The sequence below is a fragment of the Arthrobacter sp. GAS37 genome (assembly GCF_044908325.1).
GTDB classification, from domain to species: Bacteria; Actinomycetota; Actinomycetes; order Actinomycetales; family Micrococcaceae; genus Arthrobacter; species Arthrobacter ramosus.
The window spans coordinates 1-81,480 of record NZ_JBIYDB010000020.1 but is presented as its reverse complement, the minus strand read 5'-3'; the positions used below and the strand labels follow the sequence as shown (position 1 = coordinate 81,480).

Here is an 81,480-nt window from a genome sequence, read left to right as displayed (position 1 = left end):
GCCCGCGTATCGTCGACTGGCCGGACACCGGCTCCTGACCACTCACCGTCCGGAATAGGCCATTCCGGACTCGAGAACACCCGGCACTTCTAGATCCGAACAAGGCGAGCGCCACGGGCACCACGAACCCGAAAGACGCGGTGGAGAACACTCTGCACACGGCCATCTGCGCTCACAAGGTCACCCTGTCCGCAGCCCAGAATGCGATCGCCCACAACTGGGTCACTGCGGTCAAAGACCTCGGTTTGTAGCTCCGCGAAGCGCTGTCTCCGACGATCAGGGTCGGAGCTGGGGTATAGTCGCCCCATGCTCTCCATGCGTCGATTTACTTGCCCCCGACCGGGTTCCGGTCGCGAGGGCTCTCAGGCGCGCGCCTAGGTCCTGGCGCCGGATTTGAGTCGGGGAAGGAACCCGCCACTCAGATCCGAACATAAGGACCAACAATGCCCGCTTATCTAAGTCCCTCGGAACTCAACGATGCTTTGACCATCCGGGATCTCTCAAATCCGGACGGCCGGCCTCATGCAATGCAGGCGCTCTTGCAGGGCATCATCCACGCGCTCGGCACCAAATGGCGTGTGCCTGAACGGATCGTTCGGAACAGCCCGCTGGTGAGCGTGGCCGACAACTACGACCACTTGGGGTTCAACAAGTCGGACGTGACTCGGGATCAAAGATACTCCCGCTACGTCAGCCCTACAGTGATGCTCCGCAGCCATACCTCGGCTTCCATCCCGTCCTTGCTGCGGGCACTGGATCCAGACGAATCCATCGACGAGTTATGGGCCATCCCCGGTGTTGTCTACCGGCGCGATTCCATCGACCGCACCCACGTGGGAACTCCCCACCAGGTCGATCTGTGGCGCGTCAGCTCGCTGGAACGCCTCGACTCGGGTGACCTGCAGGAAATGATCGCCTCCCTCGTGCAAGAGGTCCTCCCGGGGGCGCAATGGCGCTCGGTTTCGGCAGTTCACCCCTACACCAGGGAGGGCTTGCAGGTCGATGTCCTCATGGACGGGGAGTGGCTCGAACTCGCGGAATGCGGGCTCATGGCCCCGCATCTGTTCTCCGGAGCCGGCCTGGATCCCGCAAGGTGGTCGGGACTGGCCCTGGGGATGGGTTTGGACCGGGCCCTGATGCTGCGCAAAGGCATCCCGGACATCAGGTTGCTAAGGTCCACGGACAAAAGAATCGAACAACAGATTCTGGACCTGTCCCAATGGAAACCGGTCTCCCAGATGCCCTCGATCCGCAGGGACATTTCCATTGTCGTTCCCGCGGATTTGGACGCCGAAGTGCTAGGAGACCGGGTTCGGACAGCCTTAGGCGAACAAGCCGAAGATCTGGAAAGCGTCGAACTCCTGGCGCTGACTTCATATCGAGAACTTCCCGTGGCAGCGCGGGAGCGGCTCCGCATCCACGACGGACAGGCCAACGCCCTGATACGCCTGGTGCTTCGCCCCCTCACCCGGACCATGACAGATCCCCAAGCCAACCAGATCCGGGACGATGTTTACCTTGCCCTGCACGAGGGTCCGGTCAAGGAGCTCATCGCGGGATAGAGCATGAGCGGTTCACTCCAAATGATGCCGAGCACCGAGGGATACGTCGGCAAAAGGTCCCCCCGGGAACCTCGAGCGACGTCCCTGGAGTGACGGCAACCTCGTCGAGTCCATCCAGTGCAGGAGAGTTTGTCATCGGGTAGACGAGCCGGATCGGATTTGAAATCCAAACCCGAAGCATGCTTAGTATGAAGTAACGGCCGTATCGATCGGCTGCCGAACCAGAGGAGGAAACACCATGGGACTAGGCGACAAGATTGAGAACGCTGCCGAGAAGGCCGGCGGCAAGGGCAAGGAAGCTGCCGGTAACGCCACGGGCGATGAAAACCTGAAGGCGGAAGGCCAGAACGACCAGGCCAAGGGCGATTTGAAGCAGGCCGGCGAGAAAGTCAAGGACGCCTTCAAAAAGGACTGACCTGACGGTCTAGCGAAGGGTGCATCCCATGGGGGTGCGCCCTTCGCTAGGCGGAGCAGCACTCCTCGAAACCCCTTTACCACTTGGCTTTCCGGACTGGATAGCCGAGACGGTCCAGGCATTCCAAGACGTCGTACGGGTGTTCGGTATAGAACGTCCACGGCATGTTTTCTTCCGCAAGGACGTTGACCCCCAGAGGGTTCAGGACCGTGGGTCGACTCATGTAGGCATCGCGGACGGAGGAACGCTCCAGCCCCCACGGGCCGAAGAATCGCCTCATCCAGTTGAACCTCATCTGAAAGTCAAGATGCGATGCGCTTGGAGTCAGGACGATCCAAGGCCCGAGGACCCCAATCATCTTTCCGGGTCTTGCCAGTCCGCCGTTGAAAGTCTCTGTCATTGAAATCCTCTACAGGATCGAAGGGAGACGTTGATGTGGTTCATGTGCGCCTGGACGCAGATCCCAGGCCAAGCTGCCCAAGGACCAGGGCAGTTCCTCTCTCAGCCCACGACGATGGACATCGGCAAACCGCCCCCATCCTCGGAAGGGTCGATGCTGTCGAGCTGCCATCCATTCGCGGATGCCCGGAACACCGCGGTCTGCGGCAACGAGTAGCCTGACGGGACGTTGCTCGGCCCATTCGCCATCGAAGCAAGAGATTCCTCGGTCTGTTCCTTGAAGTAGACGATCGCCTTCGAACCGGTCACCTCAATCGACTCCACCGTCACCGCCGTCGAAAAGGACGTGTACCAGAAGCCTACTGACCTGAATCGAGCCTTCGAACGCTCCACCACCGGAAGGTCCCGACCACGCTTGGCCCGGTAGGCGGCCGTCGTCTGCCCGTCGGCGAGGCGGGGAGCCGGCGGAGTGTCGAGAACGGCGCCGTTGCGATCCTCGACGGCGGTCTGAATGATGGCCGAAAGCTTGTCCGACGACGGGCTCGGCACCGATGAGGTCGATCCCGTCGTGGGCGGCCCGGATACCACTTGACACCCGGAGAGGGCCAACCCGAGCAGTACTGCGACCGCGGCCAAAGTGCGTGGATGCTTCATCCTTGGCCCCCTTACTGTGGATGTCCTCACAGCCTCCACCGCACACCTCAGCCAGTCAACTGTGTTCTTACCGCGATGCGCTATCCCTTCCGGGACCCGACGAAAGACAGTTCCCAGGCCCACGGCGTCAGGCAGCACGCTCGCGCGAAAAAACTCCGCACACTTACTATTCATGGACGCCGGGCATCCTCAAACGTATTGTGATCTGCACCCGGCTCTTGCTGATCCGGGGACCGCGTCAATGGGGTCGCAGTGAATCGCATCTGGGGGATTTGATGACGCCGCTTGTCCAGTCCGAGGGCGAATTACACCTGCACGCAGAGGTGAACACCGTTTCCGACGCGGACGGCGGTGGGGCGTGGTTCAGTTCAGAACACGAAAACGTCAGGCTTGAGGACGCGGGCGAAGGGATCCTCCGGATCACTTTGCGCCCGGGGGCCCGGATCACCGCAGAGGACGGAGCTCTTGTCCGGGAGCGGTACCTGGCTCTGACCGGCGGAACGGGCGCCGCGGTACTTCTGCAGGTCATCGGCGTCGAGTCTGTCAGCCGCGACGCCGTCCGATTCTTCAGCGAAGCCGTCACCATCACGGCCTTTGCGATCCTGGGCAGCACTCCGGTGGACCGTGTCATTGCACACGGCAGGCACGGACTCCCTGCACCGCAGTGCCCGACCCGGTATTTCTCCGACGAACAAGATGCCCTGGGGTGGCTCCGCGCCCTGCGTGCCGAGCGGGTCCCGGAACTTCTGGAGGGCTGAGGGCAGCGCATCAACTAGCTGTTTGGCTTGGAACTCCATCCAATAAGCGGCAAAAGGTCGGTGGCGATGTCCTGAACGCTGCGGTTGTCCGTGGGGACCCGGTGCACCCAGTCCGGGGTCAGGAGCTCAAGCTCCCGTGCAGCGGTATTCCCGCGGTCAAGATGTTCCTGCAGGTCGCTGCCCTGGATGCGCCCGCGCAGGTAGGTCGAGGCGGTCTCATCGGTGGCGGTCAGCAGAACAGCAATGATTCGTGGTTCATCTCCCATGGCCGCGGCCAGCTCGTGTGTGAACCGGACGCTGACCGTGTTCGTGTAGATCATCCGCCGGTAGCCAAGATCCCGGTAATTTGCCCAGACAGCTGCCAGATTACGCTCGGCAAGATGGTGTTCCCACGGATGGGGGAAGGCCAGATCGAGGGTGTCCCCTTCGATAACGCAGTGTTTGACGTTCAGGGCGGTGAGTTGGGCATGGAGTTCAAACGCCACGGAACTCTTACCGGCACCCGATCGGCCACCGATGAAAAGAACCTCACTCTCCATGCTCACCCCTTCAGTATTGTCCAAAAGCGCGCGGAGGTCAGACCGTTTCGTTCTGCCCTGAATCAACGAGGGTCACCCCAGCGACCGACCGGTTCTCCCGTGGCACCTCTTGGGGAACGACGCGAATGTTACCCGGCCGGATCCGCATCAGGTTTCTCATGCCACCTATGTGCGCGGCAGTCCCTGTCCCGCTCCCCTACAAGGTGGGCTGGCACTTTCCTTGACCGAGGAGGGAGAGCCCCGTGAGGTCCCCCGCACCGAACGTCACCACTCCTGGAGTCTCGGAGGGATTCATGATCTGGCTTGGGTCATTGACATGGTCCAGGCCCACCACGTGACCGAGCTCGTGCTCGATCACGGCCCGGACCTGTTCCGTTCCGAGTTCTTCGGACATTCGTTGAAGTGCAGGGCCGTTCAGTTCCAGCTGCCCGCTGATGTAGGTGAAGCCGGTATTGCCGAAACTGACTGCTTCACTGCCACCCAGGCCCATGACGGTGTTTCCTTGTGCAGGATTCGTGAATTTCGGTTGTTCGGCGTGGGTTTCCCAGGCGATGAGTACAGGAGCCCAGCGGTCCCCGTATCGTTCCTTCTGGTAGGACCGGTGGTCCGCGGATGGCGCCTCGGCCGTTTCGCCGTCGTTGACGAAGGTCAGGCCCGTTGCCTGGGAGATGGAAGTGATGGCTTCCTGGATGAGCTCGGCTCCGGCGGCCGGCGCGTTGTCGGGGCGGGTGACGTAGTGGATGGCCCGGCACGGGTCGTAGGTGACGGGTTTGCCGTCGTCGCGCGTATGCAGGAACGCGTACGACTTGCTGGTCACTGTCAACGGTGCGGGTTGCCCGAGCGGGCCAGGGTTCTCCCCGATACCCGCCGGTGGATGATCCTTTGCCTGGAGGGCCGTGGCGCCCGCCGGGAGGTCACCCGCGGCAGCGCCGCCCGATGCCTGGGGGCGGATCACCCCGGGATTGGCAATGCCGGGCAGGCCACCAAGTCCGTTCAGTCCGGGTACGAAGGGGGACAGAAAATAGAACCCAGCCAAGAGGCCAGCCGTACCGATCAGGACAGAAATGGTTCTGGCAACCCGCCGCTTGGGTCGCGGGGCAGGAGCAGCCGGCGCTTCACGCCAGGCACCCGGTGAGGGGGCACGGTCCCCCAACATTTCTTCAAGCTTCCAGAGCGGAATACGCTCCGGCACTTTCCGTGGGTCAGGTGTTGAACCGCCGGTGACCTGCCCGTAGTTGTCTTCGCCGTCCCTCGAATCCCCCATCGTCAGAGTGTATCTCTCAGGTAAGTGGGGACCTCATGTACATCCGGGCCTTGCCGCGTGTTAGTGGGCCCCCTCCGTGCGTGCCAGGAACCGGCCCGTCCGGCGAAAGTCGCTGACGAGAAACCCCATCCCGACAAGTAGTACAGCCACGCTAATTGCCAAAAGCCACGCGCCCGTAAGGTCATTGCGCAGTGCAAAGTGCACCCACTGGGGAATGAAGATGAGCGGATACAACGGCGCCAAGAGCAGCTGAGTGGCAAGGCCCTTTCGCCGCTGCACCGCAGCAGCCCGTACGACCGCAAGATGTTCCGGTTCGATCGGCGCCTTCCCGGCGATCTGACGTTGGATCTGTTTCCGCTCGCCCTTCTCCAGCGATAGCAGCACGTCGATCCTTCCGAAATTGGCAGCAGGCACCACGCTCTTCGCGTTGTAGACCAGGCCACCAATCAAAGAACCAAATGCGGCAAGGACAAGCCCAAACACCAGATACGACGTCCAGCCCGCCGGATCGCCCCCGAAGGCCAGCATCCCAACCCCGGTCCCGGCGGCAATCAAGACGATCAGGCCGGCAGGAAAATACCGCGCGAAATAGGTTTTCACGGCCGCGCCCAGGCCGTTGTCCGCGATCCCTTGGGCTCTTCTGGCGGCCTGCGCCCAACGATCGTCGGATTCTGCCATGAGATCGTCAATGCCGCTCATCGTCTGCTTCCCGTGGATTCAGCTCTCTCCAGGCGGTCGGCCCTCAAGCTCATCGGTCACCGCGATCACACCACGATCATCAGCCCACTTAGCAGTTAAGACAAGAAGACCCCGCACCTGTTATGTGCGAGGCCTTCCCGTTGAGAAACTCCGCAAAGTTGTGAAACTACGCGAGTTGAGAACTATACGAGTTGAGAACTATGCGAAGTCTGAGACTGCCGGATCCGGTCCGATGCGGCCTTCGGCGCCTCGGTCCAGGCCGTTGATGGCCTCAATGTCGGCCTCATCCAAGGTGACGCCAAGTGCTGCGAAGTTTTCCTGGATCCGGGACTCGGTCACGGACTTGGGGATCACGACGTTGCCGATCGCGAAGTGCCAGGCGATGACCACCTGCGCCGGGGTGGCGCCGTGCTTGGCGGCGATCTCGGCGATAGTGGCGTTCTCAAGGAGCTCGCCGCCCTGGCCCAAAGGCGACCAGGCCTGCGTCAAAATGCCCCGTGCCGTAGCGAACTCCCGGAGTTCCGACTGGTTGAAGAACGGGTGGAGTTCGATCTGGTGGATCGCCGGAACAACGCCGGTCTCGTCGATCAGGCGCTGCAGACCGTCCTTGCTGAAGTTGGAGACGCCGATGGACTTGATGCGTCCGCGCTTCTGGAGCTCAATGAGCGCCTTCCAGGTGTCCACGAACTTGTCCTGCTTGGGCTGCATCCAGTGGATCAGGTACAGGTCAAGGGTTTCCAGGCCGAGGCGGCTCATGGATTCTTCAAAAGCCGCGAGCGTGGACTCGTAGCCCTGGTCCGCATTCCACAACTTGGTGGTGATGAAGATTTCCTCGGGCTTGAGGCCGGAGGATGCGATGGCGCGTCCCACGCCTGCCTCGTTGCCGTAGATCTTGGCGGTATCGATGTGGCGGTAGCCGGCTTCGAAGGCCTGACGCACCACCTTCTCGGCTACATCGTCCTCAACCTGCCACACCCCGTAGCCGAGCTGGGGAATGGAGTTGCCGTCGTTAAAAGTAAGGTTCGGTGACGAAGTCATGGCTTCCATCCTGCCAGCCGCTCACACCGGGTGGCTACGGATTCCTGCTCCTCTAAGCTAGGCGCTTAATAGTTGTTATGTGGGAATAGACGCGTCTGCACCTAAATCGCCGATAGCCTACGAGCCGGCTTTGGCCTTCAGTAGCCGTTCGGCTTCTTCGACATGCTCGTAAACGGCTTCAGCGCGTCGTCGCACCGAAACGGCTCCCACAGGAACGGGCCCGACGGCGAGACGCAGCATCGCGGCCGCCTCCGCCGTCGTGGCAAGAGAGTTCCCCGCTTTGGACAGCGCACGATGGACGTCTGCGAGCGATCCGGGAATGTCCAGCCCGTCACTGGGCGCACGGAGCTGGGCCTCGACGCAGATGGCACGTACCCTGGACGACAAGTCCGCCAGTTCGTTCGCAATGGCCACGAGTTCGACGTAAAGCTGTTCGTCTTCTACGCCTTCAAGCACTTGGTGGTACCGGTCAAGGCCGCGATGGAAGCGATCGTGGGCACGCCTCCACAGTCCTTTGCCAAGTTCAGCATCATCCTTCCGTCCCTGTCGGACGGCCCCAAAGAATCCCAATCCAGCGCTCAGAGGTATTGGCCCGGGTGACGGTCCGGGTCTTCGACGCGAGGCTGCTTGCCGGGTTCCGCTTCCTTGCCGGGAAGGTGGGCACGCTGCGGTTCACCATTTTCGCCGATAACGACGCCGGGGGCGATCATGGTTCCTGGCGGCAGTTGGCGAAGCTGCAGCTGGGCGACAGCGTGCTCCCGGGCCGCCTGCTGGGCAGCAATGGCGGTCTGGATTCCATGGAACAACCCTTCGAGCCAACCGACAAGCTGGGCCTGCGCGATCCGTAGTTCGGCGTCAGAGGGCGTGGCGTGTTCAGGGAAGGGGAGGCTGATGCGTTCCAGCTCTTCCACAAGTTCCGGCGCGAGGCCCTCTTCCAGCTCTTTGATGGAGCGTTCGTGGATCGCGGCAAGGCGTCCGCGTGCTGCCTCGTCCAAGGGGGCACTCTTCACTTCTTCGAGGAGCTGGCGGATCATGGTGCCGATCCGCATGACCTTGGCTGGTTCGTCAACGAGGTCCTGCAGGGTGCTGCCCTTCTTGACGCCAGGCTTGCCGTCGGCCTGGGGACCCGCTTCCGACGTGCTCTGTGCCGTGCCAGCGTCCAAGGTTGTGCCCTCCACCGGGATGTCGTCGAAACTCTCACCACTGGGTTGAGTGTCGTCCTGATCGCTCATGCGTTCATACTCTCACGGGCCGCAACTCAGCCCAGTGCCTTGACGAGTATTTCGCCTTCGTCCTTAGCGAAACCACATTTTTCGTAGAAGCCCGTGGCATAGAGGTTCGCGGGGACCCAGACTTCTTCCATCCCGTGTTCCCGCATCCACTCCTCCATGACGGCCACGAGGGAGCGGCCGATACCGCGGCGGCGCCACTCCATATGAGTCCCCATTTCCATGAGGAGCAGCTCGGCCCAAGGCCCGGCATTGCGCCGGCGCTGAATGCAGCAGTGGAGGAATCCCACTAACCCGCCGCCGAGCTCGGCCAGCCAAAACAGCACGGTAGGGTCGCCCAAAAAGGAGCGGGCGCCGTCGTACGTCAACGCCCCTGACGGCGCGACTGAAGGATCCTCGTCGAACAAGTTATCCGTTTCCGCCAAGCGCATCAGCGCGTCGGCGTCGTCGGGGCCGAGCAGCCGGATCCGGACGTCGGCATTCGTCAATGTTTCGATGTCAGCACCTCCCCTGCGGAGAAGTCTATGCCGTGGGTGTCCCCGCAGAGCGGACAGTTCCCAGCATGCCGTTGCTGGCGCCATTGGCCTGCTGGACCAGCCTGGCGTCGCAAAGATCCAGCCAGCGGGCCTCCGCCTCGGCATGGAAGATCAGGGAGTCCAGGACGAGCAGCCTGGCCGTATCTGTCACTCTTTGGTTGGCGGCCAAGTCCTTGCGGTCCTGGGTGTACTCCTGCAGTTCCCGCAGGGAAATCTCACGTTGAGCCTGGATGAGCGCGGGGACGTCTGTGCCCGCCGTCGTGACGGCCAGCGCCAACTTGATGGCCAATTCGTTCCTCGGCGGAGCTCCCCGATCCACTGCAGTTGAAAACCATCGGCGGATCTCTGCAGTCCCGGCGTCGGTGATGCTGAAAAGCACGTGGCCTCGGCCGTCGTCGCCCTCTTTGCGGACCAAAGCGTCGCGCTCCAGCCGGTTCAGGGTGGTGTACACCTGTCCGATGTTCAGCGGCCAGACGGCTCCCGTGCGTTCCTCGAACGCCGCCCGCAGTTGGTAGCCGTAGCGTGGTTGCTCCTGAAGCAATGCCAGGATGCTATACCGGATGGACATCGCTCTCCTTCGTACTGCCGGTTTGGCGGGAGCCGCTAGAGCAGCAGCAGGATTTTGCCCATGTGCTCGCCGGAATCGAAGTACTCGTGGGCTTCGCGGACCTGCTCCAAGGGGAACGACTTGGCCACGAACGGCTTGATCCGGCCGTCGGCCAGCATCGGCCAGACCGATTCGCGGACGGCGTTCATGATGACACCCTTCTCGGCGACCGGCCGCGGACGCAGCGCCGTGCCGATGATCGCCGCGCGTTTGCTGACCAATTGGCCGAGGTTGAGTTCACCCTTGACGCCACCCTGCAGCCCGATCACCACCAGCCGGCCGTAGTCCGCGAGTGCTTCCACGTTCTGCTGCAGGTATTTAGCCCCGACGACGTCGAGAATCAGGTCCGCGCCTTTGCCGCCGTTTTGCGCCTTGAGGCTTTCGGCGAAATCTTCTTCCGCATAATTGATGGCAATGTCGGCCCCGAGGAAGGCTTTCGCGGTCCCGACCTTTTCGGCCGTGCCGGCCGTCGCCGCGACCGTGGCACCGTACGCTTTGGCGAGTTGGATGGCCATGGTGCCGATGCCGCCAGTGGCGCCGTGGATTAGTACCGTCTCACCGGCCTGCAACTGGGCAGTCATGATGAGGTTCGAGTAAACCGTTGCGGCTACTTCCGGCAAGGATGCGGCGGTGACCAGATCCACGCCGTCGGGCAATCGCAAAACCTGCTCCGCCGGGACAGCAACCTGCTGCGCGTAGCCGCCACCCGAAAGCAGGGCCACTACCTTGTCGCCCACGGAAAACGGCTTGCTCACCTCGGGCCCGAACGCGGCAATCCTGCCGGAGACCTCAAGGCCGGGAATTTCGGATGCTCCCGGTGGTGGCGGGTAGAACCCGCGGCGCTGCTGGACGTCTGCCCTGTTTAGACCGGCGGCGACGACGTCGATGAGAACCTCGCCGGGGCCGGGAACCGGAGCAGGGACGTCGCGGATTTCCAGAACCTCAGGCCCGCCCGGTTTGGAGATGTAGACGGCTTTCATAGAGTGCTCCCGATCCCTTGCTCAGTGCAGTTGGCCTTTCAGACACCTTAACCGCGTTAATCGCGGCGGCAGGTTTTTGGCGCAGCCAACTCCCTATGAAACACTACTAGGCAGGGAAGGTTGTCCGAGCGGCCTAAGGAGCTGGTCTTGAAAACCAGTGTGCGGTAACCCCGCACCAAGGGTTCAAATCCCTTACCTTCCGCGTGGCGCGGCGATCGCGCAGCTGAGAGGCCGGTTCATGCGAATCTTCGGATTCCGTGGCCGGCCTCTTTTGCGTTAAACCCGCTGGTTCGCGGTCCCGCGCCCTTGCGGGGTACCCCTAAGAAACGCCAATGGCCGGTTCCGCGGACGGAACCGGCCGGAATCGGCGTCGGGAGCTGAAGCAGCCTAGACGGCTACTTCGACGTATCCGTCCACCAGGCGGGTGGCGTAGCTTGTGAGCCGCAGTTCGGGATTGGTGAAGCATTCGCCGGTTTCGAGGTCGTAGACCTCTTTGTGCAACGGCGAGGCGATGGTGGGACGGCTGCCCCGGGAACCGACGATTCCCCGCGCCATGACGTTGGACAGCGTTGCCGGGTCCTGCTGGGATACCGCCAGGACATCATCCGGCGTGGTGCGGAAAAGCGCTACTTGCTTGCCTCCGACAAGGGCAGCTTCGCCCCAAGCCGGTTCCAGCTCGTCGATTGCGCAGACGCGGTGCCAGCCTGACGCGGTCGGCGCACTCCGCTGTTGTTGTTTTTCCCGATCCAGAATTACGGTCATTTCAGCCCCTATCGCTTAGCCTGCCGGTCCGGCGGATCCAACTCCGCCATCCGGCACGGGCCGTTTGCGGCCACAACTTCACGGTAGGCCCGCCATGTTTCGCCGGAATGCAATCAATGTGTCCTGCTCGTAAAGGAGACCTCACTTCGCCGCAATCCTCACCGTGATGCCGAAGTTAAGCCCCCGAAACAAAAGGGAAACTGAAGCGAAACTGCGTGTCTTTAGTCTGAAGTGACAAGTCGCGGATGACGGTTCTGCGGCACATGCGAAAGGCCGCCAGTGACCGGACATACTTCCCCTTTAGAGAACCCGCGCCGCATTGTCGTCGCCGGCGGAGGCCCTGCGGCCCACCGTTTTGCCGATGCCATGCATACCCGCGGTCTCGAGGGCTGGCACGTCACGGTCCTGACCGAGGAAGCGCATCTTCCCTATGACCGGGTCACGCTGAGCAAGGCGCTCATCGAGGTGGACTGCGACCTCACCCTCGGGCACGCGTCGATGTGGGACCACGATGCCCTGGAGCTGCGCACTGGCGAGCGGGTGGTCAAGATCAACCCCGACGCCAAGTCCGTGGAAACCGCGGCCGGCAACAGCTACGAATACGACGCCCTCGTGGTCGCGACGGGTTCGAATGCCGCCCGCCTTCCCATCCCGGGCGCCGAGCACACACACGTCTACCGCACGCTCGAAGACGTCTGGGCCATCAACGAGGCCATCACGCACCTCTCGGAGAAGCTTGGCCGCAAGGTCAATGCGGTCACCATCGGCGGCGGTCTTCTCGGCCTCGAATCGGCCGCAGGCACGGAGCGGTTGGGCGCCACTCCGATCGTCATCGACGGCGCGTCCTGGCTGATGGCCACCCAGCTCGACGAAGGCGCCGGCCAGGCACTGGGCCGTCTCATCAAAGACAAGGGCTTCGAAATCCACGGCGGTGTGTTCCCGTCCGAAGTCTTGTCCGACGACGACGGCCAGGTCACCGGCGTCCTCATGGCCGACGGCCGCATCATCAACGCCGACATCGTGATCGTCGCGATCGGGGTCAGGCCGCGCGATGAACTCTTCCGTGCAGCGGAGGGCGAGGAGCAGGTCTTCACGCTTGGCCAGCGCGGCGGTGTTGTCATTTCCGATGCTTGCGAGACCGAGATCCCCGGAATCTTCGCCATCGGTGAGGTGGCGAACTTCGAGGGCATGTGCCTGGGGCTCGTGGCGCCGGCGAACACGATGGCCGAGATCGTGGCCGACCGCCTGCACGGCGGGCAGGCGACGTTCCCCGGCTTCGACACCGCCACCAAGCTCAAGCTCTCCGGCGTGGACGTGGCCAGCTTCGGCGACGCGTTCGCCAAGACCGAGCACTCCCTGGAGATCGTCTACGCCGACCCGGCCCGGGGTGTCTACCAGAAGATCGTCACCACCGACGACGCCAAGACCCTGCTCGGCGGCATCTTCGTCGGCGACGCCACCCCCTATATGAGCCTGCGCCCCCTGCTCGGCCGCGAACTCCCCGCCGAACCCGGCGCCTATTTGACCGCGGCCGGGGGCGGGGACGCCCCGGACACCGAACTGCCCGACGACGCGATCCTGTGCTCCTGCAACAACGTCCCCGCCGGGAACATCCGCGACGCCGTCAACGGCTGCGGCTCCTGCGAGGGCAACGCCCCCGTCCGGGAACTGGGCGAGCTGAAGACCTGCTCCCGGGCCGGCACCCAGTGCGGCTCCTGCGTGCCGATGCTCAAGAAACTCCTCGAAGGGGAACTGAAGAAGTCCGGCATCGAGGTCTCCAAGGCGTTGTGCGAGCACTTCAGCCTCTCCCGCCAGGAACTCTTCGACGCCATCCGCGTCCTGGAACTGGACTCCTTCGAGGACTTCCTCGCCAAATACGGCACCGGCGCCGGCTGCGACATCTGCAAACCCACCATCGCCTCCATCCTCGCCTCGCAGCATTCCGCGTACGTGCTCGACGCCGGGCGCGGCACCCTGCAGGACACCAACGACCGCGCACTGGCCAACATGCAAAAAGACGGCACCTACTCCGTGGTCCCCCGCATCCCGGGCGGGGAGATCACGCCCGACAAGCTCGTTGTCATCGGCACGATCGCCAAGAAGTACGGCCTTTACACGAAGATCACCGGCGGGCAGCGGATCGACATGTTCGGGGCCCGCCTCGAACAACTCCCGCTCATCTGGGGCGAGCTCATTGACGCAGGCATGGAGTCCGGCCAGGCGTACGGCAAGAGCCTGCGCACCGTGAAATCGTGCGTGGGCTCGACCTGGTGCCGCTTCGGTGTCCAGGACTCCGTCGCCATGGCCATCAACCTGGAACTGCGCTACCGCGGCCTGCGCAGCCCGCACAAACTCAAAATGGGCGTCTCCGGCTGCGCCCGCGAATGCGCCGAAGCCCGCGGCAAGGACGTCGGCGTGATCGCGACATCGGAGGGCTGGAACCTCTACGTCGGCGGCAACGGCGGAGCGAACCCCGCCCACGCCCAGCTCCTCGCCGGCGGCTTGGACGACGAGACCCTGGTGAAATACATCGACCGCTACTTCATGTACTACATCCGCACCGCGGACCGGCTCCAGCGCACCGCCCGCTGGCAGGAAGAACTCGACGGCGGCCTTGAGCACGTGCGCCAGGTCGTCGTCGGCGACTCCCTCGGCATCGCCGACGAGCTCGAAGCCGCCATGGCCAAGCACGTCGGGTCCTACGAGGACGAGTGGGCAGCGACCCTGAAAGACCCGGAACGGCTCCGCCGCTTCCGTTCCTTCGTCAACGCCCCCGAGCAGGAAGACGAGGCCATCGTCTTTGTTCCAGAACGCGGCCAGATCCGCCCCGCGACCAACGAAGAGAAAAGCGCGGTCTTGATTTCTTCCGCGAGCATCCCCGTCCGCGGACGCGAGGACTAAGAACGCACCCTACGGCGAGCTACGGGGACGGCGAGTGGTCGCCGCGGGCTCCGATCACGCCGCCCCCTAGCTCGCCGTCGGCGTTTTCCAGAATCGCGCTGAGGCGTTCGACCTGCTCAGCCAACCGGCGAATCTCCTGTTTCATGGGCTCCTCGGCGACTGTCGCGGCGGCCGCAGCTCCGGATGAGACCTGTTCAACGAGCCACGAGGCAACCGAAGCGGTCACGACGCCCAAGACAGCGATTCCACACACCATCAAGCCTCCGGCAACGCAGCGGCCCACAACCGTGACCGGGTAGTGGTCCCCGTAGCCGACAGTAGTGATGGTGACCATCGCCCACCAGATGGCGTCGCCAAAGTTGGTAATGTTGGCGCCCGCGGCGTTCCCCTCCGCATCAAGCACGGCGAGCGCACCGCAGTACGTCAGGAGGGCCGCGGACCCGAGAACAAAAGTGAGGATGCGGCCCCGCATGGCGTTCCCGGCGGTGCGATGGAGCAACTTCAGGAGTGTCACGAGCCGTGCAACGCAGCATTGCCGCCATCGCTCTTGGGTCATTCGTCGATATTAGCCACCTACCCTATTGACCGCGTTCACCTGCTGGCACTCGGCTGCCTCCCAGCTAACGTTCATCTCCCAGTAACCGATACTGGCTAGGATCGAACCCATGATTAATATGATCCAGGCCATCGTCATGGGCCTGTTGCAGGGAATCACCGAGCTCTTCCCGATTTCCAGCCTCGGCCACAGCGTCATCTTGCCCAAGCTCTTCGGTTGGGGCCTGGACCAGAAGGCGCCGGAATTCCTGAACTTCCTCATAGCCACCCACCTGGCTACGGCAATTGTGCTGTTCTTCTTCTTCCTCCGGGACTGGATTGAAATCGCCAAGGGTCTTGGCCGTTCCATCCGGGACAGGAAGATTGCTCCGTCAGACACGTATGCGAAGCTCGGCTGGCTCCTCGTGGTAGGAACCGTGCCCGCCGGAATCATCGGTCTGGTCTTGGAAAAGCCCATTCGGAACCTCTTCGGTTCGCCGCTGATCGCTGCCGCCTTCCTGGTGCTCAACGGTCTCATCCTTTTTGCGGCCGAGCGTCTGCGGACTAGGGACAGCCGCCGTGCTGCGGCGGAACCAGCCACCGCAACAGCTTCCGACGCCGAAATCGCCAGCCTGCCGTGGAAACGCGCCTTGGCAATCGGAACCGCCCAGGCAGCCGCCCTCATCCCGGGAATCTCCCGCTCCGGCTCGTCGATGGCCGGAGGCTTGCTGTCCGGGCTGAACAACGAAAATGCCGCGAGGTTCAGCTTCTTGCTCGCTACGCCGATCATCGGCGCGGCCGCCGTGCTCAAGCTGCCTGAACTCTTCACCCCGGCCATGGCCGACGAGCGTGGCGTGTTTCTGGTGGGGGCGCTGTGCGCGGGTGTCGCCGCATGGTTCGCCACCAAGTTCCTGCTTCGTTTCTTTGAGACCCGGACCCTGACGCCCTTCGCCATCTACTCGGTGGTCGGCGGAGCGATCTACTTCATCTTGATGCTCGTCATGGGCTAGGTTCCGCCGAAGGCATCGAGCGAAGGCATTGAAACTGTCAGAGGCCCCGCATAGGGTTTTGTCTGTCTCCACCACCCACTCATGAAACCGTGGCAACAACCGCGGTAACGACACAGGAGAAAACATGCCCACGCCTGACATCACCCCCGGTTCACCTTGCTGGATCGACCTGATGACCTCGGACCCGGAGAAGGCAAAGTCCTTCTACAACACGCTCTTCGGCTGGACCTACGAGACCGGGGACCAGGAAAAGTACGGCGGCTACATCACGGCCTCGAAGGACGGCAAGATGGTGGCCGGGATCATGCAGAAGCAGGAAGACATGGCCCAGATGCCCGATGTCTGGTCCACTTACCTGCGCACTGACGACATCAAGGCCACCACCGAAGCGGCCGTCGCCAACGGCGGCCAGGTCTACATGGAACCCATGGAAGTGCCGGACCAGGGAACCATGGCCATGTATGGGGATTCCTCCGGAGCGGCCATCGGTGCCTGGCAGTTCGGCGAGATGAAGGGCTACCAGCTCGCTGCAGAATCGGGCGCACCGGCCTGGCACGAACTCTTCGCGAAGGAATACGACTCGGCAGTCGCCTTCTACCAGAACGTCTTCGGCTGGGAAACGACTGTCGTGGGCGATACCCCGGAGTTCCGCTACACCACGCTCGGGGCGGGCGACGACTCCAAGGCAGGCATCATGGATGCCTCCGGTTTCCTCCCGGCGGAGGTCCCGTCCTACTGGGGAGTCTATTTCGCCGTGGACAAGGTCGATACCACCATCGAGCAGGCCCTCTCCTTGGGCGCAACGGTCGTCCAGGCGGCTGAGGACACTCCCTACGGCCGGATGGCCACCCTGACCGACCCGACGGGTGCGATCTTCAAACTCATCCAAAACCAGGCTGCATAAGCCCACCCCAACCCCGGATGAGCATGCTCTCCCCCGGCCCCTGCGAGTGGACATATCAGGCTTATGTCCACTCGTCGGAACGGGCGGGGAGCATGCTCATTTTTCTTGGGGGAACATGCTCATTCTTGGAGGGGAAGGCCGAGCATGTCCCTGGCGATTTCGTCCGCGTCGCGGAGGGTCCGTTGGCCGCTTCGGTAGCCGGTGCCGTCGGAAGGCCGGGCTTCCGCGGCGATGGCCGTTCCCCATTGGGTGGAGGAAAGCTGCAGGCCAAGGGCGTACATCCCCGGAGTCACGGAACCGTTGGCGCCCACCAGTCGGTAGGGGTGCGGCTGGATATCCAACCCGGAAGTCTGCACAGGCGTTCCCTCGGCAGTCATCATCACCTTGGGCCGCACCAACCCGTCGGCGAGCAACTGCCGCAGGAACGGAGAAACACTCACGCCCACCCGGTTCGCGGGAGACATGGCCTCAATCAGCGTCCTGGCTTCCGCGGCGTCGTCGTGCACCCAGGCAGATACCGCCCGGAAGGCGCGCTGGGAACGGTCGACGCTGAATCGCGGATCCGGGCCAACGAAACTCACGACGCCGGCACGCGCCAAAGCGGCCAACTGTTCGGCGCGCAGGGCGGGAGGACCGCTCGCGAGTCCCTCAACGAAGGATTCGAACCAGCCCCGCAGCTCGCCCACCCACGATTCGTCCGTGATGCCGCCGTCAGCCACAGCGCTCTTCAGGATCGCCCGTCCCGTATGCAAGGCGCCGATGGCCATCTTCACGGGATCTGACTCTCCGAGCGCGGAGCGGCGGGCGTCGTCGTCCAGATAGTCCACGACGGCGGCGTCGAGTTCCTTCCTGGACGCGAAGGAACGCCCGGCCAAGGGCGCCGCGAGGCCGAGAAGGTCAAGGCGGCGCGACGCTGCAACGTGGGTGGAGACCAACTCCGCAACTTGGTTTTCCCATCGCCCGGTGGCATGCGCGTGTGGCTGCAACAAGTCTTCGAGGACAGCCAGGAATTCAGTCGCATCAGACACGGCCACGGGTTCCGCCACGACCAACGTTGAGTAGTAGGCCCACAAGGCGTCCCGATGCAGGAGGGGCCAAAGATCGTGGTCGAAGCCAGGTTGGATGCCGGCCGCGGCGAAGCGTTCGACTGCGCTCTCAGTCAGGTACCGCAAGCGCACGGACTTGGGATAGTAACCGTCCAACCCGGCCTTGGCCCTGTACGGAGTGCCACGCCTGGATGCCGCAACGATCTTCGGTTCCCGACCCGAAGGCAGGTACTTAAGGTTCCCCTGGAGACCGTCTTCAGCCGGCACGAATTGTCCCCCGCGGCCTTCGGTCAGCTGGCCCATGACGTCGAAGAAATTCAGGCCCATGCCCCGGACCAGGACCGTCTCCCCGTCCGGGACGAGTGCCCAGTCCACATCGGCGGGCGCGGCGGGCGGCACGTACAGCAGCCCGAGCTCCGCCGCCACCTCCCTGAACGAACGCTGCTCCGGGTTGAGCCTGGACTCAAGGTGGCCCAGCGCGAGGACGAGTGAATCCACGGTGAGCCGAGCGCCGTCGTCGAGTTCGACGTCGAACCCTCCGCCCGCGGGCTCGCCCGGCGAACCGTCCGGTGCGCCCTCCGCCCGGACGCCCGGGAGCGGACGCGCCGCCACGGCGTTGCTTCGGTGAAAGGCGATTTCAACGCCGGCCGGGACACGGTCCAGCAGTTCCTCCAGCGTCGAGCGCAGATACCGCCCGTAAAGGGCGCGGCTGGGAAAGTCGTGGGAGGCGAGTGCGGCAAGTTCGGCGCGTTCCTCGGCGCTCAGATCCGGGCCGCCGCCGGACCGCTGCTCCGCCCGCCACTGCTCAAAGGAGCCCCCGGCCAGGGGTGGCGCGAGTCGCTCGTCCTCGGGGATCAGCGTGGGGTAGAACGACTGCGTGTTCATGAGGTACAGCCGGGACTGATCGGGCTGCCAGACGTGCCCGGGGCCGGCAGGATAGGGGTCCACGACGTCGATGTGCAGGGATCGCGTTTGGGTTTCCGTCGCGGCCCAATTGGCGAGCAAACGCTCCAGCACACTGGTGCCGCGGGGACCTGCCCCGATCAGCCCCACCCGAATGTTCTGCGATTTACCCACGCCCAAGCCTAACTTCTTGTGACTTGCTTCCTTCTCAGACAGTCACTCTAGGATGAAGGATGACCACCACAGCAGCTGATCAAGCGCCCGCGCCCGACAACGAAACTGCCCAGGGAACCGCAATCGCCCCCGAACCTGTCGACGAGAATATCTGGCTCGAAGACATTCACGGCGAGGAACAGCTTGCCTGGGTGCGGGAGCAAAATGCCCGCACCGAAGACTTGCTCGACGACGCCGACTACAACGCATTGGAAGCCGGAATCCTGGAGGTTCTGGACTCCACGGACAGGATCGCCATGGTCAACAAGCGTGGCGAGCACTACTACAACTTCTGGAAAGACCAGCAGAACCCCAAGGGCCTCTGGCGGCGGACAACGTGGGAAAGCTACCTCAGCGACGCCCCGCAATGGGACGTGCTGCTCGACATCGATGCGCTGGCCGCCGCTGAAGGCGAAGAGTGGGTCTTCCACGGTGCCAACTTCCTGCGCCCGGCCGAAGGCGAACCGCACCGCCTCGCCATCATCGCCCTCTCCCCCGACGGCGGTGACGCCAACCGCCACCGCGAGTTCGACGTCGAGACCCGCACCTTCGTGGCCCCTGCCGCAGGCGGCTTCGACCTTCCGACCGCGAAGGGCAACGTGAGCTGGCTCGACGCCGATACCCTGCTCGTTGCCACCACCGCCGACGGCCTGCCGAAAACCAGCTCGTCCTACTCGCGCACAGGCGTGAAGCTCCGTCGCGGCCAATCCTTGACTGAAGCAGAGCGGATTTTCGAGATCCCCGAAGACCACATGATGGCCCTCGTCGCCCACGACTCCACCCCGGGCTTCGAACGCACGTTCGCCGTGGACTGGATCGACTTCTTCAACCGGACCACCTCTGTGCTGCGCGATGACGCGTGGCTGGCCATTGATGTCCCCACTGACGTCAACCTCAGTTCCCACCGCGAATGGCTCATGTTCCGTCCGCGGCAGGACTGGGACATAGACGGAACCACCTACGCCGCCGGGTCCCTGCTGGCCGCCGACTTTGAGGGCTACCTGTCCGGGGCGCGCGACTTCACAGTGCTTTTCACCCCGGATGAGCACACGTCGCTCCAGTCGTGGAGTTGGACCCGGAACTACCTCCTCCTGAACTTGCTGCACGACGTCTCTTCCGAAATCAGGGTGCTCGACCCAGCCCGCAAGGACTCCGCCGGCGGATGGGCCTCGACTTTGTTGGATGCGTGCCCGCCGCTGCACGATGTGAATGCCTACGCCGTCGACGACGAGGACGAAGCAGAAGGCGACGACGCCGGCAATGACTACTGGCTCGTGGCAACGGGCTTCACCACCCCCACCACGCTCATGCGCGGCACCCTGTCCCCCGGGATCGCCAGCTACAGCCTCGACGCAGGCCACGACGGCGGGGTGTCCAGCACGCACACGGTGGTGAAGTCCTCGCCGTCGTTCTTCAACGAGGCGGACTACGAGGTCCAGCAACACTTCGCCACCTCGGCAGACGGCACGCGCGTGCCCTATTTCCAGGTGGCGTCCAAAGATCTTGACCTCGACGGCGAGAACCCCACACAGCTCTCGGGCTACGGCGGGTTCGAAGTCTCGAGGACCCCGGCCTACAGCGGAGCCATCGGGCGCGCCTGGCTGGAGCGCCGGAGCGAAAGCATCACGACCGAAGACGGCTCCGCGGCACATTCACGTGGCGGTGTCTACGTCGTAGCCAACATCCGCGGCGGCGGCGAGTACGGTCCCGCCTGGCACCGCGCAGCCTTGCAGGCGAACCGACACCGCGCGTTCGAGGACTTCGCCGCTGTGGCGCAACACCTCATTTCGCGGGGCGTCACCAGTCCGCGGCGGCTCGGCTGCGTGGGCGGCTCCAACGGCGGACTGCTGGTGGGCAACATGCTGACCCAGTACCCGGAGCTGTTCGGAGCGATCTCCTGCGGCGTCCCGTTGCTGGACATGCGCCGCTACACCAAGCTTTCGGCCGGCTACTCCTGGATTGCCGAGTACGGCGACCCCGACGTCCCGGAACAGTGGGAGTACATCCGCACCTTCTCGCCGTACCACCTGCTGCGCGACGGCGTGGAATACCCGGAGACGTTCATCTGGACGGCCACCTCCGATGACCGTGTAGGCCCGGTCCAGGCGCGGAAGATGGCAGCCCGGATGCAGGCAATGGGCATCCCGAACGTGTGGTTCCACGAGGCACTTGAAGGCGGTCACGCGGGAGCCTCGGACAACCGCCAGGCGGCCTCGCTCCAAGCCCGCAGCCAGCACTTCCTGTGGCGGGCGCTTGCGGGCAAGGAGGGCTCGGGGCACTAGCGCCCTCCACGACGGAGCGCCCGACGGCGGTCCGCGCGAGGTCTGACGGGCGACGGCGAAGCGCACGACGGCGGTCCGCGCCGCCGTTTTGCACTGGGTGCCCAGTTCTGCGTATCCTTGGTTGGCTAGCAATAGCAACTGGAGACGTGCCAGAGCGGCCGAATGGGCTTCACTGCTAATGAAGTGTGGGGCACAACTCCACCGGGGGTTCAAATCCCCCCGTCTCCGCGTTTTGGCCCCGGTCCCTGACCGGGGCCTTTTGCGTTCCCAGGCCTTTTGCGGAGCTTTCATGGGTTTATAGGACAAAACGTGTGTAAATCCCAGGTTCATGGGCACACTCCGGATTCCGCTCCAGGCCGCCTGTCTGGCGAAACCGGCGCTCGCTTGCGGAGCAGTCTCCTAGCCCCGCCGTTTCTCGGGTTTGCTCACAACACTGCGACTGACCTCAGCTCCGGCGTGCCGGTGCAGCGTGATGCTGTCCACTGTGCTCAAAAGCATCACGGCAGCCATGGCGAGGAAGGCGCCACGGTACGCCGAAGAAGGACCGTCGCCGAAGATCGACACATGGTCGAAGAGGCGCAGGAAGAGCGCACCCACGGCAATACCGGCACCCGCGGCCAGTTGCACCAACGTGGCTGACACGGCGTTGGCCGAGGGAAGCTCACCCGGGACGATATCCGCATACTGCACGGAGGCGTACGCAGAGAATCCGATCGAACGGAAGGCCCCGCTGGCCAGCAGCAAGGCAAAAATCAACGGTTCCGGGGTCCCTGAGTTGAGCGCTGCACAAGCGGCAAAGGTGACGGCCGACGCGAAAGAGGCGAAGACCAACACAGGCTTGAAGCCGAACCGCCGAATGATGGGCGTTGTGGCGGGCTTGATGCCGATGTTGCCGATGAACACGGCGGCCACCATGGCACCGGATTTGAGTGGATCCCAGCCAAAGCCGTCCTGGAACAACAGCGGCAGCAGGAAGGGCACCGAGCTGATGGTCAGGCGGTAGACGAATCCTCCGGTGGAGGTGGCCCGGAATGTGCGCGTGGCGAAAACCCTGAGATCGAAGAGCGGAGCCTTGGCTTTGAGCATCCACCAGGCCGCTCCGGCCAAAGCCAGTGCTCCGGCCAGCAGCACGGCGGCCGGGACCACGCCCGCGCCGTGGCCGCCAACCCCTTCAAGGCCCACCACAAGCGATCCCACGCCGAAGGTGGTGAGCGTGAGCCCCCGCCAATCGAGCCGCCGGCCAGCATCGCCTCCCGTACGCGGAACCAGCCTCAGGGCTGCGATGAACGCAGCAAGCCCCAGCGGTACGTTGATCAGGAAGATCCAGTGCCAGGAAAGATAGGTAGTGAAAGCTCCGCCCACAAGCGGCGCCAAAACGGGAGCCAGCAACCCGGGCCACACAAGGAACGCGGTGGCCCGGAGGAGCTCCGACTTGGGTGTGCCCCGCAGCACTACGAGGGTCCCGACCGGCACCATCATGGCCCCGCCGGCCCCCTGCGCCACCCGGCTCAAGGTCAGCAGAGTGAGGTCCTGGCTGGCCGCGCACAACAGCGACGCCACGGTGAACACGGCAATCGCCAGGCAGAAGATCCGGCGTGCACCAAAGCGTTCTGCGAGCCAGCTGCTGAGCGGAATTCCCATGGCCACAGTCACCAGGTAGGCAGTCATCGTGATGTTGACATCGGCCGAGACCACTTTGAAGTCGGCCGCGATGCTCGGCATGGCGGTAGTAAGGACTGTTCCGTCAAGGAACTCCATGAAGAAGGTGGCGGCAACCAGCAAAGCGAGCCGTGGCTGCCACTTGGATTCGGACTGGATGTCCGGGACCGCGCCGGTCACGCTGCTTGACCCAGGACGAGAGGCAACACCGATCCTGCCCCGGCTTGCCTGAGGGCGCGGCCGGCAACGGTCATCGTCCAGCGGCTGTCCGCCAGGTCGTCGACCAAGAGGATGCCTTGACCGCCTAGCGACGCAAGGCTCTGTCCAAGTTCGGGACCTACCACGAGGCGCTCCCAGACACCGGCCAGCCGATAGGCGCTGTTGCCACCGCGGCCGCCCGTGGGTCCGCCGTGCTGGAGTTGAAGGGAACCCAAATACGGCATCTGGCCGATGCCGGCTATGCCGCGGGCCAAGGATTCGACCAGTGCCGGCTTGTTCCTGGACGGGATACTCACGACGGCTGCAGGACGCCCTTGGCCGCTCCACCCGGTGGATCGGCCGTCTCCGGCAGACCATTCGCGCAAGACCTGTACGCAGGCCTGCAACATGGCAGGTTCGACCTCGCGGTCAGCCGCACCGGCGGCAAAGAGCTCACGGAGGGCACCACCCCAGCCGAGGTCGGTCAGGCGGGCCAGGACGCGCCCTTCGGCCAGCAACTCCTCCGGGTTGATCTTCCCTTTCACCGTCACGCCCAGCCGGTCCATGCCACTGGGCCATTGGAGCCGTGGTTCCAGCGCAAGACCCGCGCGCCGAAGGGTCTGCCCGGCGGCGTCGGCGGCGGCTGCTGCCACGTCCGCCGGGAACCATCTGCCGGCGCAATTGTCGCAACGGCCGCACGCACGCGCGGACTCGTCGTCGAGGACCGCGGTGATGTATTCCATACGGCATCCGGCGGTGTCCTGGTAAATCACCATGGAATCCTGCTCGTCCACCCGGGCCTCGGCGATGCGGGCGTAGCGTTCGGCGTCGTAGATCCACGGACGTCCCGTGGACCTCCACCCACCGCCCACGCGCTCCACCGCTCCATCCACGGCCAGGACCTTCAACAGGAGTTCCAAGGGCGTCCGGCGCAGGTCCACCCGTGCTTCGAGGGCAACCGTGGACAAGGCAGAGCCGGATTCGGCCAAGACGTTGAGGACTCCTGCGGCCTTTTCCTCCGAGGGCATTGAAGCAGTCGCAAAGTACTGCCAGATCTCGCGGTCCTCGGATCCGGGCAGGAGGAGCACATCGGCATTTGCGGCGCCACGGCCGGCGCGGCCAACTTGCTGGTAGTAAGCGACCGGCGATGACGGGGCACCAAGGTGTATGACGAACCCGAGATCCGGCTTATCGAAGCCCATCCCTAGCGCCGAGGTGGCCACCAGCGCCTTCACTTCGTTGTCCTTGAGGAGTTGCTCCGCCCGTTCACGATCCGCGGGGTCCGTCCGCCCGGTGTAGGACAAGACGTTGTGGCCTGCCTCGGAGAGCAACCGGGCGGTGTCTTCAGCGGCCGAAACGGTCAGTGTGTAGATGATTCCGCTGCCTGGCATGTCTGCCAGATGGGTCAGCAACCAGCCAAGGCGATCCCGCGAGTCGGCGAGCTTCAAGACACCCAGCCGCAAGGACTCCCGGCCAAGCTCACCGCGGATGGTCAGTACTCCTGCGCCGAGCTGTTCTTCGATGTCATGGACTACCCGGGAGTTGGCCGTCGCTGTGGTGGCAAGCACCGGAACACTGCCGGGCAGTTGCTCGATGAGATCGGAGATGCGCCGATAGTCGGGACGGAAATCGTGCCCCCAGTCCGAAATACAGTGTGCCTCGTCAATCACCAGGAGACCGGTACGGCGGACGAGCTCGGGAAGCTGGTTTTCCCGAAACGAAGGATTGGTGAGCCGCTCGGGCGAAACCAAAAGAACGTCCACCTCGTCCGCGGCCAGTTGTTCGCGGACGTTGTCCCACTCAAGCTGATTGGCGGAGTTGATCGCTACGGCCCGCACCCCGGCACGTGCGGCTGCCGCCACTTGGTCCCGCATGAGTGCGAGCAGCGGCGAAACGATGAGGGTTGGCCCTGCGCCCCGGCGCCTCAACAACAACGACGAGACGAAGTACACAGCCGACTTGCCCCAGCCCGTCCGCTGCACCACCAAAGCGCGCCGTCCGGCGTCGACGAGGGCCTCAATCGCCTCATACTGGCCGTCGTGGAAGCGGGCGTCCGCATTTCCCACAAGCTCCTTCAGTACTTCAAGGGCCTGCAGCCGGGTGGTGGACTGTTCTGCTGCGAGTAGGGCAGCATCCGGGTTGTTGGGCATTCCTTCAGTATTCCAGCACCCGCAGACAGCCAGAACCCGGGACGTCATCTATGTGGACAAGCGTTTTCCACATAGATGTCGTGCCGGCGCAGTGACCGCCTCGCTCCACAGTAAGATTGAGCGCGTGACTAGCGAGCAGAACAAGACATTTGACCTCTCGGCTTCCTTCAAGGCCTATGACGTCCGGGGAATCGTCGGCGAATCCATCACATCTCACATCGTGGAATCCGTCGGCGCGGCCTTCGTCGACACACTCGGCCTCGCCGGGGAGACTGTGCTGGTTGGCGGCGATATGCGCCCGTCGTCTCCCGAGTTCATCAAGGCATTCGCCGACGGCGCCGCCCGCCGCGGTGCCGATGTCGAACTCCTGGACCTCATCTCCACCGACGAGCTCTACTACGCTTGCGGTGCCCTCAATGCGGCCGGCGCCACGTTCACCGCGAGCCACAACCCCGCCGAGTACAACGGCATCAAGATGTCCAAGGCCGGCGCCCAGCCGATCTCCTCCGAAACAGGCCTCAAGGAAATCCAGGCGCTGGCGGAGAAGTACCTCAACAACGGAAGCATCCCGGCTGCAGATGTCCCAGGCAAGATCAGCACCCGCGATGTCCTGAAGGACTACTCCGAGTACTTGCGAAGCCTGGTTGACCTCAAGGGCTCCCGTCCGCTGAAGATCGTCGTTGACGCCGGAAACGGCATGGCCGGCCTGACCACTCCCGCGGTGCTTGGTGACCAGTTGCTTCCGGCCCTGCCGTTCGAGATCGTCCCGCTGTACTTTGAGCTGGACGGCTCTTTCCCGAACCACCCCGCCAATCCGCTTGAGCCCGAAAACCTGCGCGATCTGCAAGCCGCAGTCATCGAGCACGGTGCGGATATCGGCCTGGCGTTCGACGGCGACGCCGACCGTTGCTTCGTGATCGACGAGAAGGGCGAGCCGGTATCCCCGTCTGCCATCACCGGAATGGTTGCGCGCCGGGAAATCGCCCGCGCACAGGCCGCTGGTGAAGAAACCCCCGTGATCATCCACAACCTGCTGACCTCGCGAGCAGTCCCGGAGCTCGTGGCGACGGATGGTGGCAGGGCTGTGCGCACACGTGTGGGGCATTCGTTCATCAAGGCAGTCATGGCCGAGGAAGGAGCCGTCTTCGGCGGCGAACACTCGGCGCACTTCTACTTCCGCGATTTTTGGAATGCGGACACCGGCATGCTCGCGGCCATGCACGTCTTGGCGGCATTGGGCGAGCAGGATGGCCCACTGTCCGACCTTGGCCGCCAGTACGAGCCTTATGTCTCTTCCGGTGAAATCAATTCCGAAATCGAGGACAAGGCAGGAGCCGTTGAGCGGGTCCGCGCCGATTTTGATGGCGAAGACGTTGACGTGGACTACATGGATGGCAGCACCTTCACCGCGAAGGACGGCAGCTGGTGGTTCAATCTTCGACCGTCCAACACGGAGCCTTTCCTGCGCCTGAACGCCGAGGCGAAGGATGTTGCCACCATGGAAAAGGTACGGGACCGCGTCCTCGCACTGGTCCGGTCCTAGCCGGAACCCCGAAGGCGAGCAGCAGCGTGAATTCCCAGATCAACGGCCTCGAAAGCATAGAGGCGCACGAACTCCGCGAAGTGCGTGAAACGCTTGGGGCCGCCTTGGCAACAGCGCAGGAACACCTGGAACAAAACGGCGGCTTCCTGCCCTTCGCAGTCACGCTCGCCGAGGACCACGAACTTCGGATCGTCTTCGTAACGCCTGAAGAGCCGGACGACGAGGGAAACGTCGACACAGAGTCGATGCTGGCAGACATCCTCGAATTGCTGCGCCAAGGCCGTGACGATTACCGCGCGGTGGCGATTGCGAGCGATGTCATCCTTCCGGAACACGGCTCCGACGGGATCCACGCCGCGGCTGAGCATCGCAGCGGTGGTCTCCTCGCAGCCGTTGTCCCTTACGTCCAGACCGCCGAAGGCTTCACCTTTGACAACGCCGAAGCCGACACCAATGAACCACTCGTATGGGTGGACTAGACCTTACTCCGTAAGCTTGAGGGCATGAAGATCAATGCCTTCGCGGATGTGAGCCTGCGTGCGCTCCTGGTTCTCTCGTCCGCGCCCGCAGGTGAACTCCTGACGACCCAGAACATCGCGGACGCTGTGGGGACTCCTTACCACCACGTCAGCAAGGCCATCGTTCGGCTCCGGGAGCTGGGCCTCATCGACGTCGAGCGCGGCCGCAAGGGCGGATCCCGGCTCAGCGCCGCTGGACGGCAAGCCACCGTTGGCCAGATCCTGCGGGAACTGAATACCAGGCTCGACCCCGCCGAGTGCCAATCCGTCCATGGTGACTGCCCCCTGATCACCGAATGCGGCTTGCGTCATGCCCTGGCGCGCGCGAGGGAAGCCTTCTACCGGGAGCTGGACGACGTCGTCGTGTCCTCCCTGCCGCGCATACGGCAAATGGCGCCGGCATTCCAGGCGATCGGGTTACGCCCCGGGCTGTAAGCCCGGCGCCCCCGGGGGCCTCTGTCATCTCAGGCTATCGATTAGCCAATTACTTCTACGAGGTGTAGAAGTTAGCTATAGATACTTGCATTCTAAATACAAGTATTGACCCCGGTCCGTATGCATCCCACGGGCCATTACGACAGGAGTACGTATGCTCTCGGACAAGTCCTTCCCCGTCATCGAGGCCACTTTGCCGCTCGTCGGCGCCCGGATTGGTGACATCACCCCCAAGTTCTACTCCCGACTCTTCGCTGCGCACCCCGAACTGCTCGATGGGCTGTTCAGCCGTTCGAACCAGCGCTCCGGCAACCAGCAGCAGGCCCTCGCTGGAAGCATCGCCGCCTTTGCAAGCCATCTGGTGAGCAACCCCGGAACCCTGCCGGAAACAGTTCTGTCCCGTATCGCGCACCGTCACGCTTCACTCGGCATCACCGAGCCGCAGTACCAAGTGGTCTACGAGCACCTCTTCGCCGCCATCGCGGAAGACCTGGCAGAAGTCATCACCCCTGAAATCGCCGAAGCCTGGACAGAGGTCTATTGGCTCATGGCGGACGCACTGATCAAGCTCGAAAAGGGACTCTACGCAGCGCAGGCCAACGGCAGGATGTGGAGCCCATGGAAGGTCGCGTCCAAAACTCCCGCTGGCACCGGGTCCACGACCTTCACCCTGGAGCCGGCCGACGACACCCCGATCACCGAAGCTCTGCCGGGCCAATACATCAGCGTCAAGGTCACACTCCCGGACGGCCTGCGCCAGGTCCGCCAGTACTCCCTTTCCGGCGACGCCGGCACCAGCCGCAGCTTCACGACAAAGATCGACGACGGCGGCGAGGTCTCGCCCGTGCTGCACAACACCGTCGAGGCGGGCGATGTCCTGGAGATCTCCAACCCCTACGGCGAGATCACGCTCAGGGATGGCAACGGTCCCGTGGTCCTCGCCTCGGCGGGCATCGGCTGCACGCCCACGGCTTCCATCCTGCGCTCGCTCGCCGATTCCGGCTCCGACCGCCAAGTGCTGGTCCTGCACGCCGAGAGCAATCTAGATAGTTGGGCGTTGCGCGGCCAGATGACGGACGACGTCGAGCGCTTGGATGGTGCGGAACTCCAGCTCTGGCTGGAGGAACCGCAGGCCGGGTCCAAGGCGGGCTTCATGTCACTGCGCGAAGTGGACCTTCCAGCCGACGCCTCGCTGTACCTGTGCGGACCGCTGCCGTTCATGAAGCACATCCGCAACGAAGCCATCAACGCCGGAATCCCCGCCACAAGGATTCATTATGAAGTCTTCGGACCGGATATCTGGCTCGCCAACTAGCTAGCAGTAGGTGTCGTTTAGAGGCCCCAAAACGACACCTACTGCGAGTCAGTTGGGCGGCCCAACCAGCAACAGCGGCAGCATCACTTCGTCCACCACGCGCACCAAATAATCGTCATCGATCGGCACTCCCGAAAAGATGAACCGCTGCCGCAGCAAGGCGGGTCCAGCATCGATCCTCGTCTCCGTGGCCACGCTGGGATCGCATTCGCCGCGGGCCGCGGCCTGCTCAATGATGGCCCGCATGGTCTTTGCTACGTTGCCGCGGGCGTACTCCTGGACCTCAGCTGCCACCGCGGGATTCTGCAGCGCCTCCCCCAATAGCCCGCGCATGGCTTGCCCCACTGCCCCTTCGAGTTGTTGGGCCACGAGCCGCAGTATCGCCAGGGCGTCTTCGCGCAGGCTGCCCGTGTCCGGCGCGGACGCCGGGCCGGGCATGGCATCGTAGGCTGCCTCCAGAACCAAGGCCGCGCGTCCGGGCCACCGCCTATAGAGCGAAGCTTTACTCGCCCTTGCACGCTCAGCCACGCTGTCCATGGTCAACGCCGCGTAGCCGGATTCGGCGATCTCTGCCCGGACTGCCTCGAAGATTGCACTGTTCAGGGCCGCTCCGCGGCGGCGCGGCAGCTTCCGATGGTCCCGCAGCCCCGTCTGGTCCCGATGCCCCGGCATCTCAAGGTCTCTCCGCCGGAGCGGCCGGCAGGACCACTCCCCGGGTTCCGTCCACGAGTACTTGCTGCCCGTCGGCCAAGGTGCTGGTGCCCGAACCGGTGCCCATAACGGCCGGAATTCCGTACTCCCTCGCGACAATCGCCGCATGCGAGCCGAGCCCGCCGGCGTCCACCACAACCGCGGCGGCCCGTTGGAACAAGGGCGTCCAGGCGGGATTGGTGTACGGGCAGACGAGGACCTCTCCGCTGCGCAGCCGTCCGAACTCGGCGGGTCCATGGATCACACGGACCGGCCCCCTCGCTTGGCCGCGGCTCGCCGCAATGCCGGAGACGAGGACTCCTTCCACCTGGCGGCGCTGGCGGCCTCGGCCGAAGAGCAAAGCCGGATCGAGCAGCGGGATGCCTTCGAGCTCGCGCCGCTTTGCCGCGCGAGCCAGCACCAGCGGCCGGAAACGGTCACGGAGTGAAGCCGGCAGCGCGCCGTCGTCGTTGTCTGTGATGGACTCCAGTTCCTCGAACCGCAGGTGATAGATTTCGTCGGGCTTTTCGATCACGCCGGCAATCACCAGCCGGCGGCCGAGCTCCCGGTAGGCCCGGCGGATCGGCGGGATGGCTTTGGTGGCGTAGAAGTGGCTGTCCTCGCGGAACGCCATTCCGGCTTGGGCGGACTCGACGGCGGCGAGCACCCTCCGCCGCAGCGGTTCGAAGCGGAGAGCCGGATGACGTTTCAATTCCGCAAGCGCATTCCCGGACTGGTCAACTATCTTGGGCCGCTCTCCGGACAAGGCCTTCACGAGACCAAGAACCACCTCGGGGGCATCGGACCACGTGGGCGAACTGCTGAGGACAACGCTCGTGGTTTCGCGGTGGCCGTACTCGAGTTGGAACGCCGCGAAAGCCTCGCTGAATGCACGATGTTCGGGCTCATTTTCCGCCAACTCCAGGAGCTCGCGGGGTCCTGAACCAAGTAGCGCGCGGGACAGCCCGGGATCGTCCGCCGCGATGGAAGCGAGCCGTTCAAGAGCCCGGTTCGCCTGGCTCGTCCGGGTTTCCGCCCCCGCGATCAGCGCAGGCGCAAGTTTTGTCTTGCCCAGGAACAAGAGCATGAAACGCATCTTCAGCACCGGCACCAGGATGCCTGGCAGGTAGGAGACCCGCAAGGCCGTGATGCCCTGCATCGCGGCGAAGCACTCCCCGGCAAATGCAACGACCGCACGCCACCGCAGCGGGCCGAGGTCCTTGCCGTTCAGCCTTTCAATGTTGTCGATAAACAGGGAGAAACGAGGATCTTGGGTCCAAGCGCCGGCTTTGAATCGCCTCGCCCGGCGCAGCAAGGACACCGGCGCGGCAATCGTTCGGATGGTCGGGCGCGGCACAGGCAGGATGAGCCGCACCACAACCCCGTCGTCCTCCGGCAGCAACTTCTCCACTGCAGGGAAGACCACGCCCACGCTCCCGGCCATACCGTGCAGCATGGCGAGAATTCCCCGACTCATCCAGCCGGATACATCCAAGGGATAGGGCCGCTCCTGGAACATCTCGATGAAAAACGGTCCCACCCTACGTTGGACCGCGTTGAGGACGGGCGGTTGGGGCGGGAGAGCGGTCATCGGCCGCGATTGCAGTACGTACAGCGTTCCGCCGGCCGCCGCCCACTCGATGTCCTGGGGCCGGCCGAAATGCTGCTGGGCTTTCTTTCCCAGCGTGGCCAGTTCCGCCAGCTCCCTTGCGGTGAGCCCGGGCTTCAGACCTCGAGTACCGGAGCTTTCTTGCGTGCCGCCGCCCTCGGCCGCGCTGATCACCACCTCTCGACCACCGGGCGTGAAACTCAGCACTTTTCCCGAGCCGTCCAGAACATAGTGCTCCGGCGTCACCCGCCCGGAGACCACGGCCTCCCCCAGCCCGGGGTTCGCGTCCACCACCATCTCGCCGCGCTCGCCCGTGACCGGGTTCGCGGTAAACAGGACGCCCGCCATGGCGGCCGGCACCATTTTTTGTACGACGACGGCGATGGCCACCTCGTGCGGATCAATTCCCTGCCGTCGGCGATAGGCAATGGCCCGATCCGTCCACAACGATGCCCAGCAGTTGGCGACTGCCTGGACTACATCGTCCCCGCCCAGCACGTTGAGATAGGTGTCCTGCTGGCCGGCGAACGCGGCTCCCGGAAGATCCTCCGCCGTGGCGCTGGACCGGACCGCGACCGCCCCGCCGCCCAGCCTCGCGTAGGCATCGAGGATCTCCTGCCGCAGCCGGCCAGGCATTTCCGCCGCGGCGAAAAGTGCCCGGAGGGCCGCACCGCCGGCGCCGTCGCCGCCGTCGGACACGCCGCCGTCGGGCGCTTCATCGGGCCCGACGGACAGGAAGCCGCCCAGCGCTGCCCCAACGTTCGTTTCCGCCAGGAAGGACAAGTACGCGCCCGTGGAGATGACAAAGCCTGGCGGCACCGGAAAGCCTTGCCGCACCAATTCCCCCAGCGCGGCACCTTTTCCACCGGCAACGGCGACATCCCCCACGCCGAAATCGGCCAAGGGGGCGGTGATCCGTCCGGTCGTCCTGGGCCCGTCATGCGGTCCTGACGGCAGAGCGGACTCTTTTGTGTGCCGCTGGGAATCGTCCATGGCCCGGACCCCCGGAAATAGAGAACTGCTGGTTCTCTAAAAGCTACTCTCGCGCCAATCGCGGCACAATGCTCTCGCTTTAGCTGCTCGGCAACGGATGGAGACGACGACGGCGGTCCCGCACCTCGGTGCGGAACCGCCGTTCGTAAAAGGGGCCTCCGCCGCCTGGGCCCACGCTGCCGAGGGGCCTCAATCGAGCTTGCGAGATTGGGGAGGCAGCGGGGAGGGTTCCCTGGCTAAGCGGAGCGAAGCGAGGGAGGCGGTGGGGACCTAGGCCAGGCGGGCCTTCAGGCCGTCGAGCTCGGAAAGGAGCGAGGCCGGCAGGGAACCGCCGAACTTCGCGTACCATTCCTCGATCGATGCCAGTTCAGTCTTCCACTCGGAGGCGTCGACGCGCACTGCGGCTTCCACCTCGGCGGGGGTCATGTCCAGGCCTTCGAGATCGATGGACTCGCCGGTCGGCACGAAGCCGATGGGAGTCTCGACGGCGTCGGCCTTGCCTTCAAGGCGCTCGATGGCCCACTTGAGGACGCGGGCGTTGTCACCGAAGCCGGGCCAGGCGAAGCCACCCTCGGCCGTGCGGCGGAACCAGTTGACCAGGAAGATCTTGGGCAGTCGCTCCGGGTTGGCCTTGGCGGACAGGTTGACCCAGTGGTTGAGGTAGTCGCCTGCGTCGTAACCGATGAATGGCAGCATGGCCATGGGGTCGCGACGTACAACGCCAACGGCACCGGCCGCAGCAGCGGTCGTCTCGGAGGACAACGTGGAACCCATGAAGATGCCGTTGGTCCAGTCGCGGGCCTCGGTGACCAGCGGGATGGTGGTCTTGCGGCGGCCGCCGAAGAGGATCGCGGAGAGCTCCACGCCGTCGGGGCTGAAGTATTCCTCGGCGAGCATGTCGATCTGGTCGATCGGCGTGCAGAAGCGGGAGTTCGGGTGTGCCGCCGGCTTGTCGGACTCGGGGGTCCAGGAGTTGCCCTGCCAATCGGTCAGGTGCGCCGGAGTTTCCTGCGTCATGCCCTCCCACCACACGCCGCCGTCGTCGGTGATCGCGACGTTGGTGAAGATGCTGTTGCCCTTGGCGATGGCACGCATGGCGTTGGGGTTGGTGCCCCAACCGGTGCCCGGAGCGACTCCGAACAAGCCGGCTTCGGGGTTGACGGCACGGAGCTCGCCTTCCTTGCCGAAGCGCATCCAGGTGATGTCGTCGCCGAGGGTCTCGACCTTCCAGCCCTTGATGGTGGGGTCGAGCAGCGCGAGGTTGGTCTTGCCGCAAGCGGAGGGGAACGCCGCAGAGATGTAGTAGGTCTTCTGCTCGGGCGAAGTCAGCTTCAGGATGAGCATGTGCTCGGCCAGCCAGCCTTCGTCGCGGGCCATGACTGACGCGATGCGCAGGGCGTAGCACTTCTTGCCGAGGAGGGCGTTGCCGCCGTAGCCCGAGCCAAAGGACCAAATGGAGCGCTCTTCCGGGAAGTGCACGATCCACTTGTCGGGGTTGCAGGGCCATGCGACGTCTGCCTGTCCGGCTTCCAACGGAGCACCCAGGGAGTGCAACGCGGGGACGAAGAAAGCGTCGGTCTGCGTAATGCGCTCAAGGACGTCCGTACCGATGCGGGCCATGATGCGCATCGAGGCAACAACGTAGGCGGAGTCGGTGATCTCGACGCCGAACTTCGGATCTTCGGCATCCAGGTGGCCCATGACGAATGGAATGACGTACATGGTGCGGCCGCGCATGGAGCCGGCGAACAGCGCGCGAAGCTTCTGCTTCATTTCGGCCGGAGCCATCCAGTTGTTGGTGAAGCCGGCGTCGTGTTCCTTCTCGGAGCAGATGAAAGTCTGCTCTTCCACGCGGGCTACGTCCGCGGGATCGGAGAATGCAGCGAAAGAATTGGGGAAGAGCTCTTGGTTCAGCCTCTTCAGGGTGCCGGCCGCGACGAGTTCGTCGGTCAGCTTCTTGTTTTCAGCTTCGCTGCCGTCAACCCAGTGGATGCGGTCCGGCTGTGTAAGCTCGGCTACTTCCTCCACCCAGGCCAACAGGCGTGCATGCGTAGTAGGTGCCTTCTCAAGCAGCGGCAGTCGCGCCAGATCGCCCATCGTGGTTCCCTTCCTCGGGTTCAGTGGTGTGTCCTAAATGCTAGGGGTCGCGGAGTAGACCAATCTGGGTTCGGACATGGGATCTCTTGACCATTTCGGAGCAAAACCCCTAAAAATCAAGGATCCGCGTCAGGGATACGCCGAATTTAGTGACTAAGGTCACATAGACCGGTCTAGTTAGGCAGATTACACCACGTCGATTTGGCACCAACAGGGATCTCGCGTAAAGTTTATTGAGGTTCGAGGGGGGAACGAGTTTGAAACTCCCGAGAATCACCGCGATGCGCCCATAGCTCAGCTGGATAGAGCGTCTGTCTACGGAACAGAAGGCCGGGGGTTCGAATCCCTCTGGGCGCACAAATGAAGACCCGCACCGGCCCCGGTGCGGGTCTTTTTTCGTTAAATTTCGGGCCCGGGTTTGCCCTATGGCCCGACTGCTGTTCACCCAAGTGGAAGCCAGTGCGACCACGTACGATTCTGCTGGATCATTGCCGCTGCCAGGGGCCGGCCCCCTTGGAATCACGCGGACGGGGACCTTCGGCAAGGGGAATGATCCAGCAGAATCCGACGCGTACCCACGGCTTCGGCTTGGCGGCGGGCCGATGTCGCCCTCGTCTCCGCGGTTCCCCACGCCTTCCTGACCCTCTTTGGCGCGCCGATGCTCCGGAATGACGAGACTCGCCGTGTCGCAAACGCTTTCCCAAACCAAAGAAGGTCAGGACGGTGCAGGCCTCCAGGAAACCGAAGGACTCCCAGCACCACCATAGGCAGGCCTCACTCGATGCCGGAGGTGCGCGGGGCCTCCAGGCGACCGGCCGCGCAAAAGCCAAGGGCCGCCGTCGTACTTCGCGAAAAGTACGACGGCGGCCCTTGCGCTTGGGTGCCAGGCCTTAGACTGCGACGGCCTCGCTGATGCGACGACGGATTCCGTCAAAGTGACGGTTGAGCAGTTCGGCAGCGGCGGTCTTGTCCCCGGTTGCGACGGCGGTGTAGATGCCTCGGTGCATGGCCGCTGTGGCTACAAGATCTTCGTTGTCGGAGCCGATCTCCACGTGGATCTTCCGGTAGACCTTCCAGAAAACGCCCATGAGGTTGATGAGGAGCTCGTTGTTCAGCGGCTCGAACAGCCGGCGGTGGAACTCGGCGTCGGCGGCTACGAAGTTCTCGCCACCGTGTGCGAGCTCCTCCATCTGATTGACGGCTTCTTCTATCAAGGCGAGCTGTTCGGCGGTCATCACGTCCATGGAAGAGCCGATCAGCCCCGATTCGAGGGCCTGGCGCACGTCCACGAGTTGCAGCGCTTCGAGACCTTGGTGGCGCAGCGACAAGCGGCCCCGGAACGTCAGGCCGTCGGCGAGCGCCTCGAAGTTGCTGGGGGCGACGAACATGCCAAAGCCGTGGCGGATCTCGATGACACCCAGGGCCTGCAGGACTTTCAGGGATTCGCGCAGGGTGTTGCGCCCTACCCCCAAAGCCACGGAGAGTTCATTTTCCGTCGGCAAAGGATCGCCCGCCTCGAGCTCGCGTTCGAGGATCAACTCCATAATGTCCGACTGGAGGGCCCTGAGCCGGGCCTGTGCGCTGAACCGCGCCTGCGGAACGACACCGGAAGTGGTCATGGCTCTCCTTGCAAAAGTACCCATCCTTGGCCGGACCCTTTCGGAACCGGGGACAAGGAATCAGTGCAGTGTTAATGTTGAGGTGAGCCTAGCGCCCACCGTGGATATAGTGCTTCGCAACATACAATATCGGATGTCCCATCTCCTTGATAGATGTTCGCCTTTATTTTTGACCGAGCCCCAGTCCGAACCTCGCAAGGTGAACCGCGGCGCAGCGCCCATCGGGAGCACACCGCCGGCAGCGCCGCGGCCGCTCCTCGGGTCACTAGTGATCCAGATCTCGCTTGACGACTTCATGTGACCACCCTTACAGTTTCTTTACGAGCATCGGATGTCCTACATCCGATAACCAGAAAACTTGAATGGTGAGGCATCTTATGAGCAACACGATTAACAACCTGCCGCTGGTCAGCGACGCCAGCCGACGCAACTTCCTCAAGCTGACCGGGGCGATTGGAGCCGCGGCAGCGTTCACGGCCAGCCTGTCCGCATGTGGCGGTCCTGCCTCCACCACCACGGGCGCAGCAAACAACACTGCGACCGTCAACAAGGATCTCACCATCGAAGCAGGCATCTCCTATGCCCTGTCCACGGGTTTCGACCCGATGACGTCCTCCGGCGCCACGCCGCAGGCCGCTAACCTGCACATCTTCGAAGGCCTCGTGGAACTCCACCCCGCCACCCGCGAGCCCTACAACGCGCTGGCAGCGAGCGACCCCAAGAAGGTCAACGACACCACGTACCAGGTGACCATCCGCGACGGTGCCAAGTTCCACAACGGCACCCCTGTCACCACCGACGATGTTGTCTACTCCTTCACCCGCGTGATGGACCCGGCCAACAAGTCCTTGTTGTCCCAGTTCATTCCATTCATCAAGGACGTCAAGGCCCTCGATGCCAAGACGGTCGAGTTCTCTCTGAAATACCCCTTCCCGGGCTTCGGACCGCGAATCTCCGTGGTGAAGGTGGTTCCGAAGGCGTTGGCATCGGCCGATCAGAAGGGATTCGATGCCAAGCCCGTCGGCTCCGGCCCCTACAAGCTAATCTCGGCAGTCAAGGACGACAAGATCGTCTTCGAAGCTTTCGCCGACTACAACGGCCCCAAGCCGGCACTCGCCAAGGGCATGACCTGGCTGCTGCTCTCGGATGCGGCAGCCCGTGTCACGGCAGCCCAGTCTGGACGCGTCCAGGCGATCGAAGACGTCCCCTACCTGGACATGGACGGGCTCAAGTCCAAGACCCGGGTTGAATCCGTGCAGTCCTTCGGCATGCTGTTCCTGATGTTCAACTGTGCCAAGGCCCCGTTCGACAACAAGCTGGTCCGCCAGGCACTCCACTATGGACTGGACAAGGACGCCATCATCAAGAAGGCCTTGTTCGGCAATGCCAAGGCCGCGTCGTCGTACTTCCAGGAGGGCCACCCGGACTACGTCAAAGCCAAGAACGTCTACTCCTACGATCCCCAGAAGGCCGCGGACCTCCTCAAGCAGGCCGGCGTGAGCAACCTCGAATTCGAGCTGCTCACCACGGATACTGCTTGGGTCAAAGACGTTGCCCCGCTGATGCTGGAATCCTGGAACAAGATCCCCGGCGTCAAGGTCACCGCAAAGAACCTCCAGTCCGGCGCCTTGTACTCAGACAGGGTGGGCAAGGCCGACTTCTCGGTGGTCGCGGCCCCGGGCGACCCCTCTGTCTTCGGCAATGACGCAGACCTGCTCTTGAGCTGGTTCTACTCCGGCGGCACCTGGATGGCCAAGCGCGCCTACTGGACCACTCCGGAAAGCGCCACCCTCCAGGGTCTGATGGATAAGGGCTCGCAGGCCGCGGCCGCCGATGCGAAGAAGATCACCGGCCAAATCGTGGACCTCGTCTCCGATGAAGTCCCGCTGTACCCGCTCTTCCACCGCCAGCTCCCCAGCGCGTGGGACGAAAAGAAACTCTCAGGCTTCAAGCCGCTGCCCACCACGGGACTTTCCTTCATCGGCGTCGGCCGCACCTCCTAGCCCGCCGCACTCAACCCCAACTACCTCGCATTTGTTGTCGTTTAGATGGCTCAAAACGACACTTACTGCGAGTTAGTTGGGCCTACCCCGCGAGACCGCCACGCAGCGGCCGCACCAAAGCAACCGGAGAACAAATTGGTCATGATATTGCGTCTGCTTGGACGCAGACTCGCAGCATTGCCCTTGATGATCCTGGGCATCACGCTGCTGGTCTTCCTCGTCCTTCAAGCAGCCCCGGGCGACCAGGCCAGCTCGGCCCTCGGCGAAGGCGCCAGTGAGGCCGCCAAACAGCAGTACCGCCAGGACAACGGCCTGAACGATCCCCTGTTCGTCCAATACTTCCGCTTCCTGGGCAGGCTCCTGCAGCTCGATCTTGGCGTGACCACCCCGCCCTCCAAGTCGGTGGCAAGCATGATCGCCTCGGCCTTCCCGCTGACCCTCCAGCTGACCTTCCTCGGCGTGATCATCGCCGTCGTACTGTCCTTGGTTTTCGGCATCATCGGCGCCCTTTACCGCGACAAATGGCAGGACCAGGTGGTCAGGATCTTCTCCATCGCGGCTATCGCCACCCCGTCCTTCTGGCTTGGCATCCTGCTCATCCAGTGGTTCGCGCTCGGTGACAACCCGCTGTTTCCCTCGGGTGGAATCGCGACGCCGGAGTCCGGCTTCGGCGGCTGGCTCAACTCGATGGCGCTCCCGGCCCTCGCGCTCGGGATTCCGGTCTCCGCTTCCCTGATCCGCGTGGTCCGCACGTCCATGGTGGAGGAACTCGACCGTGACTACGTCCGGACAGCCATCGGCAACGGGGTCCCCTACCGCGAGGTCGTCTCCCGGAACGTCCTGCGCAACGCGCTAGTGACTCCGGTGACCGTGCTGGGACTTAGGATCGGCTACCTCCTGGGCGGCGCCGTCGTGATTGAAATGATCTTCGCCCTTCCCGGCATGGGCCAGCTGATCCTCAACGGCATCACCAACCTGGACGTCAACCTGGTCCAGGGCGTGGTCCTCACCATCTCGGTCACCTTCGTTCTGGTGAACATCGTGGTGGACCTCCTGTATCTGCTCATCAACCCCCGAATCAGGACGGTATAGCCATGCGCAGCAAACTTGCTGAACGGCTCAGCGCCCCGGGCGTCCGCATCAAGTCCCTCCCGTGGGGATCGCGTTTTGCCCTGTTGTTCCTCGTGGTCATCGCCCTGGCGGCGATCTTCGCGCCGGTCATCGCGCCACACGATCCCCTGGAAACGTTCATTCCGGCGCAAGCCCCCGCCGGCGACCACTTCTTCGGCACCGACCGCCTCGGCCGCGACGTCTTCTCCCGGCTCGTTTACGGTTCACAGTCTTCGCTCATGATCGGCCTCGGTGCGGTGGCGCTCGCGATCGTCGTCGGCGCGGTGCTCGGATCGCTCGCCGCGACGTCCAGCAAGGCCGTCAACGAGATCATCATGCGACTCATGGACATCCTCATGGCATTCCCTGGGATTGCCCTCGCAGCCGTGCTGTTGGCGGCGTTCGGCAACTCGGTACCCACCATCATCGTGGCGATCGCCATCATCTACACCCCGCAGCTTGCCCGAGTGGTCCGCGCGAATGTGCTCGCCCAATACGGCGAAGACTACGTCCGTGCCGAACGGGTGATGGGTGCAAACCGCCCTTACATCCTGCTCAAGCACATTGTCCGCAACACCGCGGCCCCGGTGCTGGTTTTCGCCACGGTCATGGTGGCCGACGCCATCATCCTCGAAGCCTCGCTGTCCTTCCTCGGCGCCGGCGTCCAGGATCCTGCGCCGTCGTGGGGCAACGTGATCTCCTACGGCCGCAACCTGGTCCTCTCCGGCGGCTGGTGGGCAACGACCTTCGCCGGCCTCACCATCCTGCTTACCGTGCTTGCGCTGAACATCCTCGCCGAGGGCCTCACCGACGCCATGGTGAACCCGAAGCTGCGCAAGGCTCCGGTTGTGAAGGACGACGACGGTGCTGCCGCTGCTTTTGCCGGCGCGGCTGTGGCCGGTGCCGCCATCGATACCGAGATCGCGACGTCGGTGGCCCAAGCGTCCGTCGTGGAACAGCACGAGCTCGACGGCGTTCGCGCCGCCAACGGCGATCCGCTCTCCGAAGAGGATTACGCGGCGTCCGTTCTGAACGATCCTCGTGTTCTGAACGATCCGAGGCTCGCAATAGCGAATCCGCACGCGCTCCTCGACCCCATGTCGGCGCTGAATCGGGAACTCGAGCTCCTTGCGTCCATCGAGGCGAAGCGCACGGACCGGCTCCCCCAGGTCCCCGCCGACGCCCGGAACGTGCTGGAAGTCAAGAACCTGTCCATCCGCTTCCCCGGCCGCTTCGGCGAAACCGCGATCGTGGACAACGTCTCCTTCACCGTCCGCGAAGGGGAAACCATGGGCCTGGTGGGCGAATCCGGCTGCGGCAAGTCCATCACGTCCCTCGCGATCATGGGCCTCCTGCCAAAGACCGCCGAGATCACGGGGTCCATCACCTTCGATGGCAAGGAACTCCTGGATCCCGGTTCAAAGCACAGCAACGCCAAGGCCTACCAAGGCCTGCGCGGCGAACAGATCGCCATGGTCTACCAGGATGCGCTGAGCTCGCTCAACCCGTCCATGAAGATCAAGGAGCAAATGACCCAGCTGACAAGGCGCGGCGGCCGCAAGACCCCTGCCGAGTTGCTGGAGATGGTGAAGCTCGATCCCGTCCGCACACTTGCAAGCTACCCGCACGAGCTCTCCGGCGGCCAGCGCCAACGCGTCCTGATCGCCATGGCGCTCTCCCGCTCGCCGAAGATCGTGGTGGCAGACGAACCCACCACCGCCCTGGACGTCACCGTCCAGAAGCAGGTAGTGGAACTGCTCAACGAACTGCGCGAACAGCTCGGCTTCGCCATGGTCTTCGTCAGCCACGACCTCGCCCTCGTTGCCTCGCTGGCGCACCGGATCACAGTCATGTACGCCGGCCAGGTGGTCGAATCCGCACAGGCCTCGGAGCTCCTGCAGAACCCGCGGCACGAATACACGCGCGGCCTGTTGGGCGCAGTCCTTTCCATCGAGGCCGACGCCGTCCGCCTCCACCAGATCCCCGGCACCGTTCCGTCGCCGCGCGATTTCGCTCCCGGCGACCGCTTTGCGGCGCGCTCGTTGAGGCCCGACGCCGACCCGAACCAGCAATTGGTCCTCGCCGTTGTTGAACCCGCCGGCGGCGGAACAGACCGCGATCACTACTGGGCCAGCCACCTAAAGGAGGACGCAAAGTGAGTGTTTCAACCGGCAAGCCGGTCATCGAGCTCAAGGACGTCAAGGTCCACCACCGGGCACGCACAGGCGGCCTCTTCCGGCCCAACATCGTCAAGGCCGTCAACGGCGTGGACTTCAGCATCAGCAGAGGCGAAACGGTAGGCATCGTCGGCGAGTCCGGCTGCGGCAAGTCCACGCTCGCGTCAGTGCTCGTGGGACTCCAGGCCCCGACGTCGGGGCAGGTGCTCTTCCACGGCAAGCCGGCCATCAAACGGAACGCCCGGATGCGCAAGGAATTCGGACGCGCCGTATCCGGGGTCTTCCAGGACCCGGCCACGGCCCTCAATCCGCGCATGACCATCCAGGACATCCTCACCGATCCCCTGCAAGTGCACGGCATCGGCAACGCCGCGTCCCGTTCGGCCAAGGTCAAGGAACTGCTGGCCCTCGTCGGTTTGCCGCAATCGGCAGCCGAGGTCACGCCGTCGCAGGTTTCCGGCGGCCAGCGCCAGCGCGTGGCGATCGCCCGCGCCCTCGCGCTGGACCCGGACATCATCGTGGCGGACGAGCCGACGTCGGCTCTCGACGTTTCCGTCCGCGCCCAAGTCCTGAACCTGCTGTCCGACCTGAAAACCCAGCTGAACCTCGGCATGGTGTTCATTTCGCACGACATCCAGACCGTCCGCTACGTCTCCGACCGCATCTGCGTCATGTACTTCGGACAGATCGTCGAGGAAGGCCCGGCCGCCCAGGTCTTCGACAACCCCAGCAACGACTACACCAAGAAGCTGCTCGGCGCCGCGCCCAGCCTGCTCCATACCTAAATTTTTTCCCATCCAGATCCAAGCAACGGAGATTTTTGTGTCTACTCAGTTCCAGGGCGTCATTCCCCCGGTCATCACCCCCCGCCACGCAGACGGCCGCGTTGACACCGCGTCCCTGAAGAACGTCACCAAGCACCTGCTCGACGGCGGCGTGTCCGGCCTCTTCGTGTTGGGCTCCTCGGGCGAGGTCCCCTACATGACCAACGAGGAGCGCGAACTCGTCGTCTCCACGATCGCCGACGCGAACGCCGGTGCGGTGCCCCTGATCGTTGGCGCCAACGAACAAACCACCAACCGCGTCATCGAAGAAGCACGCAAGGTTGTGGACCTCGGCGCCGACGCAATCGTGGTCACCTCCATGTACTACGCCATCGGCAACGCCCAGGAGACCGAAACCCACTTCCGCAGCATCCACGCTGCCGTCGACAAGCCGATCTTCGCCTACGACGTCCCCGTCCGCACCCACTTCAAACTGCCCACCGACCTCCTGGTCCGCCTGGGCCGCGACGGCGTCATCGCGGGCGTCAAGGACTCCTCCGGCGACGACGTCTCCTTCCGCCAGCTCGTCCTCGCAGCCAAGGACATCCCCAACTTCGACATCTTCACGGGCCACGAAATTGTCGTGGACGGCGCCCTCCTCGCCGGCGCCCAAGGCGTAGTCCCCGGCCTCGGCAACGTCGACCCCGCAGGTTACCGCCGCCTGTTCGACGCCACCCAAGACGGAGACTGGACCGCAGCCGCCGCCGAACAAGACCGCCTGGCCGACCTCTTCGACATCGTCTACACCCCCAACGGCCGGGTCTCCGGCGGCGCAGCAGGACTAGGCGCTTTCAAGACGGCCCTTCAAATCATGGGCATCATCGAGTCCAACACGATGAGCGCCCCGATGCTCTCCCTCAACGCCGAAGAAACCTCCGCAATCCGAACGATCCTCGAGCGCAACGACCTGGTCTAAGAGGCGGCGCCGGCTCGCCCACCTGAACGGGTTTCCGGAGGTTACCTTTGCGGGTTGACGTCACCCCACCTGTGCTTGTTGCCTTGGTCGGGTCGTGCCGCAGGACCAGTTTTGCCGTCCCTTAGACACCTCCCGACGCACTGCTACAGTCGCCGAGCGACTTCCGCAATGCTCTGGTCGGCGATGCGGGACTACACAAAACCGTCCCTCCGGCACTCGGGCGATCGGGTCACCGCTCGCTTCGGGAACGTCAGCAACCGTCGGCGCGGCGGGCGATCGGTGAGTCGACAGTTCGCAGCGTCAGGTGAGTCGACCGCCTGAGGCGCCGGGCCGGGGTCTTGCGTAGGCGCGCATCGCCGACCAGAGTCGTCTGAAGGTCGCCCAGCGACCGGAAGACGACGTCGGGAGGTGTCTAAGCGCCGGCAAGGCCGCGGTTTGGCGCCGCCGCAACCACAGCTAACCCGACCACAGACAGACTGCAGTCCGGCGCCGCCGCAACCACAGCTAACCTGACCACAGACGCAACCGCAACGCCCGGGCTCAAACCTAGCAATCGAACGATCCGGAGGACAAACATGGTGCACGTGGTCGGGGTTGATCTTGGTGGGACGAAGACTGCCGCGGGGGTTGTGGGGGCCGACGGGGAGGTGTTGTTTTCGGAGCAGATTCCTACGCTGAATCGGGGCGGGGGCGACGCCATTTTGAGGGCGACTGCGGCACTCGTGGGGCGGCTCATGCGGCGGGCAGCGGGTGAGGGAATCGACGTCGGGCGTGTTGGCGTGGGTTCAGCCGGGGTCATCGATGCCGTGAATGGTGAGGTGATTTCGGCGACTGATGCGATCCTGGGGTGGGCCGGGACCAGGTTGACGGCTGGTTTGGCGCAACTCCTTGGCTTGCCCCGGGGCTCGGTCAGTGCGGTCAACGACGTGCATGCGCATGCTCTTGGTGAGGCGTGGCGTGGGGCGGCCGCAGGGTCTTCGAGTTCGTTGATGATGGCTTTCGGGACGGGTGTTGGCGGCAGTTTTGTGCTGGATGGCTCGCCTGTTTTGGGGCACCACTATGTGGGTGGGCATGTGGGGCACTTTGCTTCCCCGTACGCCAATCACGAGGGCACGGCCCTCCCCTGCGTGTGCGGTGGCTCGGGCCACGTCGAGGCGATCGCTTCCGGCCCGGCCATCCATGAATCCTTCGTCCGTTTCGGCGGCTCCCCCGAGGTCCCGGATACCCGTGCCGTGTTTGCCTTGGCTCACGGCGGCGATGGTGCCGCCTCCGCTGACAGAGCTGCCGCGCTCAAAGCCATCGGCGCGGGCGCAGGTGCTGCCGGGCAGGCGATCGGCGGGCTCGTCAACATCCTCGACCCGGAGACGGTCGTGATTTCCGGGGGCTTGGCAGATGCGGGAGATTTCTGGTGGAAACCCATGGAACGCGCCCTGCGCAAAGAGCTCATGGGGCCGCTTGCTGACATTCCCGTGCTTCGTGCGGCGCTAGGCAACACCGCGGCCATTGTGGGCGCGGCCAAACTCGTTCTTAACTGACACCCAAACACCCTCGCAAGGAGACACCCCATGATGCTGACCCTCGATGGCCTCGAAGCCCTCCGCTCGCAGTTGATCGTGTCCTGCCAGGCCTACCCGGGCGAGCCCATGCGCGATCCCCGGACGACCGGCCAGGTGGCGGCGTCGGCGGTTATCGGTGGTGCCGCGGCGGTCCGGGTCCAGGGCCTCGCGGACGTCCAGTTCACCCGCACAGCTGTGGAGGTTCCGGTGATCGGGCTGTGGAAGGACGGGCACGACGGCGTGTTCATCACCCCGACACTCCGGCATGCCCTCGCCGTCGCGAATGCCGGCGCACACGTCGTGGCCATCGACGGCACGCGACGCCCGCGTCCCGATGGCCTGACCCTCAAGCAAACCGTCGATGGAATCCACGCCGAATCGCATGCCCTGGTCATGGCTGACTGCGGTTCCTACGCGGATGCGGTGGCCGCCGTCGAAGCCGGCGCTGACTTGATCGGCACCACGCTGGCCGGGTACACCGGGGAAGGTCCCAAGACAGACGGCCCCGATCTTGAGCTTCTCGCGGAGATCGCCGGCGCAGGACTGGGCAAGCCGCTTATCGCCGAGGGCCGCATCCATACCCCCGCACAAGCCCGGCAGGCCCTCGACGCCGGGGCGTTCGCCGTCGTCGTCGGTACCGCTATTACCCACCCGGCCAGCATCACGGGCTGGTTCAAGAGTGCAATGCACGCCTGATCGCGCAGAATCCGTCGCCGGGTCCCTGATCCCGGCCTGTGTCCGGGCGTAGGCTTCTCCCATGGCTGAGGAGAATATCCGGGAATTCGATGTCATCGTGATCGGCGCCGGGGCCGTGGGTGAAAACGTTGCAGACCGGGTGGTCCGGGGCGGCCTTACCGCGGCCATCGTGGAGGCTGAGCTCGTCGGAGGGGAATGCTCCTACTGGGCCTGCATACCGTCCAAAGCGCTCCTTCGGCCTGGAACTGCCCTGCACACAGCACAATCAGTGCCCGGAGCATCGGACTCCGTCACAAAGGTCCTGGATCCCGCACCGGTCCTGAAGTATCGCGACTACTTCACCAACAAATGGCAGGACGACGGCGCGGTGCAATGGCTCGTGGACACCGGGATCGAACTCATCCGGGGCCGGGCGCGCATCACGGGCCCCCGCGAAGTCCAAGTGGATGGCAAGGACGGCAACAGCTACTCGCTCAAGGCCCATCATGCCGTGGTGGTGGCCACCGGATCCACACCGCTCATCCCGAAAATCGACGGCTTGCGCAACGTCCCTTATTGGACTACTCGCGGTGCGACCTCCGTCCAACACATCCCCGAACGGTTCGTGGTGCTGGGCGGCGGAGTTGCCGGCGTCGAACTTGCCCAGGCTTTCGCCCGCTTGGGCTCGTCGGTTTCGATCGTTGCCCGCGGCCGGTTGCTGAGCGCGTTCCCCGAGGAAGCCGCCGATTTGGTTGCGGCGGGGCTCCGGGCCGACGGCATCGATCTCCGTCTCGGGACAGACACCACTCGGGTCGAACACAACGCGGACCATTCCTTCAGCGTCACGCTCGGTGACGGAACCGTCCTGGCCTGCGATCAATTGCTGGTAGCCACGGGGCGGCGGCCAGCCCTGGACAACTTGGGACTCGAGAACGTAGGGCTCGACGCCGAGGAGGGCAAGGCTTTCCGCCTCACCACGGACTCGAGCGGCTTGGTTGAGGGCGCCGCCAGCGACGGCACCAGCGGGCTGTGGCTTTACGCGGCCGGCGATGCCGCGGGATCCGTCTTCCTCACCCACCAGGGCAAGTACGAGGCCCGGGCTACAGGCGACGCCATCGTGGCCCGCGCCAAGGGAACCCTCCACGGCACCCCGCAACCGTGGAGTTCCCTCGCAAAGACGGCCGACGAATACGCAATCCCCAGCGTCGTCTTCACGGATCCGGAAGTGGCATCCGTGGGCCCGAACCTCAAGCAGGCGCTGCAGAAGGGCATCAACGCAAGCTCGGTGGAACTCCCCATCAACGTGTCCGGCTCCCAACTGCATTCAGAGAATTACCAAGGCTGGGCGCAACTCGTGGTGGACGAGGACCGGAAGGTCGTGGTGGGCGCGACGTTCGCCGGGCCTGGAGTGGCCGAGCTTTTGCACGGCGCAACCATCGCGATTGTGGGCGAAGTGTCGTTGGACCGGCTGTGGCATGCGGTGCCGTCGTTCCCGACCATCAGCGAGGTGTGGCTGCGCCTGTTGGAGAAGTACGGACTGTGATGGAAGTCTATTTGAACTGACTGGTCAGTTCAGTTACGATTGGAGCAGATAACAGGTTCTGCGAAAGGTCCAATTGTGCTGTCTGCACAGCAACTCCAGATCGACGGCCGCCGGGACGATCTCCTGCCTCCCACTTCCCTCGAAGCCAGGCGCGGGGAACTCCTCCTGGTCAGCGGCGACGGTCAGGACCAGCGCACGGCATTGGCGCTTGCGCTGAGCGGCCGGATGAAACCCAGCAAAGGCCTCCTGAGCTGGGACAACTCGGCGAAGACCAAGAAGATCCGGGCGGCGAGCGCCCTGATTGATGCTCCCGGCGTCAACGAGCCGGAGCAGCATTTGAGCGTCCGCGACCTCGTCACCGAAGACCTCTCCCTTATCCCCCGCCGCTACCGTGGCGCCCTCCTCAGCAAGCCGTGGCTCAAGGTCAACCGCTTCGAGGACATCGCCGGGCTGTGGATTGAGCAGCTCCCTGCGGACCGACGCCTCGAGCTGCTGACTGCCCTGGCCCTTGCGGACCCTGCCCTCGACCTCCTGGTGCTCGACTCCCCGGACCGGCACAGCGCAAACACCGTGGACTGGCTCCCCCGCCTTGAGCAGTTGGCGTACGACGCCGGGCGGCCGCTCGCCGTCGTCGCCGTCGTTTCTGCCCTCCCGGACAACTGGGACGGCCCGGCCGCGGTGATCGGGAACTCGGTCACGCACACTGCACCGGCCGAACCCGCTGAGCTCCTCGACGACGCGCAAGAAGATCCCGAAGAAGTACTCGAAACCCTGCAAAGGACCGCAAAGTGACTGTTCTGCGGCTGGCCCGCTCCGAACTCAAGCGCATGACCGGCGGGCTCCTGCCTAAGCTGACCATCCTCGCCCTGACCATGGTGCCCCTGCTCTACGGAGCCGTGTACCTCTATGCGAACTGGGACCCTTACGGCAATCTCAACCAGATCGACGCCGCCCTGGTCGTCGAGGACCCGGGAGCCCAGCCGGCCAACGGTCCCGAACTGCAGGCAGGCCAGAAGGTTGCCGACAGCCTCGTGCAGAGCCACGTTTTCAACTGGCAGCGGGTGACCACCACGGCAGAAGCCGACGCCGGCGTTGAATCCGGCAAATACGCCTTCGCCCTGAAGATTCCGAAGGACTTTTCGGCCAACCTGGTCTCGCCAGGAAGCTTCGACGCCGCCAACCAGGCGATGCTCAACGTCACCACCAACGACGCGAACAACTACCTCCTCAGCACCATCGTCGACAAACTCACCACCGCGGTGCACTCCACCGTGGCCAAGGAAGTCGGCGAGGAAACTGCCAACCAGCTCCTCACAGGCTTTGGCACCATCCACGCCTCCATCGTCAAAGCCTCCGACGGAGCCTCCCAACTCGCCGACGGCGTCGGTAATCTCAGCGACGGCGCGGCCACCCTCCACGACGGCACCAGCAGGCTGAGCAGCGGTGCATCCGAGCTACTGGCGGGGCAAAACAAACTGCGCGACGGCGCCAATCAGCTGAACGACGGCGCCGGGCAGCTCAGCGCGGGGCTCACCGAACTGAAGAACAAGACCGCGTCCCTTCCGGCCGACTCACAAAAGCTCGCCGACGGCGCCGCTCAAGTCGCCGCCGGAAACGCGCAGCTGAACGCGAAAGTCCAGGACGTCGTCGGGCAGCTTTCAGCGTTCGACGCCGGGGCGCGGGACCGTGTTGTGGCCTCCAACGCGCGGCTCGTGTCCGCCGGGGTCATCACGCAGGACCAGGCGAACAAGATCCTGGCGGACTTCGACACTGCCGCCGCGTCCGGCCCGGTCACCGATGCCAAAGCCAAGATCTCGGCGGATGCCGCCCAGATCCAGCAGCTTTCCAACGGATCGGCCGCGGTCAGTGCGGGCGCCGCCAAGCTTGCGGGCGCCACGCCGGCGCTGACGGGAGCCGTCGGCCAGGCCTCGGCGGGCGCGGACCAGCTCAGCTCCGGCACTGCGACGCTGGCGGCGGGTGAACAGTCTGCCGTCAACGGCACCGCGGCCCTCGCGGACGGTGCGGCAAAGCTCGACGACGGCGCGGCGCAGCTTGCCAGCGGTGCCGCCACGGCGGCGGACGGATCCCGCACTTTGGCGAGCGAGTTGGCGAAGGGCGCAGGCAAGGTCCCGAACCCGAACGACTCCCAAAAGAGCGAGGTTTCCAAGGTGATCGCGGATCCGGTCGCGGTCAACAATGTTTCGCAGGCCAAGGCCGGATCCTACGGCGCCGGCCTGGCGCCGTTCTTCCTGACGCTGTCCCTCTGGATCGGTGTGTTCATGTTGGTCCAGGCGATGCGTCCCATCACGCAGCGGGCCTTGGCCTCGAATGCTCCGTCGTGGAAAATCGCCGTCGGCGGCTGGTTGCCGTTCTTCGTCGTGTCCGTGCTGCAAGCCAGCATCCTCACCCTCGTGGTGGGCCTGGGGCTGGGCCTCAACGCGGCGCACCCGGTGTGGATGTGGTTGTTCATGCTGGCCGCGGTCATGGCGTTCACCGCCCTGATCCAGGGCATCGTGGCTTTGCTGGGGACTCCTGGAAAGTTCGTGGTGCTGATCCTGCTGGTCCTGCAGTTGGTGTCTTCCGGCGGAACCTTCCCGTGGCAAACCACCCCTATGCCGCTGCACGTGGTGCACGAGATCATGCCGATGGGCTACGTGGTGACCGGCATGCGGCACCTGATCTACGGCGGCGACTTGTCCATGATCTGGCCGATTGTCCTGGGCCTGCTTGGCTACACTGTGCTGGGAGCCGCGCTTTCCACGCTGGCCGTCCGCAAGCACAAGTTCTGGACCCTCAAGACCCTGAAGCCGGAGATCGCGGTATGAGCATGCAAGAACCGGACGCCCCCGGGCTCCCAAGACCGGACGTCCCCGGGATCCCAAGACCGGACGCCCCGGGTCCGGAAACTCCGGAGAAGAAGCTTCGCCCGGCACGCACGAACGTGACCAAGCAGCGACTCTTCGACGCTTCCATGGAGCTGATCGGCGAGCGCGGCGCAGCGGGCGTCACCGTGGACGAGATCGCGGCCGCAGCCGGGGTGTCCAAGGGGACGGTCTACTACAACTTCGGCAGCAAGTCCGATCTGATCGCCCAGTTGCTGCGCCACGGCGTCGACATCATGCTCGGGCGACTCCAGACCATCGAAGGCTTGCACGCCGATCCGCTCGAGGCCATGGAAGCCATGCTCGGGCAAGCCATGGACTTCATGGACGACTACCCGTCCTTCGCGCGGCTCTGGATCAGCGAGAACTGGCGGTCGCCGAGCGAATGGGGCAAGCTCTTCGTCGAACTCCGCAGCGAGTTGCTGGCCGTGATCGGCGCAGCCATCGAAAAGGTCGCCGCCACGTACACGGTGGATACCGGCATTGCCCGGGGCAGCCTCGAGGCTGCGATGTTCGGAGCGATCTTCGTGGTGGGCCTTGACCGGCAGACGTACAACCCCGAGCGCACCCGCGAACAGAGCATAGCGGCCATTATGACCATCATGCGCGGCTACGTGCTGCGGTAACGGTATGGCAACTGCCGCGTCTTGGGGCGTGGTGCTGCCTGCCGTCAGGGATGATTAATCCCATGCGTCACATGGGAAACAGCGGAAAGCTTGCGGTCATCTCTGCCGTGGTGTCCGCTGGTTTGCTGGTGCTCCTCGCCATCACCCTTGAGGAAACCGTGATGTACACCTTTCTCGGGGTTTTGGCGATCGGCTATCTGGCGTGCGTCGCCGAGGTTTTTACCCGTCGCAGGTATTTCATGCTGGTTCTCGGAGCGATCTCGACGATCCTGTTCATCGCGTTCGGAATCGCTTTCCTGCGCATGTGGGGCCTCGCCTTCAACCAGGATGAAAATGCCCTCGGCAGCGCGGTGAGCACCAAAGATTCGGACATCTACTTCTACCTCGCCGCACTCTCCGGCTGCAGTTCCCTGCTGGTCTTGTTCGTGGGGGCGGTATGGCCATCCCGCAAGAACCGTGCGAAAGCGGCGCCCCGGCCAGCTGCCCGACGGCCCGCGCCCCGGCCTGCTTCGCGTCCTTCCCCGGCACCTGCCAGGCCCGCCCAGCGGCCGGCGGCCCGTCCGGCGTCGGGGGCCGTGAAGCGCCCTACGCCGCGCACTCCGGCAGCCCCCGCCAAGCGCCCGACGTCGGGATTGCCGGCTCAGCGCAAGCCCGCCCCCAAGCGCTGACGTACTTCGGGCGCCGCCACATTCCCGGGCTTGGCGCGCCGCTGCAGCACGGCAGTCGCCACGCCGCCCAGCAGGAGGAGGCCGCCGGTCAGTTCCGCCGTCGTCGGGACCTCTGAGATGAGCAGCCAGGCAGCGGTCATTCCCACCACCGGGACCAACAACGTGAAAGGCACCACGGCCGAGCTCGGGTAGAGGCTGAGCAGCCGGTTCCAGATGCCATAGCCCACCAGCGAGGCGAAAATGGCGGTGTAGAGGGCGCTCAGGATGGTCGCAGGCTGAAGGTTGGTGAGGGTCCCGACGACGGCGGCCGGGCCGTCCACGATCAGCGACAAGGCCAGGAGCGGCAACGGGACCACGGCCCCGGACCAGACCACCAGCCCCAGTCCCGAGGCCGCCCTGGCCTTGCGTGCGATGATGTTTCCCGCAGCCCAGGACAACGCCGCCGCGAGCACAATCATGAGCGGCACCACCGGGGCCACCAAGCTTCGACCCACCGCCACCAAAGCAAGTCCGGCGACGCCGAGCACCACCCCAGTCAGTTGGCGCTTGCTCGGCCGCTCCCCGAGGAACCGGGCCGCCAACAGCACCGTCAGGAGCACTTGTGCCTGCAGCACGAGGGAGGCGAGCCCGGCCGGCATCCCGAGCGCCATGCCCAGGTAGAGGAGGCCGAACTGCCCGGCGCTCATGAACAGCCCGACGCCGATGATCGCCTTCCAGCTGACGTCCGGTTTGCGGACGAAGAAGATGCAGGGGAACACCACCAGGACGAAGCGGATGGCCACGAACAGCAGCGGCGGCACATCCGCCGCGCCACCGCTCCCATTACTGCCATTCCCGCTTGCGGGATGGAGGCCAAAGTCGATCGCGACGAAATTCAGGCCCCAAAGGACGGCGACAAGGACGGCGAGTGCTGAGTGTCGGATATTCACGATTCAACTCTGACAGTCAAGAGGATGAAGCACCAGCGTTGAATTCTGCATCAGATCATGTACGTTTGCTTCATGATTGAAATTGCAGCGCTACGGGCCCTCGTAGCAGTGGAACAGCAAGGCTCGGTGGTGGCGGCATCGGAGGCTATGGGCTTCAGCCCGTCGGCGGTCTCCCAACAGATCAAGAAGCTCGAGAAGCAAAGTGGTGTGACCGTCCTGGAGCGCCACGGACGCGGCGTACTACTGACCGACCGCGGCATGGCACTGGCCGAGTACGGACGTCGCATTCTGGGCGAGTTGGAGGAGCTACAAGCCACGTTGCTTGCCGACCCCGCGAAGCCGAGCGGAGTGCTTCGTCTCGTCGGGTTCTCGACGGCCTGCGGCGGGCTGGTAGGTCCGATGCTGCGGAAACTTGGCGCGGCCCAGGCTGTTGCCGCCGGATCTTCGGCCGCGGGGAGCTCCGGGCTTGGCGGCTCCGGGCTTGAAATCAGGGTCGTGGCCGAGGACCCGCGCGAGGCCGTCCAAAGGGTCGCAACCGGTGAAGCCGATCTCGGCGTCGTGCACAACTGGCACTCAGTGCCGTTGGTGATTCCGGAGAACATGATCCACGAGGACCTCTGCCTGGACACCGCCGACGTCCTGCTGAACTCAGCGCACCCGCTGGCCGGCCGGACCGCCGTCGAGCCTTCCGACCTGGTGGACGAACGCTGGATCAGCACGCCGGCCGGTGCCATCTGCAATGAGGCGCTGCTGGCGATCTTCGCTGGCCTGGGGCGCGTACCGGACATCCGCATCTACGACCCCGACTTTTCCACGCACATCGCCATGGTCCAGCAGGGTGTTGCGGTGGCGCTCGTGCCGCGCCTCGGCAGGCCCGAGCTCCCCGCTGGAGTGGTGGCAGTGCCAGTCGTCAATCCGATGCAGCAACGCCAAGTGGGAATCGTATACCGGAAGACCATGACGGCAAGCCCCAGCATCCGCCACGTGGTGCGCTTGCTGCAGGATGTGGCCGCGGAACTCGACGTGGGCTAGCTCGGACTATCCCCGCGAGGGGGCTACTTCTTTGGGCGTGGCACTGCGAAGTGGGTCAGGCGGGCATCCTGCCCATCGAGTTCAGCCCACGGCTTTTCGAGTTCCATCACCGTCATGGCACTGGTCGGGTAACGCGTTGCGGCATCCATGTAGGCGTCATGGTCCGAGTCGCGGGAAGCCAAGTGCATCGCGAGGTCCTGAACGCCGGGCATGTGCGAGAAGATCATGAGTGTCGTGACGGTTTCCGGCACATGGTTGATGACGGTCAACATCCGCTGCGCGGACGCGGCGTACAGGCCGTCCTCGAGTTTCGGCGTCGGGGCCTTGTCCCCCAGCTCGCTGCACACCCAAGTACAGGTCTGCCGGGTCCGGAGGGCAGACGAGCAGAGGATGAAGTCCGGAATCACGTGATGCTTGAGGAGCCATTTTCCGGCGAGGGGGGCCTCGCGGTGGCCACGCTCGGCAAGGGGTCGCTCATGATCGGGCACCCCAAGGGGCCAGTCCGACTTCGCATGCCGCATGATCACCAGCCGCTTAATGTGATGCTCGCTCATCCCCCCACCCTACTATCCCAACTAGCTCGCATTTCTTGTCGTTATGAGCCCTCAAAACGACAACAAATGCTAGCTACTTGGGTGGCCCGCGGAAGCGAAAGCGCCCGCCCCCAAGCAGGGAGCGGGCGCCTTGAGCGCGTGGAGACTAGATCGAGTATTCCGGAGCGGCCCAGACGATGACCTCGGGGTGCTCGTAGAAGCGGTAGCCCTGGCCGCGTACGGTGCGGACGGTGTTTGCGAGGCGGCCGAGCTTGGAGCGGAGGCGCCGGATGTGGACGTCGATGGTGCGCTCGTTGGGGACCTCTTCGGCGTTGCGCCACAGGCCCTCAAGGAGTTCATCGCGACCCACGGTGCGGGTGCCGTTCTCGACGAGGTAGTTGAGGAGCTCGAATTCCTTGAACGTGAGGTTCAGCGATTCGCCATCGAGGTGTACCTCACGACGGGCGAGGTCGATCAAGACGCCGGACGGGCGGGCTTCCTGGGCAGGCTGCGGGCGGAGCGCCTCAGCGCGCTGGCGGTTGCCGACGGTCGGGTCACCGAAAGTCGAGCGGACGACGTCGAGCGCGGAACCAGGCGCGCTGGCCGGGGCTACCGCGACGGCGGCGTAGCTCTCGGCGCCGGACACGAGGGACTGTGCGTAAGCCCGGATTTCCTGGGCAAGCTTGGCGATGGACGTTCCGGCGGCCGCAGCGGTATCTTCGTCGATGCCCATGTAGAGCACGAACCCGCGGGCCACATTGTCGTTGGCAACGGGACGGATGGAGCGATCCGCTGGAGCCAGGACCGGCGTGGGTGCAGTCATCGGCGAGGCCTCGTTGGCGGGAACAGCGCGGAGCTGGCCGTAGGAGTTGGGGTTGTACCCCTGGGGGACGTAACCGGGCGCCTGGCTGCCACCCTGCGGTGCGGGCTGGGCGTAGGCCGGGCGGTTGCCGAAGCCGGGACGCAGGCCGGCGTTCGACGCGGCCTTATTGGCGTTACGGACGGAGATGTGGACGTATCCGGATGCAACTGACATGGATTGCTTACCTCAAAGTGAATAGCCGTCATCGCGGCTTCGAATGCTGGTCTGGTCCCCGCAATGAGATGGGGAGGGGCGCCCGACGCTGGGCAGGGGGCGAATGCCTGAAACTTCTTGGGGTCTTAAGTTAGGCATGCATTCGACAACAGCTCATCGAAATACCAGCGGGTGTGCTGGGCTCGATCGCTGCGGCTGCAGATGCTGTTGAGTTCTTGTTCACATTTGAAGTGTGCAACGTAACAAAGGGAACTTGCAAGTAACAAAGGACGGAAGCGTCCACATTTTGAGACGAATCGGACTATTGTGCCGCACATCACAATTCACACATGTCCAAATGTGACCATTCTCGTTCGTCACAATGGCCGTTATGAACGCAATATTCGAATAAAATTTGATGAAAAGATCGTTTTTTGAATCTTAAGTCACGTCACGCGCTTGCCTTTGAATCTCGAGATATGAAACAACCCTTGTCCAATCCCGAATCTGCGTCTCATGAAAATTCTTTGGCAAATCGTCTGCTAGGGCGCTGGTTGCAGCGCTGCCGCGGACGCGCCGTCGTGACCTTCTTTGAATTCGGAAAGCGCTTGCGACACGGCGAGTTGCGTGATTCTGAGGCCAAAGCGGGGAAAAGAAGGTCACGACGGACACAAGCACCCGTCACTAGTTGGTGGTGCCGGTCCCTTGCGTACTTGATGTGGTGGCAGTGACGATCTGGATGGACTGTGCCGTGTACTTGTCGGATTCCTTGAGCGAAGTGACCCTCACGCTGGATCCGGATTTCACATCGGCGAGGGTCAAGGTGGTGCCGGTGGTTCCGCTTCCGCGTTGCCGGACGCCTTCCGCTACCACGACATCGGTTCCGAGGGCATAGCTTCGCGTGAATCCGTCATCGCTCTTGACGGTCATGGAGCTCGCCGAGATGTCAGTGACCGTACCCAGCTGGCCTGCCATGGTGACATAGCTGCCGTTCTGGAGGACCACATATTCCGAGTGGACGGCAGCGTTCAGGCCACCCATGCCCACCCCGAGCCCGCCCGGACCTGCGTTCGTGCCGCCTGGGCCACCGAATCCGCCCTGACCGTTCTGCCCGGCACCCGGTCCCTGCGCATTGGTGGTATCAGCTGCCGCGGTCCCGTTTCCGGCGGCATAGGCACCGGCTCCTGCCGCCGCAGCGACCACGACCGCGACGCCGCCAACAATGAGCCCCTTCTTCAGGCTCCAATTCTTGAAAAACGAAGGTCGAGGCTGTCCGGAGTTGTATTGCTGCGGAGCACCCCACCCGGCGGCAGGCTGCTGGTTCACGGGCGGCTGCGGAGCACCCCACCCGGCGGCAGGCTGCTGGTTCACCGGCGGCTGCGGAGCACCCCACCCGGCGGCAGGCTGCTGGTTCACGGGCGGCTGCGGAGCACCCCACCCAGTAGCAGGCTGCCCGGGGGCAGGCTGCCCGGAATCATCAAGGGGGCGGATCACCGGCTGAGGGTGCCCATTCTCCGGCTCGGAACCAGGTACGGAGGGGTTGTTTTGCTGATCCATGGTGTTCTCCATCGAAATCGAGACTGTTTGGTCGTGATTGTTCTTGTCCCAAACAGCGTCAGCCGCTTTGCTGTGCATTGGCTGTGTCGAACTGCAGGCTTGCCTGTGACCTGCCGCAGTGTTGTGTCGAACTGCAGGCTTGCCTGTGACCTGCCGCAGTGTTGTGTCGGATTCCGCTGGATCATTCGCGGCGAGCTTGTGCCGGGGCCCGTAACCACGCGGATTGCCCCTCCGGACTGAGGAATGATCCAGCAGAATCCGACGCCGTTCCTCCCCGAACCGGCACAACCTCCGGACAGGTGGCTAGGCTGGGACTCACAGGGTGCTCACAGCAACGGCAAAGCACTGGCAAAACGGCAGATTGGAGAGTTGTCCCATGGCATCCTCGCACTCCATGACCAACAACCTTCCGCAGCTCAGCCACCCGGACGGTTCCCCCATCCGTGCCCTCGTGGTGGACGACGAACCCAGCCTCGCCGAGCTCATGAGCATGGGCCTGCGGATGGCGGGTTGGTCGGTGGCGGTGGCCGGCGACGGTCCCGCTGCGGTAAAGCTCGCCAAGGAATTCCGACCGGATGTCCTGGTGCTGGATGTCATGCTTCCAGGGTTCGACGGCGTTGAGCTGCTCGGCAGGATCCGCGCCTTTGCGCCTGAGGTGCCCGCGCTCTTCCTCACCGCCAAGGATGACGTGCAGGACCGCATCGTCGGGTTGGCCGCCGGCGGCGACGATTATGTCACCAAGCCCTTCAGCATGGAGGAAGTCCTGCTACGCCTGCACCGCCTGGTCCAGCGCTCGGGAGTGGCCGCGATGGACACTGCCGAGCTGGTTGTAGGCGACCTGACCCTGAACGTGGACACGCGTGAAGTTACCCGTGGCGGCGAAGACATCCCGCTCACGGCGACCCAGTTCGAGCTCTTGCGCTACCTCATGGAAAATCCTAAGCGCGTGGTCAGCAAGGCCCAGATCCTCGACCGCGTGTGGGACTACGATTTCGGCGGGCAAGCAAACATCGTGGAGCTTTACATCTCATACCTGCGCAAGAAGATCGAGGCCAACCACCCGCCCATGATCCACACCGTGCGCGGAGCAGGCTACGTCATCAAGCCTGCCGAATAGCCGGGGCGTCGAATGTCCGCACTCTCGGGTATCCCCCGCCAGACCGACCATCGTTGGTTCAATCCTTCAACCTGGCACTTGCGCACGCGCTTGATCCTTCTCTCCATGGCGCTCCTCGTGGCCATCTGCGGTGCCGTCGGGGTGGTCAGCTACGCCTCCATGGACGTGTTCCTCACGAAGCAGCTCGACCAGCAATTGATGCAGGCCTCCCATGGCCGCCCGCCGCAAGGCAACCCGGGCGGCCGTCCGGACCCCTTGGACCCCCGGGGCCAGAGCATCGGCACGCTGAATGCGCGTATTCTCGCAGGTCAGGTGAGCAGCGATGCTGGATTCTTGTCCTCCGATGCCACCCGTGCGCCGTTGTCGCCCAGCGACGCTCGAATCCTGTCCGCGCTCCCCGCCGATGGCCGTCCGGTTGATCGCACCCTGTCCAATGGCGGCTACCGGCTGGTGGCCACCGAAACTCCATACGGCGATGTTGTCATCACGGGGCTGCCGCTCGCCTCGAAAGAGGACACCGAGGCCTCGCTCGTGTGGACCATGGTGCTGGTGTCCTTGGGCGGACTGGTCCTGATCGGACTGGCCGGAACCGTGCTGATCCGCCGCACCATGCGCCCCCTGGAGCAACTCTCCGACGTCGCCACGAAGGTATCGAAACTTCCGCTCGACGCCGGTGAGGTGGCACTCGCGGTGCGCGTTCCGGCGTCGGCGGCCCACCCGAGCACGGAAGTGGGAAGCGTCGGCCATGCTTTGAACCTGATGCTGGACAACGTCTCCAGCGCCCTCGAAGCCCGCCAGCAAAGCGAAACAAAGGTGCGCCAGTTCGTCGCCGATGCCTCGCACGAACTGCGCACTCCGCTGACCGCCATCCGCGGCTACACCGAGCTCTTGCGCATGACCGAGACGTTCACCGAGGACGGGCGCAAGTCGCTGGGACGGGTGCAGAGCCAGTCCGAACGCATGACAACCCTCGTTGAGGACCTCCTTCTGTTGGCCCGGCTGGACGAAGGGAAGGCCCCCGAGTTCACCGATGTGGACCTCACGCAGTTGGTGATCGAGACCGTCAGCGACGAGAAGGTCATGGCCCCCGAGCACATCTGGCAGCTCAAGCTCCCGGATGAGCCCCTCACGGTCCGCGGCGACACCACTCAACTCCACCAGGTTTTGGCGAATCTGCTCTCCAACGCCCGCAAACACACGGAGGCGGGAACCACCGTGGTCACGGGCGTCATGCGTTCCGCCGATGGCAGCGCCGTGGTGACAGTGACTGACAACGGGCCGGGCATCCCGCCGGAGTTCCAGGGCAGGATCTTCTCGCGCTTTGCCCGGGCCGACGCCGCCCGCTCCGGTTCCGAGGGCACCTCCGGGCTCGGCTTGTCGATTGTGGAATCCATTGTCCAGGCGCATGGAGGCACCGTCGAAGTGGCGTCGCGGCCCGGCCGGACGGAATTTGCGGTGCGGCTTCCGGCGCTCAGGACCGCCACGGCCTGAACGGCCGCCCAGGAGGGTATGACGCCGGTGCACGGCGGGCGCAAGTCGACGCACCGACGTCGTGATCTCCGTTACCTAAATGTGACTTAAGTAAAATCCTCCTGTACCGTCGAATGGGTGCGCGGGATCATTCCGGCCACCGCCGGGTAGGCGCCGAGCTCTGCCACTCCCCGGTGCCCAAAAATCCAGGCAGAGACGGGGGACCCAGGTCTCCGGGCAAGCGCTCATGTTGAGCCAGCCCTAGGGGTGAAGCCGTACCGCCACGATTCCCTGTGGCCACGGCCGGATGACCTCATCCGAATCCGACAGCTAACTCCGCAGGCGTCGAGAGGCAATCACCATGTCTGATTCCAGGAATCAGTCGCGCCCTGTTGCGCGCCACCGCGGCGAACCTGCCCGGAGAAACAAGTCACGTTCCACGTTGAGGCGAGCCGCCTCGAACCTCGGCACCGGCCAGCGCATGGCAGTTGTTGCCGGCGTCGTTGCCGTGTTCCTCGGTGCAGGTGCCGCCACCCAGGCTGCCGGACAAGCCATCAATGCCCAGGACATGAGCCGCACGTCCGAATCCCGCGCGGCGGATAACTCAGCCACGCCATCGGCCGCCGCCACGCCGTCGGCGAGCGCAAGCGCGAGCCCCAAGCCGAGCGCCGCGCCGACGCCGAGCCAGGCACCTGCCCCCGCTCCGGCCGCCGTCGCACCGCAGGCCGCCGCACCGGCCGCGCCCGCGGCACCGCCCGCTCCAGCAGCCCCGGCCGCACCTGTCGCCGTCGATGATCCCTCCGGCGCACAGGCTTATGCCGCAAGCATCCTTCCATCCTACGGTTGGGGTCAGGGCGAGATGTCCGCCCTGCTCACCTTGTGGAACAAGGAATCGGATTGGCGCACCACTGCCACCAACGCCTCCAGTGGCGCTTACGGCATTGGGCAATCGCTGCCGGGCGAAAAAATGGCATCAGAGGGCGCCGACTGGCAGACCAACTACCAGACGCAGATCCGCTGGGGCCTGAACTACATCAAGGAACGCTACGGATCGCCGTCCGCGGCGTGGTCCTTCCACCTGGCGCACAACTGGTACTAGACCAAGAGCCACGCACAAGTACGTCGAGGTCCGTCCCTCCAGGGGCGGACCTCTGCGTATTTTGGCCAGGCATGTGATTCGCCACGCCGGCCATACATCCACAGCCACGTCACAGGTTCCGCCTAAAGCCTTCATATTCTGCAACGGCACTCTGAATACATGACGCTCATCGAATCCACCTCCGGAACCCTGAAGGACCCCGCGGTGGTGCCGCCGGGCCTTCCCATCCCACCCAACACCCCCCTTCAACGCAGCACAGCGCGGCGCGCCCCCGTCGACACCCACACCGCCGTCCCCGTCCTCGATGTCACCATCCCCGTCTTCAACGAGGAACGCGACCTCGAAGAGTGCCTGCGCAGGCTTCACGGCCATTTGCGCGAATCCTTCCCGCATGGCTTCCGCATTACCGTGGCCGACAACGCAAGCACGGACAGCACCTTGAAAATCGCGGAGCGCGTGGCCAGGGAACTGCCTGAGCTCGCGGTCGTCCATCTTGAGGAGAAGGGACGCGGCAACGCCCTACGCAAGGTGTGGCTCGCATCGCCGGCGCCGGTTCTGGCTTACATGGACGTGGATCTTTCCACGGACCTCGCCGCGCTGGCGCCCCTTTTGGCGCCGCTGATCTCCGGCCATTCGGACCTCGCCATTGGCACACGGCTGACCCGCAATTCGAGGGTTGTCCGCGGCCCCAAGCGCGAGTTCATTTCGCGCAGCTACAACCTGATGCTGCACTCGTTCATGGGCGCCCGCTTCAGCGATGCCCAGTGCGGCTTCAAAGCGATCCGGGCAGATGTCGCACAGCAGATCCTCCCGCACACCATGGACAACTCGTGGTTCTTCGACACTGAACTCCTGGTCCTCGCCGAACGCTGCGGCCTCCGGGTCCACGAAGTTCCCGTTGACTGGATCGACGATCCCAATTCCAGCGTCGACGTGGTGCGCACTGCCCTGGCCGACATCCGCGGCATGGTCCGGCTCACCCGGGATCTCGTCTCGGGCCGCATCCCCATTCCGGAACTGCGCGCAGCACTTGCACGCGGGCCGCTCCCGGCGTCGTCCCGCACCGCCGAGCAGAACCCGCGCAGCAGCCTTTTCGGGCAGCTGGTCCGGTTCGCCGCGATCGGCGCCGCGTCCACCCTCGCCTATGTGCTCATCTTCCTGTTCTGCCGCGGCTTCATGGACCCGCAGCTGGCCAACTTCCTGGCGCTGCTCATCACGGCCATCGCCAACACCGGCGCCAACCGGCGCTTCACCTTCGGCATCCAGGGCGGCAATCCCGTTCGGCACCACTTCGAGGGATTGATCGTCTTCGGGATCGGCCTCGCGCTCACTTCAGGGGCACTCGCCTTGGTGCACAGTACGACGACGCCGGACCGCTGGGGCGAGCTCCTCACCGTAGTTGCGGCGAACCTCGCCGCCACCGCAGTCCGCTTCCTGTTGTTCCGCCTTTGGGTCTTCCGGCAGCCTGCAGCGAAGGCGACTGCACCCACGACACAAGCCAAAACGCGCACAGAAACGGCAGCATCATGACCTCCACGATTACTCCCGCAAGCACGGGACCCGCCGCCGGAAGTGCCGGCGCCGAGGTTCCCGCCGCCCTCGGGACTGCGGACGGACCGCAGGGCCGTCACTCGGCAGACCCGTCAACCCCGGATGCCACGCCCCGTTGGAAGCGATATGCCTTTGGCCGGCAGCCCCGCTGGGTGCGGCCGTCCGCCGCCGGGCTCCTCGTAGCCACCGCGTTCCTGTATCTCTGGAACCTCGCGGCCACCGGTTATGGAAACTCCTTCTACGCCGCGGCCATCCAGGCCGGCACGAAGGACTGGACGGCGTTTCTGTTCGGTTCGCTCGACGCCGGCAACGCCATCACCGTCGACAAGCCCCCGGCTTCTTTGTGGATCCCTGCTTTGGCGGGCCGGATCTTCGGCTTCTCGCCCCTGAGCATGCTGGTTCCCGAGGCGTTGATGGGCGTCGCCGCCGTCGGTTTCCTTTATCTGACGGTCAAGCGGGTCTCCGGACCAGGCGCTGGCTTGTTGGCCGGTGGCGCTTTGGCACTGACCCCGGTGGCGGCGCTCATGTTCCGCTTCAACAATCCCGACGCCATGCTGACTCTGTGCTTGGTGCTCGCGGCCTACTTCACTACCCGTGCCATCGAACGCGCAGGCTGGAAGTGGCTCGCCGCAGCGGGCGCCGTGGTGGGCCTCGCGTTCCTGAGCAAAATGCTGCAGGGATTCCTGATTGTTCCAGGACTGGGACTCGCGTATCTCTGGGCCGCCCCCACCCCGTTGCGGCGGAGGCTGGTGCACCTGTTCGGCGCGTTGGCTGGCATCGCAGTAGTGGCCGGCAGTTATGTTGCTCTGTTCCAGCTGACCCCGGCTTCGGCACGTCCTTACATGGCAGGTTCGCAAACCAACAGCTTCCTTGAGCTGACGTTTGGCTACAACGGGCTGTCCCGCATCACCGGCTCGGGCGAAGGGACACCCGGCGGAGGCGGGGCCCCTGGCGGAGGCGGCCTCGGCGCCTTCGGCGGCGGTGGCGGCAACAGCGGATTCGGTGGAGCAGCCGGGATTACCCGCATGTTCGGCACGAGCTTTGGTGGTGAGGTCTCCTGGCTTCTCCCTGCTGCACTGATTCTGCTGGCAGCCGGCCTATGGTTCACCCGCCGGGAAGCGCGGGCCTCCCGTACCCGTGCCGCGCTTATCCTGTGGGGCGGGTGGATTCTGGTCACGGCGGGAGTCTTCAGCTTCATGAGCGGCATCGTCCACCCCTACTACGCGGTAGCCCTCGCACCGGCAATCGCAGCCTTGGTGGGCATTGGCAGCGTTGAGCTGTGGCGTGGCCGCGGGTATTGGCCGGCCAGGATCGTCCTGGCCGTGGTAATCCTCGGTAGTTCGGCCTGGTCCGCGGTTCTCCTGGGCCGCGACGCCTCATGGCTTCCTTGGTTGCGCATCGTGATCGTCGTCCTGGGTGTGGTGGCGGCCGCGGCAATCCTGCTTCGCCTCGACTCACTGCGGCCGGCTGGCCGGTTCCGGAACGCAGCGGCCGCGGCCGTCGTCGTCGTTTCCCTTCTGGCCGGCGGCCTCGGAACCGCGGCGTGGACGCTCGCGACGGCGGCTACCGCGCACTCCGGTTCCATCCCGACGTCGGGACCCAGCGGTTCCGCCATGGGCGGCTTCGGAAACCGCGCTGGAGGGTTCGGCGCCGCTGGTGGCGCGGGCCAGGCCGCGGGAGGACCCGGTTCCGAGGGGACGGCCGACGCCGGACTGACCGCTCTGCTGACGTCCACCACCACGAAGTGGTCGGCGATCGTCTCCGGCGCCACCCAGGCCGCAAGCCTTGAGCTCGCCACCCACACCAACGTGATCGCACTCGGTGGCTGGAACGGCGGCGATCCCTACCCCACGCTGGCACAGTTCCAGGACATGGTGGCCAAGGGACAGATCGGCTACTACATCGCAGGAGGCGGCATGGGTGGCGGCGGCGGATTCGGAGGCCAAGGCGGCAATTCCGAGGTAGCCTCCTGGGTACAGGCCAACTTCCAAGCCCAGACGGTGGGCAGCTCCACCGTCTACAAGCTGACAAAGTAGATCCCGATGACCACTTCGCATTTCACAGATACCGGTTCCAAGCGAGGGCAGCCGGTTCCGCCGTCGCGGTTGGTGGAGCCGCCGGAAGTGGCCGCTCCCCAGGGAGGGGGCGGCCGGCCCGGCCTGACCGGAAAGTCGCGACAGTCCCGAAAGTCCCGCCCCAACCATGGCCCGCATACGCTGCGGCACCGCGTGGAGCTCGGCATTGTGCTCCTCGCAACGGCGGTCCTGTATCTCTGGAACCTCGGCGCTTCCGGATGGGCCAACCCGTTCTATTCCGCAGCGGCCCAGGCCGGTTCGCAGAATTGGGCCGCGTGGTTCTTCGGATCCTCCGACGCCGCCAACTCCATCACGGTGGACAAGCCGCCTGCGTCGCTCTGGATCATGGGCCTCTCGGTGCGGATCTTCGGGCTGAGCTCCTGGAGCATCCTGGTTCCCGAGGCACTCATGGGCGTTGCCACGGCATGGCTGCTTTATCTCGCGGTCCGACGGGCCGCGGCCCCCGCCATCGGCGATCCACGGCTCGCCCACCGGGCCGGGCTGCTGGCCGCCGTCGTCATGGCCATCACCCCGGTAGCCACCCTCATGTTCCGGTTCAACAACCCGGACGCCCTGCTGGTGCTGCTCATGACGGCTGCCGGCTACGCCACGCTGCGGTCCATCCAGGACAACAAGCTGCGCTGGCTCCTGCTGGCCGGCGTGTTCCTGGGCTTCGGCTTCCTCACCAAGCAACTCCAGGTCCTGCTGGTGGTTCCTGGATTTGCCGTGGCGTACGTGGTTGCCGCGCCGGGTGGAGTGGGGCGTCGTCTCCTTCATCTGCTTGCGGCGGGGGCAGCCATGGTGGTCTCGGCCGGCTGGTGGCTCGCCGTCGTCGAACTCATTCCGGCGAACATGCGGCCGTACATCGGCGGCTCCCAGAACAACTCGATCCTGGAACTGACGCTCGGTTACAACGGCCTGGGCAGGCTCAGTGGCCAGGAGACCGGCAGCGTCGGGGGCGGCAACGGCTGGGGAGTTCCCGGGCTGTTCCGGATGTTCAACAGCGAGTTCGGCGGCCAGATCGCGTGGCTGCTCCCCTCCGTGCTGGTCCTCGGAACGGGACTCCTGTGGCTGGGGCGCCGTGCCCCGCGCACGGATGGCGTCCGTGCCTCGGTGATCGTGTGGGGCGCGTGGGTGCTTGTCACCGGGTTGGTGTTTAGCTTCATGGCGGGCATCATCCATCCCTACTACGCAGTAGCCCTGGCCCCGGGGATCGCCGGGCTCGCGGGCTTGGGCGTCGCGCTCTTGTGGCAGCACCGCGCGCAGCTCGTCGCCGCGGTCATGCTCGCCGTAGCAGTGGCGGCAGCGGGATTCGTGGCCTTCGACCTCCTGGGCAGCACCACCGCGTATGGTCCGTGGCTGCGCTGGGCCGTGCTGCTGAGTGCGCTGGCAGCCGCGGCCGGCTTGCTGCTCTCGGGACGCTTCGCCTCCCGCATCCTTCAGCGCACGACGGCGGTGCTCGCCCTCGCGGCCTCCCTCGCCGGCCCACTGGCGTACTCCATCTCAACCGCCTCCGTGACGCATAGCGGCGCAATCCCCAGCGCCGGTCCGACGACCACGTTCGGCGGCTTCGGCGGCCGGGGCGGCTTCGGACAGGGCGGCTTCGGACAAAACGGCGCAAGCCAGAACAACGCGGCCCAGAACACTCCCCCGCAAGCTCTCCAGCAGCCGGGCGCCCAGGGCGGCGGCTTTGGCGGGAACCGGCAAGGCGGCGGCATGGGCGGCCTGCTCGGCGCCACCACGCCGTCGTCGGAAATGGTTGGCGCGCTCAAATCCGGCGCCTCGAACTACACGTGGGCGGCCGCCGTCGTGGGCTCCAACAACGCCGCAGGCTACCAGCTGGCCACCGAACTGCCCGTCATGGCGGTGGGTGGCTTCAACGGCACCGACCCGTCCCCCACGCTCGAACAGTTCCAACAGCTCGTGGCGCAGGGCAAGATCCACTACTTCATCGCCGGCGGGACCATGCAGGCGAACAGCGGATCGGAAGCCCCTGCCCAGATCGCGCAATGGGTGGCTGCGAACTTCCAGGCACAGAGCATCGGCGGGACCACGGTGTACGCACTGGCTGGCTGAGTGGGCGTCCTGAAGCGTCCAGACGGGCTGTGGCAGTGACCGCGGAGTAATCCGCGATCTGCCACGGCCCGTTTGCCGCTTTCGGGGTCCCCAGAAGAAAACTTTCAAAAAACCCCTTGTTTTGCAAACGTTTGCAGAGAAAAGTGGACGCCACTGCAGATCCTGTTTCCAAGCTTCATCGCATCAAGGAGGATGTATGTATTTCGCCGACTGGCTCGTTTTAGGGGCCTACTTCGTGGTCATGATAGGGATTGGCTGGTGGGCCAAGAGTCGAGTGAAAAACGCTGCCGACTTCTTCACCGCCGGTGGGAAGATGCCGTGGTGGCTGGCGGGAATTTCCCACCACATGTCCGGCTATTCGGCTGCTGTCTTCGTGGCCTACGCCGCCATCGCCTACACCACCGGTTTCGCACTGTATGTCTGGTGGGCGCTCACGATCACCATCGCTTGCCTTGTGGGCTCTGTCTTTTTCGCCCCGCGCTGGCCGCGCCTGAGGCAGCGTTTCGGAATCATCTCCCCGCTCGAATACCTGGCCACGCGCTACAACCTGCCCGCTCAGCAAGTACTGGCTTGGTCCGGTGCTGCATTGAAAGTCTTCGACGTAGCCGCCAAGTGGGCGGCTAGTGCGATCCTCCTGAACGTGTTCGCCGGGGTTCCGATTGCAGTCGGCATCCTGATCGTCGGCGGGGTCACGCTCATCTACTCGACCATTGGCGGCTTGTGGGCGGACGCGTTGACCGATATGGGCCAATTCATCATCCAGTCCGTGGCGGGCATTGCGATGCTCATCTTCGCCGTGGCCAAACTTGGGGGCGTTTCCTCGATCGCCGGAATCTGGTCGCGGCTGCCGGCCTCCCACTCGCAGCCATTCGCCGGCGACTACACCATCGGATTCTTCCTCGCCTACTGCCTGATCAGCACCATTTCCTACAACGGAGGAACCTGGAATCTGGCTCAACGCTTCATTGCCGCCCCGTCCGGCACAGCGGCCCGCAAATCAGTCCTGCTTTCGGGCGCGCTCTATCTCGTGTGGCCACTGGTGCTCTTCTTCCCCATGTGGGCCGCGCCGCTGATCTTGCCCAATCTGACGCACCCGGATCAGGCTTATGCGCTCCTGACCCAGCAGCTGCTGCCAGCCGGCCTGGTGGGCTTGGTCGTCGCCGGAATGTTCTCACACACCATGGCCATGACCTCTTCGGACGCCAACGCGATTTCCGCCGTCGTCATCCGGGACATCATCCCTGCGTTGCGCGGTTCCCGGCGGCCCCTGACTTCGCGTGCGGAACTACTGGGTGGCCGCATTTCCACCTTCCTGTTCATCGGCTTGTCGATGGTCATTGCCCTGAGCGCGGATTCATTCGGCGGCGTCCTGGGCCTGATAATCCTCTGGTTCGGGGCCTTGGTGGGGCCAATCGCCGTTCCCATGCTGCTGGGGATGCTGCGCCCATTCCGGCGCTGCGGCCCATCGGCAGCCTTGTTCTCCTGGGCCACCGGTTTGATCGTTTTCGCACTCGCAAAGTACGCCCTGGCCGCTCCCATCGCGAGCCTGGGCACGGCCAGTGCGCAGACAATCAACGTGGCCGCCCCGGTGCTTGCGTCCGCGATCGTCTATTGCGTCTTCGGCTGGCTACGCCCTTGGCACAACGAGGCTTCCGACGCCCTTGTCGAGTCCCTTGACCGCGACCTTGAGCCGGCCGTATCGCTTCCAGTTGAAAGCGCCGTCGCATGAGCGCAACCGGATCCGAAATACGGGATCAGCTGCTCAAGGGCGTCCTCCCTTGGTGGCTCGAGAACGGGGTCGACAGGAAAAACGGCGGGGTTTTCACTTGCTTTTCCAACTCAGGACGATTGCTTTCGAACGAAAAATATACGTGGTCCCAAGGCCGCTGGGCCTGGCTCTGCTCAAGGATTGCGCTGGACAGCGAGGCCGGAATCATCGGCGAAGATCCCCGGTTGTGGGCCACTCTGTCGATTGAAACGGCCAGGTTCATCCAAGAACACGCCATCCTGGACGGCAGTGTGACGGCATACCGCACATCGGCTGAAGGGCAGGCGCTACCGTCCGGGCCGCAAGGGGAGATCGCGGTCAGCGTACTGGCCGACCTCTTTGCGGCCTTGGGCCTGGCGGGTGCAGCCCGGCTTCCCCAAGCTTCAGAGCGGGAACGTGAAGGGTGGCTGCAATCAGCCCACGCACTTCTCGCCCACGCCGAAGAAAGAATCGAGGCCCGGAACGCTCCGTCCGAGCCATACCGCGTCCGGGCCGGATTCAAGGACGCGGCCGGGCTGATGCTGCTACTAAATGTGGGCGCCCAGCTGCATTTGGCCAGCGGCTCTGCTGAAAGCGCCGACACAGCCGGTGCCGCGCTGTCTCAACTCCTCGGCGACGGCACCTCTGAAGGCATGTGGAAGGCCGACTCCTGGTGGGAATACCGACCCGACAGCAGCGATGATCTGGACACCCTCCTGGCCCGCCACCGAACCCCCGGTCACCTTCTAGAGATGCTCTGGATGGTCATGGAAGCAGTCGAGATCATTCCTGATCTCGCGCCTCACATTCCGGACTGGCTACCGGACCTTGCCGTCCGGGCACTCGAAGCCGGCTGGGATGACCAGCACGGCGGCATCTTCCGATACGTCGACGGCACCGGAGCAGAACCACGGGGCAGGCTCCTCGGCAACGACACCTACGAAACCTTGGTGACCCAGACATGGGACACCAAGCTCTGGTGGGTCCAGGTTGAGGCCCTCTACGCGAGCAGGCTGCTCGCCGAGCGTTTCGGGCGTCCCGACCTCCTGGACTGGCATGAGCGAATCTGGACCTACACCCTCGACACATTTCCGGACCCCTCCGGCCAGGAGTGGCTGCAAATACGCGACCGCGCGGGAAAGCCCCTCGACAAGGTGGTGGCGCTGCCAGTCAAGGACCCCTTCCATATAGCCCGATCACTCCTCCTGACTACTGAACTAGAAACCCGAAGGACACACACGTGACAGCACAGACCACTTACAGCCCCGCCGTTTCCACACACCCGGACCGGGCCGCACTGGGGAAACACGCCGGCGCGCACGCAGCGGAAACGCTACGCAGGGCGCTCCGGAACCAACGGCAGGTCCGGCTGATGCTCGCAGCAGCTCCCAGCCAGGAGGCAACGCTTCAGGCGCTCGCCCAGCAACCCGGCATCGATTGGGCCCGCATAACGTGTTTCCACATGGACGACTACCTCGCGCTCGAGGCCGACGCACCTCAAGGATTCGGAAACTGGCTGCAACGCAAATTCTTCAGCCACCTTCCGTCGACCACCTTTCACCGCATAAACCCGGGGAACCCCGCCGAAGAGGAAGCGCAGCGCTATGGCAAGCTGATGGGCCAAGATCCCTTTGACCTCGTCCTGCTCGGCTTGGGAGTCAACGGCCATCTTGCCTTCAACGATCCCCCGGCCGACCTCACTGACCCGCTGCCCGCCCGCGTCATCAACCTGGACCAAGTAAGCCGCCAACAACAGGTGGACGAAGGGCATTTCGCGAGTGTCGACGGCGTTCCGCAGCGCGCCATCACCGTCTCCATCCCGCGGTTGTTGCATGCCTCCGAAATCATCGCTTCCGTCCCCGGTCTTGCCAAAAGGATGGCCGTCTACAACACGCTGAGCCAGCCGGTCAGCGGAGACCATCCCGGTACTGCGCTTCGCACGCACCCCAACGTCACCATCTACCTCGACGCCGAATCCGATCCGCGATGAACGCAAGTGAGCAGCTCTCGCAGGACTACCTCGGAAGAATCACCGAGCTCCTTGAGCGCATCCGCCTGGAAGAAGCCGAAAACATCAGCATCGCCGCCGGCATTCTCGCGGCCCAGGTGGCCAAGGACGAACTGGTACACATCTACGGCCCAGGCGGTCACTCGAACCTGGCGAGCCAGGAAGTGTTCTTCCGGGCAGGCGGGTTGATGCACGTCTCGGCCATTTTGGACGAAGGCACCCTGCTCTCCAGCGGCGCCCTCCGGTCAATGGCCATGGAACGGACTCCGGGTTACGGCCGGATCGTCATCGAGGATGCGGGCCTCGGACCAGGGGACGTCCTGATCCTGGTCAACGCGTACGGCATCAACAGTGCCCTCATCGACGCGGCACTGACGGCACGTGAACTATCGGTCAAGACCATCGGCGTTTCCTCGCGGGAGCACGCAGAGGAAACAGCCAGTGACCATCCCGCACGGCATCCGCAAAAGCTGAATCTGCACGACGTGGTCGACCACCACATCGACACGAAGGTTCCTGTCGGAGACGCCGTCATGAAGGTCCCCGGGGCACAGGAAAAAACAGCAGCTGTGTCCACGTTCGCCAATGCCTTCACCCTGAACTGGCTCATGATGTCCACTATCAGCAAGCTGAACGAAATCGGGATTGAGCCGCCATTGTGGAGATCGGGAAATGCTCCAGGCGGGGACGCAGCCAACCAGCAATTCATTTCACGTTTCAAAGGACGGGTACGCAAGCTGTGACACACCCGAAAACCATTGTGGGCAAAGACCCCCACCGGGGGACCAACATAGAAATCGCCTACGACACGACCATCCTGTCGGTGCGGGAGATCGATCCGGACCAGGGGCTGCCCGTCATCGCACCGGGGTTTATCGACGGCCAGGTCAACGGTTACGGCGGACTAGACGTCAACGCCGCTGACGTCACGCCGCAAACCATCATCGACATGAGCGCGGAGCTGGCGAAGCTGGGCGTCACGACGTGGGTGCCAACCATCGTGACAGCGTCGGAAGAGGCAATCACCGGCGCGCTCGAACAGATCAACCGGGCCTGCGAAATTGATCCAAGCACCAGGGCAGCCATCCCCTGCGTCCACATCGAGGGCCCGTTCATCTCGGATCAGGACGGTCCCCGGGGCGTCCACGACGCCGACTTCGTGCGCCCCTTGGACGTCCAGGAGGTCCGGCGCTGGCTTCGCGCAAGCGGAATGGTCGGCATCGTCACCGTCTCCCCCCATACGCCCGACGCGCCGGCCCAGATCGCCCAAATCCGCGAACTCGGCCTCCATGTGGCCATCGGACACACGCACGCGAGTCCTGAACAAATCACGGCTGCCATCACCGCGGGAGCCAGCCTGGCCACCCATCTAGGCAACGGCATAGCCACCACCCTGCCCAGGCACCCCAATGCCCTGTGGACTCAACTCGCTGACGACCGCCTCACGGCAGGACTCATAGCGGATGGCCACCACTTGCCCAGCGATACGCTGAAAGTCATGATCAGGGCCAAGACCCCCGAACGCGCTTATCTGGTTTCGGACAGCACCGCGCTGGCCGGCAGCGAGCCAGGCCGCCACCGTACTTCCGTGGGCGGCCTGGTGGATCTTGCCCCTGGCGGGAGGCTCTCCCATGTGGGCACGGATCTGCTCGCAGGGGCCGCCGCTACCCTCCCGGACGGTTTCCGGAACGTGATCCGAAATGTCGGCCTGGATCTATCGGAAGCCCTCAAAATGGTGACGTCCACTCCCGCCCGGGTGATCCCGGGTACCCGACCGGGGCTCGGCCACCTTCAAGTCGGTTCCCCGGCAGATTTTGTCCTGATCACCGCGGGCGGACCCGAAGCAGGGACCATTACCGCGGTTATCCAAGGCGGTCGAAAGGTATCGGGCGAACCGGAATGAGTACCAGCCAACCCCAGCAGGCCGTCCTGCGAGTCGGCGCCGCCGTCGTCGAGATCTTTCCGCCCGCAGGTACCCCAATGGCCGGATTCGCGGCTAGGACGGAACCGAGCACCGGCGTCCACGATCCCCTAACCATCCGGGCGCTGGCCGTCGATGACACCTGCTGGATCACTGTGGATGTATGCGGCCTCCATGAAGACACATGCACCCGCATCGCACACGGTTTGCCGCTTATGCCGGAACGTGTCGCGATCACCGCGACCCACACGCACGCGGGCCCGTGCGTCATGCCGGGCCGGCTCGGAGGCCATGATCCGCGGCTCCTGGAGGAGATCGTCTTGGCTTGCCGCGAGGCCACGGAGGCCGCCGTGGCCTCCCAGCGGCCGGCGACCCTGCAATACGGCCAATCTCGCGGAGTGGACGTTGCCAGGAACCGACGCCATCCCGAACGTGCCGTGGATCCGCCAGTCCAGGTTGCCTCTTTCAACGACGCAAGCGGAGAAGTGGTTGCCTGGATTGTTCTCTATCCCTGCCACCCGGTGGTCCTGGGTCCGGAAAACCGGCTCATCAGCGGCGATTACCCGGCGTTCACCAGGAGGGTCCTGGAGGAACGTTCCCCCGGCTCAGTGGCCCTTTTCCTGCCCGGGACCGCCGGGGACATCAACTCGGGCCATCCCGCCGACGCGTCGTACACGCTTTCCGGCTCCGCCGGCAGGACGATGGAGCAGGCGCGCAAGATCGGAGAACATGTGGCCGCATCCGTGTTGGGGACCCCGCTCCTATCCGTCTCCGATTCCGGGAAGACCTCCGCCGCCCGGAGGACCATCAGCGTGGCAATGAATTCGCGCGATGCGGTTTCGCCCGCGGAGTTGAGCCGGCAGTGGGAGGCCGAAGCGGTTTCGGCAGCGACGGGCCGGCGATCCCTTCTCAACGCGTGGAAGCAGTGGGCCGTGGACCGCCGTCCCGAAGAGGAATTGTCCTGGGAGGCCCCGGTGAGCGTCTTCAACTGGCAGGGCCTGACCCTCGTAGGATTACCCGGAGAACCATTCCTGGCCGCAACGGAAGCCATCGCCTCCCGGGTCGAGGGGCCCGTATTCGTCACTGGTTACACCAACGGGTGCCCAGGATACTTCCCAGCCGCTGATGAATATGATTTCGGAGGATACGAGGTGGAGGACGCGCACCGCTACTACGGCATGCCGGCCCCCTTCGCGCCTGGCAGTGCCGAAGCGCTGATCCAGGCCGCATTGGAACTCATGGGTGAGCTCCAATGACAGGCCGTCCAACCATCACGCAGTTGGCGGCCGAACTCGGCATCGCTCCCTCAACCGTGTCGAGGGCCTTTACCCGGCCGAACCTCCTCAAACCGGAGACGGTGGCGCTGGTACAAAAAGCTGCCGAAGCCGCCGGCTACGTACCGAACCATCACGCACGCGCCCTCTCAACAGGTCGTGCCGGGGCGATCGGACTCATCGTGCCGGACATTGCCAACCCGTTCTTCCCTCCGCTGGTCCGGGCGGCTCAAAACTACGCGAGCGACCTCGGACTATCCGTATTCTTGGCGGACACGGATGAAGACCCGAATCGCGAAGATCGTCTCATCTCACGGATGGCGCCCCAGGTTGAAGGGCTGATCGTCGTTTCATCCCGGCTCGCTTCGGCCCGCATCCGGCAAATCGCCGATTCCCAGCGCGTGGCCTTCATCAACCGCGATGTTCAGGAGACCTACCGGGTACTGCTGGACACTACGGCGGCCATCCGCTCCGCGCTGACACACCTGTCCGAGCTCGGCCACCGTCGCGTGGCCTACGTCGGCGGGCCACCACAATCTTGGGCAAACAAGCAGCGTCGCTCGGCCGTGGACAACTTCTCGAAGGTCCATGCCCTCGAGGTCACGCACTTCAGCGCGGATCCGGGCACCTACGAAGCGGCGAAGGCTCTCAGCGATTCGGTGGCAGTGTCCGGCGTCACCGCAGTCATCGCTTTCGACGACGTCATCGCGCACGGCCTGATGGGCGGGTTTGCTGCCGCAGGCGTGGACGTCCCGAAGGACTTGAGCGTCATCGGATGCGACGACACCCTCGCGACCACAACGTTTCCTGCACTTTCGACGATCGCGGTCAATGTCGGTGCAGCAGCCCGGCGCGCCGTCGCTGCCCTATCCGAGAACCCAGGCTCAACCAGCCTGCCCGGAGCGAGGATCATCTTCGAAGGAACCCTCGTCCTCAGGGGAACAGCAGGACCGGTCCGGCCTACGTCCAGCCCGCTAACGCTAGAACCGGAGCTCGATTACCCGGCGACCCGAAGCGTCCAGACTGGCCGTGGCAGTGACAGCTGAGTAATCCGCTATCTGCCACAGCCCATCCGCTGCCTCGCCGCCGGCGTCGCCCACCACCACGGTCCGCATGCCGGCCGCACGGGCGGAAGCGATGCCCGCGGGGGCATCTTCGAACACGACGACGTCGCCCGGCTCGGCACCCAGCAGCGCCGCGGCCCTGAGGTAGCCTTCAGGGTCGGGCTTGCCGCGGGTCACGGCCTCGGAGGTGACAGTGGTCGCAGGCATCTGGAGTCCGGCTGCCTGCATGCGCACCCCGGCGAGGATCCGATCGGCCGAGGTGACCATCGCGACGGCGTCGGCCGGCAAGGACCGCAGCAGTTCCCCGGCTCCGGGCAACGCCACGATCCCGTCCGTCCGGGTCCGCTCCATCTCGCCGAGTTCCTCGGCGAGCGCGTCGATGTCAGCTCCGGCCGGGGCGAAACGGCGCACCGTGTCCTTGGCCTGGACCCCGTGTGAAGTCCGCAGGATCTCGTCGATGTCCAGTCCATACCGGCCGGCGAATTCGCTCCACACTTGCTCCACGATCGCGGTGGAATCCACCAAAGTGCCGTCCATATCGAACAGGACAGCCCGGACGGTCAGGGTTTTCACGGCTTCAGCAGGCAGGTTCATGAATCCATCCTGCCGTTGAAGCTGGTCCTCCGCCCAACTTTTACAGTGTGAGTCCTAGCCGTTGGGCCTGTTGGGGATGTACTGAACGGCCCACTTGTTGCCGTCCGGATCGGCGAAGTAGACAAAGTGGCCCCAATCCTGGATGTCAATGTCGCTGACTTCCACGCCGTTGGCCTTGAGCTGGCTGTGGGCCTCCTGGATATCCCCCACCACCATCTGCAGGCTGGGGGCGGTCCCTGGAGGGGCGTCGTTCAGGCCCTCGCCGATGCAGATGGAGCAGGCCGAGCCAGGCGGAGTCAGTTGGACGAAGCGGATGCCGTCCATGGGCCGCTCGTCGTAGTCGGCGTTGAAGCCCACTTTGTTGACGTAGAAATCCTTGGCGCGGTCCACATCGGACACAGGGACAAACACAAGTTCAAGTTTCCAGTCCATGCGCCAAAGGCTATCGGCGGAGCCGGAAAACCGGTAGGGGGCAATCGATCCGGCACCGCGGCAACGCCTCGACCGTGGGTGTGGGCCGGGGGGGGGGGGGGGGGGCGCCCCCCCCCCCCCCCCCCCCCCCCCCACACCCGCGAATCCGCGGGACCTGGCTAGGCGTTTTGCAGGGAAGGCTCGACGACGACGCCCGCCCGGGCGCCCGCTCCAGCTTCGGTTTCAGCCTCGCTTGCGGCGAGTTGAGCCGCCAGGCTGCGTGCGCGGGCGCGGGACGGAAGGAGCCATGCCACCAACGTGGCAAGGACCAGGACGGAGGCACCAACGTAGATGGCGGGAATGGCCGCGTCCACATAGCCCGTGGGAGTGAGTTTGCCGCCGGCTCCTGTGAAAACTGCCGTCAGGACGGCTACGCCCAGTGCTACACCGATCTCGCGGAGCGTGGAGTTGGTGCCGCTCGCTTTTGCGTGGTCCTCGGCGCGCATGTTGGCGAGCACCGACGTCGACATCGGGGCGAAAACCAGGCCCATCCCGATTCCTGCGGCCACAAAGCCTGGCACCAACGTTTCGTACGGGACGGTCGCGGAAAGGACTCCGGCCAGCCAGAACATGCCGGCTGTGAGCAGCGCAAGGCCCGTGATCATCAGGGTCCTGGTGCCAAGCCGGGGTGCCAGCAGGCCTGCCAGCGGTGCGACGAACATGGGGGCCAACGTCCAGGGCATCGTCATGGCGCCGGCCGCGAGGGGTCCATGGCCCTGCACTACCTGCAGGAACTGGATGAGGATGAAGACGGACCCGAAGATCCCGAAGCTGAAGGTCAGGCCGATCAGGTTGGCCACGGTGAAGCTACGGTCGCGGAAGAGCCGGAGCGGAAGCAGCGGCGCGGCGACGCGGGATTCCCACAGAACGAAGGCGAGCAGCAGGACCCCGCCACCGATCAAGGCGCCGAGCACTTCGGCACTGGACCAGCCGGCGTCGTTCCCTCGGACAATGCCGAAGACGAGCGCCAAGAGGCCCAGTCCGGAGAGAAGAAGGCCAACGACGTCGGCGCGGATGCGTGCGCCGAAGCCGTTCGGCAGCGCGAAGATCGCGAGCGGAATCGACAGGATTCCGATGGGTACGTTGAGCCAGAAGATCGCTTCCCAGCTCCAGCCTTCCACCACGGCGCCGCCGATCAGCGGCCCAAGGGCGACACCAAGGCCGGAGACTCCGCCCCAGATGCCGATGGCGAGCGGGCGCAGCTTGTCACTGACCGAGCCCACCAGCAGGGTGAGCGATAGCGGCATGAGCGCCGCGGAACCAACGCCTTGGACTGCGCGGGCCGCGATGAGCTGCAACGGATCCGTGCTGACGGCTGCCGCTGCGGAAGCCAGGGTGAAGATGGCAAGACCGGCGATGAAGACGTGGCGGCGGCCGAAGCGGTCCCCCAGGCCGACGGCCAGCAGCATGAACGCCGCGAAGCTCAGGGAGTAGGCGTTGACGATCCACTGCAGTTCCTCGACGCTCGCGCCGAGGGCCTTGTGCATCACGGGCAGTGCATTGGTGACCACAAGGTTGTCCAGGGTGGCCATGAAGACGGGAAGGGAGGCCGCCACAATGGCCAACCAGACGGGAATGGTGCGTTTCATGATGACTCCACGGGGTCGCTGAGGGTGCCGTTTTCGACTTGTTGTAATCGAATGATTACTTAAAGGCCCAAGTTAGTTATCAGCTGATAACATGTCAAGTGTGGTGAAGAAAACAGCGGGCACAGGCGCCCCGGAAAGCGGCTCAACCAGCCAGGCAACGGCCGAACGTATACCCGCGGCTCAACGGCGCGAACTGATCCTGGAAGCCGCCACCGGCGTCTTCGCCGAGCGTGGCTACGCCGGTTCCACCACGGACCAGGTGGCAAAGGCTGCGGGCATCAGCCAGCCATACGTCGTGCGGATGTTCGGCACCAAGGAGACCCTGTTCCTGGAGGCCTTGGACCGCGCCCAGGGCAAGTTGCTGCGCGCATTCCGCGACGTCATCGCGGCGTACGACGCCGGAGAACTCGCCGAAGGACTCCAGCGCCTTGATCCTGCCGCCGGCAGCGGACGACCGGAACAGCTCAAGCAGCTCATGGCCATCGCCTACGCGGATCTGGTGGAGGACCGCGGGATCCTCATGATGCTCATGCAAGCTTTCGTGTCAGGCCATGAACCCGCCATCGGGGCACGTGCCAGGGAAGGATTCCTGGATATTTACCGCCTGGTGCGGGACGAAGCCGGCCTGTCCCCCGAAACCGCCCGCGACTTCCTTGCCCAGGGCATGCTCATGAACACCCTGATCGGCATCCGCCTGCCGGAAGTCTACGAGCAGGACGAGACCGCCGAGGAGTTGCTTGAGTGCACCCTGCGGTCCAAGCTGCCCATGGTGCTCAAGGCAAGCAAGGCGCAGCGCCGGGCGGGGTGAGGCTCGGGCTGCGCCGTCCGCGCCGAGACCGTGGGTGCGGGCCGTGGGCTGCGTTCCGCCGGAACCCAGCCCACGGCCCACACCCACGAATTCGCGGATGGCCTCGCTAGCCGGTCACGCCGTACAGGCGGTCTCCGGCGTCGCCCAGGCCCGGAACAATGTAGGCCTTTTCGTTGAGCCTCTCGTCAATCGAGGCGAGAACGATCTTGACGTTGGCCTCGGAAAGCTCTTCTTCGAGCTTGGCCAGGCCTTCCGGCGCGGCCAGCAGGCAGATGCACGTGACGTCCGACGCGCCGCGCTTGAAGAGGAACTTGATGGCCTCGCGCAGGGTGCCGCCGGTGGCGAGCATGGGGTCCAGGACAAAGATCTGGCGGCCGGTGAGGTCCTCGGGGAGACGCTCGGCGTAGGTGATGATGTCCAGGGTCTCTTCGTCGCGAGCCATGCCCAGGAAGCCCACTTCGGCGGTGGGTACCAGCTTGGTCATGCCCTCGAGCATGCCGAGGCCCGCGCGCAGAATGGGAACCACCAGCGGCGTCGGCTTGGTGAAGGCGGTACCAATCGTCTTGGTCACAGGAGTTTCGATTTCCACCGGTTCGGTCCTGACCTCCCGGGTGGCCTCGTAGGCCAGGAGGGTGACGAGCTCTTCGGTGAGTTGCCGGAAGACCGGTGAAGGAGTGTTCTTATCCCGCAGAACGGTGAGCTTGTGAGCGACCAGCGGGTGGTCCACGACGAGTGTGCGCATGACTCCAAAACTATCATTGAGGCATGAGCACCAACGAGCCTTATCACGCAGAGCACGCGGCCTGGATGGGTCTGGCCCTGGACGAGGCCCGGCGGGCGCTCGATACGGAGGACGTGCCGATCGGCGCAGTCGTTTTAGGGCCCGACGGCGGCGTGCTGGGTGCCGGCCGGAACGAACGGGAAGCGCACGGCGACCCAACGGCGCACGCCGAGATCGTCGCCATCCGCGAAGCGGCCGCCGCCCTGCAACGCCACGCCCTTGAGCTCGGCGAAGGCGGAGACGGCTGGCGGCTAGAGGACTGCACCCTCGTCGTGACGCTGGAGCCGTGTGCGATGTGCGCCGGAGCCATTGTGCTGGCCCGGATTCCGCGGGTGGTCTTCGGCGCCTGGGATGAGAAGGCCGGTGCCGCCGGATCCGTGTTCGATATCTTGCGGGAACGCAGGCTCAACCACTGGGTGGAGGTCTACGCAGGCGTGCGCGAGAACGAATGTTCAGCGTTGCTCCGCGATTTCTTCGAAGCCCACCGGAAATAGCAGCCGCCCAGGCACACCCGCGTCGGATTCTGCTCAATCATTCGAGTGGACAAACCTAAGCCCCCTGGAATCACGCGGTGAACAACACCTGGGGTGGGGAATGATCCAGCAAAATCCAACGCAGGGCAGGCCTGTCGCGTGGGCGCGACAGCCACGCCGTCACGCCCGACGAGGCAGGCCAAACGAGGAACCAACAACCGAGCAGGATGCCACACCCGCAGAAGCGACACCTACAGGAGCGACACCCCCAGGAGCTTGGAAGAGTACTCCTTTGACGACACTTCCGTGGAACGTCCGCGTGGCAACAACGGCCCACGCGCCAAGCAACAACGCGTAGCCCCCGACGGCCATTGCCTCAAAGACTGCTAAGTGCGTGTGCGCAGCGAGACCACTCAAGCCCGTGACACAGGTTCCGAGCGGAAAGGTGAAGGACCACCAAGTCAGTGAGAACGGCAAACCCCTGCGCAGGGTGCGCACAGTGATGACCGCCGCCAGGGCTGCCCACATCAGTGCAAAACCCAAAACCGGCACCCCATAAAGGACCCCGAACACTTCCAACGCAGATGCCAGCGTCCCGGACGCAGCCAGATGCGCATTGGAACCCAGCAGATTGGCCGCCGTGATGGACTGTCCCAGCGGTCCCAAGACGATCCACAGGGTAGGGACGGCAGAGGCCGCCAGGTCTTTGTGAAGGGCCAGCCGGTACCAGATCAAGGGAATGATGATCAGGGAGGCCATGAGGCTGAGGCCGAACATCGCGTAGCAGGCCATGAGCATCGTCAACCCCAGTTGCCCGGAAGGAACATACGGCACCAGCAAAGCCCCCGTGGACGCCGAGACCATGGGAGGAACCACCGGCATCAGCCAGCCGCCGAAGGCATCCGCCGCAGTGACGTTGTGCCGGGTGAACTGCAGGTACGGCACGGCAACCGTGCTTGCCAGTCCGAGAACCGTGCCGAGGATCCAGAGTCCCGCATCGATGCCCAGCGCCAATCGCTCGCCGATCACGTCCTTGCCAAGCAGCAAGGTGGCCGCGCCAACGGTGAGCATGGCCATGGGCGGTGCGCCGTAGAAGTGCGCCATGACTGGGTGGTTGTGGTGGCTGAGTGCCGTTTCGCGATGACGGACCCAGTGCACCACGGTCGAGGCAGTCAGGAGGATCAGGAGGAGAAAGACCACGCCCCAAAGCACGGTTGCTGCGATGCGCAAACCCGGGAACTGTATGGGCAGCGTCACCGCTGCGGTTGCTACGATTCCGGTGCCCATAATGCTGGCAAACCAGTTCGGCGTAAGGTTGGCGAAGAGGTCCGAAAGTTTTCCCATGCCATCCATGTTTCCGGGTCCCGTCGCCCCGCAGTAGTGGGCATAGACTTGTCAGGGTACAAGCTGCACTTGTACCTGACTGGTCAACACCACAGGAGGGAAGCCGTGCTTAGCTCCAGTGTCCCCGAGCTCTCCGCGCTGGAAATGCTCGCCGCAGTGCACGAGCTGGGGAGCCTCTCGGCAGCCGGCAAGCAGCTAAGGCTTTCCCAGCAGGCTGTTTCGTCCCGGATGCGAGCCCTGGAGGCACGGATTGGCGCCCCGCTCCTGACCCGCACGCCCCGCGGCTCCACGCTGACGGAATCCGGCGTTCTGGTGGCCGGATGGGCGGCCGAGGTCCTCGCCGCGGCGGAACGGCTCGACGCCGGAATCGCATCGATCCGTTCGGACAGTCTCCGCCAGTTGCACGTTGCAGCGAGCCAGACCATCGCCGAGCATCTCTTGCCCCATTGGCTGGTTGCCTTGCGCCGACAACAGGAGGGCACCGGCGCCACCCCTATCGTCGTGGAGCTGACGGTTTCCAATAGCGAGACCGCTGCGGCCCACGTCCGTTCCGGGGACGCCGAAATCGCGTTCATAGAGAGTCCGCATCTGCCGCCAGGCCTGAGCACCGCCAGCGTCCAAGAAGACGACTTGGTCCTTGTAGTGGCGCCGGACCACCCGTGGGCGCGGCGAAAGTCTGCTGTCACCGCCGCCGAACTGGCCCGTACCGCGCTGGTGACCAGGGAACACGGCAGCGGGACGAGGGACGCCTTGGAATACGTGCTCGCGGCGGCCGGCGCACCGCCGTCGGCCCCTCCCCTAGTGGAACTGCCGACGACGGCGGCAGTCCGTTCGGCGGTGGCTGCAGGAACGGCTCCTGCCGTGCTAAGTGCGCTCGCGGTGCGGGATGACGTCGTCCTTCAGCGCTTGGTCGCCGTGCCTGTGCGCGGGGTGCTGCTGCGCCGCACACTCACGGCGGTCTGGCTGAGCGGCAATACTCCGCCTCCCGGCCCTGCGCGAGACCTCGCCGCTATCGCCGCTCGCCCGAGGCCCGGCGCAACCCCGGTGAAACCGCGGGCGTAGCCAGCGCCCTTGAAATTGCGGGGTATTGGACGTCAGATGGTCTCAGACAGCACACCTGAGGAGGACCTCATCACCGTCTCTTTCAACCACACCATCGTCTACGCAACGGACAAGCGCCGTTCCGCGGAGTTCCTGGCCAACATGTTTGGATTGCCGAAGCCGCAACCCATGTGGTCCTTCATGACTGTGTCCTTTGACCATGGAGTGGCCCTCGATTTCGCCACGGCGAACCGGCCCATCTCGCCCCAGCACTATGCCTTCCTGGTCAGTGAGGACGACTTCGACGGGATCTTCGCCCGGATCCAGACCGAAGGAATCGCCTATTGGGCGGACCCTGCGCGGTCCCGCCCCCACCAGATCAACCACAACGACGGCGGACGCGGCGTCTACTTCGCCGATCCGGACGGGCATTTCCTGGAGGCGATCACGCGGCCGTATGGATCGGGTGCCGCATGAGTTCCCTGGTGCGGGTCACGGCCACAGTGACCGGCCGCGTCCAGGGCGTCGGTTTCCGCTACTCGACAATGCACCAAGCCCGGATGCTGGGACTGTCCGGAGAGGCGGCCAACCAGATGGACGGCTCGGTGCAGGTAATCGCTGAAGGTGATCGCGACGCCGTGGACTCCTTGCTGGAATGGCTGCAATCCCGGGATGCCCCGGGCCGGGTGAAACACGTGGATGCCACGTTCACGCAAGCCACCGGCGAGTTCTCCGGATTCTGGGTGGACTGAGCCTCCCCAGACTGAACCGAGCCCTAGTACTACAGTCGCGTTTAATTTTAGCCGCGTCGGCGTTTTAACCGGGTTTTTGGTCCGGAGCCTGTTAATCGTTGGTGGTGAGTGATGATAT

General features: G+C 64.5%; 71 protein-coding genes, 3 tRNA genes and 1 riboswitch. Of the genes, 45 read left to right on the top strand and 29 right to left on the bottom strand.

The genetic code is table 11. The annotated features are described in order from the left end of the window. The first annotated feature begins 443 nt into the window (after positions 1-443). The gene (locus ABH924_RS16020; RefSeq protein ID WP_404500310.1) at positions 444-1,562 is read left to right on the top strand and encodes a hypothetical protein; all 1,119 of its coding nucleotides are present in this window, start codon (positions 444-446) and stop codon (positions 1,560-1,562) included. 238 nt (positions 1,563-1,800) lie between these two features. After that, positions 1,801-1,977, top strand: a complete 177-nt coding sequence (locus tag ABH924_RS16015) for a CsbD family protein (protein WP_404500308.1) — start codon at positions 1,801-1,803, stop codon at positions 1,975-1,977. A 76-nt stretch (positions 1,978-2,053) separates the two neighbouring features. On the opposite strand, the gene ABH924_RS16010 is transcribed toward ABH924_RS16015, so the two are convergent. Further along, the gene (locus ABH924_RS16010; RefSeq protein WP_404500306.1) at positions 2,054-2,377 is read right to left on the bottom strand and encodes a hypothetical protein; all 324 of its coding nucleotides are present in this window, start codon (positions 2,375-2,377) and stop codon (positions 2,054-2,056) included. Positions 2,378-2,478: 101 nt separating this feature from the next. Continuing rightward, positions 2,479-3,030: a hypothetical protein gene (locus ABH924_RS16005; RefSeq protein ID WP_404500304.1), complete on the bottom strand. Its 552-nt coding sequence runs from the start codon at positions 3,028-3,030 to the stop codon at positions 2,479-2,481. A gap of 275 nt (positions 3,031-3,305) precedes the next feature. Between ABH924_RS16005 and ABH924_RS16000 the strand changes: the two genes are divergently transcribed. After that, a complete protein-coding gene (locus ABH924_RS16000; RefSeq protein ID WP_404500302.1) occupies positions 3,306-3,788 on the top strand; it encodes a hypothetical protein in 483 nt (160 codons plus the stop codon). A 14-nt stretch (positions 3,789-3,802) separates the two neighbouring features. Here the strand turns inward: ABH924_RS16000 and ABH924_RS15995 are convergent, their stop codons facing one another. The 9 genes from ABH924_RS15995 to ABH924_RS15955 form a co-directional block, all read right to left on the bottom strand. After that, entirely contained in the window at positions 3,803-4,327 is a 525-nt protein-coding gene (locus ABH924_RS15995) for an adenylyl-sulfate kinase (protein ID WP_404500312.1), read from the bottom strand. A gap of 196 nt (positions 4,328-4,523) precedes the next feature. After that, positions 4,524-5,591, bottom strand: a complete 1,068-nt coding sequence (locus ABH924_RS15990) for a matrixin family metalloprotease (protein WP_404500300.1) — start codon at positions 5,589-5,591, stop codon at positions 4,524-4,526. Positions 5,592-5,651: 60 nt separating this feature from the next. Continuing rightward, a complete protein-coding gene (locus tag ABH924_RS15985) occupies positions 5,652-6,290 on the bottom strand; it encodes a hypothetical protein (RefSeq protein WP_404500298.1) in 639 nt (212 codons plus the stop codon). Positions 6,291-6,488: 198 nt separating this feature from the next. Then, positions 6,489-7,328, bottom strand: coding sequence for an aldo/keto reductase (locus ABH924_RS15980; protein WP_404500296.1), 840 nt, complete (start codon positions 7,326-7,328; stop codon positions 6,489-6,491). A 117-nt stretch (positions 7,329-7,445) separates the two neighbouring features. Continuing rightward, entirely contained in the window at positions 7,446-7,898 is a 453-nt protein-coding gene (locus tag ABH924_RS15975; RefSeq protein WP_234752485.1) for a hypothetical protein, read from the bottom strand. A gap of 8 nt (positions 7,899-7,906) precedes the next feature. After that, positions 7,907-8,560, bottom strand: coding sequence for a bacterial proteasome activator family protein (locus ABH924_RS15970; protein WP_234752484.1), 654 nt, complete (start codon positions 8,558-8,560; stop codon positions 7,907-7,909). Between the two features lie 26 nt (positions 8,561-8,586). Further along, a complete protein-coding gene (locus tag ABH924_RS15965; protein WP_404500293.1) occupies positions 8,587-9,045 on the bottom strand; it encodes a GNAT family N-acetyltransferase in 459 nt (152 codons plus the stop codon). 34 nt (positions 9,046-9,079) lie between these two features. Further along, the gene (locus ABH924_RS15960) at positions 9,080-9,661 is read right to left on the bottom strand and encodes a PadR family transcriptional regulator (RefSeq protein ID WP_404500291.1); all 582 of its coding nucleotides are present in this window, start codon (positions 9,659-9,661) and stop codon (positions 9,080-9,082) included. Positions 9,662-9,696: 35 nt separating this feature from the next. Then, complete coding sequence (locus ABH924_RS15955; protein WP_404500289.1) at positions 9,697-10,680, bottom strand: NAD(P)H-quinone oxidoreductase; 984 nt, start codon at positions 10,678-10,680, stop codon at positions 9,697-9,699. A gap of 114 nt (positions 10,681-10,794) precedes the next feature. On the opposite strand from ABH924_RS15955, the gene ABH924_RS15950 reads away from it, so the two are divergent. Then, positions 10,795-10,882: transfer RNA gene (locus ABH924_RS15950), tRNA-Ser, on the top strand. A 185-nt stretch (positions 10,883-11,067) separates the two neighbouring features. On the opposite strand, the gene nirD is transcribed toward ABH924_RS15950, so the two are convergent. Next, positions 11,068-11,442: a nitrite reductase small subunit NirD gene (gene nirD / locus ABH924_RS15945; protein ID WP_404500287.1), complete on the bottom strand. Its 375-nt coding sequence runs from the start codon at positions 11,440-11,442 to the stop codon at positions 11,068-11,070. A gap of 279 nt (positions 11,443-11,721) precedes the next feature. Between nirD and nirB the strand changes: the two genes are divergently transcribed. After that, positions 11,722-14,343: a nitrite reductase large subunit NirB gene (gene nirB / locus ABH924_RS15940; RefSeq protein ID WP_404500285.1), complete on the top strand. Its 2,622-nt coding sequence runs from the start codon at positions 11,722-11,724 to the stop codon at positions 14,341-14,343. 19 nt (positions 14,344-14,362) lie between these two features. Here nirB and ABH924_RS15935 read toward each other — a convergent pair whose 3' ends face one another. Beyond that, a complete protein-coding gene (locus tag ABH924_RS15935; RefSeq protein WP_404500283.1) occupies positions 14,363-14,899 on the bottom strand; it encodes an ion channel in 537 nt (178 codons plus the stop codon). Positions 14,900-15,008: 109 nt separating this feature from the next. Here ABH924_RS15935 and ABH924_RS15930 point away from each other — a divergent pair, with 109 nt between their 5' ends. Beyond that, positions 15,009-15,887: an undecaprenyl-diphosphate phosphatase gene (locus ABH924_RS15930; RefSeq protein ID WP_404500281.1), complete on the top strand. Its 879-nt coding sequence runs from the start codon at positions 15,009-15,011 to the stop codon at positions 15,885-15,887. A gap of 124 nt (positions 15,888-16,011) precedes the next feature. After that, positions 16,012-16,791 carry a VOC family protein gene (locus ABH924_RS15925; RefSeq protein ID WP_404500279.1) on the top strand — a complete coding sequence of 260 codons (780 nt, stop codon included), beginning with the start codon at positions 16,012-16,014 and terminating at the stop codon, positions 16,789-16,791. Positions 16,792-16,910: 119 nt separating this feature from the next. Here ABH924_RS15925 and ABH924_RS15920 read toward each other — a convergent pair whose 3' ends face one another. After that, positions 16,911-18,914, bottom strand: a complete 2,004-nt coding sequence (locus ABH924_RS15920; RefSeq protein WP_404500277.1) for an FAD/NAD(P)-binding protein — start codon at positions 18,912-18,914, stop codon at positions 16,911-16,913. 59 nt (positions 18,915-18,973) lie between these two features. Between ABH924_RS15920 and ABH924_RS15915 the strand changes: the two genes are divergently transcribed. Together ABH924_RS15915 and ABH924_RS15910 are read left to right on the top strand one after the other, a co-directional pair. After that, a complete protein-coding gene (locus ABH924_RS15915) occupies positions 18,974-21,235 on the top strand; it encodes a prolyl oligopeptidase family protein (RefSeq protein ID WP_404500275.1) in 2,262 nt (753 codons plus the stop codon). 140 nt (positions 21,236-21,375) lie between these two features. Continuing rightward, positions 21,376-21,463 (top strand) — tRNA-Ser (locus tag ABH924_RS15910). Between the two features lie 171 nt (positions 21,464-21,634). Here the strand turns inward: ABH924_RS15910 and ABH924_RS15905 are convergent. Further along, positions 21,635-23,074, bottom strand: a complete 1,440-nt coding sequence (locus ABH924_RS15905) for an MFS transporter (protein WP_404500273.1) — start codon at positions 23,072-23,074, stop codon at positions 21,635-21,637. Continuing rightward, on the bottom strand, positions 23,071-25,242 hold the full coding sequence (locus ABH924_RS15900) for a RecQ family ATP-dependent DNA helicase (protein WP_404500271.1): 2,172 nt from the start codon (positions 25,240-25,242) through the stop codon (positions 23,071-23,073). The genes ABH924_RS15905 and ABH924_RS15900 overlap by 4 nt, the downstream gene beginning before the upstream one ends. A 124-nt stretch (positions 25,243-25,366) precedes the next feature. On the opposite strand from ABH924_RS15900, the gene ABH924_RS15895 reads away from it, so the two are divergent. The 4 genes from ABH924_RS15895 (at position 25,367) to ABH924_RS15880 (ending at position 29,053) form a co-directional block, all read left to right on the top strand. Continuing rightward, entirely contained in the window at positions 25,367-26,785 is a 1,419-nt protein-coding gene (locus tag ABH924_RS15895) for a phosphomannomutase/phosphoglucomutase (RefSeq protein WP_404500269.1), read from the top strand. Positions 26,786-26,811: 26 nt separating this feature from the next. After that, entirely contained in the window at positions 26,812-27,264 is a 453-nt protein-coding gene (locus ABH924_RS15890) for a hypothetical protein (protein WP_234752463.1), read from the top strand. Positions 27,265-27,288: 24 nt separating this feature from the next. Next, positions 27,289-27,738, top strand: a complete 450-nt coding sequence (locus ABH924_RS15885; protein WP_404500267.1) for an RrF2 family transcriptional regulator — start codon at positions 27,289-27,291, stop codon at positions 27,736-27,738. Between the two features lie 154 nt (positions 27,739-27,892). Then, positions 27,893-29,053 (top strand): globin domain-containing protein, encoded by a 1,161-nt coding sequence (locus tag ABH924_RS15880; protein WP_404500265.1) that lies wholly within the window; start codon positions 27,893-27,895, stop codon positions 29,051-29,053. Positions 29,054-29,101: 48 nt separating this feature from the next. Here ABH924_RS15880 and ABH924_RS15875 read toward each other — a convergent pair whose 3' ends face one another. The 3 genes from ABH924_RS15875 to ABH924_RS15865 all read right to left on the bottom strand — a co-directional run bounded on the left by ABH924_RS15875 (position 29,102) and on the right by ABH924_RS15865 (position 34,442). Next, positions 29,102-29,725 (bottom strand): TetR/AcrR family transcriptional regulator, encoded by a 624-nt coding sequence (locus ABH924_RS15875; protein ID WP_404500264.1) that lies wholly within the window; start codon positions 29,723-29,725, stop codon positions 29,102-29,104. 1 nt (position 29,726) lies between these two features. Further along, positions 29,727-32,345 carry a PEP/pyruvate-binding domain-containing protein gene (locus ABH924_RS15870; protein WP_404500262.1) on the bottom strand — a complete coding sequence of 873 codons (2,619 nt, stop codon included), beginning with the start codon at positions 32,343-32,345 and terminating at the stop codon, positions 29,727-29,729. A 270-nt stretch (positions 32,346-32,615) separates the two neighbouring features. Next, positions 32,616-34,442: a phosphoenolpyruvate carboxykinase (GTP) gene (locus ABH924_RS15865; RefSeq protein ID WP_404500260.1), complete on the bottom strand. Its 1,827-nt coding sequence runs from the start codon at positions 34,440-34,442 to the stop codon at positions 32,616-32,618. A gap of 283 nt (positions 34,443-34,725) precedes the next feature. Here ABH924_RS15865 and ABH924_RS15860 point away from each other — a divergent pair. Beyond that, positions 34,726-34,799, top strand: a tRNA-Arg gene (locus ABH924_RS15860). A 533-nt stretch (positions 34,800-35,332) separates the two neighbouring features. Here ABH924_RS15860 and ABH924_RS15855 read toward each other — a convergent pair. After that, positions 35,333-36,061, bottom strand: coding sequence for a FadR/GntR family transcriptional regulator (locus ABH924_RS15855; protein ID WP_404500258.1), 729 nt, complete (start codon positions 36,059-36,061; stop codon positions 35,333-35,335). 362 nt (positions 36,062-36,423) lie between these two features. Between ABH924_RS15855 and ABH924_RS15850 the strand changes: the two genes are divergently transcribed. The 12 genes from ABH924_RS15850 (at position 36,424) to ABH924_RS15795 (ending at position 51,041) form a co-directional block, all read left to right on the top strand. After that, positions 36,424-38,064 carry an ABC transporter substrate-binding protein gene (locus ABH924_RS15850; RefSeq protein WP_404500256.1) on the top strand — a complete coding sequence of 547 codons (1,641 nt, stop codon included), beginning with the start codon at positions 36,424-36,426 and terminating at the stop codon, positions 38,062-38,064. Positions 38,065-38,199: 135 nt separating this feature from the next. Beyond that, positions 38,200-39,156, top strand: a complete 957-nt coding sequence (locus tag ABH924_RS15845; protein WP_404500254.1) for an ABC transporter permease — start codon at positions 38,200-38,202, stop codon at positions 39,154-39,156. A gap of 2 nt (positions 39,157-39,158) precedes the next feature. Next, positions 39,159-41,333, top strand: a complete 2,175-nt coding sequence (locus ABH924_RS15840; protein ID WP_404500252.1) for a dipeptide/oligopeptide/nickel ABC transporter permease/ATP-binding protein — start codon at positions 39,159-39,161, stop codon at positions 41,331-41,333. Next, the gene (locus ABH924_RS15835) at positions 41,330-42,136 is read left to right on the top strand and encodes an ATP-binding cassette domain-containing protein (protein WP_404500250.1); all 807 of its coding nucleotides are present in this window, start codon (positions 41,330-41,332) and stop codon (positions 42,134-42,136) included. The genes ABH924_RS15840 and ABH924_RS15835 overlap by 4 nt, the downstream gene beginning before the upstream one ends. Before the next feature lie 37 nt (positions 42,137-42,173). Further along, a complete protein-coding gene (locus ABH924_RS15830) occupies positions 42,174-43,091 on the top strand; it encodes a dihydrodipicolinate synthase family protein (RefSeq protein WP_234752445.1) in 918 nt (305 codons plus the stop codon). Positions 43,092-43,666: 575 nt separating this feature from the next. Then, entirely contained in the window at positions 43,667-44,626 is a 960-nt protein-coding gene (locus ABH924_RS15825; protein WP_404500248.1) for an ROK family protein, read from the top strand. A gap of 30 nt (positions 44,627-44,656) precedes the next feature. Beyond that, entirely contained in the window at positions 44,657-45,343 is a 687-nt protein-coding gene (locus ABH924_RS15820; protein WP_234752442.1) for an N-acetylmannosamine-6-phosphate 2-epimerase, read from the top strand. 61 nt (positions 45,344-45,404) lie between these two features. Beyond that, positions 45,405-46,865: a dihydrolipoyl dehydrogenase family protein gene (locus tag ABH924_RS15815; RefSeq protein ID WP_404500246.1), complete on the top strand. Its 1,461-nt coding sequence runs from the start codon at positions 45,405-45,407 to the stop codon at positions 46,863-46,865. Between the two features lie 75 nt (positions 46,866-46,940). Then, entirely contained in the window at positions 46,941-47,657 is a 717-nt protein-coding gene (locus ABH924_RS15810) for an ABC transporter ATP-binding protein (RefSeq protein WP_404500244.1), read from the top strand. Then, a complete protein-coding gene (locus ABH924_RS15805; protein ID WP_404500242.1) occupies positions 47,654-49,690 on the top strand; it encodes a YhgE/Pip family protein in 2,037 nt (678 codons plus the stop codon). The genes ABH924_RS15810 and ABH924_RS15805 overlap by 4 nt, the downstream gene beginning before the upstream one ends. Further along, positions 49,687-50,373, top strand: coding sequence for a TetR/AcrR family transcriptional regulator (locus ABH924_RS15800; RefSeq protein WP_404500240.1), 687 nt, complete (start codon positions 49,687-49,689; stop codon positions 50,371-50,373). Before ABH924_RS15805 ends, ABH924_RS15800 begins: the two co-directional genes overlap by 4 nt. Before the next feature lie 62 nt (positions 50,374-50,435). Continuing rightward, positions 50,436-51,041: a hypothetical protein gene (locus tag ABH924_RS15795; protein WP_404500238.1), complete on the top strand. Its 606-nt coding sequence runs from the start codon at positions 50,436-50,438 to the stop codon at positions 51,039-51,041. On the opposite strand, the gene ABH924_RS15790 is transcribed toward ABH924_RS15795, so the two are convergent. After that, complete coding sequence (locus tag ABH924_RS15790; protein ID WP_404500236.1) at positions 51,014-51,970, bottom strand: EamA family transporter; 957 nt, start codon at positions 51,968-51,970, stop codon at positions 51,014-51,016. The genes ABH924_RS15795 and ABH924_RS15790 overlap by 28 nt on opposite strands. Before the next feature lie 72 nt (positions 51,971-52,042). Between ABH924_RS15790 and ABH924_RS15785 the strand changes: the two genes are divergently transcribed. Then, complete coding sequence (locus ABH924_RS15785) at positions 52,043-53,002, top strand: LysR family transcriptional regulator (protein ID WP_404500234.1); 960 nt, start codon at positions 52,043-52,045, stop codon at positions 53,000-53,002. 23 nt (positions 53,003-53,025) lie between these two features. Here ABH924_RS15785 and ABH924_RS15780 read toward each other — a convergent pair whose 3' ends face one another. The 3 genes from ABH924_RS15780 to ABH924_RS15770 form a co-directional block, all read right to left on the bottom strand. Beyond that, positions 53,026-53,556 carry a SixA phosphatase family protein gene (locus ABH924_RS15780; RefSeq protein ID WP_390281196.1) on the bottom strand — a complete coding sequence of 177 codons (531 nt, stop codon included), beginning with the start codon at positions 53,554-53,556 and terminating at the stop codon, positions 53,026-53,028. 145 nt (positions 53,557-53,701) lie between these two features. After that, the gene (locus ABH924_RS15775) at positions 53,702-54,571 is read right to left on the bottom strand and encodes a winged helix-turn-helix domain-containing protein (protein ID WP_234752433.1); all 870 of its coding nucleotides are present in this window, start codon (positions 54,569-54,571) and stop codon (positions 53,702-53,704) included. 663 nt (positions 54,572-55,234) lie between these two features. Then, positions 55,235-56,107: a hypothetical protein gene (locus ABH924_RS15770; RefSeq protein WP_404500231.1), complete on the bottom strand. Its 873-nt coding sequence runs from the start codon at positions 56,105-56,107 to the stop codon at positions 55,235-55,237. 376 nt (positions 56,108-56,483) lie between these two features. Between ABH924_RS15770 and ABH924_RS15765 the strand changes: the two genes are divergently transcribed. The 13 genes from ABH924_RS15765 (at position 56,484) to ABH924_RS15705 (ending at position 73,491) form a co-directional block, all read left to right on the top strand. Beyond that, positions 56,484-57,224, top strand: a complete 741-nt coding sequence (locus tag ABH924_RS15765; protein WP_404500229.1) for a response regulator transcription factor — start codon at positions 56,484-56,486, stop codon at positions 57,222-57,224. Positions 57,225-57,236: 12 nt separating this feature from the next. Beyond that, positions 57,237-58,715: an ATP-binding protein gene (locus ABH924_RS15760; RefSeq protein WP_404500227.1), complete on the top strand. Its 1,479-nt coding sequence runs from the start codon at positions 57,237-57,239 to the stop codon at positions 58,713-58,715. A 141-nt stretch (positions 58,716-58,856) separates the two neighbouring features. Then, positions 58,857-59,053: riboswitch (cyclic di-AMP (ydaO/yuaA leader) on the top strand. Between the two features lie 2 nt (positions 59,054-59,055). Beyond that, entirely contained in the window at positions 59,056-59,793 is a 738-nt protein-coding gene (locus ABH924_RS15755) for a hypothetical protein (RefSeq protein ID WP_404500225.1), read from the top strand. Positions 59,794-59,952: 159 nt separating this feature from the next. Further along, a complete protein-coding gene (locus ABH924_RS15750) occupies positions 59,953-61,323 on the top strand; it encodes a glycosyltransferase (protein ID WP_404500223.1) in 1,371 nt (456 codons plus the stop codon). Further along, positions 61,320-63,380, top strand: coding sequence for an ArnT family glycosyltransferase (locus tag ABH924_RS15745; protein WP_404500221.1), 2,061 nt, complete (start codon positions 61,320-61,322; stop codon positions 63,378-63,380). Before ABH924_RS15750 ends, ABH924_RS15745 begins: the two co-directional genes overlap by 4 nt. A gap of 6 nt (positions 63,381-63,386) precedes the next feature. Further along, complete coding sequence (locus ABH924_RS15740) at positions 63,387-65,495, top strand: ArnT family glycosyltransferase (protein ID WP_404500219.1); 2,109 nt, start codon at positions 63,387-63,389, stop codon at positions 65,493-65,495. A gap of 196 nt (positions 65,496-65,691) precedes the next feature. Next, a complete protein-coding gene (locus ABH924_RS15735) occupies positions 65,692-67,224 on the top strand; it encodes a sodium:solute symporter family protein (RefSeq protein ID WP_404500217.1) in 1,533 nt (510 codons plus the stop codon). Then, positions 67,221-68,486, top strand: coding sequence for an AGE family epimerase/isomerase (locus tag ABH924_RS15730; protein ID WP_404500215.1), 1,266 nt, complete (start codon positions 67,221-67,223; stop codon positions 68,484-68,486). Before ABH924_RS15735 ends, ABH924_RS15730 begins: the two co-directional genes overlap by 4 nt. Then, the gene (locus ABH924_RS15725; protein WP_404500213.1) at positions 68,483-69,232 is read left to right on the top strand and encodes a 6-phosphogluconolactonase; all 750 of its coding nucleotides are present in this window, start codon (positions 68,483-68,485) and stop codon (positions 69,230-69,232) included. Before ABH924_RS15730 ends, ABH924_RS15725 begins: the two co-directional genes overlap by 4 nt. Then, on the top strand, positions 69,229-69,993 hold the full coding sequence (locus ABH924_RS15720) for a sugar isomerase domain-containing protein (RefSeq protein ID WP_404500211.1): 765 nt from the start codon (positions 69,229-69,231) through the stop codon (positions 69,991-69,993). Before ABH924_RS15725 ends, ABH924_RS15720 begins: the two co-directional genes overlap by 4 nt. Next, complete coding sequence (locus ABH924_RS15715) at positions 69,990-71,153, top strand: N-acetylglucosamine-6-phosphate deacetylase (protein WP_404500209.1); 1,164 nt, start codon at positions 69,990-69,992, stop codon at positions 71,151-71,153. Before ABH924_RS15720 ends, ABH924_RS15715 begins: the two co-directional genes overlap by 4 nt. Continuing rightward, entirely contained in the window at positions 71,150-72,427 is a 1,278-nt protein-coding gene (locus tag ABH924_RS15710) for a neutral/alkaline non-lysosomal ceramidase N-terminal domain-containing protein (RefSeq protein WP_404500207.1), read from the top strand. The genes ABH924_RS15715 and ABH924_RS15710 overlap by 4 nt, the downstream gene beginning before the upstream one ends. Beyond that, positions 72,424-73,491 (top strand): LacI family DNA-binding transcriptional regulator, encoded by a 1,068-nt coding sequence (locus ABH924_RS15705; protein WP_234752418.1) that lies wholly within the window; start codon positions 72,424-72,426, stop codon positions 73,489-73,491. The genes ABH924_RS15710 and ABH924_RS15705 overlap by 4 nt, the downstream gene beginning before the upstream one ends. On the opposite strand, the gene ABH924_RS15700 is transcribed toward ABH924_RS15705, so the two are convergent. The 3 genes from ABH924_RS15700 to ABH924_RS15690 all read right to left on the bottom strand — a co-directional run bounded on the left by ABH924_RS15700 (position 73,426) and on the right by ABH924_RS15690 (position 76,163). Next, entirely contained in the window at positions 73,426-74,103 is a 678-nt protein-coding gene (locus ABH924_RS15700) for an HAD-IA family hydrolase (protein WP_404500205.1), read from the bottom strand. The genes ABH924_RS15705 and ABH924_RS15700 overlap by 66 nt on opposite strands. Before the next feature lie 54 nt (positions 74,104-74,157). Further along, positions 74,158-74,535, bottom strand: coding sequence for a VOC family protein (locus ABH924_RS15695; RefSeq protein ID WP_234752415.1), 378 nt, complete (start codon positions 74,533-74,535; stop codon positions 74,158-74,160). 158 nt (positions 74,536-74,693) lie between these two features. Beyond that, entirely contained in the window at positions 74,694-76,163 is a 1,470-nt protein-coding gene (locus ABH924_RS15690; RefSeq protein ID WP_404500202.1) for an MFS transporter, read from the bottom strand. Positions 76,164-76,263: 100 nt separating this feature from the next. Between ABH924_RS15690 and ABH924_RS15685 the strand changes: the two genes are divergently transcribed. Beyond that, positions 76,264-76,971 (top strand): TetR/AcrR family transcriptional regulator, encoded by a 708-nt coding sequence (locus ABH924_RS15685; RefSeq protein WP_404500200.1) that lies wholly within the window; start codon positions 76,264-76,266, stop codon positions 76,969-76,971. A gap of 106 nt (positions 76,972-77,077) precedes the next feature. Here the strand turns inward: ABH924_RS15685 and upp are convergent, their stop codons facing one another. Beyond that, positions 77,078-77,713: a uracil phosphoribosyltransferase gene (upp, locus tag ABH924_RS15680; RefSeq protein WP_404500198.1), complete on the bottom strand. Its 636-nt coding sequence runs from the start codon at positions 77,711-77,713 to the stop codon at positions 77,078-77,080. 23 nt (positions 77,714-77,736) lie between these two features. On the opposite strand from upp, the gene tadA reads away from it, so the two are divergent. Further along, positions 77,737-78,246 carry a tRNA adenosine(34) deaminase TadA gene (gene tadA, locus ABH924_RS15675; protein WP_404500196.1) on the top strand — a complete coding sequence of 170 codons (510 nt, stop codon included), beginning with the start codon at positions 77,737-77,739 and terminating at the stop codon, positions 78,244-78,246. Between the two features lie 159 nt (positions 78,247-78,405). Here the strand turns inward: tadA and ABH924_RS15670 are convergent, their stop codons facing one another. Next, positions 78,406-79,569, bottom strand: coding sequence for a TDT family transporter (locus ABH924_RS15670; protein WP_404500194.1), 1,164 nt, complete (start codon positions 79,567-79,569; stop codon positions 78,406-78,408). Positions 79,570-79,674: 105 nt separating this feature from the next. Between ABH924_RS15670 and ABH924_RS15665 the strand changes: the two genes are divergently transcribed. From ABH924_RS15665 to ABH924_RS15655, 3 genes are read left to right on the top strand one after another with little or no spacing between them, the layout of a single operon-like run. After that, positions 79,675-80,631 carry a LysR family transcriptional regulator gene (locus ABH924_RS15665; RefSeq protein ID WP_404500192.1) on the top strand — a complete coding sequence of 319 codons (957 nt, stop codon included), beginning with the start codon at positions 79,675-79,677 and terminating at the stop codon, positions 80,629-80,631. A 36-nt stretch (positions 80,632-80,667) separates the two neighbouring features. Then, positions 80,668-81,087: a VOC family protein gene (locus tag ABH924_RS15660; protein WP_404500190.1), complete on the top strand. Its 420-nt coding sequence runs from the start codon at positions 80,668-80,670 to the stop codon at positions 81,085-81,087. After that, complete coding sequence (locus ABH924_RS15655; protein ID WP_404500188.1) at positions 81,084-81,362, top strand: acylphosphatase; 279 nt, start codon at positions 81,084-81,086, stop codon at positions 81,360-81,362. Before ABH924_RS15660 ends, ABH924_RS15655 begins: the two co-directional genes overlap by 4 nt. Positions 81,363-81,480 lie beyond the last annotated feature (118 nt).

Bases quoted from the DNA above. Each gene is read 5' to 3' on its own strand.
- ABH924_RS16020 (WP_404500310.1), top strand. From the start codon at position 444: ATGCCCGCTTATCTAAGTCCCTCGGAACTCAACGATGCTTTGACCATC.
- ABH924_RS16015 (WP_404500308.1), top strand. From the start codon at position 1,801: ATGGGACTAGGCGACAAGATTGAGAACGCTGCCGAGAAGGCCGGCGGC.
- ABH924_RS16010 (WP_404500306.1), bottom strand. From the start codon at position 2,377: ATGACAGAGACTTTCAACGGCGGACTGGCAAGACCCGGAAAGATGATT.
- ABH924_RS16005 (WP_404500304.1), bottom strand. From the start codon at position 3,030: ATGAAGCATCCACGCACTTTGGCCGCGGTCGCAGTACTGCTCGGGTTG.
- ABH924_RS16000 (WP_404500302.1), top strand. From the start codon at position 3,306: ATGACGCCGCTTGTCCAGTCCGAGGGCGAATTACACCTGCACGCAGAG.
- ABH924_RS15995 (WP_404500312.1), bottom strand. From the start codon at position 4,327: ATGGAGAGTGAGGTTCTTTTCATCGGTGGCCGATCGGGTGCCGGTAAG.
- ABH924_RS15990 (WP_404500300.1), bottom strand. From the start codon at position 5,591: ATGGGGGATTCGAGGGACGGCGAAGACAACTACGGGCAGGTCACCGGC.
- ABH924_RS15985 (WP_404500298.1), bottom strand. From the start codon at position 6,290: ATGAGCGGCATTGACGATCTCATGGCAGAATCCGACGATCGTTGGGCG.
- ABH924_RS15980 (WP_404500296.1), bottom strand. From the start codon at position 7,328: ATGACTTCGTCACCGAACCTTACTTTTAACGACGGCAACTCCATTCCC.
- ABH924_RS15970 (WP_234752484.1), bottom strand. From the start codon at position 8,560: ATGAGCGATCAGGACGACACTCAACCCAGTGGTGAGAGTTTCGACGAC.
- ABH924_RS15960 (WP_404500291.1), bottom strand. From the start codon at position 9,661: ATGTCCATCCGGTATAGCATCCTGGCATTGCTTCAGGAGCAACCACGC.
- ABH924_RS15955 (WP_404500289.1), bottom strand. From the start codon at position 10,680: ATGAAAGCCGTCTACATCTCCAAACCGGGCGGGCCTGAGGTTCTGGAA.
- nirD (WP_404500287.1), bottom strand. From the start codon at position 11,442: ATGACCGTAATTCTGGATCGGGAAAAACAACAACAGCGGAGTGCGCCG.
- ABH924_RS15935 (WP_404500283.1), bottom strand. From the start codon at position 14,899: ATGACCCAAGAGCGATGGCGGCAATGCTGCGTTGCACGGCTCGTGACA.
- ABH924_RS15930 (WP_404500281.1), top strand. From the start codon at position 15,009: ATGATTAATATGATCCAGGCCATCGTCATGGGCCTGTTGCAGGGAATC.
- ABH924_RS15925 (WP_404500279.1), top strand. From the start codon at position 16,012: ATGCCCACGCCTGACATCACCCCCGGTTCACCTTGCTGGATCGACCTG.
- ABH924_RS15915 (WP_404500275.1), top strand. From the start codon at position 18,974: ATGACCACCACAGCAGCTGATCAAGCGCCCGCGCCCGACAACGAAACT.
- ABH924_RS15900 (WP_404500271.1), bottom strand. From the start codon at position 25,242: ATGCCCAACAACCCGGATGCTGCCCTACTCGCAGCAGAACAGTCCACC.
- ABH924_RS15885 (WP_404500267.1), top strand. From the start codon at position 27,289: ATGAAGATCAATGCCTTCGCGGATGTGAGCCTGCGTGCGCTCCTGGTT.
- ABH924_RS15880 (WP_404500265.1), top strand. From the start codon at position 27,893: ATGCTCTCGGACAAGTCCTTCCCCGTCATCGAGGCCACTTTGCCGCTC.
- ABH924_RS15875 (WP_404500264.1), bottom strand. From the start codon at position 29,725: ATGCCGGGGCATCGGGACCAGACGGGGCTGCGGGACCATCGGAAGCTG.
- ABH924_RS15870 (WP_404500262.1), bottom strand. From the start codon at position 32,345: ATGGACGATTCCCAGCGGCACACAAAAGAGTCCGCTCTGCCGTCAGGA.
- ABH924_RS15865 (WP_404500260.1), bottom strand. From the start codon at position 34,442: ATGGGCGATCTGGCGCGACTGCCGCTGCTTGAGAAGGCACCTACTACG.
- ABH924_RS15855 (WP_404500258.1), bottom strand. From the start codon at position 36,061: ATGACCACTTCCGGTGTCGTTCCGCAGGCGCGGTTCAGCGCACAGGCC.
- ABH924_RS15850 (WP_404500256.1), top strand. From the start codon at position 36,424: ATGGTGAGGCATCTTATGAGCAACACGATTAACAACCTGCCGCTGGTC.
- ABH924_RS15840 (WP_404500252.1), top strand. From the start codon at position 39,159: ATGCGCAGCAAACTTGCTGAACGGCTCAGCGCCCCGGGCGTCCGCATC.
- ABH924_RS15825 (WP_404500248.1), top strand. From the start codon at position 43,667: ATGGTGCACGTGGTCGGGGTTGATCTTGGTGGGACGAAGACTGCCGCG.
- ABH924_RS15820 (WP_234752442.1), top strand. From the start codon at position 44,657: ATGATGCTGACCCTCGATGGCCTCGAAGCCCTCCGCTCGCAGTTGATC.
- ABH924_RS15815 (WP_404500246.1), top strand. From the start codon at position 45,405: ATGGCTGAGGAGAATATCCGGGAATTCGATGTCATCGTGATCGGCGCC.
- ABH924_RS15800 (WP_404500240.1), top strand. From the start codon at position 49,687: ATGAGCATGCAAGAACCGGACGCCCCCGGGCTCCCAAGACCGGACGTC.
- ABH924_RS15795 (WP_404500238.1), top strand. From the start codon at position 50,436: ATGCGTCACATGGGAAACAGCGGAAAGCTTGCGGTCATCTCTGCCGTG.
- ABH924_RS15785 (WP_404500234.1), top strand. From the start codon at position 52,043: ATGATTGAAATTGCAGCGCTACGGGCCCTCGTAGCAGTGGAACAGCAA.
- ABH924_RS15780 (WP_390281196.1), bottom strand. From the start codon at position 53,556: ATGAGCGAGCATCACATTAAGCGGCTGGTGATCATGCGGCATGCGAAG.
- ABH924_RS15775 (WP_234752433.1), bottom strand. From the start codon at position 54,571: ATGTCAGTTGCATCCGGATACGTCCACATCTCCGTCCGTAACGCCAAT.
- ABH924_RS15770 (WP_404500231.1), bottom strand. From the start codon at position 56,107: ATGGATCAGCAAAACAACCCCTCCGTACCTGGTTCCGAGCCGGAGAAT.
- ABH924_RS15765 (WP_404500229.1), top strand. From the start codon at position 56,484: ATGGCATCCTCGCACTCCATGACCAACAACCTTCCGCAGCTCAGCCAC.
- ABH924_RS15760 (WP_404500227.1), top strand. From the start codon at position 57,237: ATGTCCGCACTCTCGGGTATCCCCCGCCAGACCGACCATCGTTGGTTC.
- ABH924_RS15755 (WP_404500225.1), top strand. From the start codon at position 59,056: ATGTCTGATTCCAGGAATCAGTCGCGCCCTGTTGCGCGCCACCGCGGC.
- ABH924_RS15750 (WP_404500223.1), top strand. From the start codon at position 59,953: ATGACGCTCATCGAATCCACCTCCGGAACCCTGAAGGACCCCGCGGTG.
- ABH924_RS15745 (WP_404500221.1), top strand. From the start codon at position 61,320: ATGACCTCCACGATTACTCCCGCAAGCACGGGACCCGCCGCCGGAAGT.
- ABH924_RS15740 (WP_404500219.1), top strand. From the start codon at position 63,387: ATGACCACTTCGCATTTCACAGATACCGGTTCCAAGCGAGGGCAGCCG.
- ABH924_RS15735 (WP_404500217.1), top strand. From the start codon at position 65,692: ATGTATTTCGCCGACTGGCTCGTTTTAGGGGCCTACTTCGTGGTCATG.
- ABH924_RS15730 (WP_404500215.1), top strand. From the start codon at position 67,221: ATGAGCGCAACCGGATCCGAAATACGGGATCAGCTGCTCAAGGGCGTC.
- ABH924_RS15720 (WP_404500211.1), top strand. From the start codon at position 69,229: ATGAACGCAAGTGAGCAGCTCTCGCAGGACTACCTCGGAAGAATCACC.
- ABH924_RS15710 (WP_404500207.1), top strand. From the start codon at position 71,150: ATGAGTACCAGCCAACCCCAGCAGGCCGTCCTGCGAGTCGGCGCCGCC.
- ABH924_RS15705 (WP_234752418.1), top strand. From the start codon at position 72,424: ATGACAGGCCGTCCAACCATCACGCAGTTGGCGGCCGAACTCGGCATC.
- ABH924_RS15700 (WP_404500205.1), bottom strand. From the start codon at position 74,103: ATGAACCTGCCTGCTGAAGCCGTGAAAACCCTGACCGTCCGGGCTGTC.
- ABH924_RS15695 (WP_234752415.1), bottom strand. From the start codon at position 74,535: ATGGACTGGAAACTTGAACTTGTGTTTGTCCCTGTGTCCGATGTGGAC.
- ABH924_RS15690 (WP_404500202.1), bottom strand. From the start codon at position 76,163: ATGAAACGCACCATTCCCGTCTGGTTGGCCATTGTGGCGGCCTCCCTT.
- upp (WP_404500198.1), bottom strand. From the start codon at position 77,713: ATGCGCACACTCGTCGTGGACCACCCGCTGGTCGCTCACAAGCTCACC.
- tadA (WP_404500196.1), top strand. From the start codon at position 77,737: ATGAGCACCAACGAGCCTTATCACGCAGAGCACGCGGCCTGGATGGGT.
- ABH924_RS15670 (WP_404500194.1), bottom strand. From the start codon at position 79,569: ATGGGAAAACTTTCGGACCTCTTCGCCAACCTTACGCCGAACTGGTTT.
- ABH924_RS15660 (WP_404500190.1), top strand. From the start codon at position 80,668: ATGGTCTCAGACAGCACACCTGAGGAGGACCTCATCACCGTCTCTTTC.
- ABH924_RS15655 (WP_404500188.1), top strand. From the start codon at position 81,084: ATGAGTTCCCTGGTGCGGGTCACGGCCACAGTGACCGGCCGCGTCCAG.